The sequence below is a fragment of the Clostridium sp. 16K-1-R1 genome (assembly GCF_023921145.1).
Classification (GTDB): Bacteria; Bacillota; Clostridia; order Clostridiales; family Clostridiaceae; genus Sarcina; species Sarcina perfringens.
In genome coordinates this window covers 2,191,512-2,306,854 of the sequence record NZ_CP046515.1, presented here as the reverse complement: position 1 = coordinate 2,306,854, position 115,343 = coordinate 2,191,512, and the positions used below count along the sequence as shown (strand labels likewise).

The following is a 115,343-nucleotide window of genomic DNA, read 5'->3' as shown; positions in this document are numbered from 1 at the left end:
AAAAAATTGCTGCAGGCGCTGATGCCATAGTATTAGACGTTAAGGTGGGAGATGGAGCATTTATGAAAACTCCAGAGGCAGCTAGAGAACTTGCAACTGAAATGGTTGGAATAGGTAAACATGTTGGAAGAAATACTGTTGCCATAATTTCAGATATGGATCAACCTTTAGGATTTGCTATAGGTAATGCATTAGAAGTTAAAGAAGCCATAGAAACTTTAAGAGGAAATGGTCCTAAGGATCTTTTAGAGCTTTGCTTAACACTTGGAAGCAACATGGTTGTTTTAGCAGGTGCTGCTAAAGATACTGATGAAGCAAGAAAAATGTTAATGGAAACAATAACTTCAGGAAAAGCAATTGAAAAATTAAAAGAATTTGTAAAAGCTCAAGGTGGAGATGCATCAGTTATTGATGATATATCAAACTTACATAATGCTAAATATGTAATTCCAGTTAAGGCTAATAAATCAGGGGTTGTAAGCAAAATACATGCTGAAAACATAGGATTAGTTGCTATGGAACTTGGAGCAGGAAGAGCTACTAAAGAAAGTATTATAGATTTAGCTGTTGGTATTGTTCTTCAAAAGAAAAGAGGAGACAAAGTTAATGAAGGAGATATCATAGCATATATTCATGCTGATGATGAAGAAAAAGGTAAGAAAGCAGTAGATGGAATATTAGCTAATTACGAAATATCAGATTCAGTAAAAGATATTCCATTAATATATGATATAGTTAAATAGTTTTAAAAAATGCTTTAAAGCTGGTTGGATTCTTGTCAGGTATAGCTAAGATTTATAGTTATGCATCGTAATCTTTGAATAACCATATCTAACAAGGAACCCAACCACTTTAAATAAATTAAGTTTTGGTACTCATTATAGATTTTCTCGTTAAAGTTATCCTATACAAATTAAAGTATAGGATAACTTTTTCTTTTTTGCTTATAATTTATTTCTTTTGGGAGAAAATAAGCAAGAAAGGAGGAGATATTATGAAAAAATACATAAGAAAAATAGCAGCTTTTGCAATATTTTTATCTTTATTTAGCATTGTTTCTTCTGTTCCTGTAAAAGCTGAAGAGGCAATAGAAGTAGAAGCAAGATCAGCTCTTCTTATGGAAGCTAGTACAGGAAAAATAATTTATGAAAAAAATGCTAATGAAAAATTTGCACCTGCTTCAGTAACAAAGATTATGACAATGTTACTTGCCATGGAAAAAGTAGATAGAGGAGAAATAAAACTTTCAGATCAAATCACAGTAAGTGAGACTGCTAAGAAAATGGGTGGTAGTACTATGCTCCTAGATGTTGGAGAAGTAAGAACTGTTGAGGAGATTATAAAAGGTATAGGAATAGCTTCAGGTAATGATGCCGCTGTAGCTATGGCTGAATATTTAGGTGGAAGTGAAAGTGGTTTTGTTGAGATGATGAACAAAAGAGCTAAGGAGCTTGGAATGAAAAACACTACATTTAAAAACTGCACAGGGCTTCCTATAGAAGGACATTTATCTACTGCATATGATATTTCTATTATGTCTAGGGAATTATTAAAACATCCTACTATATTAAAATATACAGGAACTTATATGGAAACTATATCAGAGGGAAGAAAATCTCCTATTGAACTTGTTAACCATAATAAATTAGTTAGATTCTTTAAGGGATGTGATGGTCTTAAAACTGGATTTACTAATGACGCTAAATACTGTATATCAGCTACAGCAACTAGGGACGGAGTTAGAATGCTTTCAGTAATAATGGGAGCTCCAACATTTAAAATAAGAAATAGAGATGCTAGTATGCTTATGAATTATGGATTTTCTAAGTTTGAAAGCAAGCAAGTAGCTACAAAAGATGGTGAGGTAGAACAAATTCCTATGAGTCAAACAGGAGATAAGTTTATCATAGGAAAAGCTAAGGATGATTTAACTTTAGTTTGTCCAAAGGGTATGAGTGACAAAATAGAGAAAAAAGTTGTTTTATATGAAAGTAAGAAAAAAATTAAAGAATTTGATACTATAGGATATTGTGAATATTATCTAGATGGTGAACTTCTAGGTAAAGTTGAATTATATTCAGATAGAGATATGAAAAAAGGCGGAATTATTGATAGTGTTAAATTCAAGGTTAAGAATTTCTTTAATGGTGAAGAGGAAGATAAAGTAGAAGAAAAAACAGAAGAAAAGAGTAATGAAAAATAAAGTATTATTCAGACATTTTGACTGTATTCATTAAAAACTAAAAATAAATACCTATAAGTTGAAAGAAGAACAACTAGCATATAGTCTCCTTATGCTAGTTGTTTTTGTATATAAATTTTTCTTATATAGATGCAAAGTTAGTAAAAGAATAACTAGAGAGAAGGTTATTTTTATAAAATCAACTTCTTGTATCTCTTAAACTTAGTGTTAATTGCTTTTTTATATGATAGTTGTTATGATATTATGTGAAGTTTTGAATAGTAGGAGAAAAATAGACTATGGAAATGCCAATTATCAAACTTAAAAACTTTGATGGACCTTTTGATTTGCTTTTGCATTTAATCAAAAAAAATGAAATGAGTATTACTGAGATAAAGATTCATGAAATCACAAAACAGTATTTAGAATATATAGCCTTAATGAAGGAACTTGATTTAGAAATAACTTCAGAGTTTATAGTTATGGCAGCTACTTTAATAGAAATAAAATCGAAATCATTACTTCCTAAGGTTAAAGTTGAAGATGAGACTTGTGAGGAAGATCTTCAGAAAATATTAATGGAAAAACTTCAAGAGTATAAAAAGTTTAAGAAAATAAGTGCTTATTTAAGAGAAAGAGAACTTTCTACTGGAGAAGTATTTACAAAAAAAGCTGAAATTATTGAAGTTGAAGTGGACAACAAACTTGATGATGATTACTTTAAAAATATAACTATGCTTGATCTTTATAAGCTCTATAACAATCTTATGAGAATTTACGGTGAAAAACAAAATGTAAATGTTATGGAGAAAAAGATAAGTGTAGATAAATATAAAATTACTGATAAAATTAATTTCTTAAGGGATAAGCTAAGTGAAAAGAGCATTGTTAGGTTTTCAGAGTTTATACCACAGTGCGAATGTAAGCTAGAAGTAGTTGTTACTTTTATGGCAATGCTTGAACTTATAAAAAGAAGTGAAATTAAAGTTGTCCAATATGAAAACTTTGGTGAGATTATGATGGAAAAGGTGATAGTAAATGAGTGATATAAATCAAATAGAATTTAGTGAAATATCTAAAAAAGACGAGCTTAAGTCTATTATAGAATCTCTTTTATTTGTTAGTGGAGAACCTCTTGCTTTAAAGGATATATGTAGAATAGTAGAAGAGGATTTTAAATATGTAGAAGATTTAATGAGAGAATTAATGAATATATATAATGGAGATAGTTCAAGAGGGATAAAAATTATTAGTTTAAATGGAACTTATCAGTTAGTTACTAAAACAAAAAATAGTGAATATGTTCAAAAGCTTTTAAAAAAGAATGTTAGACAATCCTTATCTCAGGCTTCTTTAGAAAGTTTAGCAATAATATGTTATAAGCAACCTATTACTAGAGTTGAGATAGATGAGATAAGAGGAGTAAAAAGCGAAAGTGCTATACAAAGACTTGTTGAAAAAAATTTAGTTGAGGAAACTGGAAGATTAGAGGTTCCAGGAAGACCTATACTTTATGGAACTACAGATGAATTTTTAAGACATTTTGCATTAAATGATTTAGGAGATCTTCCATCTATAGAGTTATTTGAAGAAAATGATGAGGTTTCTGACATGGTGGAAGAGTAGATGATTCTAAATTTATAAAAAGTAAAATAGTATAACTTAAGGAATTTAGTATAATAATTTGTTTATATAAATTAAGAAGGTAGAGAATATTAATTATTCTCTACCTTCTATTATTTAAATAGCAAATTAACTCATTAAACTATAAAGTTTCTATTTCTTACTCCCTGCGAAGTAAGAATTTTATTTTTTAGGTTTTAGGTTGTTTTATTATGGAGTTTGATTGGTTGATTTTATTGTATTAGAGGGTATTTATAATGTTTAACTCTTCAATAAAATCAGGAATAGTTAAGAAACTATTTAAATGAGTTAATAAAGCTATAGCAGGCTTTTAGTCACAAAAATTAGAATCTTCTTTTTTGTCTTTACACTTTTTATTGCCCATATCCTTAAATATTTCAATTATTTGAGGAATATTATCAACTATTCTGTCATAAGTATTAGTTTGGTTTACAGGTAATAGCCTTACAGAATCACCTTTAAGAACTAAGAAAGCAACTGGCTTTACACTAACACCAGCGCCAGAGCCCCCACCAAAGGCAAATCTATCATCTATTTTTTCACATTCTTTATTTGGAAGTTCTGAGCCTCCCGAAGCAAATCCAAAGGAAACTTTTGATATTGGAATTATGTAACTTCCATCTCTAGTTTCTATGGCATCTCCAACTACAGTATTAACATCTATCATGTCTCTTATGCTTTCCATTGTTGTACCCATTAGATTTTCTATTGGGTGATTTGAGTTTATCATGGTACAAACCTCCTAAAGTATTTTTAAACTCTATTAAAAATAATATTTATAACTTCTTGAAGTTTAATAAGTAAAGAAATCCTATATATATAATTTGAGCAAAATTTATGGTTATTATACCTTGAACTTCAAAAAATAAGTAATTTTCATTATTAAATTTAGGATTTATGTTTCCAGTAAACTTTTTTAGTTTAAAAAAGTAATCCAATCTTGTGTATATTAAAGATAAAATTTGATGTATAAATCCATATAAGATAGCAGTTAAAGCTGCATCTTCACTTGAAAAATTTAAATCTAATACAATTTTTAAAGACGGTTTAAATTTACTTTTAGTTAATAATTTTATTAATTTTGCAATGGTAAGGTTAGATGGAGGCTTTAAAAAGGTTCTTTTCTTTTTAGAAGATTTCTTTATTTTAGTGTCCTTATTTCCTTTTTTTGAAATTTCCTTTTTTTCTTTATGAGCTCCTAATATTTTATTTAAAGATAATATTTCAAATTTATAAAAATTAATCTTAAAATCTTTTTCTGAAAATACTAATTTGAATTTTAAATTTATTGGAAAAAACAATAAAACTAAAAGTAGTAATAATAAAAATAATAAAAAAAACTTCAGCACTTCATAAACCTCCTTACCATTTATACATTATTGACAATAATAGCTTTAATTATCCAAAAATATACTAGGTTATTAAATTTATAAAGTGGAAAGCTAATAAAAGAAGGTTTCATAGATAAAAAAGCTTAGTTTAAGGAGAGATATTTTATGAAAAAGAAGATTTCAATTCTTATGTTTTTTTTAATAACAATATCTATATGTTCTAATGTTATTGTTCTTGGAAAGGAAAGTTGTATTCCAGAGGAAGTTTCAGTAGAGACTATGGATGTAAAAGATGGATATGGAAAGCAGTGCAAGGATATTACTCCTGATGCACATTTTGCTATTGCCTATGATGCTAAAAACAAAAAGATTTTATATGAAAAGAATGCTTTTAGAAATGTACCTATGGCAAGTACCACTAAAATATTAACTGCTTTAGTTGCAATAAATTATTCTGACTTAGATGAAGAGGTTACAATATCTAAAACTGCAGCAAGTATTAGAGGATCAAAAGTTGGATTTAGGGCTGGAGAAAAGGTTACAATGAGAGAACTTCTTTTTGGACTTATGTACAAGTCAGGAAATGATGCTGCCATAGCTATTGCAGAGCATATTGGAGGTAGTATAGAGAACTTTTCTATACTTATGAATGATTTTGCTAGAATGTTAGGTCTTAAGGATTCAAACTTTCAATCTCCTCATGGATTAGATAGCCAAATGCATTTTTCCTCTGCTTATGATTTAGCGGTTTTAATGTCAAAAGCTATGGAAGAGCCTTTCTTTAGAGAGATATCAGGAACTAAGGAAGTAGGGGCTGAAAAATATAATTTTACTAGAAGTTATAGCAATATAAATAAAATGCTTTGGAGATTACCTAATGCCAATGGAGGAAAAACAGGCTATACTGGTCAGGCGGGGAAATGTTTAGTAAGTTCTGTAGATCATAATGGAAGAAATATAATCATAGTAGTTTTAAATTGTCCAACTAGGTGGGAAGCCACTGAAAGAGTTTATGAATATGTTAAAGCCAATTATTCTTAAAATCAAAGGTGTTATATTAATATTTTAATATAACACCTTTGATTTTTTTGTTTTAAAGTTTAAAAAATATTATTTTTGTTATATATAAATGCTTAATAGCTTTTAATACCAGGGATTTAAAGTTTTATATTTAAAATAATTTTAGAAAATATTTTAAGGATTAATTATTTATTAAAGAAATTTTGTAACATTTTTAATCTCTCAGGGATATTTTAATAGTAAGAATTCAAATGGGAGGGTTTTTATGGATTATGAAGTAATTGATTGTATAGATGCTGGTACGGAATTTTGTCCTTGTCACTTAGCAGAAGAAGGAGAATGCATACTTTGTTCTCAACTTCACGGAAAGTGTTTTTGTGATTGTGTAAACTGGAAAGGGGTTTGCATATATGAAGAATTTGCAAGTAATGGATTTAAAGCTAAGGAAGGCAGAAAAACTTTTACTTGTGATGTCATAGATGCTGTAGAAGTTGAAGAAGGATTATTATTTATAGAGTTTAGGGCACCTCATAAACTTTGTATTGATTTACTTGGACCAGGTAAGTTTATATTTATAAGAACTAATGATAATCCGTTTTTTGATGTACCTATATCTATTTTAGAATCTGATGCAGATAAAAATGTAATAAAAGTACTTATTGAGGTTAGAGGAATAAAAACTAAGAGGCTCTTAAATACTGAGGTTAAAGGAGAAATAACTATAAGAGGGCCTTATTTTAATGGAGTATTTGGAATAAAAAATATAGACTCAACTAAGAATGGAGAGGTCCTTGTACTTTGCAGAGGAATTGGATTAGCTCCTGCTGTACCAGTTATTAAAAAGTTAGCTAATGAAGGAAATAAGGTTAAGATTCTTTTAGATAAGGCACCTTTTAAAGAAAGTTATATAGAAAAATATTTAGAGGGATACGATATTCAGTATGTTCCTATGAATTTAATCAACAAAGGTGAAATATCAAATGAAGCAAAGGAAGTTATTAAAAATGGACAATGGGATTTAATCTATTGTGCTGGAGCGGATATATTAACTTATAAACTTATAGAATATTTAAATGATTTGAAAGATGAATCTACAAAAGTATCTTGTTGTAATAATGCTAAAATGTGCTGCGGAGAAGGGGTATGTGGAAGCTGTACAGCTAGGTTTGCTGGTCACAAGGTAAAAAGACTTTGTAAGGTGCAAAGTGATCCTAGAAAAATATTTGAAGATAGAAGATTCATTTAATAAAGATTAATTTATAGAAGGGAGAGTTTTTATGAAAGTTGTTGTTATTGGTGGCGGATGGTCAGGAGTTGCAGCCGCTATTGAAGCAAAAAAAATGGGAGCAGATGTAGTTCTTTTTGAAAAGACAGATTTATTATTAGGACTTGGTAATGTTGGCGGAATAATGAGGAATAATGGAAGATATACAGCCTCTGAGGAATTAATAGCTATGGGAGGCGGAGATTTAATAAATATAACTGATAAGGTTAGTAGACACAAGGATATACCATTTCCTGGACATGAACATGCTTGGCTTTATGATGTTAATTTAGTTGAGGGAGAAGTTAAAAGATATGTAGAAAGTCTAGGAATTGAAACAAAAATGGTTTCTAGAATCATTGATATAAAACAAGAAGACAACAAAATTTTAGGAGTTTATACAAGTGATGGACAATATTATAAAGGAGATGTGTTCATTGAAACTACTGGTTCAACAGGCCCTATGGGAAATTGCCTAAGATACGGTAATGGATGCTCTATGTGTATTTTAAGATGTCCTTCCTTTGGTCCTAGAATTAGTATAAGTTCAAGATGTGGAGTTGAAGATATACAAGGAGAAAGAGTTGGAGATGAACTAGGAGCATTTAGTGGTTCATGTAAACTTGCAAAAGAAACTCTTTCAGAGGAAATAAGAAAAGAACTTGAGGAAAAAGGTTGTGTCGTTCTTAAAATTCCAAAAGAAGATGTTAATTATGATAAATTAAATACAAAGGTTTGTCAGCAATATGCTCTTAAGGAATTTGCAGAAAATGTTGTTTTATTAGATACTGGACATGCTAAGCTTATGACTACTTATTATCCTCTTGAAAAGCTTAGAAAGATTAAAGGTCTTGAAAATGCTAAGTATGTTGATCCATATGCAGGTGGAAAGGGTAACTCTATAAGATACCTATCAGTGGCTCCAAGAGATGATAATATGAAGGTTAAAGGAGTTACTAATTTATTCTGTGCAGGAGAAAAATCAGGACTTTTTGTTGGACATACAGAGGCTATAGTTACAGGTACTTTAGCTGGACACAATGCAGTAAGACATGCTTTAGGAATTCCTTATTTAATTCTTCCAAGAGCAACTGTTTTAGGAGATATAATAGCCTTTGCTAATGAAGAATCTCAATCTAGAGAAGGAAAGAAAAATAGATATACCTTTGCAGGTTCAGTTTACTTTAATAGAATGAAAGAGTTAGGACTTTATACAATAGATAAAGATGAAATTCAAAAGAGAGTAGCTCAATTAAATTTAGATGGAGTTTTTAGCAAAAAACTTATGTAAATTTAAGATTTTATAATATTATTATGCTTAAAATATAGTTTGAAAACAAAAAGTATCTTTAGAATATTTATAAATATTAAGTTTATTTATATTCTTTAGATACTTTATTTTTTATAAAGAAATTAAGAAAATTTCAGTAAGTAAATAGAGTGTTAAATTAAGTAGGAATATAATTACAATGGGAATTTATATTATAAAATTAAGTAACAGGGGGTGTCTATATGAAAATATGTAAAAGATGTGGAGAGGTCAATGAGGATGAAAATTTGCTTTGTAAAAATGGTGATTGCTTAAATAAAGAGTTTGAAGATTATGAAGCCCTTAAAAATAAGGCGAAAAATAATTTAATAAGAAAAGAAAAATTAAAAAGTATTTTAGAAAAGGCTATTTTTATTACATATTTAGCAGGTGTTTTAATTGCAGGTATAATAAACTTTAGAAATTTAAGTTTTTCAAATATTATTTTAACTATAGTTTTAGGGATATCAGGTATTATGTGTATAAAGTTTACTAGTTTTGTTTTTGAGATTCAACATATTTTTTCTTTAAAAGACCCTAGTGGAGACAATATGGCTGATATTTATGAAAGTTATTTAAAAGTAATTGGAGTATTAGCTTTAATTTATTCAGTTTATTTATTGTTTAAATAAAAGATTAAATATATAAGTAATAAATAAGTATATAATTTATTTGTTATTTTAGTAAAAGGTACTATGATTAATTCATAGTACCTTTTCTTAGTTAAGATTTAAATTTAAAAACAAAAAATAACTTTCAGATTAAGAAAAAAGTTTTAACAAAGAAAATTAAAATAATTTAAAATGTAGTTAAAAAGCGTGATAATTATCATATTATTATGGATAATATAATGATATAATTCAAATAAGTATGATAAATTTTTAACAAAGTTATGTTTGTGAACGGAGGAAAAAAGTATGAAAAGAATACAATCTACTTGTAACTATTGTGCTCTTGCGTGTAATTTAGATTTTTACACAGAGGATGGAAAAATAAAAAGAGTAGTTCCAACTCCACATTATCCAGTTAATAAGGGATTTTCTTGTATAAAAGGACTTAATTTAGATAAACAATGTACTAAGTTTAATGGTTCAAAGAAGCCTTTACTTAAAATGAAAGATGGAGAAAGAAAAGCTATAGAATGGAAAGAAGCTTTTGATTTATTTGCTAGTAAGATGACAGCTATTCAAGAAAAGTATGGTAAAGAAAGTGTAGCTTACATAAGTACAGGTCAATTACCAACAGAGGAAATGGCTCTTTTAGGTCATGTAGGAAGAAGCTACATGGGTATAAATGGAGATGGTAATACAAGACTTTGTATGGCATCAGCAGTTGTAGCTTATAAACAAAGCTTTGGATTTGACGCCCCTCCATATACTTTAAAAGATTTAGAACTTTCAGATACTATATTTTTTATTGGAGCAAATCCAGTTATAGCTCATCCAATAGCTTGGGGAAGAGTTAGAAAAAATAAGGATGCTAAAATAATTACTATAGATCCAAGAAAGTCTGAGACAGCTATGAATTCAGATATGTGGATTGATATAAAAACTAAGGGAGATTTAGCTCTTTTCTATACTTTAGCAAATGTTCTTATAGAAAAAGGATGGATAAACCAAGATTATATAAATAATTACACAGAGGGCTTTGAAGATTTCAAAGCACATGTTAAGAAATATACATTAGAAGATGTTGAAGAAAGAACAGGAATCTCTAAGATGAGAGTTCTAGAACTTGCAAAAATAATCCATGAAGGAAAGAGAGTTTCATTCTGGTGGACAATGGGAGTTAACCAAAGCTATGAAGCTGTTAGAACTGCTCAAGCCATTATAAATCTTGCTTTAATCACAGGAAATATGGGAAGAGAAGGAACAGGAGCTAACTCCTTAACAGGACAATGTAATGCTATGGGATCAAGAATGTTTAGTAACACAACTGCTCTTTATGGTGGTGGAGAATACAATAACAAAGAGAGAAGAAAAGTGGTTGCTGATATATTAGGCATGGATGAGAATATGCTTCCAACTAAGCCAACTTTAGATTATGAGCAAATAATAAAAGGAATAAATAAGGGAGAAATCAAAGGACTATGGGTAGTTTGTACTAACCCTAAACATTCATTTAGTAACAACGAAGAGTTTAAAAAAGCTATGAAAAACCTAGATTTCTTTGTAGTTCAAGATATTTATGAAGATACAGATAGTTCTAAAGAATGTGATTTATATTTACCTTCAGTTCCAGCTATTAAAAAAGAAGGTTTCTTAATAAATACTGAGCGTAGACTTTCAGCTTTAGTTCCTGTTTTAGAGAAGGAAGAAGATGAATTAAGTGATTATGAAATATTATTAGGAATTGGAGAAGCCTTAGGAATGGGAAGTCTTTTAGACAAATGGAGAACTCCAGAGGATGCCTTTAAGCTTCTAAGAGAATGTAGTAAAGGAATGCCTTGTGATATTACAGGAGTATCTTATGAAAGATTAAGAGATTCTAAGGGAATTCAATGGCCTTGTAGAAAAGGAGAAGAATTAGAGTCTGATGAAAGAAGATTATTTGAAGACGGAAAATATTATACTCCAAGTGGAAAAGCTAAGTTTATTTTTGAAGATGTAACTGAAAATCCAAATGCTACAAATGAAGAGTTCCCATTTAACTTAAACACTGGTAGAGGAACTGTGGGACAATGGCATACTCATACTAGAACTAGAGAAATACAAGCTGTAACTAATATAGTTTCACAAAAGGCATATGTATATATAAATAGAAAAGATGCAGAAAAGCTTGATATAAAAGAAAATGATGAGGTTTTAATTCATTCATCAAATGGGCATACATCTAAGTTTATAGCAAGATTAACTGATAATCTTAAAGAAAAAACTTTATATGCACCAATACATTATATAGAAACAAATTTATTAACACCATCTGTATTTGATCCTTATTCTAAGGAGCCTTCATATAAAACAGTTCAAGTTAATATAGAAAAGGTTAGAAAATAGGAGGGGATTACTTTGAAAAGAATAAAAATCAATAGAGATAAATGCGTGGGATGCTTAACATGCACAACTGCTTGTATAGTTTCTCATGATTCAGAGGATACAAGAAGTAGAATTGCAATAACAAGTGAAGGAAAATACACTCCTATTTTCTGTAGACACTGTGATAGACCAGAGTGTGTTTACACTTGTATGAGTGGTGCTATGAAGAAAGATAAAGAAACTGGTTTTGTAACTTATGACAAATCAAGATGTGCAAGTTGCTTTATGTGTGTAATGGCTTGCCCATATGGAGTATTAAAAGCTGAACATGAAATGAATAAATATATAATGAAATGTGATATGTGTGCAAGTACAAAAGAAAAAACTCCTCAATGCGTTGCAAAATGTCCAATGGGAGCAATAACTTTAGAGGAGGTAGAAGAATAATATGAGATATATTGTTGTGGGGGCATCAGCTGCTGGAATAAGTGGAGCAAAAACACTTAGAGAACTTGACAAAGATGCAGAAATAATATTAGTTTCAAAGGACGAAAATGTTTATTCAAGATGTATATTACATCATTACATAAGTGGCCATAGAGATATTGAGGCTTTAGATTTTACAGATAGAGATTTCTTTGAAAAATACAACATAGAGTGGAAAAAAGGCTTAGAAGTTAAAGCTATAGATGATAGAGAACATGTAATAGTTCTTTCAAATGGAGAAAGCTTAAAATATGATAAGATATTATTAGCAACAGGAGCATCAGCATTCATTCCTCCAGTAGAGAATTTAAGAGAAGCTAAAAATGTTGTTGGATTAAGAAACTTAGAGGATGCTATTAAAATTAAAGAAGAGGCAGAAAAGGTTAAAAACGTGGTTGTTTTAGGAGCAGGACTTGTTGGCATAGACGCCATAGCAGGACTTGCATTTAAAGATTTAAATGTTACTTTAGTTGAAATGGGGGACAGAGTCCTTCCAATTCAACTTGATAAATATGCTTCTTCTAAATACGAGAAGAGATTTGAAGATGCTGGAGTTAAATTAAAACTTGGAGTTAGAGCGGAAAAAGTTTTAATTGATGAAAATAAAAATCCAAAGGCATTACTTATAAATACAGGAGAAGAAATTCCTTGCGAGCTTATAATAGTTGCAACTGGAGTTAGATCAAATGTAGCATTCTTAAAAGATAGCTCTATAGAAACAGATAGATTTGGATTAATAATAAATGAAAAAGGCGAAACTAATGCAAGAGATGTCTATGGAGCTGGAGATATCACTGGAAGAAATCCTATATGGCCAACTGCTGTAAAAGAAGGTATAATAGCAGCAAACAATATGGTTGGTAATGAAATATTCATGGAAGATTTCTTTGGAAGTAAGAATACAATGAATTTCTTAGGACTTACAACAATGTCTTTAGGAGTTGTTAATGCTCCAGATGATTCTTACACAGAAGAAATTGATATTTCAGGAGAGAATTATAAAAAGATAATCCATAAGGATGGAAAAATTTATGGAGCTATAATTCAAGGCGATTTATCTTATGCAGGAGTTTTAACTCAACTTATAAAAGAGAAGATACACGTATCAAAGGTTAAAAAGCCATTATTTGAAATTGACTATGCAGATTTCTTCAATATAAAAGAAAATTTAGAGTACACATATTAATATAAATTATAATATAAGTATGTAAATTTTAATTTGGAAAACAATATATTTAAGTTATAATGGGAGGAAAAGGCTTTGGCTAAGATTGTGAATGTAGTTGCTAGCTGTTCTAATACAGGAAAAACAGTTTTAATAGAAGGACTTATAAAAGAGCTTAAAAATAGAGGATATACTGTTGCTACTATAAAGCATGATGTTCATGGTTTTGATATAGACAAAGAGGGAAAAGATACTTGGCGTCATAGAAAAGCAGGAGCTGAAGCAGTAATAATTTCCTCAAAGGAAAGAATGGCTCTTATAAGAGAGGTTCAGGAAGAAGTTCCTCTAGAAGAGTTAATAAAGCAAGTTGAAGATTTCGATTTTATAATAATAGAAGGTTATAAAAAGAGCAAATATAGAAAGCTTGAAGTATATAGACAAGGTATTAGTAAGAAAATAATAACTCCAAAGGAAAAGCTTATAGGAGTTGCTAGTGATGTTAGTTTATCTCTAGAAGGAGTTAGAGTTGTTAACTTAAATAATTATGAAGAAATTGCTAACCTTGTAATAGAAAATTAGTATAAATCTCCAAGCTTAAAGATCTAAGGAGAAGGTTCTATGATTTTTAAGCCTGGATTACTAAATTATTTAACATTAAGTTTAATAAGAACTTAAATTGTTAATTGGTTTAATTGGGGTAATCCACAGGGTAAGGTTTGAAAGAATTTTGCCTCCACGTATTTTGGGAAGGAGAATAAGCAAAAGTAAAAAACATAGAACTTACATAATAATATTGTTAATTATGTTTTTTAGTTTTAATATTAAGGTCTAAAAAGACTATTTAATTTAATGCTTATTATTCTTGTTGTTATAACAAAAATAATAAGCATTTTATTTTATAAAGGGATGGTGATATTTTGAAAAAATTTATAGCTTTAGAAGAAGCTCTTGAAATATTAAATAAGAACACTAAGGCTTTAAAAAGTGAGGTTGTTAGCATAAAGGATTCTTTAAAGAGAGTTTTGTATGGTGATGTTAAATCTAAGATTAATAATCCTCCCTTTAATAAGTCAGTTTTTGATGGATATGCTTTTAAATCAGAAGATTCTAAGGGAACTTCAAAAGAAAATCCTATAGAGCTTAAAATAGTAGATGAGATATTTGCAGGTGATTTTTCAGAAATAGAAATAAAACATGGAGAGGCTATTAGAATTATGACTGGGGCTCCAATCCCTGTGGGAGCTGATTGCGTACTTAAGCAAGAAGAAACAGAAAGACATGGAGATTTGGTTAAAATATTTAAGGAAATGAAAGCTAATGAGAACATATCTTTTATGGGAGAGGATATAAAGATTGGAGAAACTTTAATTAAAAAAGGTAAAAGACTTGATTATGCTGATTTAGGCATAATGGCTAGCTCTGGTATAAGTGAGGTACTTGTTTATAAAAAGCCTAAGGTTTCAATAATTAGTACCGGGGATGAGGTATGTGATATAAATTCCACCTTAAAACCAGGAAAAATATATGACAGTAATTTATATAGTTTAAGTGCAAGAATAGAAGAGCTAGGATACAATGTTTTGTCTATGGAACATGTAGGAGACAATATCTTAAAAATAGGAGAAGCTATAGAAAAAGCCTTTGAAAAATCAGATATAGTATTTACTACAGGAGGAGCTTCTGTAGGAGAAAAAGATCTTATGCAAAAGGTTTCTGGAAGTATAGGCTTTGAAAGGTTATTTTGGAAAATAAAAATTAAACCTGGCTCTGCAGTTGTATGTAGCAAAAGGCAAGAAAAAATATTGATAAGCCTTTCAGGAAATCCTAATGCTGCCTTAACTACATTTGAATTATTAGGAAAGCCTGTACTTAAAAAATTAGAGGGAGAGGAAGAAAATATAAATATTAAAAGAGAAAAGGGAGTCTTAATGGATTCTTTTAATAAAAAAAGCCCTCAAAGAAGGTTTTTAAGAGGAAATATTATATATGATGAAAAGGGAGCAAAGGTTTATATAACTCAAATTAAAAGTGGAAATGGTATATTAAGTTCTCTTCTAAATGCTAATTGCTTAATAGAAATTGAAAAAGGAAATGAAGGCTTAAATAGAGGAGAAGTAGTAAACATAATAAAATTATAAATAAATAATTAGTTTAAAAATAGGTTTATAGGAGGTGTATTAAGGTGATAAAAAAGAGTGCTGCTATTTTAGCTGGAGGGAAAAGTAGTAGAATGAATTATAGAAATAAGGCTTTTTTAAAATATGAAGAGGACTATTTTATAGAGAGAATAATAAAAGCCTTAGAAGATTATGAGGAAATAATAATAATATCCAATAATCCAGGAGAGTATAAGGAGTTTGGACTTAAAGTTTTTAAGGATATATATCCTGGTCAAGGGCCTTTAAGTGGAATTCATTCAGCCTTAAATCATATTAAAAATGATTATTGCTTAGTTGTTGCCTGTGATATGCCTTTTATAAATAAAGATGTGGTTAATTATTTAGGAAATATAAAGGAAGACTATGAAATTTTAATTCCTAAGTTTCAGGAAAGACTACAACCTCTTTGTGCCATATATAAAAAAAGTTGCAAAGATATTATGGAAAAAGAACTTATAAATAATAGCAATAAATTAATAAAAACCTGTTTTAAATTTTCTATGAAGGTAGTTGAAGAATTTCCTTTTATAGAAAAAGTACATAAAAAAGAAATAAAGAATTTTTATAATATAAATACAGTTGATGAGTATGAAGATTTAATAAAGAAAAAAGAAATTTAGGAAACCTTTTATTACTAAAAACACTAGGAGGAGGTGAACTGTTTAAAGTTATTTATATTAAATATATAGTTTTAGATGGAGATGGACTTAAAATAAATAACTTATAACAGGATTAGTATGAAACAAATAAGAGTTGAAGATGCTGTTGGAACAATATTATCTCATGATGTAACTCAAATAATACCAGGTAAATTTAAAGGAAGAGCCTTTAAAAAGGGCCATGTTATAAGAGAAGAAGATATAGAAAAACTTTTATCAATAGGAAAAGAACATGTTTATGTATGGGAAAAAGAAGAGGGAATGCTTCATGAAAATGAGGCTGCTGAAAGATTAAAGGACCTAGTTTGTGGAGAAGGATTAAGTTTTGGAGAAATAAAAGAAGGAAAAATAGAATTTTTAGCTGATAAAGACGGACTTTTAAAAATAGATAAGGAAAAATTATTAGAATTAAATATGCTAGGTGAAATAATAGTTTCTACAATTCATGGGAATTTTCCAGTTAAAAAAGGTGATAAGGTAGGGGCTACTAGAGTAATTCCACTAGTTATAGATGAAAATAAAATAATAGAAGCAGAAAATCTTATAAAAGATAAGATTATAGAAGTTAAAGAGATAAAAAATAAAAAGACTTTTGCAATAACTACAGGAAATGAAGTTTATAGTGGAAGAATAAAAGATGCCTTTGGTCCTGTTCTTAAGGAAAAGCTTAAGGAATTTAATATAGATCTTGAAAGACAGGTTATTCTTCCAGATGATAAGGAGAAAATTATAGAGGAAATAAAAAGAGCTTTAGATGAAGGTGCAGAACTTATACTTTGTACAGGGGGAATGTCAGTTGATCCAGACGATGTTACTCCTACAGCTATAAAGGAATGTGGAGGAGAATTAATAACATATGGTTCACCTGTACTTCCAGGAGCTATGCTTCTTTTAGCTTATTATAATGATGTTCCTATTATTGGAATACCAAGCTGTGCCATGTATTCAAAAAGAACAGCTTTAGATTTAGTCCTTCCAAGAGTTTTAGCAGATGAAAGATTAACTTTAAGAGATATAGCTGAATATGGTCATGGTGGACTTTGTTTAAATTGCCCAGTTTGTACTTTTCCACATTGTTCCTTTGGAAAGTAATTAGAAATTATTGTTAAAGGTTAGAAAAGTTTGGATAAAGAGATAAAATCATTATTCACCTAAAAGAGGGAATGGAATTTGTATAAAGAAGAAGGTGAGAAAATGAAAGATAAATATGGAAGAGAAATTGACTATTTAAGAATTTCTTTAACTGATAAATGTAATTTAAGATGTGCTTATTGTATGGAGAAAGATCACAATGATTTTATTCACAATGATAAGCTTATGACTTTAGATGAGATTTTAAGAGTTGTTAAAGAATGTGCTTCTATTGGAATAAAAAAAGTAAGACTTACAGGTGGTGAGCCTCTTGTAAGAGAAGGGATAGTAGATTTAATAAAAAATATAAACAAAATACCAGAGATAGAAGAGATTTGTTTAACCACTAATGGGATTTTACTAGGAGATAAAGTAAAGGAACTTAGTGAAAATGGATTAAAGAGAGTAAATATAAGTTTAGATACACTAAAAGAAGATAGATTTAAAGAAATAACAAGGATAGGAACCTTAGATAAAGTACTTTATTCAATAGAAAAGTGCTTAGAGAATAATGTTAAGGTAAAGATAAATACTGTAATATTAGAAGATTTCAATAAAGATGAAATTTTAGATTTAATAAACTTAGCTTATAAAAATCCAATAGATCTTAGATTTATAGAGCTTATGCCTATTGGAGAAGGTAAAAAGTTTAAGGGCGTTACTAATAGTGAGATTTTAGAAATTATAAAGAAAGAAAAAAAGGTATTAAGTGATGGAAAACCCTTAAGACTAAATGGTCCAGCTAAATACATAAGCATAGAAGGATTCAAAGGAAAAATAGGCTTTATAAGTGCTATGAGTGATTGTTTTTGTGAGGATTGTAATAGAATAAGGGTCACTCCTGAAGGCTTTATGAAACAGTGTTTACATTGGAAGTATGGAATAAACTTAAGAGATAAGATGAGAAATGGAATAAGTGATGAAGAGCTTAGGGAGATAATTAAAAAAAGTATTTATGAAAAGCCAGAAAAACATAACTTTAAAATGAAAGAAAAAGATGAAGATAAAAGATTTATGTATGAAATAGGAGGATAAAAATGAGCAAGGTAAGAGCTATTTGTATAAGTGAAAAGAAAGGTACAGCTAAGGTGCAAGTTCCTAAAGCTGAGTTTATAGAAGATTTCGGAATTAAGGGAGATGCTCATGCTGGGAAGTGGCATAGACAAGTAAGTTTATTAGCTTTTGAAAAGATAGAGGATTTTAGAGCTGATGGCGGAAATGTGGATTTTGGAGCCTTTGGAGAAAACCTAGTTGTAGATGGAATAGAACTAAATAAACTTCCTATAGGGCAAAAAATAAAGATAGGAGAGGTTCTTTTAGAAGTAACACAAATAGGGAAAAAATGTCATGATAAATGTGCAATATACTATCAAGTAGGAAGATGTATAATGCCTGCTTATGGTATATTTACAAAGGTATTAAATGGAGGAGAAGTAATTTTAGGAGAAGAGGTAGAGCTTCTTTAAAAATTTTTTAATAAAAAGGTTCTAATATTTTTTATTAGAATCTTTTTTATTGTATAATTGTTAATAAAGAATGTACGGAAAATAGAGAGGTACAAATTTAAGAATAATTAGTTTTAGATATTCCTTTAATATGTAGTAAGGTGTAGAAAGAAATTAAAAGTTCTAAGGACTGGAGGAAAGAATATTGGAAGTTTTACTAGATGTAAAAGAAAGAATGTCTATATTAAAGAACTTTTATGATGAAGTTAGAGTGGTAGATCCTATAAATAATATAGTATTTTCAGATGACTTTAACCTAAAAATTAATAATAAATTTAATGAAAAAGATTGTTCACTAAGCAATTGTTATGATGTGTGGGGAAAAAAATCAATATGTAGTACTTGCATATCAAAAAAAGCTTATTTAAAAAATGATACTTTTATAAAGTTAGAATATAATAAAAATCATGTGTTTTTAGTTATAGCTTCCCCAATTGAATTTAATGAAAATAAATATGTTGTTGAAATATTAAAAGATATAACTAATAATGGCAGTATAGTAGATGGTAGTGGAGAAGGTAATTATTTAGACTTAACAATGAAAAAGATGGGAGAAAATCTTATTAAGGATTATTTAACTGGAGTCTATAATAAAAGGTATATAGATCAGAGATTTTCAAAGGAAGCTCATAGAAACTTAAAAGAATCTATACCTACAACTGTAATTATGACTGATATAGATTCCTTTAAAAAAGTAAATGATACCTATGGTCATTTAGTAGGTGACAAAATTTTAAGGGGTTTTGCAAAGGTATTAAATAATAATATCAGAGAAAATAGTGACTGGATTGGTAGATATGGAGGAGAAGAATTCATAATTGTTTTAAATAATACCAATTTGAAAAATGGAGTGAAGGTTGCTGAGAAGCTTAGAAAAATCATAGAAAAAATGAGCTTTGACTATGGTGATTTAAGTTTAAAAATAACTTCTAGCTTCGGAGTTTGTGAAGTTTCAGAAAAAGAAGATCCTTTTGATACCATAAAAAATGCTGATGAAAAATTATATATGGCAAAAATGACAGGAAGAAATAAAACTGTATTTTAGTATTATAATAAATTTTAGAATTAAATTAAGATTTACTTTAGGAAATTCATTAACTATAAAAGTATAAGAAGGGAGGAAAATTATCAAATTTCATATTAATATATTATGTTTTATAAATAAGGAGCTTTTTAATGAATACAAAATTAAGAGAAGTATTCAGTTAACATATTAATCTTATTGAAATTTTGATAATTGAAAAATTTGAGACCTTTAGCAGATATTATGCGTCCTAAAAAATTAGAGGATATAGTTGGACAGAAACACATTGTAGGAGAAGGAACTCCTTTAAACAAGCTTATAAAAAACAAGAACATAATGAATTGCATTTTTTATGGTCCACCTGGTGTTGGAAAAACTACTTTAGCTAATATAATTTCAAATTACACTGATAAGAAATTTTATAAAATAAATGCTACTACATCTTCCATAAAAGAAATACAAAGTATAACTTCTGATATAGATAATTTATTAAATTTTAAGGGAATAATACTGTATATAGATGAGCTTCAGCATTTTAATAAAAAACAGCAGCAAGCACTTTTAGAATTTATTGAAGATGGGAGAGTAATATTAATAGCAAGTACTACAGAAAATCCATACTTTGCTATACATAAGGCCATACTAAGCAGAAGTACCATATTTCAATTTAAACCAGTAAGTACTGAAGATATAATAATAGCTTTAGAAAGAGCAGTAAGTAAACTTGAAAAAGAAGGATATGTTATTTCTCTTGAAGAAGGCGTTTTAAAATATATTGGAGAGATTTCTCAAGGAGATGTAAGAAAAGCTTACACAGTGTTAGAATTAGCTATTAAATCTCAAGAAAAAGATAATATCCTTTTAAATAAAGAGTATGTAGAAAAATTAGGGCAATCTAATTTGAAATCTGATTCATCAGGAGATGATTATTATAATTTATTAAGTGCTCTTCAAAAAAGTATAAGAGGAAGTGACCCTGATGCCTCAATTCATTATTTAGCTAGACTTATTAAGGGTGGAAATATGGATAGCGTAATTAGGAGGATAGGAGTAATTGCAGCTGAAGATATAGGTCTTGCTCATCCTAATGCTTTGCAAGTTGTAAATAGCGGAATAGACCTTGCTTTGAAAATAGGAATGCCAGAAGCAAGAATAATATTATCTGAATTAGTAATATATTTAGCTACCTTACCTAAGTCAAATAGTGCGTATATGGCTATTGATGATGCTTTAAGAGATTTAGAAAGGAATAATGCAGGTGATGTGCCAAAACATTTAAAAGATGCTCATTATAGTGGAGCAAGCAATTTAGGTGTTGGTGGGTATTTATATCCACATAATTATCCTAATGGTTATATAAATCAAGAATATATGCCTGAAAATATGAGAGGAAAAGAATATTATAAGCCTAAGGATAATAAATACGAAAGTAGTATAAAAGCCTACTGGAATAATGTAAAAAACAAATAGTTTAATTTCAATTTTAAATTCCATTTTTTAAGTAAAAAATATGTGAATATTATTGTTGACAAATTTACTCGGTTTTGATATTATAATCACATAAAGTACATCGAATTAGTCAGATTTAGAGGTGATTAAATGAAATTATCTACCAAAGGAAGATATGGTGTAAAAGCCATGGTTGATTTAGCTATACATTATGGTGGATCACCTGTGTCAATAAAGTCAATATCGCAAAGACAGAATATATCTGAATATTATTTAGAGCAATTATTTAGTTCTTTAAGAAAAGCTAAGCTTATAAAGAGTATTAGAGGTGCTCAAGGAGGATATATTTTAAATAGACAACCAGAAGATATAACAGTTTCAGATATTATAGAGGTTTTAGAAGGACCAATAGAAATATCAGATTGTTTAGATGGTGTAACTTGCAATAATGTTGATTGTTGTGCCACTAGACTTTTATGGAAAAAGATAAAAACAAGCATAGATGAGGTTACTAATTCAGTAACACTTAAAGATATAGTAGAAGATTATAAAGCTATGAAAGAAAAAAATGAAGCTTTAAAAATTGTTAGTAGGAGTGAAGAAAATGAATAATAGAGTTGTTTATATGGACTACTCAGCAACTACATATGTTAAGCCAGAAGTATTAGAGGAAATGTTACCATATTTCACAAATAAGTTTGGAAATCCATCAGCATTTTACGGAGTTTCAAGAGAATCAAGAATGGCTGTAGACACTGCTAGAGAAAGAGTAGCTAAAGTATTAAATGCTGATACAAATGAAATCTACTTTACTGGTGGCGGATCAGAAGCAGATAACTGGGCAATAAAAGGAATAGCTTTTGCTCATAAAAATAAAGGAAATCATATAATAACTACAAAAATAGAGCACCATGCTGTATTACATACTTGCCAATGGTTAGAAAAACAAGGCTTTGAAGTAACTTACTTAGATGTAAATGAAGAAGGTTTTGTTGATTTAGAAGAATTAAAAAATGCTATTACTGATAAAACTATCTTAGTTTCTGTAATGTTTGCAAACAATGAAATAGGAACTATAGAGCCAGTTAAGGAAATAGGAAAAATTTGTAGAGAAAGAAAAGTAATATTCCATACAGATGCAGTTCAAGCTGTAGGAAATGTAAAGATAGATGTTAAAGATATGAACATCGATTTACTTTCATTAGCTGGACATAAAGTTTATGGACCAAAAGGAATCGGAGCTTTATATATAAGAAAAGGTATAAGAATAGATAACTTAATCCACGGTGGTGGTCAAGAGAGAGCTAGAAGAGCTGGAACTGAGAACATACCTGCAATAGTTGGATTAGGAAAGGCTATGGAAATAGCTGGAGAAAACTTAGATGAGCATATAGCTAAAATTTCTAAGTTAAGAGATAAGTTAATAAAAGGATTATTAGAAGTACCATTTACAAGATTAAATGGACCAAAAGATGGTAGCAAGAGATTACCAGGTAACGTAAATGTATGCTTTGAATTCATTGAAGGTGAAGGAATTCTTCTTTCATTAGACTTTGAAGGAATTTGTGGTTCAAGTGGAAGTGCTTGTACATCAGGATCATTAGATCCATCACACGTGTTATTAGCAATAGGTTTACCTCATGAAATAGCACACGGATCATTAAGATTAAGTTTAGGTGAAGGTACAACTGAAGAAGACGTTGATTACGTATTAGAAAAAGTACCACCAATAATCGCAAGATTAAGAAGTATGTCACCATTATGGAAAAATCATTTAAGAGAAGTAGAAGGAGAGAATTAATTATGATATATAGTGAAAAAGTTATGGATCATTTCAAAAACCCAAGAAATGTAGGAGAAATTAAAGATGCTAACGGAATCGGAGAAGTTGGTAACGCTAAATGTGGAGATATAATGAGAATATATCTTAAAATAGAAAATAACATTGTAGAAGATGTTAAATTTGAAACTTATGGATGTGGATCTGCTATTGCTTCATCAAGTATGGCTACAGAGCTTATAAAAGGAAAAACTGTAGAAGAAGCTTGGGAATTATCAAACAAAGCTGTTGCAGAAGCTTTAGATGGTCTTCCACCAGTAAAAATGCACTGTTCAGTATTAGCTGAGGAAGCTATACACAAGGCTATAAACGACTATAGACAAAGACAAGGATTAGAGCCTTGGGATATGAAAGAACATTCACATGACATACATGAGCATGTTCACGGTTAAGAATAATATTAAAGTGGTGATTTTGTGACAAAGAAAAAGGTTGTTATAGGTATGAGCGGCGGAGTTGATAGCTCCGTTGCTGCTTACCTTTTAAAGGAACAGGGATACGATGTAATTGGTGTTACAATGCAAATATGGCAAGAGGATAAGGAATATGAGGAAAGAGAAGGTGGATGTTGTTCACTGTCAGCAGTGGATGATGCTAGAAGAGTTGCTCAAAAACTAGATATTCCTTTTTACGTTTTAAACTTTAGAGATAGTTTTAAAAGAAATGTAATAGATTATTTTGTAGACGAATATATACAAGGTAGAACTCCAAATCCATGTATTGCATGTAACAAATATCTTAAATTTGATGAGCTTTTACAAAAAGCTAAAGGTATAGGTGCAGACTATGTTGCAACAGGTCACTATGCTAAAATTGAAGAAAGAGATGGAAGATTCCAACTTATAAGATCAAAGGATGATAGAAAAGATCAAACTTATGCTTTATACAATCTAACTCAAGAACAGTTAGAGCATACTTTAATGCCTTGTGGAGAATTCACTAAGGATAAGATTAGAGAAATAGCTAAAGAGATCGGTCTAGATGTACATAATAAAAAGGACAGTGAAGAAATATGCTTTATTCCAGATAATAATCATGGAAGATACATATGTGAAGCTGCTCCAAACAAAGTTAGACCAGGAAACTTTGTCGATAAGTATGGAAATGTCTTAGGAAAACATAAAGGAATAGTCTATTATACAATAGGACAAAGAAAGGGCTTAGGATTAGCTCTTGGAAGACCAGTGTTTGTTACTGATATAAACCCTGTAACTAATACTGTTGTAGTAGGACCAGAAGAGGATATCTTTAAAACTGATTTAGTTTGTAAAGATATAAATTTCATATCTATAGATAAACTTGAAGGCCCTATGGAAGTTGAAGCTAAAATTAGATATTCAGCTAGACCAGCTAAGGCTACTATAAGTCCTATGGAAAATGGAAGAGTTAAAGTTTCTTTTGAAGATAAGCAAAGAGCTATAACTAAAGGTCAATCTGTTGTTTTCTATAAAGATGATTTAGTTGTAGGTGGAGGAATAATCGAAAGCCTACTTTAATAGAAAGCTCCCGAAAGGGGGCTTTTTTCTTTTATATTAAAACTTTTTAAATTTTATTTTCAATATAAAGTGCACTATACAAAGTGTATTTATTAAGTTAATAATATATACTTACTTTATTTAGTTAATAACTTACTTAGAAAGTTTAAGGATTATTATTTAAGTTTACAAAAATAAATTTAAAATACCTATGAAACTATGTATTTTTTGGAAGGATATAGATAATACTAAATATATTACTAATGGCTTTACTTAAATTAGAAAGGGATGACTTTTAGAGTGTATAGAATAAGAGATTTAATTGGTCTTAAGGTTTTTGATTCTAATGGAAAAAAGGTTGGAGTAGTTTGTGATCTTGCAATAGATTATTTTAATGGGAAAGTCATGGGCTTTATAATAACAAAAAAATTATTTTCAAAAAGAGATTATGTGGACTTAACTAATGTTATTTCTTTAAGCGATACTATTATGACAGAAGGGGTACATGTACATAGAGGGTTAAAATTTAGCGAGATAAAAAACTTTGATCTTATAAATAAGGATGGCCATATGATAGGAATATTAGAAGATATTTTAATAGATTACGACTTTTATATAAGAGGACTAATAGTGGTAAGTGGATTAGTTGATAAATTTAAAAATGGAAAGCGAGTTATACAATTAAAAGAAACTATTTTAGGAGAAGAAAGCATTTTATTTTTTGGCAATAAAAATATAAATATGAGAATGATTCCAAGAAAATATTTTGGCGAGGTAAATTAAAAAAGGAGGAGTAGGAATGTTTAGAGCTTTAAAAGATAAAAAAAGATTTATAAGAAATTTAATATTAACATTTATAATTTTTTTATTTATATTCCTTTTATATCAATTTGAAGCTTTTAGAGACATTATTTTTATAGTGCTTGTATCAGGGATTTTTGCATATATTCTTAAGCCTCTATATAGATTTTTATGTGAAAGAACAAAAATAAATAAAAACTTTTTAGCTATGTCTATAGTACTTAGTGTAATTTTTCTTATATTATTTTTTTTAACAGTTCTAATTCCAAGTATGTTTAAAGAAGGGGAAAGTTTTGATGGTTTAATAAATGGTATAGAATTCTTTATAAATGATTTGATTATGAAGATGAAGTTTATGGAATTAGGGATTTTTGATGTTATTGAAGCTCAAGTTACTGAAAAATTAAATATATTATTAGTTAGTTTTGCAACTAGTATTATAAATAATTTAATTAGCTTTTCAGAAAATATTTTAGCTTTTGCTGTTATACCTGTATTAGCATATTATTTTTTAGCCTATGGAGATTTATTATCTAATAAATTTTTATATTGCTGCCCAATAGAGAAGAGAGCTCTATTAAAAAATCTAGGGAGAGATGTTGATAAAGTCTTAGGTAAATATATTTTAGGGCAATTACTTTTAAGCTTATTAGTTGGAGTTATGACATTTATAGGTATGCTTATACTAGGAATAAAGTTTCCTCTATTATTAGCGTTTTTAAATGCGTTACTCAATATTATACCATATTTTGGAGCGGTTTTAGGAGCAATACCTGCAATAGTTGTAGCATTAGTAGAAGGCCCAAATAAAATTTTGTGGGTTATATTGACTTTTTTAATAATTCAACAAATTGAAGGAAACTTAATAGCACCTAAAATTACAGCTGAGAGTATAGATATGCATCCAATATTAATCATAATATTACTTTTGATTGGAGAGCAAATAGGAGGGCTTTTAGGAATGGTTTTTATAGTTCCTATAGCTGTTGTGATTAAAGTTCTATTTGATGATTGGGATTATTATATGTTTTTATGATATTTTAGTATTAGATTAAATCATAGTTATTAAGAAGTATGATATATTTTTTTATAGTTAAAAAGTTTTAGATATTAATAAATATACATAATAATATTATTTTAATAGTATTTTATATAAAAATAATATTTAACTTAGTAGATAAATAATCATAAAATATATAGGAATACATAGTAATTTAATAAAATAGATATTAATACAGTTGGCAATTATATTGACAGGTAAAGAAATTTTTTTTATAATTTGCCTATAATAACTTAATGAAAAGCGTTGACGAGAATGAGTAGGCATTTATCTTTTAGTCAGAGAGGAAGTGGTTGGTGAGAACTTCTTAAAAGAGATGTTGAAGCTATCTTTGAGCTATAATTTTTAGAGTGATGTAGTTTTACATAATTAGGGTGGTACCGCGGAGCATAGGATTTCGTCCCTTTTAATTAGGGGTGAGGTGTTTTATGTTCTTTTTTTATGTGTGAAACTAATTATAAAATAAAAGAATATCTAGGCTAAGTAGAGGGTTTAATCTTATTTTATAATATATGATTAAACTTAAAGGCTAAAGGATAAATACATAAAATTTGGAGGAATAAATTATGAAATTCATGGGAGCAAATGAATTAAGAGAAAAATATTTAAGCTTTTTTGAAAGCAAAGATCATTTAAGATTACAGTCATTTCCGTTAGTACCTAAAAATGATAAGAGTTTATTATTAATAAATGCAGGTATGGCACCACTTAAACCTTATTTCACAGGTTTAGAAGAACCACCAAAAAGAAGAATAACAACTTGCCAAAAGTGTATAAGAACTGGTGATATAGAGAATGTTGGTAAAACATCAAGACATGGTACATTCTTCGAAATGCTAGGAAACTTTTCATTTGGAGATTACTTCAAATCAGAAATAATTCCTTGGGCTTGGGAGTTTATAACAGAAACTTTAGGAATTCCAAAGGATAAATTATATGTAACTATATATTTAAATGACGATGAAGCTTATGATATTTGGACTAGTAAAACTGATGTAGATCCAAGCAGAATATTCAGATTAGGAAAAGATGATAACTTCTGGGAAATAGGGGTAGGTCCTTGTGGTCCTTGTACAGAGATTCACTTTGATAGAGGAGAAGGAAAGGTTGAAACTGTAGAAGAATTCTTAGAAGCTTCAGATGCTGATAGAATAGTTGAGTTCTGGAACTTAGTTTTCACTCAATTTGATAAAGATGAAGAAGGAAACTACAATGAGTTAGCTCAAAAGAACATAGATACAGGTATGGGCTTAGAAAGAATAGCTACAATAATGCAAGGTGTAGATAATATCTTCGAAATAGATACAGTTAAAAACATATTAAATAAAGCATGTGAATTAACAAATGCTAAATATGGAGAAGATAAAGACAAAGATGTATCATTAAGAATAATAACTGACCATGGAAAAAGTGTTACTTTCTTAATATGTGACGGTGTTCAACCATCAAATGAAGGTAGAGGATATGTTTTAAGAAGACTTCTTAGAAGAGCTGCTAGACATGGAAGACTTTTAGGAGTTAAAGGTATATTCTTAAATGAAATGGTTGATGCTGTAGTTGAAAATTACGGTGAAGCTTATCCAGAATTAAAAGAAAAAGCTGATTACATTAAGAAAATAATTAAATTAGAAGAAGAAAGATTTAATGAAACAATAGACTCAGGTATGGATATACTTATGAGCTATATTTCAGAAATGGAAGAAAAAAATGAGAAAGTTTTATCAGGAGCTAAAGCTTTCAAATTATATGATACTTATGGATTCCCTCTAGAGCTTACTCAAGAGATATTAGAAGAAAAAGGATTAGAGTTAGATATAGAAAACTTTAATAAGGAAATGAAAGAGCAAAGAGAAAGAGCTAGAAATGCTAGAGGAGAAAGTAGCTACATGGGAAGCGAAGAAAGTCCAGTAAACAAAGTGGATGCTTCAATAGTTACTGAATTTGATGGATATGTTAATTTAGAACTTAACTCAAAAGTTATAGTACTAGGAAATAATGAAGAATTTAAATCTGAACTTAAAGAAGGTGAAGAAGGATTCTTATTAACTGATAAAACTCCTTTCTATGCTGAAATGGGAGGTCAAGTTGGAGATAGAGGAAATATAACTTCAGAAACTGGAATGGCAATAGTTACAGATTGTAAGAAAAATGTTGGTGGAAAATTTGTTCACTACATTAAGGTTATAGAAGGTAGCTTAAAAGAAGGTCAAGAAGTTAAATTATCAGTTGATGCTTCAAGAAGATCTAACATATGTAAAAACCACACAGCTACACACATGTTACATGAAGCTTTAAAAGAAGTTTTAGGAGACCATGTAAATCAATCAGGTTCATATGTTGATGAAGAAAGATTAAGATTTGACTTTACTCATTTTGCAGCTTTAACAGAAGAAGAATTAGAAAAAGTTGAATTATTAGTAAATGAAAAAATAATGACTGTATCTGTAGTTGATACAAAGGAAATGTCATTAGATGAAGCTAGAAATAGTGGAGCAACTTGTCTTTTCGATGAAAAGTATGCTGAAAAAGTAAGAGTTGTTTCAGTTGGAGATTTCTCAAAAGAATTATGTGGAGGAACTCACGTAGCTAACTCAGGAGAAATTGGATTATTTAAGATAGTTTCAGAATCAGGAGTTGCTGCTGGAATAAGAAGAATTGAGGCTGTTACTGGAATAAGCGCATTAAAATTCATGGAACTTAAAAATAATATGCTTAAGGAAGCTGCTTCAATGCTTAAGTGTAATGAAAAAGATATTGCTAAGAGAATAGCAGCTCAAGCTCATGAATTAAAAGAAAAAGATAAAGAAATAGCAGAACTTAAAGCTAAATTAGTTCAAGGTGCTGAGGATGATATCTTAAAAGACAAAGTTGAAATAAACGGAGTTGAATTAGTTACAGCAGAATTAAAAGATGTTGATGGAAATTCATTAAGAGATTTAGCTGATAAAGTTAGAAATAAATTAAATAATGGAATAGTTGTTTTAGCAAGTGACAATGGTGGAAAAGTAAACTTAGTAGCTATGGCAACTAAAAATTCATTAGCTAATGGAGTTCATTGTGGAAAGGTAATAAAAGAAGTTGCAGCAGTTGTAGGCGGCGGCGGAGGTGGAAGACCTGACATGGCTCAAGCTGGTGGAAAAAATCCAGAAAATATAGCTAAAGCATTAGAAAAAGCAAAAGAAGTTGTAGAATTACTTGTAAAATAGTTGTACTTTTATGTAAATATAGTTTATAATGAGTATAAAGTAAAGCGTGAATAAAAACTAATTTAAAAGATAATAATATATGTAAATATATAAATTAAAATATATTTACTGTAAGGGGGTGAGCTGCTAGTAAGCAGCATGTTATGAGTAACAATTTTGACCACACAATGCAGTTTGATTTTAGTAAAAATAAGGAAGATTTAACTAAATCAATATTAACTGATGTATACAACTCACTAAAGGAAAAAGGCTATAACCCGGTTAATCAGCTAGTTGGATACTTAATTTCAGGTGACCCTACTTACATCACTAATTACAACGGGGCAAGAGCTTTAGTAAGGAAACTGGAAAGAGATGAAATACTTGAAGAAGTTATAAAATCTTATCTAGAGATAAAATAACAAAGAGTGCCCGAAAGGGTACTCTTTCGTTTATGTAAGGAGATTCAATGAGAATTTTAGGTTTAGATATCGGAAGTAAAACTATAGGAGTTGCAGTAAGTGATCCACTTGGATGGACAGCTCAAGGTGTAACAACTATAAAAAGAGATTGCTACACTAAAGACGTAGAGGCAGTCATGAAAATATGCAAAGAGTATGGAGTAGAAACTATAGTTGCAGGTATGCCAAAAAATATGAATGGAACAATAGGACCATCTGGAGAAATGGTTAAAAATTTATGTGAACAAATTGAAAAATCATTTGATGGTAAAATAGAGTTTTGGGATGAAAGACTTACAACAGTTGCTGCTCATAGAGCAATGCTAGAAGCGGATTTATCAAGAGCGAAAAGAAAAAAAATAGTCGATAAAATAGCGGCTACTTATATATTACAAGGATACTTAGACAGAATATCGAAATAAAAAGGAGAAGTTAAAATGAATAACGATTTACAACCAATAGTTTTAGTTGATGAAGAAGGAATAGAAACAACATTCAACGTAGTAACTAAATTAGATATCGAAGAAAAAGAATATTTCTTATTATCACCAGAAGGTGAGGAAGACGTAGTTATAGCTATGCAAGTTGTTCAAGACGAAGATGGAGAAGAGACTTTAGCTCCAGTTGAGAATGATTTTGAAATTGAAATGATAGAAGAAGCTTATGCAACTTTATTCGCAGAAGAAGAATAACGGTAAAGTGAGGTTTTAATATGGCAAATACAGCTTCAGTAGATTTTGATGCTTTAAAAGAAGAATTAAAGAAGAAGGGTTATAAGTTAACACCTCAGAGAAGAGCTATAGTTGATACTATAATACAAAATGAGGGTAAACACTTAACTGCTGAGGAAATTTATGACGAGGTTAAGAAAAGTTGTCCAGAGATTGGATTAGCTACCGTATATAGAACAATAATTCTTCTAGAAGAGATGGGTGTAATCTATAAGTTAGATTTAGAAGATGGATGCAGTAGATATGAACTTGCTCATGACGATGAAGAGCATAGACACCATCATCTAGTTTGTAATAAATGTGGAAAAGTTTTTGAGGTTGAAGCGGATTTATTAGACGAACTAGAAGAAGAGATTGAAACTAAATATGGCTTTGAAATATTAGATCATACAGTAAAGTTTTTCGGAATATGCAAGGATTGTAAAAATGAATAGAGAAATTTTCTCAAATGAGGAAACCTCTTTTATACATAAGCGTACTACTACAAAAAAGAGGAGGGAAAATATGAAACGTGAAAAGCTAAAGGTTAAAATTATACCTTTAGGTGGTTTGAACGAGATAGGTAAGAATCTAACTGTTATCGAATTTAAAGACGATATAATTGTAGTCGACTGTGGACTTAAGTTCCCAGACGAAGATATGTTTGGTATTGATATAGTTATTCCAGACGTATCATATCTTGTTAAAAATGCAGAAAAAGTTAGAGGAATATTTTTAACTCATGGTCATGAAGATCATATTGGTGCTTTACCATATGTGTTAAAAAATTTAAATGTACCTGTTTATGGAACAAAACTTACTTTAGGAATAGTTGAAACTAAACTAAAAGAACATGGTTTATTAAGCACCACAGAGCTTATAAGAGTTAAACCAAGAGATATTATAAAATTAAAATCATCATCTGTTGAATTTGTAAAAACTAATCATAGTATAGCAGATTCAGTTGCTATAGCAGTGCATACACCACTAGGAGTTGTACTTCATACTGGTGATTTTAAAGTAGACTATACTCCAACTGACGGAGAGGTAATGGATTTTGCTAGATTTGCAGAATTAGGAAGAAAAGGAGTTCTTGCAATGATGGCTGACTCTACTAATGTAGAGAGACCAGGATATACAATGTCAGAAAGAGCTGTAGGAGAAAATCTTAAAAAAATATTTGTTGGAGCAAAGGGAAGAATAATAATAGCTACATTTGCTTCAAATATTCATAGAATACAGCAAATTGTTGAAGCTGCAGAAATGACAGGAAGAAAGATTGCTGTTTCAGGAAGAAGTATGGAAAATATAGTTCAGGTTGCCATAGAACTAGGATATTTAACAATAGATAAGGATTCTTTTGTTAGCATAGATTCTATAAACAAATATCCAAATGAGCAAGTGACTATAATAACTACAGGAAGCCAAGGAGAGCCAATGTCAGCATTAGCTAGAATGGCATCTTCAGAGCATAAAAAAGTTAATATCATTGAGGGAGATACAGTAATACTATCTGCAACACCAATACCTGGTAATGAGAAGTTAGTTTCTAAGGTTATTAATCAACTTTTCAAAAAGGGAGCAGAAGTAGTGTATGGAAAACTAGCAGATGTCCATGTTTCAGGTCATGCTTGCCAAGAGGAATTAAAACTTATGCAAGCTCTTGTTAAGCCTAAATTCTTTATACCAGTTCATGGTGAGTATAGACACCTTAAACAGCATGCAGAGTTAGCTGTTGATGTTGGACTATCAGAAAAGAATTTTATGATAGCTGAAAATGGAGATGTTATAGAAATCACTAGAGATTCAATCAAAAAGAATGGATCTGTTACTTCAGGACAAATTTTTGTTGATGGACTTGGAGTTGGTGATGTAGGAAACATAGTTTTAAGAGATAGAAAACATCTTTCACAAGACGGAATTCTTACAGTAGTTGTTACTATTTCAAAAGAAACTGCTTCAGTGGTAGCAGGACCAGATATTATATCAAGAGGTTTTGTTTACGTAAGAGAATCAGAAGACTTAATGGATGAAGCTAAAGAGATAGTAAAAGACGTTTTAAGAGATTGTGAAAAGAAAGGAATCTGTGACTGGGCTACTATGAAATCTAACATAAGAGATGGCCTTAGAAGTTTCCTTTATGAAAAAACTAAGAGAAAACCAATGATATTACCAATAATAATGGAAATATAAAAAAATTAGATGATAATGTAGAATGTAACTGTTTAAGTAAAAAATGTTGTGTTGACTTTTTTAAAGCTTAACAGTAGAATCTAATAAGGTAAAGAAAATTGGGTACTTAAATAGTATCCAATTTTTTATGCACATAAAATTGGAGGAATAAATATAATGAGTAACGAATTTACAAGAAATGATATTAGAAATATAGCTATAATCGCTCACGTTGACCATGGTAAAACAACTTTAGTGGACGCATTATTAAGACAAAGTAACGTTTTTAGAACAAACGAAAAAGTAGAAGAGAGAGTAATGGACTCAAATGACTTAGAAAAAGAAAGAGGTATTACAATACTTTCAAAAAATACAGCAGTTCATTATAACGGAGTTAAAATAAATATAATAGATACACCAGGACACGCTGACTTCGGAGGAGAGGTTGAACGTGTACTTAAAATGGTAGAAAGTGTTTTACTTGTAGTAGACTCATATGAAGGGGCTATGCCTCAAACAAAATTCGTTTTAAGAAAAGCTCTTGAGTTAGGATTAAAACCAATAGTTGTTATAAACAAAATAGATAAACCAGATGCTAGACCAGAAGAAGTTATTGATGAAATATTTGAATTATTCTTAGAGCTTGGTGCAGATGATGAGCAATTAGATTTCCCAATAGTTTATGCTTCAGCTAGAGATGGAGTAGCTACAATTAACATAGATGAGCCAAAAGATAACATGAAAGATTTATTCGATACTATAATCGAAAAAGTTGAATCACCAAAGGGATCTATAGAAGACAGTTTACAAATGTTAGTTACAACTTTAGATTCAAGTGAATATGTTGGTAAAATAGCTATAGGTAAAATAACTAGAGGAATAGCTAAGAAAAACCAACAAGCTGCTGTTGTAAGACAAGATGGAACAGTAACTAAATTCAAAATATCAAGTCTTTATACTCATGATGGATTAAAGAGAATAGAGGTTGATGAAGCTCAATTAGGAGATATAGTTGCAATAAGTGGTATATCTGACGTAAATATTGGAGAAACTATAACAGATGCACAAAATCCAGAAGGATTACCATTTGTTAAAATAGACGAGCCTACATTAAACATGAACTTTATGGTTAATGACTCACCATTTGCTGGTAGAGAAGGGGATTTCGTAACTTCAAGACATTTAAGAGATAGATTATTAAAAGAATTAGAAACTAACGTAAGTTTAAAAGTTAAAGAAATAACTCCAGATTGTTTCGAAGTAAGTGGTAGAGGAGAGCTACATCTTTCAATACTTATAGAAACAATGAGAAGAGAAGGATATGAATTCCAAGTTTCTAAGCCAAACGTTATAACAAAAATAGATGAAAATGGTGTTAAGGTTGAACCAATAGAGCACTTAACTATAGACGTTCCAGAAGAATTTATGGGACCTGTTATGGAAAAATTAGGACCTAGAAAAGCTGAAATGGTAAATATGACTTCAGCGGTTAATGGATACTCAAGATTAGAGTTCAAAATACCTGCAAGAGGACTTATAGGATTTAGAAATGAATTCATGACAGATACAAAAGGTAACGGAATAATGAACCATGTATTTGATGGATTTGAAAAATACAAAGGAGAGATCCCAGGAAGAAGTAGAGGATCAATCGTAGTATTTGAATCAGGAGAAGCAGTTACATATGGATTATTTAATGCTCAAGAAAGAGGAACTTTATTCATAGAGCCAGGTACAGAGGTTTATGCTGGAATGGTTTGTGGAGAATGTTCAAGAGCAGATGACATAGACGTTAATATTTGTAAGAAAAAACAATTAACTAATACAAGATCATCTGGAGCTGATGATGCTTTAAAATTAACTCCAGTAAGACAAATGTCATTAGAGCAATGTTTAGAATTCATAAACAATGATGAATTAGTTGAAGTTACTCCAGTAAATGTAAGAATGAGAAAGAGAATCTTAGACAGTGCTGAGAGAAAGAGAGCTATAAATAGAAGTAAAAAATAATAAATTTTCTTATAATTTTATTTTATAACTTTGGGTACATAAACAAAAATTAGTAAAACAAGTTTGTTTTTATGAGAAAAAGATTTATAATTAGATAAATGGCTTTATGGCCATTTATCTTAAAATATGAGGGGGTACTACTGTGAAAAGGCTAAAAAACTCTAAAAGTATGGTTTTGATATCCATATTCATAATTTTACTTGTGATTAACTTAGCTGTATTTGTAGTTAAATATAACTCCATAAAGCGAAGCCCTTTACAATCTAATAAAGCTGATATAACCTTTAAAGTTAAAGAAGGAGAGTCACTAAATGGACTTTTTGAACGATTAAACAATGAAAATGTACTTAGAAGTTCCTTTTTTTCTAAGATATATATAAAGTTTAATAACGTAGAAGAAAGTATAAAACCAGGTACATATACTGTGAATAGTGACATAAGTTTTAATGATTTTTTAAGTGTACTAACTGATGGGAAAGTATCAGATTATAAGGTAACATTTCCAGAGGGATACACTGTAGAGGATATAGCTAAGAAATTGGAAGAATCTAAGGTATGCACAAAAGATGAGTTTTTAAAAGTAGTAAAAGAGTATCCATTACCATCTTATATAAAACCTAATAATGAAAGAAAATATGAGTTAGAAGGATTTTTATTTCCAGACACATATGCTATTCCTAAAGGCACAACACCAAAACAAATAATTGAAATGATGCTTAACAGGTTTGAAGGGGTAATTAGTGAGATACAAAGTGAACTAGGCATTACTATTCCAAAGGAAGAGTATGAGAAATATGTAATAGTAGCTTCAATGGTTGAAAAAGAGGCTAGGGATGATAGTGAGCGTGCAGAAATAGCATCTGTTATATATAACAGACTACAAAAAGGTATGCCTTTACAAATCGATGCTACAGTTTTATATGCTTTAGGAGAGCATAAAGATACTGTGCTTTATAAAGACTTAAAAGTGGATTCACCATATAATACATATAAGATTAAAGGACTTCCAGTGGGGCCAATATGTAATCCTGGAAAACCTTCACTTTTAGCTGCCATAAAACCAGCTAAAACAGACTACATATATTATTTATTGAATCCATCAAATAATAAGCACTATTTTACTAATAATTACGAAGATTTCCTAGCTAAGAAGAAAGAATTTGGATACTAAAATTTGGAGGAGCAAATGAGTGGAGTAACCTTTGAATATATGGAAAAGTATCTTAGAGATCTTATTCCAGATAGAAATGACGAATTAAAAGAACTAGAAGATTTTGCAAAAGAAAATAAGGTGCCAATAATACAAAAGGAAGGTGCTAAGTTCCTTGAGTTTATGGTATCTATGAATAAACCAAAGAAAATATTAGAATTAGGCACAGCTATAGGTTATTCTTCAATACTTATGAACAAAGCTTGTGGTGGAGAATGTCATATTACTACAATCGAGAGAGATGATAATATGATAAATTATGCTAAAGAGAATATTAAAAAATTTGGATTAGAGGAAAAAATCAATATTTTACAGGGAGATTGTTTAGAAGTTTTAGAGAGTCTTCATGATGAATTTGATATGATATTCATGGATGCAGGTAAAGGACATTATAATCATTTTTTACCAGAATGTTTAAGACTTTTAAAAAAAGATGGAATTATAATAGCAGATAATGTTTTGTTTAGAGGAATGGTTGCTTCTGATGACTTAGTGAAGAGAAGAAAAATAACTATTGTTAAGAGAATGAGAAAGTATTTGGATATGGTCTCAAAGGATGAAAATTTAATAACAACTGTTATTCCTATGGGAGATGGAATTGCGTTAACTAAGAGGAGGTAGCAAACATGAGAAAACCAGAAATATTAGCACCAGCAGGTAGCTTAGAAAAATTAAAGACAGCAATTGATTTTGGAGCAGATGCAGTTTATATTGGAGGAAGTAAACTTAACCTAAGAGCTTTCGCTGATAACTTTACAAATGAACAGATTGCAGAAGGTGTAAAGTATGCTCATGATAGAGGAAGAAAAGTTTATGTTACTATGAATGTATTTCCTCACAATGCAGATTTAGAAGGATTAGAAGAATACATTGTAGGACTTAATGATTTAAATGTAGATGCAATAATAGTTTCAGATCCATCAATAATAATGACTGCAAAGGAAGTTGCACCAGATTTAGAAATACACTTAAGTACTCAAGCAAACAATGTAAACTGGAAGTCAGCTAAGTTTTGGCATAGCTTAGGAGTTAAGAGAATTGTTTTAGCTAGAGAGCTTAGTTTTAAAGAAATTGAAAAAATACATGAGAATTTACCAGAAGATTGTGATTTAGAAGCATTTGTTCATGGTTCAATGTGTATGGCATACTCAGGAAGATGTTTAATATCAAACTACATGACAGGAAGAGACTCAAATAGAGGAGCTTGTTCACAAGCATGTAGATATAAGTATTATTTAATGGAAGAAAAGAGACCTGGAGAGTATTTCCAAGTTATAGAAGATGATAAAGGTACATACATAATGAACTCTAAGGATTTATGTATGATAGAATATATACCAGAGCTTGTTAAGAGTGGTATATACTCATTTAAAATAGAAGGAAGAATGAAGAGCCCATACTATGTTGCTGCAATTGTTAAAGCTTACAGAGAAGCTTTAGATAAGTATTGGGATGATCCAGAAGGATATGAATTTGATCAAAAATTAATGGATAATCTTTTAAAGGTTAGTCATAGAAGATATCACACAGGATTTTACTTTGGAAAATCAGGAGAGCAAGTTTATGAATCATCATCTTATATAAGAGATTATGATATCGTAGGAGTTGTTAGAGATTATAACGAAGAAACTAAGGTAGCAACTATAGAACAAAGAAACAGATTATTCGAAGGGGATACAGTAGAGGTATTAACTCCAGTAGGAGATTACTATGAAATCCAAATGAATGATATGAAGGATGAAAAAGACGAAAAAATAGATGTTGCTAACAAAGCTCAAATGATATTCAAGGTTAAAATAGATAAGCCTGTAAAGGTAAATGATATGTTAATTAAGTGCAAGGAGGCAAACAGCTAATGAAGAGACCAATTTTTATAGGAATAACAGGAGGCACTGGCTCAGGTAAAAGTACAATAGCTAAGGAGATATATAGACAATTTGGTGAAGATTGTATAGCAATGATAGAGCAAGATTCATATTATAAGGATCAAAGCCATTTATCAATGGAGGATAGAGTTAAAACTAACTACGATCATCCAAATGCTTTTGATAACAATCTTTTAGTTTCACATTTAGAATCACTTTTAAATGGACATTCTATACAAAAACCTAGTTATGACTTCTCTATACATAATAGAATTGAAGATACAACTAAGGTTGAGCCAAAAGAAATTGTTATTGTAGAAGGAATATTAATACTAGAAGATCCAAGAATAAGAGAACTTCTAGATATAAAGATTTACGTTGATACAGATGCTGATGTTAGAATCATAAGAAGAATGGTCAGAGACATAAATGAAAGAGGAAGAACTATGGAGTCTGTTATAAATCAGTACTTAAATGTAGTAAAGCCTATGCATAATCAATTTACAGAACCTACAAAGAAATTTGCTGATATAATAATACCAGAAGGTGGACATAATAAAGTTGCTATAGATATTATTGTTGCAAAAATAAAAGAGGTTTTAGGAAAATACGAATAATATCTTAAAAAGGTATATTACGATTTTACTTAAATAAGAGATAGAAGCAATTATTTCTTATTGAATAAAACACCCCTAACTTGGCTAGAATTTAGCCAGGAGGGGTGTTTTTATGTTTAACAGAAAAAGAAAAATTGAAATTAAAAATAGATTAATAAGCTTAGTTTCTTTATTGTTATTAGCTTTACTATTACTTGACATGAGGATTTATTATGTGCAGAAAAAGTATAGTACAAAAGAAACAGGAAATTTCAAAGGAAATCACAAACAATATGAAAATATTTCTGACCTTAATTATTCACTTTTAGATAGAGAGGGAGAAAGCATATTTCAATATGAGACTAAATACAAAGTTGTTATAGATTCTATGGCTTTTAGATTAAATAATTTAAATCAAAACTTAGAGAATATAATGGCCTTTAATTATATTATGCAATCTGAAGATAAGGATTTTTCTTTTGATAATGTAGTAAAAAGTGGAGGGAAATTATATTATGATGTTTCACAGGAAAGTTTTGATAAGATAAATAGTTTGAAAAATATAAAAGGAATTTATACTTATAAGGCACAGGAAAAGAAAAAAGATGATAATTGGAAAATAGAGAATATGGTAACTTCTACTAAGGGTTTTGCTTTAGTAGAGAATAAGGATAAAAAAGTAGAGACAAAAGAGGTTGATAAATCAGAAAAATCTCTAGAAATGGTAATAAATAAGGAGTTAGAAAATAATAAAGATCCTAAAATTATTTTTGAAAGGGATCATGAAGGATTATATGGAGAAGGACAATATGACATTCCAGAGGATAATCTAAATGTTAAGTTAACTTTGGACAATAAATTTCAAAAAATAGTTAGAGATGTTTTAGCTAAGGAAGATTATAAAACTTTTAAAAATGCAGGAGCAGTACTTATTGATAGTGATAGCGGTGAAGTATTAGCCTTAGCTCAAAAGGATGAATCAGCTCCAAACGTTGTTTTAGGTTCAGGTAGCATTAATGGTTATGAGGCAGGGTCAATATTTAAAATTTTAACTTTAGAGGCTGCTATGGAAGAAAAGGAGATTAGCCTTTCTGATAAATTAAGATGTGATGGATTAGTATGTAAAAAGGAAAAAATACATGGAACAATAAGTATTAAAGAAGCTTTTGAGGTTTCATGTAATGATGTTTTTTCTAAATTAGGAGCTCAAATAGGAACTAGGGGATTATTAGATTTTGCAAAGGAACAAGGAGTTTTTTCTTTAGCTTTAGGATTAGATGAAAAAACAGGAATGGAGACTAAGGGAGATGTCCCTGAAAATGTTAGTATAACAAATCTTTCTATAGGCCAATCTATGCAAACTAGTTTAATTCAAATGGCAGGTATAATATCTACTGTTGTTAATGAAGGGGAATACGTAGAGCCATATATATTAAAAGATTTTGAAAATCAAAAAGGAGAGGTAAAAAAAGAATTTAAGGAGTTAAGAAAAAATGTAATCTCTAAGAAGACAGCTGAGGACTTAAAAAGTGTAATGAACTCAACGGTTTTAGAAGGAACTGCAAATATAACTAAAATTGAAGGAATTGAGATAGGAGCTAAAACTGGAACTGCTGAAGCTCTAGGTGGAGAATTACATGGATGGTTTTTAGGATATTTTAAACATGGAGAAAAGTACTATACTTTAGGAGTTATGGTGCCAAATATAAAAAATGTTTATGAAGATAGAAAACCAGGAGGTGGAAATACTGCAGGTCCTATTTTCAGAGATATAGTTTTAGAACTTACAAAAAATAAATAGATTTAGCAATATTTTAACTATCAACTCATATTATAGTAATAAGCATTAATAGGGGGAACGACATGTTCATGTTACAATACTTATTAGAATTAGTTGGTAGTAAAATATTTTTAACTGGCTATGTAACAGGAAATTCTACTTTTCCAAAGCCTTTAAATGAGAAGGAAGAAAAAATCTATTTAGAAAGATTAAAAGATGGAGATGTTGAGGCAAAAAGAGTACTAGTTGAGCGGAATTTAAGACTAGTAGCACATATAGTTAAGAAATATTCTTCAAATTACCAAAACTCAAAAGAAATGGATGATTTAATATCTATAGGAACAATAGGTTTAATAAAGGCTATAGATTCTTTTGACACTAACAAGGGAATACGACTTGCAACATATGCAGCTAAATGTATAGACAATGAAATACTTATGTTTTTTAGGAATACTAAGAAGACAAAGGGAGAAGTATTCCTTCAAGATCCTATAGGAGTAGATAAGGAAGGTAATGAAATTTGTCTCATAGATATTTTAAGTAGTGACTCTGATTCGGTATTAGAGGCTGTTGAAAATTCATTACAGGTTAAGGAACTTTATAAAAAGATGTCAGATGTTTTAAGTCCTAGGGAGAAAGAGATAATTCAAATGAGATATGGTCTTTTAGATGGTGATATAAAAACACAGAGGGAAATAGCGGGAATTCTTGGTATATCAAGATCATATGTATCTAGAATAGAAAAAAAGGCATTAAAAAAATTAAATAAGGAATTTAAATGTTAAATGATACTTAATAAATTGTATAAAAAAAAATAAGTTTTATAAAATTATGGAATTGATATATCATATGGTTTATAATATTTATTATACGATAAAAAAGGTGGATTCTTCTATAAATAATTTGTTCATTTCTTTATGAAGTGAACAAATTATTTATTAAGAATTAAGTTTAGGAGGAGATTTATGCAAAGTTTAGCAGAACTTTTAGAGTTAACAGTTAAAGAAGGAGCATCTGATTTGCATTTAACAGTAGGTATTTCTCCTATAATAAAAGTTAATGGAAAATTAGTAAGGTTAGAACATGAAATATTACGCCCTGAAGATACTGAAGCGTATGCTAGAGAGATATTACAGGATGCATATGAAAAGTATGATGCTATTGGAGAATACGATACATCATATTCAATACATGGTAAAGGTAGATTTAGAGTTAATATATATAAACAAAGAAATAGTACAGCTTTAGCTATAAGAGTTATATCTTTAGATATGCCAACTTTAGATAGTTTAGGATATCCTGAGACTTTAAAGGATATATGTAATCTTAAAAGAGGACTTGTATTAGTTACAGGACCTACTGGAAGTGGTAAAAGTACAACTTTAGCAGCTTTAATCAATGAAATAAATAGTAATAGAGAATCTCATATAATAACAATAGAAGATCCTATAGAGTTTCTTCATAAACATAATAAATCTATTGTAAACCAAAGAGAGATAGGCAAGGACACTCTAAGTTATGAAAGAGCCTTAAAAGCAGCTCTTAGAGAGGATCCTGATGTTATTTTAATTGGAGAAATGAGAGATTTAGAGACTATTTCAACAGCTATAACAGCGGCAGAGACTGGACACTTAGTATTTTCAACTCTTCATACTATAGGAGCTGCTAAGACTATAGATAGAATAGTAGATGTTTTTCCACCACATCAGCAGGAACAAATAAAAATACAGTTAGCTTCTGTTTTACAAATAATTATATCACAACAATTAGTGGAAACCGTTGATGGAGATAGAAATGCTGCATTAGAAATAATGGTTGCTACACCAGCTATAAAAAATTTAATAAGAGAAGGAAAAACTCATCAAATAGAATCTTCTATCCAAACTGGAAGTAAATATGGAATGAGAACGATGGACATGGAACTTGCTAATCTGTATAGAGAAGGTATAATAACACAAGAAACGGCAATGAATTCTGCTATAGATAGGGAGATTTTAAGTCGATTATTGATGTATTAAATATAGAGGTAATTTGAATTTTTAAGAGAATATATATATTATCACAATTTTTAGATAGGGAGGTACACATAGAAAAAATGTCTAAAAACATAGTGGGTCTAGATATTGGAAACAGAAATATTTGTGCGGCGATATCAGGTGAAAATGAAAATGGAGAATTCGAAGTATTAGATTTTGTAGTAAAAGATTTGCAAGGTGTATCTAAAGGTAAAATAATAGATGAAGAGTCTGTTGTAAAAACTATTAAAGAATGTCTAAAAGAACTAGAAGAAAAAAGTGGACATAATATTCGAGGTGTTTACTTATCATTAAAAAATAATGATTGTAGAATGGTAGAAAATAAGGGATATTCTTATACTGACAATGATGATTCATTAGTTTTTAAAGAAAATATAGAAGAAGCTTATATAGAAGGAAGAACATTAAAGCTTTCAGAGGAAGAATGTGTAGCAGATAGTACAATAAATTCATTCTATACTGAAGAATTTGGCTTTGTTCAGAATCCAATTGGAATTAGAGCTGAAAGAATAGAAATAGATGAAGATTTAATTATCGCTCCTAAATCTAAAATTAGCACTTTAAATAAAATTATTTTAGAAGCTGGATATGAGGTTTTAGGAACAGTTTCATTGGGATTTGGATTTAAAAATGTTTTTTTAAGTAAAAAAACAGAAACTTCAAATGTTGTAATTATAGATGTAGGGGCAGAAGAAACACAAATATATAGTTACAAAGGGAATACACTAAAGGATATGGATTATATACCATTAGGAGGAAGAAATATAAGCAAAGATTTAGCTATATGTTTATCTATATCAGAAGAGGAAGCAGAAAGATTAAAATTGCAATATTCTTCAAAATATTATAGTATTAGAAAGGATTATAATAATATTTCCTTTGAGGAACACATATTGGATACCTATTTAATTCATGATATTATAGATGCAAGATTAAGTGAAATAGTAGAATTAGTTAATAGTAAATTGATGGAAAGGGATATTCTAAATACCACAGATATGATAATATTAACTGGTGACGGCATTAGTTATTATGAACATATTAAGGAAAGAATAGAGTATACAACTGATAAGGATGTAAGAATTTTCACTAAAAAGCAATTTTTATTTGACAATTCTTCAATAATTAATTCAATTAGTATTGTTAAAGAGGTATATGATAGGTTAAAATTAATATGTGATGAAGAATTACTTTCAGGAAGAAAAGTAACAGTGGATAAAGAAAATAAAAGTGAAAATAAAAGTGTAAAGAAGAGAGGGCTTTCCAAAATAATGGCGTTCTTAGAGGAGCTTTTTTAAAGGAGGAATTAGTTTGTTAGATTTTGATGTAGATATACAATCATTTACTAATATTAAGGTAATTGGATGTGGAGGCGGAGGCGGAAACGCTGTTAATAGAATGATTCAAGAAGGATTAAGAGATGTTGAATTTATTGCTATAAATACAGATAAACAAGCCTTAACACTATCTCATGCCCAAAATAAAATTCAAATAGGCGATAAACTTACAAAAGGACTAGGCGCAGGGGCAAATCCTGAAATAGGAAAAAAAGCTGCTGAGGAAAGTAGAGATGAAATAACAGAGGCTATATCAGGAGCTGATATGGTATTTATAACTGCTGGTATGGGCGGTGGTACTGGTACTGGAGCTGCACCAGTAGTAGCTGAAATAGCTAAATCAATGGGAATCTTAACAGTAGGTATAGTTACTAAGCCATTCCCATTTGAAGGTAGAAGAAGAATGACTCATGCTGAAATGGGTATAGCAAATTTAAAAGAAAAAGTTGATACATTAGTTACAATACCTAATGAAAGACTTTTATCAATGGTAGATAAGAAAACAACTTTATTAGAATCATTTAAGAAAGCTGATGATGTTTTAAGACAAGGTGTACAAGGTATATCAGATCTTATAACTAATCCAGGTTTAATAAACTTAGACTTTGCAGACGTTAGAGCTGTTATGTTAGATAAAGGCTTAGCACACATGGGTGTTGGATATGGTAAAGGAGAAACAAGAGCACAAGATGCTGCAAGAGAAGCAATATCATCTCCATTATTAGAAACATCAATAGTTGGTGCTACTGGAGTTTTATTAAATGTAACAGGAGATTCTGAGTTAGGTTTATTAGAAATAAATGAAGCTGCAGAAATAGTTCAAGAAGCTGCAGATCCAGATGCTAACATAATATTTGGTACTGTTATTGATGAAACATTAAAAGATGAAATAAGAATAACAGTTATAGCTACTGGATTTGAAAAAGAGCGTCAAAGAATGGGAATGGGAGCTCAAGGAGTAACAAGTGGAGCTACTCAAACTCAAAGAGAAGTTATAGTAGAAAATGTTGAAGAAAAAGTAGCTGAGCAAGAAGTTGCTGCATCTTCACAAACTCAACAAGAAGATAGATATAATGATGATTTAGAAATACCTATGTTTTTAAGAAGAGGTAGAAGATAGTATTTTTAAATAGAAAAGCACTTATGGTAATTAATTACTATAAGTGCTTTTATTTTTACTTTAATTAGAAAAAATTTTATATATTTATAATAGAGTTTATGTAGAAATAAAAAGTTTTTATAGTTATTTTTCAATATTTTGGGATTTAAAACTCAGGAAATGGAAAAAAATATTGAATTTTATTATTTATAGTTTAATAAATTATGAACTTATATTTAATGAATACATTTTCATTGCAAGAATAGACATGAAAAAAATAATTATAATATTAAGAATTTTTTATTTGGTAGAAAAATGTAGAATAATGAGGAAAAAGAAAGATAGAAAATATGCATATGGAATATATAATGACAAAATTTTAGAATAAGAAGCTTTATAATTATAAATAGGGAGTGAGTTGATTTATGACTGTATATATTGACATTGTCATATTAGAAAATTTTTTAATTAACTTTTTTCTACTTTATTTAACTTTACAGACCTTAAAAGATACAATAATTTACAAGAGAATAATATTAGCAGCTTTTTTAGGAGCAATATATACCTTGTTTGTTTTTGTTCCAGGATTAAATATACTCACATCATTGCCTTTAAAACTACTCTTTTCTTTTGGAATGATTACTATAATATCAGAAAGAAGAGAGTTAAAGACAATAATAAAAAGATATATAACTTTTTTAGTGATAACTTTTGCCTTTTGTGGTACTTGTTTTATGTTTGCTTTAGTTGAAAATCAGTATAATATTTCAGAATCCTTTATAATAAATGATTATTCAACTAAATCTATAATATTCTCACTAATTATAAGTTACATACTTGTTAGTGGAGTTATGAATTATTTTAAAAATAGAGCTATTATAAATAACTTTATATATGATTTAGATGTATGTATTGATTCAGAAGTTGTTAATATTAAAGCTTTTTTAGATACAGGAAATGGACTTGTAGAGCCTGCAACTGCATTGCCTGTAATAATAGCAGAAAGAGAAAAGTTTAGAGGGGTAAACATTAAGGAAAAATATCAATTTAGGATACCGTATAAAGTAGTTGATGGAAATTCAGGATATATGAAAGGGATTAAGATTGACAATATAAAGCTTTGTAATGTTAATGGGGAAACAATGACAAGAGATGCAATCTTATGTTTTTGTGATAATAAATTAAGTAAAGAGGGAGAATATGAAGCTTTATTGTCTAGAGGAATTATATAGGGGTGATTAGGTTATGTTAAATATAAGACTTTTGCTTAATAAGTTATTTACTAAATTAGATATTATGGTAGAACCAATTTATTATGTTGGGGGGAATGATGTTCTTCCAGCACCTCTTAGTAAAGAAGAGGAAGAGGAGTTAGTTAACAAGTTAGGGGAGAATGATGAAGCTATTAGAAGTATTCTTATTGAGAGAAATTTAAGACTAGTTGTATATATAGCTAGAAAATTTGAGAATACTGGTGTAGGAGTTGAGGATTTAATTTCTGTAGGAACAATTGGACTTATAAAGGCAGTAAATACATTTAATCCTGAAAAAAAGATAAAGCTTGCAACCTATGCATCAAGATGTATAGAAAATGAAATTCTTATGTATTTAAGGAGAAATAGCAAGGTTAAAGCTGAGATATCATTTTATGAGCCCTTAAATATAGATTGGGATGGAAATGAACTTTTACTTTCAGATATACTTGGCACAGATGATGATATTGTTTACAATCTGATAGAAGATGAAGTTGACAAGGAATTATTATTTACTGCAATGAAGAATCTTTCAAATAGAGAAAAAGAAATTGTTGAATTAAGATTTGGACTATGTGGATATAAAGAAAAAACTCAAAAGGAAGTAGCTGATATGCTAGGAATATCTCAATCTTATATTTCAAGGTTAGAGAAGAAAATTATAAAAAGATTAAAGAAAGAAATTAACAAAATGATTTAAGAGTATAAAATTAACCTCTACAGGTAATAATTAAAATGCGGAAGGGAATTACTTCGAAGGGGTTGATTTCAATTATGATGATAAATAAAGTAGAAATATGTGGAGTCAATACAGCTAAATTACCAGTTTTAAAAGAAAAAGAAATGAAAGAATTATTGCTACAAATGCAAAATGGAGATACAAGTGCTAGAGAGAAATTTATTAAGGGGAATCTGAGATTAGTGCTTAGTGTAATCCAAAGGTTTAATAATAGAGGCGAAAATGTAGATGATTTATTTCAAGTTGGTTGTATAGGACTTATGAAATCTATAGATAACTTTGATTTATCACAAAATGTTAAATTTTCAACTTATGCTGTGCCAATGATAATAGGAGAAATAAGAAGATATTTAAGGGATAATAACACTATAAGAGTAAGTAGGTCTTTAAGAGATATAGCTTATAAGGCTTTACTTGTAAGAGATAAGCTAGTAAATGAAAATAATAAGGAACCTACTGTATCTCAAATAGCAAAAGAGCTTAAAATTCCAAGGGAAGATGTTGTTTTTGCCCTAGATGCAATTCAAGATCCAGTTTCTTTATTTGAGCCTATTTATCATGATGGTGGAGATGCAATATATGTAATGGATCAGATAAGTGATTCAAAAAATCAAGATGATAGTTGGCTTGAAAATATAGCAATAAAGGAAGCTATGAAGAAATTAAACGATAGAGAAAAACTTATATTGAATTTAAGATTCTTTAATGGAAGAACTCAAATGGAGGTAGCTGATGAAATTGGTATATCTCAAGCACAAGTTTCAAGGTTGGAAAAAATAGCATTAAAACATATGAGGAAGTATGTATAGAGCTCTTTTGAGCTCTATTTTTTATGGATAAATTAAAAATCTTATGTTATTTAGTATTTTTTACCTCTTCTAATTAATAAATATAAAAATTAAACATATAAATTAAATATAATAATTATATGTTTAGGAGGAGTTTATACATGGAAGAAAATTTATTTTCTTTAAATAATTTAAGGGCTATGGAAGTGATAGATGTAAGTGAAGGTAAAAAGTTAGGCTTAATAGCTGATGTTAAGATAGATTGTGATGATAATAGAATATTATCTATTATAATACCTGGAGAAAAAACATCCTTTTTTAGTAAGTCAGAGGATATAGAGATAGAATGGTCTGATGTATACAAAGTTGGAGTAGATGTTATACTAATAGATTCAAAAGGGAAAAATATACTAGATGTTCAAAAATATATATAGAAATTAAGTAAAAAAGAGGGTATAATATTATTACAACTTAGAGAAAGGCGTGGATTTTAAAATGAGATGTCCTTACTGTTCTTATGAAGAAAGTAAAGTTGTGGATTCTAGATCTGCAGAAGATTATAATGCAATTAGAAGAAGAAGAGAATGTTTAAGATGTTCTAAAAGATACACAACTTACGAAAAGGTAGAAGATATACCAATACTTGTTATAAAAAAGGATTTAAGTAGAGAAAGTTTCAATAAAGAAAAAATCATAAGCGGATTAATTAAAGCGTGTCAAAAGAGACCTGTATCTAGGGCTCAAATAGAAGAAATAGCAGCTGATATTGAACGAAACATAAGTAATAAAATGATGGTAGAAATAAAGTCTGATTACATAGGTGAAATGATAATGGAGAGACTTAAGGATATAGACGAAGTTTCATACGTAAGATTTGCTTCTGTATATAGACAATTTAAAGATATTAATACCTTTATGGAAGAAATAAAAAGTTTAATGAAATAATTTTAAGCTATCTTAAAGAGAGTTCTTTAAGGTGGCTTTTTTATTTGTTTTAATTTATCCATATACTTAAATAATATTTAACTTGAATTTAATTTAACAAAGAGTTGAAATATGATAATATGGTAAAATAAGTAGATTATAATTTGTGTTTTTGAGGTGAAAGTTATGAAAAGAGAAATAATAGATAACAAAGAATTTATAGTTTTTAACGATGGAAATATAAAAGTTAGATTTTCAACTGCATTAAATAATGTTAATTATAAAAAAGAAGATGAAGAGGGAAAGAAAAATTTAGAGGACTTAAAGGAAATATTTAAAGTAGACAAGGTAGTTTATGTTAACCAAACACATAGTAGTGATTTTATTGATGCAACTTTTGAAAATTTTAAAGGGGATAGAGACTGTGATTCCTTAGTTACTACGGATAAAAACACACTTATAGGAGTTTTTACAGCAGATTGTGTTCCAGTTATAGCTTATGATAAAGAGAAGGAAGTAATTGCAGCTATTCATAGTGGATGGAAAGGAACATACAATAAAATAGCTAGAAAAACTTGTGAATATATGAAAGAGAAATATGGTTGTGAAAATATTAAAGTAATAATAGGCCCTCACGTAAGACAATGTTGTTATGAAGTAAGTGAAGATTTAGCAGAGAAGTTCAGTGAAGAATTTGGGAAAGATGTATGTAATGGAAGAATGCTAAATCTTGAGAAGTGTGTAGAAATTCAGCTTAAGGGTATTGTTAAAAAAGAAAATATAACTTCTACTAGAATTTGTACTTATTGTGAAAAAGAAGTGAAGATGCATAGTTATAGACAGGATCAAGAAAAGTCAGGAAGATTATTTTCATCAATATTTATTGATTAAGGTGGATTAATAAATGAAAAAAAGGATTATTATTTTTACAACACTAATAATAACATTTTTTCTAGCAATAATGACTTCTATGTACTTAGTAATATCAAATCATAAATATTTAGAGGAATCAAAGAATGTTCTAAATGAATATAATAAGGTCATAGCTTTATTGTTAGAAAATGATAATGGAAATATTAAGAGTGAATTAGAAAGAATAGAATCAAATAATGATATGAAAAATATAAGAATAACATATATCAGTAAGGATGGAAATGTTATTTTTGATACCCATAAAAAATTAATCAATGATAATGAAAGTTATCTTAAGAGACAAGAAATAATAGAAGCCATAGAAAGTGGTTTAGGAAGCAGTGTAAGATATAGTAATGATCTTCATCAAAACATGATCTATAGTGCACTTAAACTTAAGGATGGCTCTATTGTTAGAACATCAATAGCTGTTGAAAATGCAAAAATACTAGATAGCATAAATAGTAACTATTTATTAGTAGGGGTTATATTATCCTTAGTCATTGCCTTACTTTTAACTGTTAAAATAACTAATATAATATTAAATCCACTAAAGGAATTAGAACAATTAACCTCTACTATTGCAAGTGGTAATTTTCATAAAAGAGTAAAAATTAATTCTAAAGATGATGAAATTCAAAGACTAGGAAAAAGCTTTAATTATATGGCAGAGCAATTAGAAATAACCATGGAGAGATTTAAAGATAAACAAAATGGATTAGAAGCCATATTAAAAAGTATGGGTAGTGGAGTAATAGCTTTTGACAGAGATATGAATGTTTTAATGATAAATCCTTATGCTAAAAAAATATTTGGCATAAGCGGAGAGATTATTGGAAATAAACTTGTGGATTATATAACTGATAAAGAGGTACTAAAGGCCTTTTTTGATGAAAAAGATAGGGTTGAAATTGAAGTTAACTATAATGATGATCCAAAAATATTAAAAATAAGAAAAGCAAGTATAATAAATGAACCAGAAATAATAGGGACAGTTGTGGTTATACAAGATATTACAGATATTAAAAAGCTTGAAAACATGAGAAGTCAATTCGTAGCTAATATATCTCATGAACTTAAGACCCCACTTACATCAATTAAAGGTTTTGCAGAAACCTTAAGATATGTAGATGATGATGAAACTAGAAATAAATTTTTAAGCATAATAGATGAAGAATCAGATAGATTAGCAAGACTTTTAGAGGATATATTATGTCTTTATGAAATAGAACAAAAAAGAAGTACTGTTTTAGAAGAATTTAATGTTGATGAAGAAATTGAAAAAGTTTATATGCTATTAAATGATCAAGCTAAGAAAAAAGGTGTGGAAATATTTTTAGATACAAATAGCAATTGTGTTCTTATGGGAGATAAGGATAAGTTTAAACAAATGTTACTTAATCTTGTAAGCAATTCTGTTAAATATACTGAAAAAGGTGGAAAGGTAAGAGTTGAAAGTTATAATCGTGACATGAATCTTGTTTTAGTTATTGAGGATAATGGAATTGGAATAAGTGCAGAGGATCTTCCAAGGATATTTGAAAGATTTTATAGAGTAGATAAAGCTAGAAGTAGAGAAAGTGGTGGAACTGGACTAGGTCTTGCCATAGTTAAACATATAGTTAGACTTTTTGATGGTGAGATAAATGTAACTAGTGAACTAGGAGTAGGAACTAAAATAGTAATAACTATACCTATAAATATATAATTTTAGTTAATTAATACTTTATAACACCTTTAAATTTATAACACTTATTATATAATTAGTTATATATTTAAAAATTTTTTTACTATAATAGAATTAAGAGAAAGCTATTAAAAGTAATCCTCAAAATTTTTTTAGGGGATTACTTTTTAATATTTAAACAACATAGTTTAAAGCTTAATGAAAAAGTTAATAATTAAATTTAGAGTTAAATAAAAAGTTAGTAATTGAAACAAAACACAATATATAGGTATAAAGTTATTTCAGTTGACTACATTATTTAATTAAGGTAATATAACATAGATAGTACTAAAATAGGAGTGAAGCATATGAAAAGTAGAATTGCTGAAGTCTTACCAGGAGGAATTGGTGAGGAATTAGGCTTTGAAAAGGGAGATATACTATTAAGCATAAACGGTACTAAAGTTGAAGATATACTTGATTATAGATTTTTATTAGCAGACGAATACGTTGAGGTAGAAATATTAAAACCAAACAAAGAGGTTTGGGAGTTTGAAATAGAAAAGGAATATGGCGAAGATTTAGGAGTGGAATTTGAAGAGGCCATCCTAGACAAAGCTAAAAGTTGTACAAATAAATGTATATTTTGCTTCATAGATCAATTACCAAAGGGAATGAGAAAAACTTTATATTTTAAGGACGATGATTCAAGACTTTCATTTTTACAAGGTAACTTTGTTACTTTAACAAATATGAAGGATGAAGATATTGATAGAATTATAAAATATAGAATAAGTCCTATAAATGTATCAGTTCATACAACAAATCCAGATTTAAGAAAAAAAATTCTTAATAATAGATTTGCAGGGAATGTATATGAAAGATTACAAAAATTAGCGGCAGCTGGTATAACTGTAAATGCTCAAATAGTTGTTATGCCAGGAATAAACAATGGAGACGAATTAGTTAGAACTGTAGAAGATCTTTATAAATTACGTCCTTCAATAGAAAATGTTGCTGCTGTACCAATTGGAATAACAAAGTTTAGAGAAGGATTAGCTGACCTTGAAATATATAATAAAGAAACAGCTAAAGAAGAATTAGATAGAATAAAAGTTCTTCAAGAAAAATATATGAAAGAAATAGGAAGCCCATTTGTAAGATTATCAGATGAGTTTTATGTTATGGCAGATGAGGAAGTTCCAAATGAAGAATTCTATAATGGATATGAGCAAATAGAAGACGGAGTTGGAATGATAAGACTTCTAAGAGAAACCATGGCAGTAGATATAAAGAATAAGTTAACTAAAAGTGGAAAAGGTAAATTTACTCTTATTACAGGAACATCTGCATTTAAAGAATTAGATCAGGTTTGTACTGATATAAGAGAAGAGAATAATAATATAGATATTAAGTGTAAGGTTATATTAAATGATTTCTTTGGGCACACAATAACAGTTGCAGGACTTTTAACTGGGCAAGATGTTATTGCTCAACTTAAGGATAACATTGATAGTGAGTACTTAATTATGGCAGATAACATGTTTAGAAAAGGTTACGAGCCAGGAGATATAACTCAAAGAATAATGTTAGATGATTTGACAGCAAAGGATATTGAGGAAAGATTGGGAGTTAAAGTTATAGTTTGTAGCTATACAGGGGAAGACCTAATAGACTTAATAAATGAACACTGTGAGGAGGAATAAGAATGAGTAAACCAATAGTTGCTATGGTTGGAAGACCGAACGTAGGTAAGTCGACTCTTTTCAATAAATTAGCAGGAAAAAGAATTTCAATAGTACAAGATACACCAGGGGTTACTAGAGACAGAGTATATGCAGAATCAGAATGGTTAAACAGAAAATTCACAATGATAGATACAGGTGGAATAGAGCCTGAAAGTAGTGATATAATTGTTAAACAAATGAGAAGACAAGCGCAAATTGCTATAGAAATGGCTGATGTAATAGTATTCGTTGTTGATGGTAAGGAAGGACTTACTGCTGCTGACCAAGAAGTTGCACAAATGCTTAGAAAAAGTAAAAAGCCTGTTGTTTTAGTAGTTAATAAAATAGATAGATTAGCTTTAGAAGAAAATAGCTATGAGTTCTACAATTTAGGAATTGGAGATCCTATAACTATATCAGCATCTCAAGGATTAGGACTTGGAGATATGCTAGATGAAGTTGTTAAATATTTTAATGATCCTTCAGAAGATGAAGAGGATGATGAATATATTAGAATAGCTATGATAGGTAAACCAAATGTAGGTAAATCATCACTTATAAATAGATTATTAGGTGAAGAGAGAGTTATAGTAAGTAATGTTCCAGGAACAACAAGGGATTCTATAGATAGTTACTTAGAAACAGAAGATGGAAAATTCATCTTAGTTGATACTGCTGGATTAAGAAGAAAAAGTAAAGTAAAAGAAGAAATAGAAAGATATAGTGTAATCAGAACTTATGCTGCTATAGAGAAAGCTGATGTAGCTATACTTGTAATAGATGCTGAGCAAGGAATAACTGAGCAAGATGAAAAAATAATAGGATATGCTCATGAAATGAATAAAGCAATTATGGTTGTTGTAAATAAATGGGATCTTATTGAAAAAGATGATAAAACATTAAGTAATTATCAAAAAGACTTACAACAAAAACTTAAGTTTATGCCATATGCTAAATACTTATTCATATCAGCTTTAACAGGACAAAGAGTACATAAAATATTATCAACAGCTAAATATTGCTATGATAATTACTCTAAGAGAGTTTCAACTGGATTATTAAATGATGTTATAAGTAAGGCTGTTTTAATGAAAGAGCCACCAGTTGTAGCCTTAAAGAGATTAAAAATATACTATGCTACTCAGGTTGCTACAAAGCCACCTAAGTTTGTGTTCTTTGTAAATGACCCTAATTTATTACATTTCTCATATGGTAGATATTTAGAAAACCAATTAAGAGAAAGTTTTGATTTTGATGGAACTGGTATAGAAATAGAATATAGAGCTAGAAAGGAGTAATTTTATGAGTAAAGTGGCTTTTTTAGGAGCAGGAAGTTTTGGAACTTCTTTAGGTATATTATTGGGGAATAAAGGTGTTACGGTTTCTCTGTGGGATAGAGATGAAAATGTAATAAATGACATTAACGTAAACAGAAAGAATGACAAATATATAAAAGATTTAACTATTCCTACTAATGTCACTGCTTATAAAGACTTAGATGAAGCTTTAAATGGGGCTGAATATGTAGTTCTTGCAGTACCTTCTCATGTTATAAGAACAGCTTGTAAAAACCTAAAGGGTAAAATTAATGATGATGTAATAATTATTAATATTGCTAAAGGAATCGAAGAGGGTACTAATTTGAGACTATCTCAAGTTATAAATCAAGAATTACCAAATAATAAGGTCGTAGTTTTATCTGGGCCAAGTCATGCAGAAGAGGTTTCAAAGGGAATTCCAACAACTTTAGTTGCAAGTTCAGAATGTATGGAATGTGCAGAGAAAGTTCAAGACCTATTTATGGATAAAAACTTTAGAATATATACTAATGATGATATCATAGGTGTTGAAATTGGAGGAGCTGTTAAAAACATTATAGCCTTAGCGGCAGGTGTTTGTGACGGTATAGGATATGGAGACAATTCTAAGGCAGCATTAATGACTAGAGGAATGGCTGAAATAGCTAGAATAGGAATTAAAATGGGTGGAAAAGCTGAAACTTTCTTTGGATTAACTGGTATGGGTGATTTAATAGTTACTTGTACAAGTATGCATTCAAGAAACAGAAGAGCTGGAATACTTATAGGTGAAGGGAAAACTGCTGAAGAAGCTATAGAGGAAGTAGGAATGGTTGTTGAAGGAATAAAAGCTTGTAAAGCCTTCTATGAGTTAAAAGAAAAAGAAGGAGTAACAATGCCTATAACTGATATAGCATACAAAGTTCTTTTTGAAGGGGCAAAGGCAGAAAATGCTGTAAGCCTTTTAATGGAAAGAGATAAGAAAAAAGAAGAAATATAAAATTTGATTTAAAAGAGATAGAAAATTTTCTATCTCTTTTTGTTTTAATTAAAAGTGGGCAGTGTTTATAAAAAATGTTTTTTATGTAGTTATAAAATTATGCTAAGTCTTACATATAAAAAAATAAAAATATTTAAAATAAATAGCATTAATTTAGATTTTTTTGAATAAATAATATTAATACATAATATTAGAAAGAGAAAGTTGAAGTTTAGATAAAGGAGTTAAAAAGTATATCCAATTAAAGTAAAAATATATTTTGCTAAACAGTATACTTTTTCAAAGTTTCTAATATATATATAGTGTTAATAATATTTATAGGAGGGTGTATCTTGGAAGATTTCAATATATACAAAGATATAGCAGAAAGAACACAGGGAGATATTTATGTTGGAGTTGTTGGGCCAGTAAGAACAGGTAAATCTACATTTATAAAAAGATTTATGGACTTAATGGTAATACCTAAGATTGATAATGCTTACAAAAAGGAAAGAGCAAAGGATGAATTACCACAAAGTGGATCAGGAAAAACTATTCATACAACAGAGCCTAAATTTGTACCTAATGAGGCAGTAGAAATTGCTTTAGATGATGGCATTAAGTTTAGTGTGAGAATGGTTGATTGTGTTGGATACATTGTTAAAGGGGCTAATGGTTATTTTGATGATGGAGAATCTAAAAAAGTTCATACTCCTTGGTTTGACTATGAAATTCCATTTGAAGATGCAGCGGAGATAGGAACTAGAAAAGTAATAACAGACCATTCAACAATAGGATTAGTAGTTACTACAGATGGAAGTATAACTGGTATAGATCGTGATGATTACTTAGATGCTGAAGAAAGAGTTGTAGCTGAGTTAAAATCAATAGACAAACCTTTTATAATTGTACTTAATTCATTAGATCCAAGGGCAGAAGAGACTTTAGACTTAAAACAAGAATTAGAAATCAGATATGGAGTTCCAGTTCAAATAATGGATGTAGCCAATATGAATGAAAATGACATAAACGATTTATTTACAAAAGTACTTAAAGAATTTCCAGTTAAGGAAATTAATATAGACATGCCAAAATGGATTGAAAAATTAGAGCCTTCTCATTGGTTAAAATCTAATTTTATAGACATAGTTAAAGACATGTGTAAAAACATATCAAAAATTAGAGACGTTAAGGATCTACTTAGTACTTATGGAGAAGATTTCTTAGGGGTAGCAGATATAAGTGAGATGAATTTAGGGGATGGAACTGTAAGAGTTAAAATGACTCCTAAAAATGGCATCTTCTATAAAATAATAAGTGAAATGTGTGATGAAGAATTAAATGATGAAAGTGATTTAATAGCTTTAATCAAAGATTTGCATAAAGCAAAATCTGAATATGATAAGGTAGCTGAAGCAATAAATAGTGTTAAGGAAACAGGTTATGGACTAGTTGCTCCGCAATTATCAGAAATGAAGTTTGAAAAACCAGATATTGATAAGCAAGGTTCAAAATATGTTGTAAAACTTAAGGCTAGTGCTCCTAGTCTACATTTAATAAAAGCAGATATTCAAACAGAAATTTGCCCAATAATGGGAACTGAAAAAGAAACTCAAGAGGTATTTAAAACATTACTTGAGCAATTTGAAAGTGATCCGGAAAAATTATGGCAAAGCAATATGTTTGGTAAGTCCTTAGAGACATTAGTTCAAGAAGGTTTAAGAAGCAAACTTTATAAGATGCCAGATGATATTCAAAGCAAGATTCAAAAAACTCTTCAAAGAATCATCAATGAAGGGGAAGGAAATTTAATCTGTATTATTTTCTAAGGTAATTAATATATTCAAAGACCATATCAAATTTTATTTTGATATGGTCTTTTAAATTTTTAATGAAGTAATTCTATGAATTTTAGAATGTGAAAAATATATATAAGTATTTTTATAATATATGTATTTTACGAAAAGAAGATTATATTAAAAAATATGCTTTAATTTATTAGTTTTATAAAATTTGTAAAAAGATTATAATTATTAGGGGAATGATTAAGTTATTAGGGCTTATTAGTATTTAATATAAGTTTAGCTTTGCAAAGATTGAATAGAATTATTAATTTAATTATAATAAGCATTGTGACGAATGATACTTAGTCAAATAAAAAAGAAATTCGGAGGTACTCATGAAGAAAATAGCTGTAATTTTTAATGGTGGAACAATATCAATGAAAGTTGATGATAGAATAAAGGCTGCAGTTCCAAGTTTGACAGGAGAGGAAATAATGGCTATGGTAACAGGAATAGAAAGCTTTGCAACAATAGAGTCACATAGCTTTTCTTCATTACCAAGTCCACATATTACTCCAGAGATAATGCTTGAACTATCAAAATTTATAAATGCTTTAGTAGAGAGAGAAGATATAGATGGAGTTGTAGTAACTCATGGAACAGATACTCTAGAAGAAACATCTTATTTTGTTAATTTAACAACTAAGACAAGTAAACCAATAGTTTTTACTGGAGCTATGAGAAGTGGATCAGAGTTAGGATATGATGGACCAGCTAACTTAGCTGCATCAATATGTACAGCTGCATCAGATGAAGCAAAAAATAGAGGAGTTCTAGTTTGTTTTAATGGGGAATTAAATAGTGCTTCAGAGGTAACTAAGGCTAATTCAATGGCTTTAAATGCTTTTAGAACACCTAATTTTGGCCCAATAGGAATAGTTGATAATAATAGGGTAATATTTGATAGAAGAGTTCCACAGGAAGATTTTATACCATTAGAGGTTATTGATAAAAAAGTAGCCATAATAAAATGTGCTGCAGGTATGGATGGAGATTTTATATATCACTGTATAGAGAAAAAATATGATGGAATCATAATAGAAGCTTTAGGAAGAGGAAATGTACCACCAACTATGGTTGATGCAATAAAAGATGCCTTAGATAAGGGAATAGTTATAGTACTTACTTCAAGATGTTTTGAAGGAAGAGTAAGTGATAGCTATGGATATCTTGGAGGTGGAAAAAATCTTAAAGAGCTTGGTGTTATATTTGGAGAAAGTATGCCAAGTCAAAAGGCTAGAATAAAGCTTTTAACTCTTCTTGGATTTAATAAAGATTATAGATATATTAAACATAGTTTTGAGAAAGAAAGATATTAAACACATATATTTTTAAAATAATAATAAAAAATATTCGATAATTATTGAATAATAACTTAGAATAGTGTACAATAACATTCGTAGACAGATGAAAAGTTCATTTTATATAAAAATGTTCGTATTTTTCAATGAGGAATGTTAATAGTAAACTTGATTAAAGTTATTATTCAATAATTGGATAAAAGCTATTTTAAGTTTACTAAACTTAAAATAGCTTTTTTATATTTATGAACTTAAGACGAATGTGGAGGTTTTTTATGGAAAATAAAATTCATGCTTTAAGGGAAGAAGGAAATTTACGTGTTTTACCTGAGAATAAAAGTGAATATAAGAGAGAATTCTTAGCTGGAACAACAAGTTTCTTAGCAATGGCTTATATAATAGCTGTAAATCCATCTATATTAAGCGCAACAGGAATGCCAGCAGGTGCTATAGTAACGGCAACATGTATATCAGCAGTTATCGGATGTTTAATAATGGGGTTTTATGCTAAATTACCTTTTGGACTAGCTCCTGGAATGGGACTAAATGCATTCTTTACTTTTTCAGTAGTTATAGGAATGGGAATTTCTTGGGAAGTAGCTCTTACAGCTGTTTTTGTAGAAGGAATAATATTTATACTTTTATCATTATTTAAAGTAAGAGAGGCTGTTGTTGATGCAATTCCAATAAATTTAAAATATGCAGTTACAGCAGGGATAGGTCTTTTCATAGCTTTCATAGGATTTAATGGAGCTGGAGTTGTTATTGGAAATCCAGATACAATGGTTGCTATGGGACAAGTTGGTCCTAAAATGTTAATAGCAATGGTCGGACTTTGTATAATAGTAATTTTAGAAAAGAAAAAAGTTAAAGGTTCAATGCTAGTTGGTATAGTAGTTTCAACTCTTTTAGCTTGGGGATATGCTTTAATAAATACTGAAGCCGCAGCTAGTATGGGAATCTATTTACCAAATGGAATATTTAAATTTGAATCAATAGCTCCAATAGCAGGTAAAGTTAATTTTTCATATTTAACTTCACCACAGCATGTATTTAATTTTATAACTATAGTTTTCACATTTTTATTTGTTGATTTTTTTGATACAGTAGGAACTTTAATAGGAGTAGCTTCAAGAGCTAATATGTTAGATAAGAAGGGAAGAGTTCCTAATGCTGGTAAAGCATTAATGACAGATGCTATAGCAACTACGGCAGGCGCTTTACTTGGAACATCTACTGTAACAGTTTATGTTGAAAGTGCTACTGGAGTTGAAGAAGGTGGTAGAACAGGATTAACAGCTATAACAATAGGGGCTTTATTTTTCTTAGCAATGTTTTTCTCACCAATATTTGTAGCAGTACCAGCATGTGCTACTGCACCAGCTTTAATATATGTTGGATATTTAATGCTAACTAGTGTGTTAAAAATAGATTTTAGTGATATTACAGATGCAGTACCAGCATTTTTAATAATAGCTTTAATGCCTTTAACTTATAGCATAGGTGATGGATTAACAATTGGAGTTTTAGCATATGTAATATTAAATATATTACACAATATCTTTACTAAAAAGAAAGAAGATAAAAAAGAATTATCAATGGTAATGATAGTTTTAGCGATTATATTTGTAATAAAACTTTGTCTACCATTAATTACTCAAATGATAGGTTAAGATAAAAATAAATTTTATTTAGAATATGTACTTTAAAAGACTTTACTATAGGATCGAGAGTTATTTAATAAAAAATAATTTGAGACTTAGGTAAAGTCTTTTTATGTAGAAGAAATAAGTCTTAAAAAATAAATGTTAACAAAATGTAAAAAATAACTTGTTATTACTTGGATTTTATATTAATCTATATTTAGATTATTTTCAAGGAGGCTCTCTTTATGGTTAAAAGTATGACTGGTTTTGGGAGAGCAACTAGTGAAGAGGGAAAAGAAAGAATATTTTCTCTAGAAATGAAGAGTGTAAACCATAGATATTTAGACATGAACATAAGAATGCCAAGAAGTATGGTTTCTTTAGAAGAAAAAATAAGAAATATTATTTCTTCTAAACTTAGCAGGGGAAAAGTTGATATCTTTATAAATTATAAAGATTATGCTAAAAATCAAGGAGTTGCTGTTTTAAATGAAGATTTAGCTAAGAGTTATGTAAATTCTTTAGAACAATTAAAGTCCTTATTTCCTAATATGCAAGACGACTTAAGTTTATCATTAGTTGCTAGATACCCAGATGTAATAACTATAGAAGAAAAATCAGAAGATTTAGAAGCTATATGGGAAGAGATAAACTCACTATTAAATATGGCTGTAGAAAATATGATTTCTATGAGAAAAGTTGAAGGTGAGAAATTAGCTAGTGATATATTAGTTAAGTGTAGCTCTATAGAAGAAATAGTAGCTTTTATAGAAGAAAAGGCAGAGGTTATTGTTGCTTCTTATAAGCAAAAGTTAGAGGATAGACTTAAGAATTTATTAGGGGAAGTTCCAGTAGATGAAAACAGAGTAGCTATGGAAGTTGCCGTTTTTGCTGACAAAGCTTCAATTGATGAAGAGATAATAAGACTTAGAAGTCATATTAATCAATTAAGAAAAACTTTAACTTTAGATGAACCTATAGGTAGAAAGCTAGATTTCATAGTACAAGAAATGAACAGAGAAGCTAATACAATAGCATCAAAGTCAACAGATTTAGAAATAACCAACAAGGTTATAGATATAAAAAATATTATTGAAAAGATTAGAGAACAAGTTCAAAACATAGAATAATAGGAGGTAGCAAATGAGTATAAAGTTAATTAATATTGGTTTTGGAAACATAGTTTCAGCGAATAGATTAGTAGCAATAGTAAGCCCTGAATCAGCACCTATAAAGAGAATCATACAAGAAGCTAGAGATAGAGGTATGCTTATAGATGCAACTTATGGTAGAAGAACAAGAGCCGTAATAATTACAGATTCAGATCATGTAATTCTTTCAGCTGTTCAACCTGAGACAGTGGCTCACAGATTATCAACTAAGGAAGAAGTAGTTGTTGAAGATGATGAATAAGATACATAAGGATAATAGAGGTGTATTAATAGTTATTTCTGGTCCTTCAGGTGCAGGTAAGGGAACTATTTGTAAAGCCTTATTAGAAAAACACGATGATATATTCATATCAGTTTCTGCTACTACTAGAAACCCTAGAGTAGGAGAAGTTGATGGAGTTAATTATCATTTCTTAACAAAAGAAGAATTTAAACAAAGAATAGCAGAGGATGATTTCCTTGAGCATGCTGAAGTATATGGAAATTATTATGGAACTCCTAAATCAAGTGTTGAAAAAATGCTTGATGAAGGAAAAAACGTAATATTAGAAATAGATATACAAGGTGCTTTAAAAGTTAAGGAAAAGGCTACTGATGGAGTATTTATCTTTATATTACCTCCTTCAATGGAAGAGCTTAAGCAAAGAATAATAAAAAGAGGTAGCGAAACTCCAGAAAGTTTAATGACTAGATTTAAGTCAGCTTATAAAGAAATTAATTATGTGTCAAAATACAATTATGCAGTAGTTAACGATAATGTAGAAGATGCAGTAAAGAAAATAGAGGCTATATTATTAGCAGAAAAATGTAGAGTAGATAGATTAAAAGAAAACTTATTAGAGTCAAAGGAGGACGAAATGCATGAACAACTCTATGATTAATCCATCAATCGTTGATTTATTAAAAAGGGTAGAAGATAGATATTCTTTAGTAATATTAAGTGCTAAGAGAGCAAGACAAATAATTGACGGAGCAGAAACTTTTGTTGATGTTGAGTCAAATAAGCCATTAACAATAGCTATAAATGAAATAGATGAAGGATTTGTAAATTACAAAGACACTGAGGAGAAATAAGAGCTATGAAAGATAAGAAATGTGTTGTTGTAGGAGTAAGTGGAGGAGTAGCTGTTTATAAAGCCTTAGACGTTATAAGCAGACTAAGAAAAAAAGATGTAGAAGTACATGTAATAATGACTAAATCCGCTACTGAGTTTGTAACACCATTATCTTTTCAATCATTAAGCCAAAACATGGTTATAACAGATATGTTTGCTGAACCAAAGGCTTGGGAAATACAGCATATATCACTAGCAAAGAAAGCAGATTTAATGCTTATTGTACCAGCTACAGCAAACATTATAGGAAAGGTTGCAAATGGCATAGCTGACGATATGTTATCAACAACTATAATGGCAACAAAGGCGCCAGTTGTTTTTTGCCCTGCAATGAATACAAACATGTATGAAAATCCTATAGTTCAAAGGAACATAAGTCTTCTAAAGGAGCTTGGTTATGAATTTATAGAGCCAGCTAGTGGAAGATTAGCATGTGGTGATGAGGGGAAAGGTAAACTTCAAGATACCGAAATTATTGCAGAAGAAACATTGAGAAGGTTACATTCTACTAAGGATTTACTTGGTAAGAAGGTTGTTGTTACTGCAGGACCTACTATAGTGCCAATAGATCCAGTAAGAATTTTAACAAATAGATCTTCAGGTAAAATGGGATACTCAATAGCAGAGGAAGCGAGAGATAGGGGAGCAGAAGTTGTTCTTATATCAGGACCTACTTCTTTAAGAAAACCTAATGGAATTAAAGTTATTGATATAAAGACAAATGAAGATATGTTTAATGCTATAAAAAATGAATTTAAAGATGCTGATATAGTTATTAAGTCAGCAGCTGTGGCTGATTATAAAGCTAAAAATTATAGCAATGAAAAGATTAAAAAAACAGGTGATGATTTAAATTTAATTTTTGAGAGAGATAGAGATATTCTAAAAACTCTTGGAGATATGAAAGAAAATCAAATTCTAGTAGGCTTTGCAGCAGAAAGTAGCAACTTAAAAGAAAACGCTAAAGGTAAACTGGATAGGAAAAATCTAGATTATATTGTTGCAAATGACATAAGTAAGTCAGAAACAGGTTTTGCAAGTGATGAAAATAAAGTTACTATAATAAGCAAATCTGGTGAAGAGGTATCTTTAGAAAAGATGTCTAAAAGAGAAGTTGCAAAGAATATATTTGACATTATAAAAGGGCGCTAATTGCGCCTTTTTATTCTATATGAACAAGGGTGATTATTTTGGAGAAATTTGCTGAAGTAATTGTAAATAGTGAAGCTGTTACAATTGATAAGCCTTTTACATATAAGATTAAAGAAGATTTAGTTCATAATATAAAGGTTGGACATAGAGTTTTAATTCCTTTTGGAAATGGAAATAAAAAAATTGAAGGTTTTGTTTTAAAAATATTAGATAATGTTGAAAATAAAAGTATAAGATATAAATCTATATATAATGTTTGTGATAATGAACCCTTATTAAGTGAAGATTCTTTAAAGCTTATTAAATTTTTAAGAGAGAAATATTTATGTAAGTATATAGATGCTATAAGAGTTATGATTCCACCTAAAATAATGAGTGGAAATAAGGAAAAAACAAAACAAGTTATAGTATTTAAAAAATATATAGAAGAATTAAGTGAGCCACAAAAAAAAGCTTTAGAGCTAATTGAAGAAAAAAGTGGTGGTTTCACAAAAGCAGAATGGAATAAAATTTTTAATATATCAACATACATGATAAATAAATTAATAGAATTAGGTTGTGCTTCTAGTGAAGAAGTAAGGGTTGGAAGGGAAAATTTAAGAGAGTTTAAGCCTTATCCGCCTAAAAGTTTAAATGAAGAACAGATAAGAGCATATGATACAATTTTAGAAAGTTATAAAAATATATTTTTATTAAAGGGCGTAACTGGAAGTGGAAAAACAGAAGTATATATGAATTTAGTTAGTTATATGCTCCTTTTTGAAAAGAGTTCATTAATATTAGTACCAGAAATAGCTCTAACTCCTCAAATGATTGAAAGATTTAAAGGGAGATTTGGAAAAGATGTAGCGGTCTTTCATAGTAGGCTTTCAGATGGAGAGAGATATGATGAATGGTATAGGGTTAAAAATGATCAAGTTAAGGTTGTTATAGGGGCAAGATCCGCTATATTTTTACCCTTTAATGATTTAGGACTAATAGTAGTGGATGAAGAACATGAAAGTAGTTATAAATCAGATATGAATCCTAAATATAATACTATAGAAGTTTGTGAGTATTTAAGTCTCCTAAAAAATTGTAAGGTTGTTTTAGGTTCAGCAACCCCTAGTGTTGTTAGTTTTTATAAAGCACTTAAAGGGAATTATGAATTAATTGAACTTAAAAAGAGAGTTAATAATGGAGAACTTCCTAATGTATCTATTGTGGATATGAGGAAAGAGCTAAAATCAAATAACAAAACAATGTTTAGTAGGGATTTATATTTGAAGATAAAAGATAGATTAGAGAAAAAAGAACAAATAATTTTGTTTTTAAATAGAAGAGGATTTTCATCCTTTGTTTCTTGTAGAAGTTGTGGATTTGTTTTTAAATGTAACAATTGTGACATATCAATGACTTATCATAATAATGGATACTTAGTTTGTCATTATTGTGGAAATACTGAAAAGATGCCTAAGCTTTGCCCTAAGTGTGGTAGTAATTATGTTAAACATTTTGGGGTAGGAACAGAAAAATTAGAGGAAGCAGTACATCATTATTTCAAAGAAGCAAAGGTTTTAAGGATGGATGTAGATACAACAAGAAAGAAAAATTCTCATGAGGAAATTTATAACTCATTTAAAAGTAAAGAAGCAGATATATTAATAGGAACTCAGATGATAGCTAAGGGCCTTGATTTCCCAGATGTAACCTTAGTTGGAGTTATGGCTGCAGATATGTCTTTAAATTTGCCAGATTATAAGTCTAGTGAAAAGACATTTCAACTTATAACTCAGGTAAGTGGTAGAGCAGGACGTGGTGATAAAAATGGAGATGTAATAATTCAAAGTTATTCTCCAGAACATTATGCTTTGACCTGTGCAAGGGATAATAATTATGAAGAGTTCTTTAAAAGAGAAATAAATGTAAGAAAACTTATGGCATATCCACCCTTTGATGATTTGTTTTTAATAAACCTAAGTGCAAAGGGAGAAATAAAAGTAAAGATTTTTGCAAAAAAATTAGAGATGTATTTACGTAATATCTTAAAAGAATATGATAATATATTTATATACGAAGCATGTCCTTGTTCTATAAGTAAAATAAAAAATGTTTATAGATGGCAAATTCTAATTAAGGGAAAATTAGATTTAGAGGTATGCTCTAAAATAAAAAAAGGGGTTTATGAATTATCCAAAGATGTTTATAATGAGATTAAGATTGGTTTAGACATAAATCCTAATAGCTTAATGTAAGGAGGAAGTTATTTTGGCAATAAGAAACTTAAGATTTAATGACGACGAAATATTAAGAAAAAAATGTAGAGTAGTTGATGACATTAATGATAGAATAAAAGTCTTAGTAGAAGATATGATAGAAACTATGTATGAAAATAATGGAGTTGGATTAGCAGCTCCACAAGTTGGAATACTAAAGAGGATCTTTGTTGTTGATGCTATGGATGGAGCAGGTTCTAGAGTATTCATAAATCCAGAAATATTAGAAAAAAGTGGAGAGCAAACTGATGAAGAAGGATGTTTAAGCTTACCAGGTAGACATAAACCAGTAAAGAGAGCTAATAAAATAAAGATAAAGGCTTTAGATGTTAATGGAAATGAGTTTGTATTAGATGCAGAAGAATTTTTAGCAAGAGCTATACAACATGAATATGATCATTTAGAGGGAGTACTTTTTATAGATCATGAGCTTTAAGACTAAGGAGGAATATGACATGAAGATAGTATTTATGGGAACACCAGATTTTGCTGTTCCATCATTAAAGAGCTTAATAAATGAATTTGGAGTAGAAGCTGTTTTTACTCAACCAGATAGACCAAAGGGAAGAGGAAAGAAATTAGGTATGTCACCTGTAAAGGAAGTTGCTTTAGAACACAACATACCAGTTTATCAACCTTTAAGATTAAAAAATGAACCAGAAACTATAGAAGAACTAAAAAATATGGAGCCAGACTTTATAATAGTAGTAGCTTTTGGTCAGATATTACCTAAAGAGGTTTTAGATATTCCTAAGTATGGATGTATCAATCTACATGCGTCATTACTTCCTAAATTTAGAGGAGCAGCACCTTTAAACTGGAGTATAATCAAAGGAGAAAAGGTAACAGGAAATACAACTATGCTTATGGATGTAGGACTTGATACTGGAGATATGCTTTTAAAAGATGAAGTAGAAATAACTGATAATATGACTGCAGGAGAATTACATGATATTTTAATGGAAAGAGGAGGAGAGTTATTAGTTAGAACTATAAAGGGCATACTTAATAATGAAATAACTCCAGAAAAGCAAAATGAAGAAGAAACATGTTATGCTTCAATGCTTAATAAAGAAATAGCTAAAATTGATTGGTCTCTTTCAGCACAGGATATTCATAATTTAGTTAGAGGATTAAATCCTTGGCCTGTAGCTTTAACTTCATATGATGATATTACAATGAAAGTTCATCAAACTAGAGTTGAAAAAGGGGAGAGCAATAAAGAACCAGGAACTATAATAGCTGTAGATAAAACAGGAATTAAGGTTTCAACAGGAAAAGATATACTTGTTATAGAAAAATTACAGTTTCCAAATAGCAAGCAACTATTTGTAGAACAATTTATAAATGGAAACTCAGTAGAAATAGGTAAAGTTTTAAAATAATTTAAGAGGGTGATGGTATGTTTTATCCATATTATATTGATCCAACATATTTAATACTTATACCAGCGATTTTAATATCTGCATGGGCACAATTTAAAGTTTCTAGCACATTTAACAAATATAGCACAGTTAGAAGTATAAATGGATATACTGGTGCACAAGTTGCAAGAATTCTTTTAAATGATGCTGGACTTCAAGAAGTAGAAATTCAACAAGTACCAGGAAGATTAAGTGACCATTATGATCCAAGAGCTAAGGTTTTAAGATTATCATCTGATGTTTATGGAAGCACTTCAGTAGCATCCATAGGCGTAGCAGCTCATGAAGTTGGGCACGCTATACAAGATAAAGAATCTTATTCTGCATTAGTTTTTAGAAATGCCATAGTGCCTGTAGTAAACTTTTCATCAAGCTTATCATGGATTTTGTTTTTTATTGGAATATTACTAAGTTATAGTACTTTAGTAACTATTGGTATAATATTATTCTCAGTAGTTGTACTTTTTCAATTAGTAACATTGCCAGTAGAATTTAATGCCTCATCAAGAGCATTAAAACTTTTAGAGGCAAGAGGAATATTATATGATAAAGAAGTAGAGGGAGCTAGAAAGGTATTAAGTGCAGCAGCATTAACTTATGTTGCAGCAACACTTATGGCTGTTTTACAATTAGTAAGACTTATAGCTATAAGTAACAGAAATTCAAATGATTAGAGGTTAAAATATGAATGCAAGAAAAATAATAGTTGAAATATTAGACAATGTCTTATTAAATGGAGCATATTCAAATATAGAAATAAATAAGCAATTTGCATCTAATGATATAGATCCAAAAGATAAGGGATTAATAACAGAGGTTGTTTATGGAACAATAAAATACAAAAAAATGATAGATATAATTCTTTCAAGTTTTGTTGCTGATATTGGTAAGATAGATGAGAGTGTAGTAAACATATTAAGAAGTGCTATATATCAAATGAAATTCTTAGATAGAGTTCCTCCATACGCAATAGTTAATGAAGCTGTAAACTTAACTAAAGAAACTGAACCTAATTTAGCTAAGTTTGTAAATGGAGTTTTAAGAAATTATTTAAGAAATGAAAATAAAAACTTTAAAGTTGGATTAAGAAATAACGAAGCTTTATGTTATGACTTTTCTTTTGATAGATGGATGATAGAAATGTTCATAAAACAATATGGAAAAGAGGATGCTTTAAGAATACTTAGAGGATTAAATACAGTTCCATATGTAACAGTTAGAGTTAATACATGTAAAGCTGATTATGATGAAGTTTATGAAAGACTTGAAGAAGAAGGATATGATATAGAGGAAGGTGCATTTTCACCAGAAGCTATCATAATCAAAAAAGGTAGTGCAATAGAGAAAAATAAACTTTATCAAGAAGGATTAATAACAGTTCAAGATGAAAGCGCTATGTTAGTAGCTCCTTTATTTGATTTAAAGGGTGATGAACAAGTTATGGATCTATGTAGTGCACCAGGAACTAAAGCAACTCATATAGGCGAATTAATGATGAATAAAGGAAAAGTAGTGGCTTTTGATATTCATGACCATAAGTTAGCTTTAATAAAGGAAAATATAGATAGATTAGGATTAACTAATGTTGAAGTTGAATTAGGAGATGCTACAAAGATAAATTCTAAGTATATAAATTGGGCTGATAGAGTATTATTAGATGTACCTTGCTCAGGTCTTGGAATTATAAGAAAGAAACCAGAAATAAAATGGAATAAAAAGAACAATGATTTAACAGAAGTTGTTAAGGTTCAAAAAGAAATATTAAAAAATGCTTGGAATTATTTAAGAGAAGGTGGAGAATTAGTTTACTCTACTTGTACTTTAAATAAAAAAGAAAATGAAGAAGTTATAGATTGGTTCGTAGAAAGAAATTCAGACTGCGAAGTAGAAAAAGTATTTTTAGGTAAGGCTGATAATGTGGTATATAATGATAACGGAAGTGTTACCATATTACCTAATAAGTACATGGATGGTTTCTTTATTGCTAAGCTTAAGAAAAAAGAAAGTAAATAGCAAAGAGGATAAACATGGAAGGTGAGACTGTATGAAAAACATCTTAGATTTTACATTAGAAGAGTTAAAAGAGTGGATGAAGGAAAATGGAGAGAGTGCTTTTAGGGCAAAGCAAATCTTCGATTGGATATACAAAAAGGAAGTATTTAATTTTGAAGAGATGAAAAATATTTCAAAAGCTCTAATAGGCAAGCTTTCAGAAAATTTTTATATAGGTATCCCTGAAGTTATAGATTATTTATCATCTAGTGAAGATGGTACTAGAAAAATTCTTTTAGGATTAGGTGATGGAAACATAATAGAATGTGTTATTATGAGATATAAATATGGCAATTCTATTTGTGTTTCCACACAAATAGGATGTAGAATGGGATGTAAATTCTGTGCATCTACCTTAGAAGGAATGGTAAGAAATTTAACTGCAGGAGAAATATTATCAGAAGTTTTAATTGGACAAAAACTTCTAGGTGAGAGAATATCTAATATAGTTTTAATGGGAAGTGGAGAGCCCTTAGACAATTATGATAATGTTATGAAGTTCTTAGAGCTTGTTAATGCTGATTATGGTTTAAATATAGGGCAAAGACATATAACATTATCAACATGTGGTCTTGTGCCAAAAATTCGTGAAATGGCTGACAAGGAAATGCAAGTAACTTTAGCAATTTCATTACATGCTGTTTCAGATGAAAAGAGAAAAACAATAATGCCAATAGCTAATAAGTATTCAATTAGTGAAATTTTAGACGCTTGTAATTATTATATTGAGAAAACAGGAAGAAGAATAACTTTTGAATATTCTTTAGTTAGTGGAGTTAATGATACTAAAGAAGATGCCAAGAGCTTAGGAAGATTATTAAAAGGCATACTTTGTCATGTTAATTTAATTCCTGTAAATGAAATAAAGGAAAATGAGTTTAAAAAATCTACTAAGAAGGATATAGAAACATTTTTAAATACTCTTAAAACATATGGAGTAGAAGCTACAGTAAGAAGAGAGATGGGTTCAGATATAAATGCAGCCTGTGGTCAATTGAGAAGAAGCTATATTAAGTCAAAAGGGTTAAAGCTGTAGGGGGAAATATTTATGTTAGGATTTGTAACAGATAAAGGAAATGTTAGAGAGTTAAATGAAGATTTTTTATCTTATTCTAGAGAAGATGAATTTTCAATATATGTAGTTGGTGATGGAATGGGTGGACATAATGCTGGAGAAGTAGCTAGTAAAAGAGCTGTGGAAAGCATTATTTGTTTTGTTAAAGAAAATTTCGGTGTTATACCATTAGATAATCTTTTAAAAGATGCAATTTTACATGCTAATAGTAAAATATATAGTATGAGTAAAGAAAGTTCAGGTCTATCTGGTATGGGTACAACAATAACAGCTATATTAGAGGTTAAAAATATAGTTTATATTGCTAATGTTGGTGATAGTGCTTGTTTTGGTATTAATGAAAATGGAATAAAAAAATTAACAAAGGACCATTCCTTAGTTCAAGAACTTGTTGATAGTGGTTGCATTACAGAGGGGGAAGCTAAAAATCATCCAAGAAAAAATGTAATAACTAGAGCTATTGGAACTAATTCAAATGTTGACGTTGATGTATTTAAGGTTGATAGACATGAATATAAAGCATACTTACTTTGTACAGATGGATTAATTAATGATGTTGATGAGGATGAAATTTGGAAAAAAGTAATTAAATCTAATGATTTTGATAAAGCATGCAATGAATTAGTTGAAATGGCTAAAGCAAGGGGAGGAAAGGATAATATTACAGTGTTAGTTTTTGGAGGAGAGAAATAGAATGATAGGTAAAATCTTAGGGAATAGGTACGAATTACTTCAATGTGTAGGTGAAGGTGGTATGTCCTTTGTTTATAAAGCAAAATGTAGAAAATTAAATAGATTCGTAGCTGTTAAAATACTAAAAGATGAATTTAAAAACAATGAAGAAATTGTTAGAAGATTTAAAAAAGAAGCTACAGCTATTGCTAACTTATCCAATCCAAATGTAGTAAATGTATTAGATGTTGGAACTCAAGATGATATTAATTATATTGTTATGGAATATATTGAAGGTAAAACTTTAAAAGATATAATTAATGAAAAAGGTGCTTTACCTTATGAAATTGCCATAAGTATAGGAATAAAGGTTGCTAAAGCTTTAGAATGTGCCCATAAAAGTGGAATTATACATAGAGATGTTAAACCACAAAATATATTAGTTACAGAAGAAGGAGTTGTTAAAGTAACGGACTTTGGAATAGCTAAGTCTATGGATTCATCTACTATAGCACACACTAATAGTGTTATGGGGTCTGCACATTATTTTTCACCAGAGCAAGCAAAAGGAACATATACTGATTATAGAACTGACTTATATTCTTTAGGAATAGTATTATATGAAATGGTTACTGGAGTTGTTCCTTTTAATGGTGATTCACCTGTTACTGTAGCTGTAAAACATATACAGGAGAAAGCAATACCTCCTAAGAATATAAATCAAAATATTCCAAATAGTTTAAATGATTTAATAATGAAAGCTATGGAAAAGGATCCTGTTAATAGATATCAAACAGCTAAGGAAATAATAGGTGACTTAGAAAAGATAAAGAAGGATCCAAATGTTACAATATCATCAAAATCTGCAGAAGATGAAGATCAATTTACAAGAGTTATGTCTCCAGTTGTTGTTCCAAATACTGAAACTAATAACTCAGAACCTGATGAAGATGATGAGGATGATGAGGATGATGATGAATATTATGAAGATGATGAGGATGAAGATGAAGAAGAAAATAATATTCAAACTAAGCCTCAAAAAGCTATTAATAAAAATAAAAAGAAATCACCAATATTAATTATAATTGCAACTATTTTAGTTGTAGCATTAGGAATAACTCTTGGATTCCTTGGTATGAAGAAATTTATGGAAGGTGGAAAAGATGTTAAAATACCTAATGTTGTAGGAGAAAAGGTAGAAGATGCTAAGAGTAAGTTAGAAGGCTTAGGATTAAAGGTATTAGAAGTTACAGAAGAAAGTGATCAAGAAAAAGGAATAGTTTTAAAAGTTGATCCAAATGTAGATTCTACTGTTAAGACCGGTAGCGAAGTAAAACTTACTGTTAGTGGTGGAGAAGGACAAATAAAAGTTCCAAACTTTGCAGAAATGAATTTAGATAGCGTAAAGAGAACATTAAAAAGTTTAGGTTTAGAGCTTGGAAGTGTTGACGAAGAATACAGTGATAGCGTTCCTAGAGGCGAAGTTATTTCTCAAAGTCCTAATGCTAATGAGTCTGTAGATAAAGGTTCTAAAGTAAATGTTACTATAAGTAAAGGAAAAGAAATAAAATCAGAAACTATAAATATACCAGATGTATCAGGAAAAAGTGTAGAGGAAGCTAAATCAATCTTAGCTAATGCTGGAGTTGGAGTAAATCCTGTTAAGGGTGAGGCAGCTAAAAGTGAAGGAGAAGCAGGTAAGGTTTATAGTCAAAGTCAATCTGGATCTCTTACAATTAAGCAAGGGGAAAAGGTAACTATAACAATTAATTACTACGGTGATTATGTGAAGCCTGAAAAACCTAAGCATAATGCAGGAGAACTTGTTGGAATGACTGGGGCTCAAGCTAAAGCATGGGCTTCAAAAAATAAAATAAATGTAAGTGGAATTACAAGTGATACTGCTAAGGTTAAATCAGTAAGTAATTCTGGTGAGGTTGAAGAAGGGGGATCAGTTTCTGTAACTATGGAAGAAGAAAAAAAACCAGAACAACCAACACAACCAAATCAGCCAACACAACCAACACAACCAAATCAGCAAGCACAACCAGAACAACCAAAACAACCTGAACAATCTGGTAATAATTAATAAATAAGTTTAAATGTAATTTTATTTATTTTAGAAATAAAAATTATAAGGTAAAAGGGAGTTAATACTCCCTTTTATTTTATATAGTCAAATAAATAAGAGAAAAACTTGATTTATAAATAGAAAATAGAATTATAAGGAACGGAAAAGAGTCTATATAATTATTAAGATTCTTGCATTTTATATTAAAATTTGTTTATTATAAGAATATATAATATTAAAGATAGGGAGGAAACATGGAAGGAATTATAATAAAAGGTATAGGTGGATTCTATTATATAAAAACAGATGAAGGAATTATTGAATGTAAAGCTAGAGGTAAATTCAGATATAATTCATTAAAGCCTATGGTAGGAGATAGAGTTACCATAAAAGTAGAGAATGGAAAAGGTGTAATAGAGGATATACATGAGAGAAGCTCAGAGCTTATAAGACCAACTGTTGCAAACGTAACACAAGCTTTCGTTGTATTTGCAATAAAAAATCCTGACATAAATTTAGATTTATTAAATAGATTTTTAACTCTTTGTGAGTATAATGATATACATGCAGTTGTATGTTTAAATAAAGAAGATTTATGTACAGAGGAGGAAAAAGAAAACTTAAAAGAATTAATAAATGATATAGGTTATGAGGTTCTCTTCATAAATGCCAAGGAAGGAAAAGGTTTTGATGCTTTAAAGGAAAGATTAGAACATAACATAACAGTCCTTTGTGGCCCTTCTGGAGCAGGAAAATCTACACTTTTAAATTCTTTTATAGATAGAGAACATATGGAAACAGGAAGTGTAAGTGAAAAAATAGGAAGAGGTAAGCATACTACTAGACATAGCGAACTTATAGATGTAGACAATGGATACTTAGTTGATACTCCAGGATTTACAACTTTAGATGTTACTTTTATAGATAGAGATAGCTTAAAATATTGCTTCCCAGAATTTAATGATTATAATAATCTTTGCAAATTTAATGGATGTAATCATTATAAAGAACCTAAGTGTGCTGTAAAAGAAGCAGTTGAAGAGGGTAAAATAAACAAGCTAAGATATGAATTTTATATAAAAACCTTAGAAGAGATAATAAATAGGAGGGGTAATTAATGGTTAAAATAGCACCATCAATATTATCAGCAGATTTTAGTATTTTAGGAGAACAAGTTAAGAGAGTAGAAAAAGGTGGGGCAGAGTTCTTACATATAGATGTAATGGATGGTCATTTTGTTCCAAATATAAGCTTTGGATTTCCAATAATGAAAGCTATAAGGAACTTAAGCAATCTTGTTTTTGATGTTCACTTAATGATAGAAGAGCCAGGAAGATATGTAGATGAATTTATAAGTGCAGGAGCAGATTTAATAACTGTACATTATGAAGCTGATAGACATATTGATAGAACAATAAATTATATAAAAAGTAAAGGATGCAAGGCTGGAATAGCTTTAAATCCAGGTACACCAGTTTCAATGCTTAAGAATTTAATACCTTCATTAGATATGGTATTAATAATGTCTGTTAATCCAGGGTTTGGAGGACAAAGCTTTATACCATATAGTTTAGATAAGATAAAAGAAGTAAAAGAAATGGCTAAGGCTTGTGGTAAGGAAGACTTATTAATCCAAGTTGATGGAGGAGTAGGTGCAAATAATATAAAAGAGATAGTAGAAGCTGGAGCTAATGTTTTAGTTGCTGGATCAGCTGTATTTAAAGAAGATAAAATAGAAGAAAACATTAAAGCTTTAAGAGAGGCACTATAAAATGAAAGTTCTTATAATAGCTGGGGGAGAAAAGCCTAGTAGTGAGTTATTAAAAAGTGAAATTAAAGAGTGTGACTTATTAATAGCTGCTGATAGGGGAGCTGAAGCCTATTTAGAAAATGGATTTACTCCAGATTATGCCCTAGGAGACTTTGATTCTATAGGAGAAGAATATAAGGATATATTAGATAAAATAAAAGTAGAAAAATTTAATCCTGAGAAGGATAATACTGATACAGAGATTGCTTTTTTTAAAGCAGTTGAATTAGGAGCTACAGAAATTGTCTTCTTAGGGGTTACAGGAACAAGATTAGATCATGTTATGGCTAATTTAGGACTTTTAAGAGAAGCTTTAGAGAGAGGTATTGAGGCATATATTATTGATAATAATAATAAAATTTACCTAAAGAATAAAGGGACAACTCTAAAAAAAGAATTTGGTGATTATATATCATTTCAAGCTTTTGGTTCTCCAGTAAATAATTTTTCTATAAAAGGTTCTAAATATGAACTTTATAATCATAAACTTTTAATAGGAGATTCATTATGTGTGTCTAATGAGTTTATTGATGAATATATTGATATATCTTTTGAAAAAGGTGAAGTTTTAGTTATATATTCAAGAGATTAAACACAATTTGAGTTTCTTCTGCATAAAATAAAATAAGAAATAATTTTAAAGGTAGGAGAGAGTTTATGAGAATAATGACTATTAAATTACCAAAGTTCTTAGCTAAAATAGTTAGAATGTTTAAAGGTAATAAGAAATCTGATACATAAGATGGAAAAAATTAAGGGATAAGTAAAACTTATCCCTTATTTTTATGCAAAATAAAAATGCAGTTATTAAACTGCATTTTAGCCAAAGATTTCTTATATAGCTCTTTGAACTTTTCCAGATCTTAAGCATCTTGTACAAACGTGAACAGTTTTTGGTGTTCCTTTAACGATTGCTTTAACCTTTTTTATGTTAGGAGCCCAAGTTCTCTTTGATTGTCTGTGAGAGTGACTGTATTGTACTCCAGCTACAACTCCTTTGTTACAAATCTCGCATCTTCTTGCCATTAAAAACACCTCCTTTAAAATGAAGATAAAATCTTCAATAGGACAGATAATATTCTATCATAATATATATTAGTTATGCAAGTATAATATTAAAATAATTCTTTAAAAATATGTTTCAAAAGGTATATAGTTCTTGAATAATCAAAGTATTTAATATAGAATATAGTATATGTAATAGGTTTATGTATTTATTTTTAAGTGACTTTTATAGGCAGTTAATATAGAATACAGTATATCTAATAGTTGAGGAGGAATCGCCATGATAGGATATTCAAATGAATATGGAAATGTGTCTTATACTGATGACGTTTTAGCAAAGATTGTTGGGTTATCAACAATGGAATGCTACGGAGTTGTTGGAATGGTTTCTAAGAGCGCTACAGAAGGCCTTTGGGAGTTAATGAGAATAGAAAATTTAACAAAAGGCGTAAAAATAGATGATAAAAATGATAAGTTAACAATAGAAGTATTTGTTATGGTAGAATATGGTACAAAAATATCTGTAATAGCAAACAATATAATTCAAAAAGTTAAATATAATGTTGAAAATTATACTGGGCTTAAAGTATCTAGCATAACAGTAAATGTTCAAGCGGTTAGAGTCTAGGAGGTAAAACAGAATGAAATTTAATAAAGTAAATGGGGAACACTTGTATTATATGATGAGTAATGCAGCAAATAAGCTAGAGTTACAGAGTGAATATGTAAACTCTCTTAACGTTTTCCCAGTTCCAGATGGAGATACAGGAACAAACATGTCTATGACATTTAGAGCTGCTGTTAAGGAAATCGAAGGAATGGATAACAAAAACATTGGTGAAGTTTCTAAGAAACTAGCTAAGGGTGCTCTTATGGGTGCAAGAGGAAACTCAGGTGTTATTCTTTCACAAATTCTTAGAGGTATATCAAAAGGGCTTGAAGGAAAAGAAGAGGCTGATGCAAGTGAATTTGCTAATGCACTTTTAGAGGGAAGTAAATCAGCGTATAAGGCTGTTATGAGACCAACAGAGGGAACAATACTTACAATTGTTAGAACTGCTGGTGAAGTGGCTGTAGCCTTAAAAGAAGATAATATAACTGAACTTATGAGAGAAGTATGCAGAGAAAGTAAAATTATGCTTGATAAGACACCAGAAATGTTACCAGCATTAAAGAAAGCTAAAGTTGTTGATTCAGGCGGAATGGGATTATTAATAATCCTTCAAGGAATGCAAGAAGCTTTAGAAAATGGATTAAAAGTAACTACAGGAACACCACAAGCTGTTAAATCTTCAGTAGCTAAGGCTCAAAGAAGTGAAACTATGAGTGAAGAAGATATTAAATTTGGATACTGTACTGAGTTTATAATCTTAGGGGACTCAAACCATGCAGAAGAATTTAAATCAAAAGTTATAAATAAGGGTGATTCTCTAGTTGTTGTTGGATATGAGGATGTAATTAAAGTTCATATTCACACAAATAATCCAGGAAAAGTTCTAGAAGATGCAGTTAAATTTGGAGAACTTTCAAAAATTAAGATTGATAACATGAGAGAAGAGCATAGAGAAATGCTTGAAGGTATGTATGAAGAGGCAGCTGAAACAGAGGAGAGTGTTGCAGCTGGAGAGTTTAAAAAATATGCATTTATATCAGTAGCAATGGGTGAAGGTATGAAAAACATATTTAAGGACTTAGGTGTTGACTATGTTATAGAAGGTGGTCAAACTATGAACCCAAGTACTCAAGATATGTTAGAAGCTATTGAAAAATTAAATGCTGAGCATATATTTATTTTACCTAACAATAAAAATATAATTATGGCAGCTAATCAAGCAGCTGAAATATCAGATAAGGATATAAGAGTTATACCAACAAAGACAATTCCTCAAGGAATAACTTGTATAACTATGTTTAACCCAGAAGCTGACGTTGAAGAAAATACTGAAGAGTTAAAAGAAGCTATGGAAATGGTAAAAACAACTTCTGTAACATATGCTGTTAGAGATACTGAAGTTGATGGAAAAGAAATCAAAGAAGGGAATATCTTAGGCTTAGTTGAAGGTAAGATAAAAGAAGTTGGAGAAGATCCATATAAAGTAGCTGAGGATTTAATAGATTCTTTAGTTGATGAAGATTCAGAGTTAATCACTATATTCTATGGTAAAGACTGTGAAGAGGAAAAAGTTGATGCCTTAATTGAAAAACTAGAAGGAAAATATGAGGATTTAGATGTTCAATGTTATAAGGGTGAACAGCCATTATATTACTTCATAATGTCAGTAGAATAATTAAGAGTTAATAATTTTTAGTGAAATTTTAGTTTTTTAAAGCTAATATGAATAGAAATTTTATTATAGGGTTATAGCTATAAGTTTTATGGTTATAATCCTTTAATTTTGCAATTTTAAGAATGTAATTAAAGTATATTATTTTTTTATAGATGATTAAATTAGCTTTATTATTTAAGGAGGGGATTAGGATTAACATATACGATGATATAGGATTAGTAAAAGGTGTTGGGCCTAAGCTTAAAGAGAGACTTAATAAAGTTGGTATATTTACTGTTTTAGATTTACTTTTATATTTTCCAAGGGACTATGAATTTTTAAATGATGATATAAGTTTAAATGGAGATATAAGTGATGAAAAAGCTATTTTAAAATGTAAAGTTCAAAGTTATGGAAGTTCAATAAGAACTAGAAATGGAAAAACTTTAACCACAATTAACTTTACATATAATAACTTAAAGGTTATAGGGAAATGGTTTAATCAGCCTTATATAAAAAGGAATCTCATTTTAGGTAATGAATATAATCTTATGGGGAAATTTAAAAAGGTTAATAATACTCTAGAGGTTATTAATCCATTAATACCTTGTAAAGAAGCTAATAAAAGTGAGATTTTACCTATATATACTTTGAAAAATGGATTAACAAACAAAATTTTAGTTAAGCTTATAAATGAAATACTTAAGAATATGATTATAAAAGAAAATTTACCAGAGGAAATAGTAAAAAAGTATAAACTTATATCCCTAGATAAAGCTATAAGAAGCATACATTTTCCAGAGGGTAGAGGAGAATTACAAAGTGCAATAAATAGACTTAAGTTTCAAGAGTTATTTACATATTCTCTAAAAATAATAATGATGAAGGCTCATATAAAAAAAGAAAATAGCGGAATAAGCTTTAAAATGAGTCCTCTTCTTAAGGATTTAAAAGAGTCACTTCCATATACTTTAACTAATGCACAATCAAGAACCCTTAGAGAAATACTTCTAGATCAAAAGAGAAATATTGCAATGAATAGATTAGTTCAAGGAGATGTTGGATCAGGAAAAACTTTAGTAGCATTAATATCTATGTTTAACGTGTACATGAATGGATATCAAACTGTTCTTATGGCACCTACAGAAATATTAGCTAATCAACATTATGCTGAAGCCAAAAAATATTTAGAGCAATTTGGAGTTGATATAGAGCTTTTAACTGGAAGTACTAAGGAAAAAGAGAAGAAGAGAATAAAAGAGAAGATAGCCTCAGGAAAAGGAATAATGTTAATAGGAACTCATGCCTTAATACAGGATGATGTTGAATTAAACAATTTAGGTCTTGTAGTAACAGATGAGCAACATAGATTTGGAGTAGAACAGAGAAGTAGACTTATAAATAAAAATAAGAGAGCGGATGTTTTAGTAATGACTGCGACTCCTATTCCAAGAACTCTTTCCTTATATTTATATAGTGACTTGGATATTTCTATAATAGATGAATTGCCTCCAGGAAGAAAGCCAATAGATACTATGCTAGTAGATATGAATCAAAGAATGAAGGCTTATAACTTTGCTTTAAAGGAAGTAGAGAAAGGAAGACAATTCTATATAGTATCACCTTTAATAGAGGAAAATGAAAAGTTAAATTTAAACTCTGTTGAAAAAATTTATGAGGAACTTAAAAATGGAATCTTTAAGGATGTAAGAATTGAAATTTTACATGGTAAGATGTCTGGAAAAGATAAGGATAAAATTATAAATACCTTTAAAAATGGGGAAATAAAAGGTATAATATCTACAACGGTTATAGAAGTAGGTGTTAATGTACCAAACTCTACAATGATGATCATAGAAAATGCAGAGAGGTTTGGTTTAGCACAACTTCATCAGCTTAGAGGAAGAGTTGGAAGAGGAAAACATAAGTCTTATTGTATTCTTATAGCTAATACTAAAAATGATATTACTAGAAGAAGAATGGAAATAATGACAGAAAGTTCAGATGGTTTTTATATTGCAGAAGAGGATTTAAAACTAAGAGGTGCTGGTGAAGTCTTTGGAATGAGACAGCATGGGGATGAAGGATTTATTCTAGCTAATGTAGTTGATGATATAAATATATTAAAATGTGCTAATCATGAAGCTAAATTAATAGTAAACAATATAAATGAAGATAATAAAAAGCTTTGTACAGAAATAATGAGGGGAATTGAAAGAAATAGTAGGTATATTTGTTTCAATTAGTAAATTGTTCAAAAACTAGTAATATGATAAAATAATTAAGGAAAATCAAAGGAGGACATTATAAATGAGAATAATAGCAGGAAAAGCAAGAGGAAGAAAACTATTATCACCACCAACATATGAAACAAGACCAACACTAGATAGAGTAAAAGAATCAATGTTTAGTATGATTCAATGGTATATACCTGATGCTGTAGTTATAGATGTTTTTGCAGGAACAGGAAGTTTAGGATTAGAAGCAGCAAGTAGAGGAGCTAAAGAATGCTACTTAGTTGATAAGAGTCCAGTAACATTCCCTGTTTTAAAGAAAAATATAGAAAATTTAGGCTTCGGAGATTTTTGTCATGCTCTAAACACAGATGCTTATTCTGCATTAAGAAGTTTAGCTTCAAGAGGTAAAGTATTTGATTTAATGTTTATAGATCCTCCATACATGAAAAATCTTATTCCAGAAGCTATAGAAATAATTGAAGAAAAGAACTTACTTCAAGAAGATGGGTTAATAGTTACTAAAATAGATTCAAGTGAAGAAATTTTTGAGGGAACTGAAAAGATAAAGCTTACAAAAGTTAAGAAGTATGGAAATACAACAGTTTGCTTTTATAAAATAGAGGAGGACTAAAATGAGAGTAGGGGTTTATCCAGGAAGTTTTGACCCTATTACTAAAGGACATCTAGACCTTATTGAAAGAGCGGCAAGTAAATTTGATAAGGTCATAGTTGCTGTTCTTATAAACATAAATAAAAAAGGTATGTTTTCTATAGAAGAAAGGGTTAATCTTATAGAGAAGTGCGTTGCAAAATACAATAATGTTGAGGTTAAAAGTTTTAATGGACTTTTAATTGATTTTGTGAGAAAAGAAAAAGCAGATGTAATAATAAAAGGTTTAAGATCAGTTACTGATTTTGAATATGAATTCCAAATGGCACTTATGAACAGAGAATTAGCAAATGAGGTTGAAACTATATTTATGGTTACAAGCCCTAATTACTCTTATATAAGCTCGTCTGCAATAAAGCAGATTGCAAGTTTTAATGGAGAAATAAAAAACTTTGTTCCAAAAGAGATAGTAGAGGATTTAGAAGAAAGGATTATTAGTTTAAGAGGGGAGGGATAATTATTAACATGGAGTCACAAGTTATTGAAATTTTAGATTACTTAAGAGATATTGTTGAGGGAGCTTCTAAGGTCCCTATAACAGGTAAGGTTGTTGTTGATAGAAAAGAAGTTTTAGAACTTTTAGACCAAGTGATTAATTGTCTTCCAGATGAGATTAAAAAAGCACAGTGGGTTTTAGGAGAGAAAGAAAGAATCTTAGCTGAAGCTAGAAAAGAAAATGAGAGTGTTAAGCAAGAAACTTATGAAATGATGAAAAAAAGAATTGAGAATCATAATATAGTAAAAGAAGCAGAATTAAGAGCCCAGGAGATAATAGCTAATGCTCAAAGACAAGCAAAAACTATTAGACTAGGCTCAAGAGAATATGCTGATGAAATATTATCTCAATTAGAAAATGAAATAACTAATAAAAGAGAAGAATTTCTTAATCATATGAAAAATAATATGGAGAAGTTTGCTATTGATTTCACAGAAGACTTAGATAAAGCAACTGGTGAAATAAGAAGCAATATTAAGGAATTAAGAGGCGATAAGTAATTTATATAAAATTGCTAAGCCAAGGGTTATTCCTATAATTAATATTATTGGAGAAAGCGTAATTAAAAATGAGCTTTCTATAAGGGAAACTGCAATATTATTTTTAAATATCATATAAACGAAAAACATAAGTACAAAGGCAATTATTCCTTGCAAAACTTTAAATAAGAAGTATTTTATTATAGATACATTTTCTTTATAAAAGAAAGAAGAAGTTTGCATTATTATTGAAAGTCCACCAAAGGAACTTAAAAATGATAGTAAGAGTAATTTGCTAAAAAGTGATAAATTACTAGAAGCTATTATGTTACATCCATTTGTAACTTCTATGCTTCCTAAAAATAAACCGTTAAATATATCAGGAGGTATATTTAACATAGAACTTAAGTTTGTTAATGTTCCAGTTGAAATAAATAAGGTTTTTAACATACTTATTATTACTGAAAACATAATTACGTATCCGCATAGGACAAGTATATTTAAGGAAGCATCCTCAATAGACTTTTTAATCACTTCTCCTATGTTAAAAGTAGATTTGTTTTCAGTAATGACTTCTTTAGAAAGAGAGAGTTTTTTCTCTCTTTTTTTATTTTTAGTTATTATACCCATAATAATTGCAGAAAGATAACTTGGTATTAATAATAAATATCCAAGAGTTGAATTACCAAGCATAGATGTTCCTACAGCACCTAATAGAAATAAAGGGCCTATATTAGAAGCTATATTTAAAAGTCTTACAAATTCATCGTGGGGAATAAGCTCCTTTTTATATAAGTCAGTGGAATATTTTGCACCTAGTGGATATCCACAAAGAAAACTTGCAACTAAAGCAAAGCTACAAGGATAACTTAATCCTAAGGGCTTACATAGAATAGGGCCTAATATTTTTGAATATAGTTTTATTCCATCTAAATTAATTATCATGTTACATATAACCATAAATGGAAACATAGTTGGAAGCACAGAGTAAAAAAATAACTTTGCACCAGCTAAGGATGCTTCCATGGAAAGTTTAGGATTTACTATAAAGTAAATTACTGTTAGGGTTAAAAATAAAGAAAAAATAATATTGCCTTTTATTTTTAATAATTTTATTAAAATTATACTTAGTATTATTATAAGTAAAAATAAAATACTATACATGGTTTCCTCCTTTTACGAAATCATATATAGTATTTATATTTAAGTACATATAATAATATTATTGTTATCTAAAAATAATAGGACTAATTAAATAATCACTGTTAATTTTAACTGATGGATTTAGAAGGCTATAAATATTAGTGGCTTTTATGTCAAATTCTAACAAAGGATCTGCTTTAGCTTTTGATAATTTATTAACGATGTTTATTTCAGAATTTTTCTTAATCTCTTTTAAAATTTCCCTTCCTTTATTATTAAATCCTAAGATTCTTACATAATTAGGAGAAGATTTTCTAAGAGAAAGAAGATCTTTATTTACATTTAATAGTACGTGACATAAAATTCTGTTTAATCTAGTGTATGAATAACGCTTACTTTTACAAAGGTTTATTAATTCATCTAAAGAATTAGCTTTTCCTATGTTTTGAATTATCTTATTATCTATTCCTTCAGAAGCCTCTGGTATTTCTTTTAATATACTAGGATTGCTTACTATAGCGTATTTTACTAAGTCAAACATTTTGTCTAAATCACTAAATGAAGTATTTTTTAATAAGTTATAGCTATACTCAGGCATAAAATCAAGACTTTCTTCTATATTTGAAGTATAAATACTTTTTCTTATGGCAGAAGCAGAGGCTATTTCATTTTTTGAAAGTTTTTCATCATTGTAATCTGCTCCTAATCTTTGTATAGTAAAAGGTTTTATAGAACTTTGAAGCTTATAAAGGCTTTTACAATATTCAATGGCTAATATATTATTAGAAGAGTTTAGAACTTTTTCTAAGTATGAAAAATCAATTTTATAATTATTATCATCTAAGTACTTCATTAAAGCTTCACTTCTAGCTTTAGGAAAGGGAAGTCCTTCCTTTAAATAATCCTTTAAATATTCTTTAAATAAAGGAGGTTCATTGATAATAATTTCACTAAGTTTTTTGATTAAATCTATATCTCCACATTCTGACCCAAAACAAATATTATTAACTACATTTAAAGAATTAAGCAAAGATACTGCACCAAAGGCAAAAAATTCTGCTGAAGAAGTTGCAAAAAGGGTTGGAAGTTCTACAACTAAATCAACTCCAGCTTCTAAGGCCATTTTTGTTCTAGTCCATTTGTCCGTTAAAGCAGGCAAACCTCTTTGCACAAAGTTTCCACTCATAACACAAATAACTCCATCGCAATTTGTAATCTCTTTTGAACTTTTTAGATGAAGTTCATGACCTAGATGAAAAGGGTTATATTCAGTTATTATGCCAGTTATATTCATTTAAATCACCACTTTTTCCTATTTTGATAAAACTATAATAACCTAATATATAAAAATAATAAAGTGTATATATTTATTAGAAAATTCAGATAATTTTAAATATAAAAACAATATTATGATACCGTTTTTTTGTTTGTTATCTGTTGAAAAATATATTAGTATAGGAGTATAGTATTATTAGTATTGTGTGTGATAACACATAACATCTGCTTTGACTTGAAAGGAGAAATGAACATGGAACTTATGAAACAAATATGGGAAAGTGCTAAAAATAATAGAAAAAAAATAGTACTTCCAGAAGGTGATGAAGAGAGAACTCTTGTCGCTTCACAAAGAATAAAAGAAGAAGGACTTGCTGACGTTTACTTAGTAGGTTCAGAACAAGTAATAAGAGAAAAAGCTGAAGCTTTAGGCGTAAACTTAGAGGGAGTAAATATAGTTGATCCTGAAACTTCAGATAAATTAGACACTTATATAAACGAATTTTATGAATTAAGAAAAGCTAAAGGAATGACAGTTGAAAAAGCTGGGAAAATCGTAAGAGATCCTTTATACTTCGGAACAATGATGGTAAAAATGGGTGATGCAGACGGAATGGTATCAGGTGCTGTACACACAACTGGTGACCTTTTAAGACCAGGTCTTCAAATAATAAAAACTGCTCCAGGAGTATCTGTAGTATCAAGTTTCTTCATAATGATGGTACCAGGTTCACAATATGGAGAAGGTGGAATGTTATTATTCTCAGACTGTGCTGTTAATCCAAATCCAAATGCAGACCAATTAGCTGCTATAGCTATAGCTACTGCTGATACTGCTAAAAATCTTTGCAAAATGGATCCAAAGGTTGCAATGCTTTCATTCTCAACAATGGGAAGTGCTGACCATGATTTAGTAACAAAGGTAAGAGTAGCAACAGAAAAAGCTAAAGAATTAAGACCAGATTTAGATATAGATGGTGAATTACAATTAGATGCTGCTATAGTTGGAAAAGTTGCTTCACAAAAAGCTCCAAATAGTAAAGTAGCAGGAAATGCTAATGTTTTAGTATTCCCAGATTTACAAGCTGGAAATATAGGATATAAATTAGTTCAAAGATTTGCTAATGCAGAAGCTATTGGACCAGTTTGTCAAGGTTTCGCTAAACCAATAAACGACCTTTCAAGAGGATGTAGTTCAGAGGATATAGTTAACGTTGTTGCAATAACTGCTGTTCAAGCACAAGCAACTAAATAGTAATTGATTAGAATTTTATATAGATGGATAAAATTAAAATGAATTAAGCTTATTAATTTTACATTATAAGTTTAACAGGAGGAGTTTATAATGAACGTATTAGTTATAAATTGCGGAAGCTCATCATTAAAATATCAATTAATAGATATGGATACTGAAAATGCTTTAGCAACTGGATTAGTAGAAAGAATAGGATTAGAAGGCGCAAACTTAACTCAAAAGAGTGAAGGTAAAGATAAATATGAAATCGTAGAGCCAATGAAAGATCATCAAGATGCTATTAGATTAGTTCTAGGAGCTTTAATAGATGAAAAACATGGTGTTATAAAATCATTAGATGAAATAAATGCTATAGGACACAGAGTTGTTCATGGTGGAGAAAAATATGCTGAATCTGCATTAGTTACAGAGGAAGTTATGAAAGATTTAGAAGAGTGTGCTAAATTAGCTCCACTTCATAATCCTGCAAATATAATAGGAATAAATGCTTGTAAAGCATTAATGCCAAATGTTCCTATGGTTGTTGTATTTGATACAGCATTCCATCAAACAATGCCAGAAAAAGCATTTGTATATGCATTACCATATGAATTATATGAAAAAGAACACATAAGAAAATATGGTTTCCACGGAACTTCTCATAAATATGTTTCAGCTAAAATAGCAGAAGCTATGGGTAAAAACATAGAAGATTTAAAAATAATCACTTGTCACTTAGGAAATGGTGCAAGTATAGCAGCTATAAAAAATGGTAAATGTGTAGATACTACTATGGGATTCACACCACTTGAAGGTTTAGTAATGGGAACTAGATGTGGAAATATAGACCCAGCTGTAGTTACATACTTAATAGATGAATTAGGATATACTTCACAAGAAGTAAATACTTTAATGAACAAAAAATCAGGAATATTTGGAGTTTCAGGAGTAAGCAGTGACTTTAGAGATGTTGAAGCAGCTGCTGACAAAGGAAGCAAAGAAGCTCAAATAGCTTTAGATTTATTCAGAAACTCAGTTAAGAAATATATAGGAGCATACATTGCAGAGATGAATGGATGTGACGTAATAGTATTTACTGCTGGTGTTGGAGAAAACTCAATCATAGAAAGAGGAGCTATCTGTAGAGATTTAGAATTCTTAGGAATTGAGTTGGATGAAGAAAGAAACAATATAAGAGCTAAAGTTGCTGAAATAAGCAAAGAGGGTTCAAAAATCAAACTTTTCGTAGTTCCAACTAACGAAGAATTAATGATAGCACAAGATACAGTAAGTATTGTAAGTAAATAATTATAAAATACTTGACTTTTAAATATCTAGTTAATATAATAAGATATGTGTTGTTTAGGAATAAACAATGCATATCTTATGTTAAGGAGCGTGAAAGTAGTTATTTAACTACGGTGATTATGAAATTAATTTTTTCAGAAATATGCTCAAAAAGAGAAAGAAGAAAATCTTTAGATTTTGTTCTGGATTTAAAAAGCTTCGAATTTGAAGGCGAAAATATGAAGGTTATAAAGCCTCTACATTTTACTGGTGAAGTTATATCTAATGAGTCTTTTATAGAGTTAGTAGGTAACATTACTGGAGAACTTCAGATGAAGTGTTCAAGATGCTTAACTAATTTCTCTTATGAAGTATCAATAGATATGGATGAGAAATTTACAAATAATTCAAATCAAGAAGATGATTCTATTGCTTATGTAGAAGGCGACGAATTAGATGTTGCTGAAGCGGTAGTAGAAAACGTAATTTCAACCTTACCTATAAAAAGACTTTGCAGCATAGACTGCAAAGGGCTTTGTCAAAAATGTGGTATTGATTTAAATAAAGAAACATGCCAATGTGACAATGAAGAAATTGACTTAAGAATGGCAAAGCTAATGGACTTGTTTAAGTAATAAGGAGGTGTAACAATGGGAAATCCAGCTAGAAAAACGTTCAGAGCAAAAAGAGATTCAAGAAGAGCTCAAACTTTCAAGGCAAGCTTACCAGGTATCGTAGAATGCCCACAATGTCATGAAATGAAAATGGCTCATAGAGTATGTAAAAACTGCGGACACTACAAAGGTAAAGAAGTAGTATCAGTTGAAGAATAAAAGAAAGTCTTATGACTTTCTTTTCTTTATATATAGGAAAAAAAGGGGTGAAACTCATGAGAGTTGCTGTAGATGGAATGGGCGGAGATCATTCCCCAAGTGCAGTAGTTGAAGGTTGTGTTCAGGCATTAGAAGAATTTAAGGATATAGAAATATATATAACTGGACCAGAAGATATCTTAAAAGAGGCTTTTTCTAAGTTTAAATATGACAAAGAAAGAGTTATTTTTATAGATGCTAAAGAAGTAATAAGTACTAATGAGCATCCTGCTATGGCTGTTAAAAAGAAAAAAGACTCAAGTCTTGTTAAAGCTCTTAGGCTTGTTAAGGATAATCAGTGTGAAGCAGTTATATCAGCTGGAAGCACAGGTGCATTTTTAACAGGATGTACACTTATTGTAGGAAGAATAAAAGGGGTTGAAAGACCTGCTTTAGCACCAGTTATGCCAGGTAAAAATGGTCCTTTTATGATAATCGATGCAGGAGCTAACGTTGATTCTAAACCTTCTTATTTAGTTCAATTTGCTAAAATGGGTGAGGTTTACTTTAAATCTGTTATGGATGTTAATAACCCTAAGGTAGGATTAGTTAATATTGGAGAAGAAGAAGAAAAGGGTAATGACCTTACAAAGGCTACTTATAAGCTTCTAAAAGAAGAAAAAGATATTAACTTTATTGGAAATGTTGAACCGAGAGAAGTTTCAACAGGAGATGTGGATGTCTTAGTTTGTGATGGATTTGTTGGAAATACTGTTTTAAAGATGTATGAAGGTGTAGCTTCTACAATATTAAGTATGATCAAATCAGAAGTTAAATCATCATTTTTAGCTAAATTAGGAGTACCATTCTTAGCGCCAGCTTTAATGAACCTTAAGAAAAAAATGGATTATAAAGAATATGGTGGAGCACCATTTTTAGGTGTAAAGGGAATATGTGTAAAAGCACATGGTAGTTCTGATGCAAAAGCTTTTAAAAATGCAATAAGACAGGCAAGAAAGTTCCATGAAAATGACCTAATTGGGAAATTAAGTGAAGAAATCACTAAAAAAAGCTTTGATAATCAAAAAAATATTTAAAAATTACGTAATGCGTATTGACTATGCATTTTATATATAATAATATTTTATTAGATTAACTTAGGAGGTGAATTGAATGTTTGATAAATTAAAAGAAATTATTGCTGATAAATTAAGCGTAAACGAAGATGAAATAACTATGGAATCAACATTTATAGATGACTTAGGTGCGGATTCTCTTGATATAGTTGAATTAATAATGGCTCTTGAAGAAGAGTTAGAGATGGAAATCCCAGATGAAGATGCTGAGGGCTTCAAAACAGTAGGAGATGTAGTAGAATACATCACAGAACATACAGAGAAGTAATAAAGTCCCGCAATAAGCGGGATTTTTAATTTAAGTTTATTCTTGAAGTTGTTTCACAAACAACTTGAAGAATAAACCTTAAGGAGATGAATTTTAAGGTGAAAGATATAAATTTAATAGAAGTTGAAAAACTTATAGGAATTGAGTTTGAAAACAAAGGAGTGCTTATAACAGCATTAACGCATAGTTCATATGCAAATCAATTTAAAGATGTAAAATATAATGAAAGATTAGAATTTTTAGGAGATTCAGTTTTACAGCTTTGTGTTACAAAATATTTATTTAATAATTATAAAGATAAATCTGAAGGTGAATTAACAAAAATAAGAGCTTTAGTAGTTTGTGAAAATTCTTTACATAAAGTTTCAAAAAATCTATCACTTGGTAAGTATATAAGAATGAGTAAAGGTGAGGAACTAACTGGAGGAAGAGAAAGAACTTCAATACAAGCTGATGCATTAGAAGCAGTAATTGCTGCAGTTTATTTAGATAAAGGAATTGAAGTTGCAAATGACTTTATTTTAAGAAACTTTAAAGATGTTATAGATAAGGCTATAAATGAAGAAATAATCTTAGACTTTAAAACTAGATTACAAGAAGTTCTTCAAAAAAATGGAGAAGTTAATATTGTTTATAATTTAGTTAAGCATGAAGGACCACCTCACAGAAGAAAATTCTTTACAGACCTTTTAATTAATAATGAGATTATGGGTCAAGGTGTTGGATTTAGTAAAAAAGAATCAGAACAAAATGCAGCTAAAGCAGCACTGCAAAGGTTAGGTGAAATTAAATGGGAAAAAGACACTATATAATCCCAATTTTTGTTCCTCATGAAGGATGTCCACATGATTGCGTGTTTTGTAATCAAGGGAAAATAACTGGAGAAAATAAAGAGATTATATTAGGGCCAAAGTACAAGCAAGAAAATAAGGTTAATAGTGATTTTGTAAGAAAGACAATTGAAGAATATATAGAAACAATTGGTGAAGGAGATAGAATATTAGAGGTTTCTTTCTTTGGAGGAACTTTTACTGCTATTGATATAAATAAGCAAAGAGAACTATTAGCTGTTGCAAAAGAATATAAGGATAAAAAAATTATAGACTATATAAGGTTGTCTACTAGACCAGATTATATTGATGAGTTTATTTTAGATCATTTAAAAAGTTATAAAGTTGATATAATAGAACTTGGAGTTCAGTCTTTAGATAAGGAAGTGTTGCATAAATCAGGTAGAGGTCATGATTATGATGAGGTTCTAAAAGCTTCTAAGTTGATTAAAGAATATGGCTTTACTTTAGGGCATCAAATAATGGTAGGACTTCCTGAGGACACTTTTGAAAAAGATGTAGAAACAACAAAAGAGTCTATAAAGATGAAACCTGATATATGTAGAATATATCCTGCCCTTACAGTGAAAAACACTCCTATGGAGGATATGTACTTAGAGGGAACTTACAAGCCATATACTCTAGAAGAGGCTGTGTATATAAGTGCTAAACTTTATAAGATGTATAAAGAAAATAATATACAGGTTATAAGAATTGGCTTGCAGCCTACAGATAATATAGCTTTAGGTAAGGATATTGTAGATGGACCTTTCCATCCTGCTTTTAGAGAATTAGTAGAGAGTAGTATTATAAATGAAAATATATATAATATCTTAAAGGATAAAAGTGGAGAGGTAACTATAAGAATTAGCAATAAATCAGTTTCTAAGCTTTATGCTGATAAAAAGAGATACTTCAATGAACTTAAAGACAAGGCACAAAATTGTAATTTGAAGGTTAAAGTAGATAATTCTATGGAAGTAGATAAAATAAATATAGAAGTAGAATCGAAAGTATATAAAATAGATTTATAGTTATTATATGCCTTGGAGTTGATCTCTGAGGCTTTTTTTATTGATATTTTAATTGGCATAATATAAACTTATACCATGAGGAGTGAAGTACAGTGAGAAAAACTACGAGAGACAGGGTTATAAAAATTACTATTATTTTTGTTGTAATATGCTTTTTAGCAACTTTATTACCGATTATGTTTATGTAAGGATAGGAGTGAATATATGTTTTTAAAATCTCTTGAAATAAGGGGATTTAAATCATTTGCTGATAAAACAGAATTAAATTTTAAAAAAGGAATAACAGCTATAGTTGGGCCTAATGGAAGTGGAAAAAGTAATGTATCAGATAGCGTAAGATGGGTTTTAGGGGAGCAAAGTGCTAAAACCTTAAGAGGAGCTAAGATGGAAGATGTAATCTTTACTGGTACAGAATATAGAAAGCCTATAGGATATGCACAGGTTTCTTTAACTTTAGACAATTCTTCAGGGGAACTCCCTTTAGATTATTTAGATGTAAAAGTTACTAGAAAATTATTCCGTTCTGGAGAAAGCGAATATTTAATAAATAATTCTCCTTGTAGATTAAAAGATGTTGTAAACCTATTTATGGATACAGGAATAGGAAAAGAAGGGTATTCGCTTATTGGTCAAGGTAAAATAGATAGTATTCTAAGTGGTAAGCCGGAAGATAGAAGAGCTATTCTAGAGGAAGCTGCAGGTATTGTAAAGTTTAAATCTAGAAAAGGTGAAGCTGAGAAAAAGTTAAAGAATACGGAAGAAAACTTAGTTAGAATAAATGATATAATTTTTACTTATGAAGAAAGATTAGGTCCTTTAGAAGAGGAAAAAAATAAAGCTTTAAGATATTTAGAGCTTTCAAATGAATTAAAGCACAAAGAAATTTCATCTATTATGAGTGAATTACATAATATTGATGGTATTATATTAAAGCAAAAAGAAAAGATAAAAGATTTAATAGCATTTAATGATAAGCAAAAAGAAAAGTATAAAGAAGAAAGAGAGAAAATGTTTGCTTTAAAGGAAGAGTTAGACTCTTTAGAAGGTAGTCATTCTAAAAAGCAAGAAGAGTATTTTGCTAAAAAGGAAGAAATAAATAAAAGCTTAGGAAAAGTAAATCTTTTAAATGAAAGAATTAAAAATATAGATGAATTAATTCTTAAAAATAAAGAAGAGTTAGAAGAAAATAAGAAGAAATTACATGTCTTAATGAAGGAAAAAAACTCTATAGAGAAGGATTTTAATTCAAATAAAAATAAGTTTGAAAAAGAATTAGAAGAAATTAATACCTTAGAAAAAGAAGTTAATGAACTTAACTTAAAATTTATTTCTAAGGAAAAAGAAATTAAAAAGATAAAGGATGAGGAATTAGAACTTTTAAAAAAGGTTTCTTTATCTAAAAATAAAATGACAATGCTAGAAAGTGAATTGAGTAACATAAATGAAAAACTTGATTCATCAAAAAGTAAACAAGTAAATTATGATAATTCATTAAAAATTAATTTAGCAACTAATTTAAATCTTCAAAAAGAGCTTCAAATTATAGAAGAAGAAAAGAAAGATAAAGAAAGAGAATTAAGGGAAAAAGAAGAAGAGTTTAGAGAAGGCTTAAAGTTAATTAAGGAAACTCAAAGTAAACTTAATCAAATTTTATCAAAGGTAAATAAGGTTGAAGCTAATAAAGAAATGCTAAAAAAATTAGAAAATCAATATGAAGGATACAACCTTTCAGTAAAGAAAATAATGGCTAGTGTAGATGCTGGACGTGTTAAAATAAATAAAAACAAATGCAAAGTTTTAGGAGAGGTTGTGGAAACTAAGGCTGGATATGAAACTTCTATTGAAGTAGCCTTAGGTGGAAGTATTTCTAATATTATAACTGAAGATGAGGAAGTTGCAAAAATTCTTATTAATCATCTTAGAGAAAATAAGTTAGGAAGAGCTACATTCTTACCATTATCAATAATAAGAGGTAAGAAGTTAGAACTTAGCAAAAATATAGTTGAAAGCGAAGGATTCTTAGGAATAGCTTCAGATTTAGTAAACTTTAAAGAGGTTTATAATAATGTTATAAATTATGTATTAGGTAAAACTATAATATGTGATAATATAGATAATGCCATAAAAATTGCTAAAATGCTTAATTATAGACATAAGATTGTTACCTTGTCTGGTGAGGTTGTAAATGCAGGTGGAGCACTTACAGGTGGTAGCCTTTATCAAAAAAACACAGGTATAATGTCTAGAAAAAATGAAGTTAAAGCTTTAGAGGATGAATTAGTTAGGGTAAAAAATGAAGAGCACATACTAACTAAAGAATTGGAAAAGTTAAATAGGGATCAAGAAGAGTTAAGCATAAAAAAACAAGAAATTATAGATAAAATATATGAAAAGAATTTAGAATTAGCGGACTTAAATAACAAGATTAAAAATGTTAATGATGAAACTTTTAAAATAAAGAATTCTATAAAATCTTTAGAGTTAGAGCTTAAGGATATTGATTCAAGAAAGATTAAGATAGTTAAAGAAATTGAAATTGTTAATGAAAAGATTAGTCAATTTGAAAACAAAGAAGTAACTAATTCAGAAAAGGTAAAAGAATTAGATAAGAAACGTGAAGAACTTTCAAAAACTCTTTCTAAATATAAAGATAAGCTGACTAATATGAAAATAAATAAAGCTAAGCTTCAAGAAGTTATTGAGGGAAGAGAAAAGGAAGCTAATAGAATAAATTCTTCTATAGAAGAAGTGGAAAATAAACTTATAAATATTACTAAGTACTTAGAAGAGATAAAAGCTAATAAGGAAGAAAGTAAAAAAGAAATAGTTTTATGTGAGAAATTCATAAAAGAAGAGGAAGTAAATATAATTACTCTTGAAGAGAACTTTAAATCCTTTGAACTTAAAAAAGGTAAGTTAAAAGAGAACATAAGCTCTGCTGAGAATATCTTAGAAGTTCTTTCAGTTGAAATAGCTAAAAAGGAAGAAGAAGTTCATAAAAATGATATAACTTATACAAAACAAGAAAATGAAAAAAATATCTTAAACAAAAGACTTCTAGAAGAGTTTAATACAAGTTTTGAAGAAGAGAAAAATAGATTTAAGCCTATTGAAGATATGAATTCTCATAAGGTTAGGATATCAACTCTTAAAGCTAGAATAACTGGTTTAGGAAATGTAAATGTAAATGCTATTGAAGAATTTAAAGAAATATCTGAGAAGTATAATTTTATGACAACAGAAAGAGATGATTTAGAAAAAGCTAAGGAAGAACTTTTAAATGTTATAGAAGAAATGACATCTAAGATGAGAGTAGTCTTTAGACAAAACTTTAATATCTTAAATAAGCTATTTGATGAAACCTTTAAAGAATTATTTAAAGGCGGTAGTGCGAAGCTTGTTTTAGGTGATGGTGACGAACTTACAGGAAATATAGATATAAATGTTCAGCCACCAGGAAAGAAGCTTCAAAATATTAATCTTATGTCTGGAGGAGAGAAGGTTTTATCTGCTATAGCCTTATTATTCTCCATATTAAAGATGAAACCTACACCATTCTGTATTTTAGATGAAATTGAGGCTGCCTTAGATGATGCCAATGTAAGAAGGTATGCAGAGTTTCTGGGTAAGTTTAGAGATAATACTCAGTTTATAGTAATAACACATAGAAAAGGTACTATGGAAGCTGCTGATGTTATGTATGGAGTTACTATGGAAGAGAAAGGTATATCTAAAATTGTTTCAGTAGACTTGGACAAATAGAGGAGGACAAAAAATGTTTGGAAAATTATTTGATAAATTAAAAACTGGATTAACAAAAACAAGAGATAACTTAACAGATAAAATAAATGAGGCTTTAAATTTAGCTGTAACTATAGACGACGATATGTATGAGGAGCTTGAAGAAGCACTTATAATGTCAGATATAGGAATGGATACTACTGTTGAAATAATTGATAGATTAAAAGCTAAAATAAGAAAAGAAAAAATAAATGATGTTGAAATGGTTAAACCAGCCTTAAAAGAAGTTATTGCAGAAATGATGCTAGAAGGAGACTCTGAAGAGGAAGAAGAGGATAATGAAAAGAAGGTTATGCTTATAATAGGGGTTAACGGAGTAGGTAAGACTACTTCAATAGGTAAGATAGCTGCTAGAAATAAAAATAATGGTAAAAAAGTTCTATTAGCCGCTGCAGATACCTTTAGAGCAGCTGCCATAGATCAATTAGATATATGGAGTCAAAGAGCTAATGTAGATATAGTTAAGCATCAAGAAGGATCAGATCCTGCGGCAGTAGTTTTTGATGCCGTACAGGCTGCTAAAGCTAGGGATGTGGATTTATTAATATGTGATACAGCAGGAAGACTTCATAACAAGAAAAATCTTATGGATGAGTTAGCTAAAATAAATAGAATAATAGATAGAGAATTAGGAGATAGAAAAAAAGAAACTCTTCTAGTATTAGATGGTACAACAGGACAAAATGCAGTTATACAAGCAAAACAATTTATGGAGGCTTGTCCTATTGATGGAATAATATTAACTAAGTTAGATGGAACAGCTAAGGGTGGAGTTGTTATATCTATTAAAAACACTTTAAATATACCAGTTAAATATATTGGTGTTGGAGAAGGTGTAGAGGATTTACAAAAATTCAATGCTAAGGAATTTGCAGAAGCATTATTATAAGAAAAAATAAAAAAATATTTAGAAAAATTATTAATCATAAATGAATAGATAGTAATTTATATAAGTAATCATCAGGTTTTTAAGCATAAATATCAAAAAAATAAGTGTTAAGTAAAAATACTTGACACTTATAAAATTATTTGTTATTATCTTATTCGTGAGCAAGGTGGTTATATGGAAAATAGATTTGAAATATCAATGTTAATAGATTACTATGGAACATTGCTTACGGAAAAGCAGTTTAATGTTATGACCCTTTATTACAATGAAGATTTGTCACTAGCAGAGATTGCTGAAATTAATAAAACCAGTAGGCAAGCAATTTATGATTTAATCAAAAGATGCTCTAAGCAACTTCATTCTTATGATGAAAAACTTAAATTATCAAAAAAAGTTGATAAAAGGTATAGAATTAAAGAAGAGCTTATGGCAGAATTAAATAAGAACTCTAATTTAGATGAAGATATAAAAAAATATATAGATGAGAAATTAGAGGAAATTATAAACGCTTAGGAGGGTTAAGCATGGCTTTTGATGGATTAGCGTCTAAATTACAAGACACGCTTAAAAAATTAAAGGGTAAAGGTAAGCTAACAGAAAAAGATATAAAAGAAGCCATGAGAGAAGTAAAGCTTGCGCTTTTAGAGGCAGATGTTAACTTCAAGGTGGTAAAAAAGTTTATATCAAATGTTAAAGATAAATGTGTTGGTGAGGAAGTATTAAATAGTTTAACTCCAGGTCAACAGGTTATTAAAATAGTTAATGACGAATTAACAACTCTTATGGGAGAGACTGAGAGTAAATTAAAATACTCAGACAATGGACCAACAGTGTTCATGTTAGTAGGTCTTCAAGGTGCAGGTAAAACAACTATGGCTGGAAAACTTGCATTGCACTTAAGAAAGAAAAACAAAAAGCCATTACTTGTGGCTTGTGATATATATAGACCAGCAGCCATAAAGCAATTACAGGTTGTAGGAAAACAAATAGATATACCAGTATTCTCAATGGGAGATAAGGTTAAGGCTGTAGATATTGCCAAAGCTGCAATAGAGCATGCAAAAGACAATGGAAATAACGTTGTTATAATAGATACCGCTGGTAGACTTCATATAGATGAAGATTTAATGCAAGAGTTAAAAGATGTTAAAGAAGTTTCAAATCCTAGTGAAATATTATTAGTAGTTGATGCTATGACAGGTCAAGATGCTGTTAATGTAGCAGAGACATTTAATAACTCATTAGATCTTTCAGGAATAATATTAACAAAGTTAGATGGTGATACAAGAGGTGGTGCTGCTCTTTCCATAAGAGACATTACTGGCAAGCCAATTAAATTTGTTGGTGTTGGTGAAAAGATGAGTGATATTGAAGTATTCCATCCAGATAGAATGGCTTCAAGAATATTAGGAATGGGAGATGTCCTTTCTTTAATAGAAAAAGCTCAGCAAGCTATTGACCAAGATGAAGCAAGTAAGTTAAGTGAAAAAATGTTAAATCAAGAATTTAACTTTGATGACTACTTATCAGCTATGGATCAAATGAAAAAGCTTGGACCTATAAATAAATTGATAGAGATGATTCCAGGTGTTAACACAAAGGAACTTGAAGGCATTGATTTTTCTCAAGGAGAAAAACAAATGGCTACAGTTAAAGCAATCATACAATCAATGACAGCTAAAGAAAGAAAACAACCTTCTTTAGTAATAGGAAATGGTTCAAGAAAGAGAAGAATAGCTAAAGGTTCTGGTACAACAGTACAAGAAGTAAATAAAGTCTTAAAAGGCTATGAAATGATGAAAAAGCAAATGAAGCAAATGAAATCATTCCAAAAAAATGCTAGTAAAAAGGGATTTTTAAGTAAACTTCCTTTTATGAAATAAATTGAACACACTTTTGAAGGAGGTGAAAATGTAATGGCAGTTAAAATAAGATTAAGAAGAATGGGTGCTCACAAAGCTCCTTTCTACAGAGTAGTTGTTGCTGATTCAAGAAGTCCAAGAGACGGAAGATTCATCGAAGAAATAGGATACTACAACCCAATCGCTAAGCCAGAAGCTGAAGTTAAAATAGACGCTGAAAAGGCTGCTAAGTGGTTAGGAAATGGTGCACAACCAACTGATATAGTTAAAAAATTATTCAACCAAGCTGGTATAAAATAGTTTTCCTAGGGGGTGAATCTACTTATTTTTAAGTAGGAATAATATGAAGGAATTAGTTGAAATAATTGCTAAGTCACTAGTAGATAAACCTGAGGATGTTCATGTAAATGAGGTCTTAGGAGAGGAATCAATCATATTAGAACTAAAGGTATCACCTGAAGATATGGGAAAAGTTATTGGAAAGCAAGGTAGAATTGCCAAAGCTATCAGAACAGTAGTGAAAGCTGCTGCAATTAAAGAAAATAAAAAAGTTGTAGTAGAAATTATTTAAAAAGAGTTAGGGGAATACCTAACTCTTATTTTATATACAGAAAAGGGGTGTAATAATGGAAGATTTATTAGTAGTTGGTCAAATAATAAACACTCATGGCTTAAGAGGTGAAATGAAAGTTATGCCTTTAACTGAAGATATGAGAAGGTTTGACCATTTAGAATATGTTATCTTAAAAGGGCAAAAGATTAAAGTAGAGGGCGTAAAATACTTTAAGGATAAAGTTATACTTAAATTACAAGGAATAAATTCAATAGAGGAAGCTGAAAAATTAAAGAGAACTTATTTAGAAATAGAACGTGAAGATGCTATAGAGCTTGAAGAAGATGAATATTTCATAGTTGATTTAGTTGGATGCACTGTTGTTGATACAGAAGGATTTGAGTATGGAAAAATCAAAGATGTAATCCAAACTCCAAGTAATGATGTTTATTGGGTTCAAGGAAAGAAGGAAGTATTAGTTCCAGTATTAAAGGATATAGTTTTAGATATTAATATGGATGAAAAATTAATTACTATAAGACCTTCTGGAGAGTGGCAATATGAAGATTAATATTCTTACATTGTTCCCAGAGATGTTTGATATATTTAAACATAGCATAATAGGAAGAGCTAGGGAAAATGGTTTTCTACATATAGAGACGGTAAATATAAGAGATTATACTTTAAATAAGCATAAGAAGGTAGATGATTATCCTTATGGTGGCGGAGCAGGAATGGTTATGACTCCTCAGCCAGTTGTAGATGCTATAAAGGCTGTTAAAGAAAAAAATAAGGGTAAGGTTATATTTTTAGGACCAAGAGGTAAAACTTTCAATCAAGAAATGGCTAAGGAACTTTCTAAAGAGGAAGAGCTTATTTTTGTTTGTGGACACTATGAAGGTATAGACCAGAGAGTTTATAAATATTTTGATTTAGAAATTTCTCTTGGAGATTTTGTGTTAACAGGTGGAGAAATGGCATGTATTCCAGTTATTGATAGCATATCTAGATTAGTGCCAGGTGTTTTAGGAAGTGAAGAGAGTTTCCAAGATGAAAGTTATTATGATGGAACTTTAGAGTATCCACAATACACAAGACCTTTTGAATTTGAAGGAGAGAAAGTTCCAGAGGTTCTTATGTCAGGTCATCATGAAAATATAAGAAAGTGGAGAAGAAAACAATCACTTCTTATAACTAAAGAAAGAAGACCAGATATGTTTGAAAAAATTAAACTTTCAAAAGAAGACATAAAATTGTTAAAATCAAAATAAATATATTGATTAAAGAATACAAGTATGATAGAATAAACTTCGTGCTAGTACCGGCGGTCCTCTGTCACAGAGTGTGTTAAGAACGTCAAAATTTTAGAAGATATCAAGGAGGAATGCACAATGAACGAAATCATAAGAGCAATCGAAAAAGAACAAATCAGAGAAGATTTAACTCAATTCAACATAGGTGACACTATAAAAGTTCACGTTAGAATTAAAGAAGGTAACAGAGAAAGAATCCAAGTATTCGAAGGAACTGTTATCAAAAAACAAAACGGTGGATTAAGAGAAACTTTCACAGTAAGAAGAGTTGCTTACGGTGTAGGTGTTGAAAGAACTTTCCCAATAAACGCTCCAATCATCGATAAGATTGATGTTGTAAGAAGAGGTAAAGTAAGAAGAGCTAAATTATTCTACTTAAGAGACAGAGTAGGTAAAGCTGCTAAAGTTAAAGAGTTAACTAGATAATTTAAACATAAACTGGGACTAGTGAATAGTCCCATTTTTTGTTTGTATAAAAATATTAGAATTTTACTTTAAACAATATTGATTTAATTTGTTTAAGATAATATATTGAATATAACCTAAAATAAAAAATGGAAGGGTGATTTATTATGGCAATAAACTGGTTCCCTGGCCATATGGTCAAAACGAAAAGAGAAATACAGAACAATTTAAAGCTTGTAGATGCTGTTATAGAAATTAGAGATGCTAGAATACCTAAATCTTCTAAAAATCCAGATATAGACACTCTATGTGCTGGTAAGCCTAGAGTAATACTTTTAAATAAGAGTGACTTAACTGATCCTAAGGTAACTAAAGCTTGGAAAGAGAGCTTAACCAATGATGAAACAATTGTTTTAGAAGTAAACGCTTTAAAAGGTGAAGGACTAAATGCTATAAAACCTGCTCTTTTAAAACTTTTAAAAGAGAAACATGATAGATTAAAAGCTAAAGGTTTAGCTAAAATCACTACTAGAGCTATGGTTGTTGGAATTCCTAATGTTGGTAAATCAACATTTATAAATAAAATGGCTAAAAACAATATAGCTAAAACTGGAGATAGACCTGGTGTTACTAAGAATAAACAATGGATAAAAACTAAGTTAGGTATAGAATTAATGGATACACCAGGAGTTTTATGGCCTAAATTTGAGGATGAGATCGTTGGATTAAATTTAGCATTTACTGGAGCTATAAAAGACGAAATAATGGATACTGAAGAATTAGCTCTTAAACTAGTAGAAAGACTTCAAGAAACAAATCCAGAAGAATTAATGACTAGATATAAACTTACAGAACTTCATGAAAATCCATTAGATAACTTAGATGCTATAGCTAGAAAAAGAGGAGCTATAATGGCAGGTAATCAAATAGATTACAATAGAATTGCAGGAATAATTTTAGATGAATTTAGAGGCGGAAAAATAGGAAAAATATCTTTAGAAAAACCAGAATAGGAAGTAGGGTTTATTATGGATAATTTAATAAAAGATATGAGAGAAAATTTAAATTCATACTCTTTTAAAGTAGTAAGTGATTTAGTAAAAGAGTTAGATGTAAATAGAGATAACAAAGCTCAAATAAAAGAACTTGCTGATTTATTAAAAGAGGATAAAAGAAAAAATGTATCATCTTTAGGAAATAGATTAGAGAAAAATCTAAATAATCTTATTAAAGAAGAGGAAAGAGTTAAAAACATGTATCTTTTTGATAAGAGTTTTGGTGATTATAAGTATGTAGCTGGAGTTGATGAGGTTGGAAGAGGACCTTTAGCAGGTCCTATAGTTTCAGCAGCGGTAATATTAGATTCTAGTGATTTAGATGATATAATTCTTTACATAAATGACTCAAAAAAATTATCAGAACATAAAAGAGAAGAGTTAAGTGAAATCATAAAAGAAAAAGCCTTAAGTTATTCTATTTCAATGTGTGATAGCAAGGAAATAGATGAAAAAGGCATAGGATACTGTAATAATCATGTATTCATAAAAGCTTGTGAAGGACTTAATATAAAGCCAGATTTAGTTCTTTCAGATGGATATTTAATAAAGAACTTTAATGGAGAAAATAAGCATGTTATAAAAGGTGATACAAAAAGTGCTTGTATAGCCTGTGCTTCAATAATTGCAAAAGTTTATAGAGATAATATTATGAAGGAATATCATAAAAAATATCCGCAATATGATTTTGAAAAAAATGTTGGTTATGGAACCAAGACTCATGTAGATGCTTTAAAAGAAGTAGGGCCTACAGAAATTCATAGAATGAGTTTTTTAAAGAATATTCTATAGTTATACCCTAAAAGCATCTTTTAAAAAATTTAATTCATACTTTGAACTATCAATATGAAAGTTAATTTCAATAACATCAAATCTAATATAATAATTGTAGAGTTTTTTTATATGTAGATAGTATTTTGCTACATTTATTATTCTACCTTGTTTAGAGCAGGTTACTGATTCTTTTGGATTACCAAAGGAGTTAGAAAACCTGCTTTTTACTTCTATAAAAGAAATTATTTCATCTTTAATAGCTATAATATCAATTTCTCCAGAGGAACAATTAAAGTTTTTTTCTAAGATTGAATATCCCTCTTTTTTTAAGAATTCTACACTTAAATCCTCTCCATAGAAACCTATAGATTTATTATATTTTTTCATTTAAATCACCTCTACTGAATTTTTAACACTTAAGTACAAGTTTAAACATTTTAAAATTTTAATGATTAAAAAATTTTTTTGTGGTTAGTATGATTTTTGAAAGTATATCTTTTAAAGAAGGTGATTTGTATGTCTATAAGTTTGAAAAGTTCAACTTTAATAGGAATAGAAGGTGTAATTGTTAATATAGAGGTTGATATAAGTAAGGGGTTGCCAAGTTTTACCTTGGTAGGCTTAGCTGATACTTCCGTTAGAGAGGCTAAGGAGAGAGTAAGAGCAGCTATTTTAAATAGTGGTTATGAATTTCCTTTAGGGAGAATAACAGTAAATTTAGCTCCAGGTAATTTAAGAAAGGTAGGAACTGGATTTGATCTTCCTATAGCTTTAGCCATATTAATTGAAAGTGGTCAAATTCAAAGGGAGATTTTAGAGAATACTGTTTATTTAGGAGAATTATCTTTAGATGGCCATATTAGATCTGTTAATGGAGCTTTGTGCTCTGTTATATCTGGGGTTGAAAATAATAATGATAAGTTTATTATACCAATGGATAATTTAAGAGAATGTTCTTGTGTTGATAATATTAATTTATATGGTTTCTCTCATTTAAAAGAGGTGGTTGGATTTTTAACTTATAGAGATGTGCTACCTTATAAAAGAGAAGAGGAAATTTGTGCGTTAAAGGAAGATAATTCTTTTAATGAGATTTGTGGTCAAGAAAGTGCAAAGAGAGCTATGATAATTGCAGCAGCTGGAAATCATAATGTTATATTGCAAGGACCTCCAGGATCAGGTAAAACAATGCTTGCTAAGGGGGTTAAATCTTTATTGCCAGAATTAAATAAAAAAGAAATATTAGAGACAACAAGGATATATAGTGTTTCAGGACTTTTAAATAATACTAAAGGAAAAATTGAAAGGCCATTTAGAAATCCACATCATACTGCAACAAGGGTATCCTTAATAGGTGGAGGAAGAGATTTAAGGGTAGGAGAAGTTACCTTAGCTCACAATGGTATTTTGTTTTTAGATGAACTTTTAGAGTTTGATAGAAGAACCTTAGAATGTTTAAGAGAGCCTATGGAAAATGGAGAAATAACCATATCTAGAAATGTAGGAAGTGTAACATATCCAGCGGAAGTCATGCTTATAGGAGCTTTTAATCCATGTCCATGTGGAAATTACTTAAGTGGTTATGAAGGAAGAATGAACGGATTAAATACAGAAATAGACTTTCTAAGGCTATGCTAGATAGAATAGATATTTTTACTTCTGTTAGATATGCCTCTTATAATGAACTTAATTCAAGTAATAAAAAAGAAAATTTAGAGGATGTAAGAAATAAAATTAAGGAAGCAAGAGAAAGACAAAAATTTAGGTTTAAAGAATTAGAAATAACTTATAATTCTCAGATGAAACATAGTCATATTCAAAGTTTAATAAGATTAGATGAAGAATGTCATGAAGTTTTAAATAATATATACACAAGATTTTCTTTAAGTAGTAGGGCTTTAGATAGAATTATAAAATTATCTAGAACCATAGCAGATATGGATGGCAGTGAAGATATTAAAAAAAGCAATATTTATGAGGCACTTAATTATAGAAAAAATTTAGAGGGAGAGGTTATATAAATGAAAGAGGTTGATTTAAATTATAAAATATGGTTTGGAAGTTTAAAGATTTCAAACAATATAAAAGTAGAGCTTTTAAATCAATTAGGAAATGAAGAAAATATATACATACATAGAAAGGATATAGAGGAAACTGGAATTAAATGCGCTAGTAAATTTAAAAATGATATTAACATTGATTTGAATAGTAGGGTAATTAATGATATAAATAAGAAAGACTATAAAATAGTAACATATTTAGATAAAAACTATCCTAAAAGACTTAAAAATATAGATGAACCTCTCTATATTCTTTTTTATAAGGGAGATTTAGAAAGAGCTGAAGATACCAATGTTGCCATTGTTGGGTCAAGAAAATGTGATCCATATGGGAAAAGATGTGCAAGTCTTATAGCTTCAGGGCTAGGAAAAGCAGGTGTTGGAATAGTAAGCGGTGGAGCTTTTGGGGTTGATACTGAAGCACATAAAAAGTGTGTTGAAGAAAATTTTTATAATGTTGCCGTTTTTGGTTGTGGAATAAATTTAGATTATCCTGTCTATAATAGAGAATTGTATAAAAAAATAATTAAAAATGGATGTATAATTAGTGAATTTTTCCCTGATACGCCACCTCTTAGATATAATTTTCCTCAGAGGAATAGAATAATAAGTGGATTATCTGAAGCTGTTATAGTGGTTCAAGCTGGAGAAAAAAGTGGATCTTTAATAACGGCAAATTATGCTATAAATCAAGGAAAAGATGTTTTTGCAGTGCCTGGAGATGTGTTTTCTTCTCAGAGCAAAGGTTGCAATAATCTTATAAAAGATGGAGCTGGTATATTTACTAATATAGGTGATTTATTAAATTCAATACCTTTTAAAATAAAAAAAGAAGGAAAATGTAATAAAGATGGCAAAAAAGAGGAAAATTCAGAGATTAACCAGTTGCTTTTAAGCATATTAGAGAATAATATTCTACATATAGACGATATTATAAGAGTAACAAATATTGACACATCTATCATATATGAGTTATTATGTGAATTGCAATTTGAAAATAAAATAGAAGTTATACCAGGAGATTATTATACAAAAATAATATGATAGTTTGAGGGGGTGAACACTCTGTATTTAATTCAGAGTTTACGATGGGTCAAAAATTAGTAATTGTTGAGTCACCAGCTAAAGCCAAGACAATAGAAAAATATTTAGGTAAAAATTATGTAGTCGAAGCTTCCATGGGACATGTAAGAGATTTGCCAAAAAGCCAATTAGGCGTTGATATAGAAAATGAATATAATCCTAAATATATAACAATAAGAGGAAAAGGTGAACTTTTAAGCAAACTTAGAAAGTTAGCTAAAAAAAGTGATAAGATATACCTTGCGACTGACCCTGATAGAGAAGGGGAAGCTATATCTTGGCACTTAGCTAATGTGCTTAAGATAGATGAAAACGAGAATTGTAGAATAGAATTTAATGAAATAACAAAGGATGCAGTTAAAAATTCAATAAAGCATCCAAGAAAAATAAATTGTAATTTAGTAGATGCTCAGCAAGCAAGAAGAGTGTTAGACAGATTGGTTGGATATGAAATAAGTCCACTTCTATGGAGAAATGTAAAATGGGGATTGAGTGCTGGAAGGGTTCAGTCAGCAGCATTAAAACTTATATGTGATAGAGAAGAAGAAATAAAGAAGTTCAATCCAGAAGAGTATTGGACTGTTGATGTTAAACTTAAAAAAGGAAAGAAGTCTTTCCCTGTTAAGTTAACAACTAAAAATAAGAAAAAGATAGAAATAAAAAATAAAGAACAAGCAGATCAAATAATAGATGAGCTTAAAGAAAATGAATATATAGTAAGCAAAATAAAAAAAGGAACTAAGAATAAAAATCCTTTAGCTCCATTTACTACAAGTACTCTTCAACAAGAGGCAAGTAAAAAGCTTAACTTTATGACAAAGAAAACAATGTCAGTAGCTCAACAACTTTATGAAGGGGTTGAAGTTAAGAAATTTGGAACTGTAGGTTTAATAACTTATATGAGAACTGATTCTGTTAGAATCTCAAAGGAAGCTCAAGAAAAAGCACTTAACTTTATAGATGAAACATATGGAAAAGAGTATGTTCCAGAGGAACCAAGAGTATATAAAGGAAAGAAAAATATACAAGATGCCCATGAAGCCATAAGACCTACATATGTTGAAATAACACCAGAGATTGCTAAGGCAAACTTAAGTAATGATCAATATAAGTTATATGCTTTAATATGGAAAAGATTCATAGCAAGCCAAATGGCTACATGTATATTAAATACTAATAGTTTAGAGATTAAAAATGGTGATTATACATTAAGAGCTAGTGGATCCACTATAAAATTTGATGGTTTCATGAAAGTTTATGAGTATATATCAGGAGAAGAGGAAGAATCAGTACTTTTACCTGAATTAGAGGAAAATGAAGTTTTAAAAGAAGAATCAATTGAAGGTAAACAACATTTTACTCAACCACCTGCTAGGTATTCAGAGGCTGCTTTTGTTAAGCTTTTAGAGGAAAAAGGTATTGGAAGACCAAGTACTTACGTTCCAACAATATCTACATTAATAAGTAGAAAATATGTAGATAGAGAGAAAAAGATTCTTATACCAACAGAATTAGGCTTTATAGTAAATGATATACTTTCTAATTATTTTAAGCAGATAGTTGATACTGATTTTACTGCTGAAATGGAAGTTAAACTTGATAATGTTGAAGCCGGAAAAGAAAGTTGGACTCATATAGTAGATGAATTCTTTACTCCATTAAAGGAAGACATAGAAAAGGCAGAAAAAGAGATATCTAAGGTTATTATAGAAGATAAAGTCAGTGATGTACCTTGTGATAAATGTGGAAGACTTATGGTTATTAAGCATGGAAGATTTGGAGATTTCTTAGCTTGTCCTGGATATCCAGAATGTCAAAACACAAAACCTATAGTTGAAGAGGTTGATGCAAACTGTCCATTATGTGGAGGAAAGATTTTAGTTAAGAGAAGTAAAAAGGGAAACAGATTCTATGGATGTAGTAATTATCCAGAGTGTAATTTCGTAAGTTGGTATGAGCCAACAAATGAAAAATGCCCAGAATGTGGTTCATATATGGTTAAGAGATACTCTAAGAGTAAAGGTGAATATTTACAGTGTAGCGATAAAGAATGTAAATATGAAAAAATAATTGAAAAAAATAATGATGAAAATAACTCAGAAAAGTAGTTTTTAGTCCTTATCTCCACCAGTATTACTGGTTGAAATGAAGTATTTACTATGTTAATATTTAAATAATAAGTTTATTATAAGAATATTTTAAAAATTCTGAAATTTACATCTTTTGTAAAATGGTGCGAGGAGGATATAATGTCGACACTACTTAGTAAAACTAGAAGATTAAATAAGATTTTACAAAAATCAGGTACTGAAGCTATAGCTTTTGGAGATATATGCCAATTATTAAGTGATGTTATGTCGTGTAATGTATATTTAGTTGGAAGAAAAGGTAGAATATTAGGTTATTCTTTTTCTGAAAAATTTGAATGTGACATAATGAAAGAAAAAGTTGTTGTTGATAGAAAATTCCCAGAAGACTACAATAATAAATTAATAAACATTCAAGATACAATTGCAAACATACCTAATAAAGGAATATGTGTTTTTGAAGGGGTAGGCGAATGTTTAATCTCTAAAAAAATATCAACTATTGTTCCTATAGTTGGTAATGGAGATAGATTAGGAACTTTATTATTAGCTAGATTTGGGGAAGAATTTAATGATGATGACCTAGTTTTAGCAGAATATAGTGCTACAATAGTTGGGATGGAGCTTTTAAGAGCTAGACAAGGTGAGATAGAAGAAGAAGCACGTAAAAAAGCAGTAGTTCAATTAGCTATTGGAACTTTATCTTACTCAGAATTAGAAGCTGTAGAACATATTTTTAGTGAGTTAAATGGAGATGAAGGATTATTAGTAGCTTCTAAGATAGCTGATAAAGTTGGAATAACTAGATCAGTTATAGTAAATGCTCTTAGAAAATTTGAGAGTGCAGGAGTTATTGAGTCAAGAAGTCTTGGGATGAAAGGTACTCATATAAAAATATTAAACGAAAAGTTAATGGATGAACTTAAAAAGATAAAATAAGATTTGAAGAAGGTGTTTTTTTGCATCTTCTTCTTTTTTATATAACAAGCTAATAATAATTAAATAAATATAAAAAATCTATGATTTATAACTTTTATAAGAAGTTTAATAGAAATAAGTAAATTTTTATAATTAAGTAGTCTTTTTCAGTATATTTATAGATAATTTAAGATAAAATCAAATTAGGTGAAAGGTTTAAAAGTTATATAATATTATTTTATAAAAACTTTGAAAAATCTTGTTGATACTTTTATAACCCTATGTTATACTATCAAAGGTAACAAATACACACATTATCGAATCTATAAGCCGGTGCTACTTTAAGTAGTGCTTATAGTAAAGAAGATAGTGGAGGAAATAACCAATCTAGGAGGAAAAAATAATGTCAGTAATTTCAATGAAACAATTATTAGAAGCTGGTGTTCATTTCGGACATCAAACAAGAAGATGGAACCCTAAAATGGCTCCTTACATCTTTACAGAAAGAAACGGTATATACATAATCGATTTACAAAAAACTGTAAAGAAAGCTGAAGAAGCTTACAACTTTATAAGAGAAGTATCAGAAGCTGGTAAAGACGTAATATTCGTTGGAACTAAAAAACAAGCTCAAGAAGCTGTTAAAGAAGAAGCTGAAAGATCAAACATGTACTTCGTTAACCACAGATGGTTAGGAGGAATGTTAACTAACTTCACAACTATAAAAACAAGAATAAACAGATTAAACAAATTAGATGAAATGGAACAAGACGGAACATTCGACGTTTTACCTAAGAAAGAAGTAATCAAGTTAAAACTTGAAAGAGAAAAATTACAAAGAAACTTAGGCGGAATCAAAGAATTAGACGCTTCAAACATAGGAGCTATGTTCGTTGTTGATCCAAGAAAAGAAAAGAATGCAATAGCAGAAGCTAAAATATTAGGAATCCCAGTAGTAGCTATAGTTGATACTAACTGTGATCCAGAAGAAGTTGACTACGTAATTCCAGGAAATGACGATGCTATAAGAGCAGTTAAATTAATAGCTGGTAAAATGGCAGACGCTATAATCGAAGGAAGACAAGGCGAGCAATTAGCAGAGTAATATTAAGATAAATACTGAAAAGGTAGATGAAGCTCTCTGCTTCGTTTACCTTTTAATTAAATAGTCAGGAGGAATTTCAATGATAACAGCTAAAGCAGTTAAAGAGTTAAGAGAAAGAACTGGCGCAGGAATGATGGATTGTAAAAAAGCGCTAACTGAAACTAATGGAGATATGGAAAAAGCAGTTGAAGTTTTAAGAGAAAAAGGATTAGCAGCTGCAGCTAAAAAAGCTGGAAGAGTAGCAGCTGAAGGTATCGTTAAAACTTACGTATCAGAAGATATGAAAAAAGGTTCAATAGTTGAAATCAACTGTGAAACTGACTTCGTTGCTTTAAACGAAGAATTCGTTGGATTTGCAGGAAGAGTAGCAGAATTAGTTGCTAACTCAAATGTAAACACTGTAGAAGAATTATTAGCAGAAAAATTAGACGGAGACAAAACTGTTCAAGAAGTTTTAACTGAGTTAATCGCTAAGATCGGTGAAAACATGAGCGTAAGAAGATTCGAAAGATTCTCTGTTGAAAGCGGATTAGTTCAAAGCTACATCCACGGTGGCGGAAGAATAGGTGTTATGGCTGAATTAGCATGTGAAGCTTCATCACCAGTATTAGCTGAAGTTGCTAAAGATGTTTGTATGCAAATAGCTGCTGCTAACCCACTATTCTTATCAGAAGCTGATGTTGATCAAGAATCTTTAGAAAAAGAAAAAGAAATATACAGAGCTCAAGCTCTTAACGAAGGTAAACCAGAGCACATCGTTGATAAGATGGTAATGGGAAGAATCAAAAAATACTGTAAAGAAGTTTGTCTTTTAGATCAAGCTTGGGTAAAAGATGGCGACAAATCAATCGCTAAATTATTAGAAGAAAAATCAAAAGAAGTAGGTTCTCCAATAACTATAACTAAGTTCGTAAGATTCGAAAGAGGAGAAGGAATCGAAAAGAAAGAAGAAAACTTCGCTGAAGAAGTAGCTAAAATGGGCGGAAAATAATAACATAAGAGAACACATTGTGTTCTCTTTTTTTAGAATATAGATATAAAAAATTAACAAAAATAGAGAATTCAGCGTTTTGGAGGTTTAAGATGGGAACTTGTAAATACAAAAGAGTTATGCTTAAGTTATCAGGTGAGGCTTTAGCAGGCGAAAATGGTTTTGGAATAGATTTTAACATAGCAATGAACATAGCAAAGGCTGTAAAAGAGCTTGTTGATATGGGAATAGAAGTAGGCGCAGTTGTAGGTGGCGGAAACATATGGAGAGGTAGAAGTGGAGAAGGTATGGATAGAACTACTGCTGACTATATGGGAATGCTAGCTACTTCAATAAATGCTTTAGCACTTCAAGATTCATTAGAATCTTTAGGGGTAGACACTAGAGTACAAACTGCTATAGAAATGAAGGAAATAGCAGAGCCATATATAAGAAGAAGAGCTATGAGACACTTAGAAAAAGGTAGAGTAGTAATATTCGGAGCAGGAACAGGAAACCCTTATTTTTCAACTGATACAGCAGCAGCATTAAGAGCCGCTGAAATAGAAGCTGATGTAATATTATTAGCTAAAAAGGTTGATGGAGTTTATGATAAAGATCCACATAAATACGATGATGCTAAAAAATATGATGAATTATCATATATAGAAGTACTTGAGCAAGGATTACAAGTAATGGATTCAACTGCAACATCACTTTGTATGGACAACAACATCCCTATATTAGTATTTGCTTTAGATAATCCTGAAAACATCAAGAGAGTTGTTTTAGGAGAAAATATAGGAACAATAGTAAGCAAAAAATAAGGAGGAGTTTTAAATGATTAAGGACGTTATAAAAAAATCAGAAGAAAAAATGAATAAAACTATAAATTCTTTAAATTCAGAATTAGCTACAATGAAAGCTGGAAGAGCTAACCCAACTATGTTAGATAGAATTCAAGTTGAGTATTATGGAAGCATGTGTCCTTTAAATCAAGTAGCTAATGTTTCATCACCAGAACCAAGATTATTAGTTATAACACCTTGGGAAAAACCAATGCTTAAAGAAATAGAAAAAGCTATCTTAAAATCAGATTTAGGAATAAACCCTAACAATGATGGTACTATAATAAGACTTTTAGTTCCAGAATTAACTGAAGAAACTAGAAAAAATTTAGTTAAGAACGTTAAAAAAGTTGGAGAGCAAGCTAAGGTTGCTATAAGATCTATAAGAAAAGATGCAAATGATAAAGTTAAAAACTTCAAAAAAGAAGGAACTATAACTGAAGATGAAATGAAAAAGGGTGAAGATGACATCCAAAAAGTAACAGATAAGTTTGTTAAAGAAATAGATACTATAGTGGCAGCTAAAGAAAAAGAGATTATGTCAATTTAATTTAAAAAACCTGCTCTTTAGCAGGTTTTTTATTTTATAATTGAATTATAAGGAGGAACCTTCTATGTTAGATTTTTTTAGTAAAAAAGGAAATGAAGATTCAGAAGAAATAGTTCTAATTGAAGATAAAATGCCAAAGCATATTGCCATAATAATGGATGGTAATGGAAGATGGGCAAAAAAAAGAGGTCTTCCAAGAACTATGGGACATAGAGCTGGGGTTAAGACTATAAAAACTATTGTAAAAGAATGCGATAAATTAGGAGTAAAATATTTAACTTTATATGCTTTCTCTACTGAAAACTGGAAAAGACCAGAAGATGAAGTTAATGCTCTTATGAAGTTAGTTGTTGAATTTATAAAAAATGAAATTGATGAACTTCACCAAAACGGAGTAAGGGTACAAACTATAGGTGATTTATCAAGATTCTCAGAAGAACCTAAAAAAGCTATACTTTGGGCTATGGAAAAAACTAAAGATAACACTGGAGTAGTTTTAAGCTTAGCATTAAATTATGGTGGAAGAAATGAAATAGTTAGAGGTATAAAATCTGTAATAGAAGATGTTAAAGCGGGCAAAATAAGCATAGATGATATAAACGAAGATATGTTTAATGACTATCTTTATACTAAAGGAATGCCAGATCCAGATCTTATAATAAGACCAAGTGGAGAACAAAGACTTAGTAACTTCTTATTATGGCAATGTGCATACTCAGAATTTTGGTATTCTCAAATAAACTGGCCAGATTTTAATGGTGAAGATTTAAGAAAAGCTATTTTTGATTATCAAAATAGAGATAGAAGATTTGGTGGAATTAAATAAATAATGAGGTGATTTGGGTGAAATCTAATAGCAGATATCTAGGCGCACTTATAATGGCTCCATTTATTGCTTTTATATTCCTAGGTGGAATTTGGCTTAAGCTATTTACTATTGCTCTTTCTTTTGCAGGATTATATGAATATTATAAAACTGTTAAAGTAGCAAAATTAAAGCCTATTTCCATAGGGGGATATATATTATTAATATTATATTACTTAACTTCAAATAATTTTGAAATGTTATCATTTTTAATAATAATAGCTACATTTATATTACTTTGTGTTCCTATACTTAATATTGAATATACATTTATAGATGTTGCAGTTACTATTTTAGGATTTATATATGTAGGAGTTTTCTTTAGCTTCATACATTTAGTAAACATCAAAGAAGGTGGACAATACCTAGTTTGGTTAATATTCCTATCATCATGGCTTTGTGATACTGCTGCATACTATTCAGGTAGATTCTTTGGTAAACACAAATTATGTCCAAAGGTTAGTCCTAAGAAGACTATAGAAGGTTCTATAGGAGGAATATTAGGAAGTACATTAGCTTGTGGAATATTTGGTATAATAATATCTAATAGTTTCTCTTTAATACCTGTATATCATTATTTTATAATAGGTATATTATGTGGAGTATTCTGTCAATTTGGTGATTTAGTTGCTTCATCAATAAAGAGATATGCAGGAATAAAAGATTATAGTAATTTAATACCAGGACATGGTGGAATATTAGATAGATTTGACAGTATATTATTTGCTGGAACAATAGTATTCTTCTATTTAACACTTGTCTTAAAATTTTAATGCTTTAGATTTTCTAAAGCATTTTTTTTATAAAAAATTTTATTTATATTTATTTGTAGGCATAAAAATTTTATTATATATTTAACTTAAAAAGAAAAATATAAGATTATTCATAGAATATTAAGTAATAACTTGAATATATTTATTATGTAGAGATATTTATAAAGGTGGGAATAGTTTAAAAGAAAAATATAATTTAGAGAAAAAGATTTATCAATGAGTAGATAACTTTCTGTTAAAAGAAAACATAATAAATGTATATTATTGTATTTAGAGATATAATGATATAAAATAATATAATAGGCTAAGTAGATAATTTTAGTCTATTATGTTTAAGGAAGAACTTAGGAGGAAAGAATATGAAGAGAATATCTATACTAGGGGTAACTGGTTCTATAGGAACTCAAACTTTAGATGTATTAAGATTTCATAAAGAAGATTTTGAATTAGTTGGTATAACAGCTAATAGAAATATAGAATTAACAATGGATATAATAAAAGAGTTTTCACCTAAATACGTTGCAATAAATCACAAAGAGTCTTACAAAAAACTTGTAGATTTAGTAAAAAGCGAAGGATTAAAGTGTGAAGTTATCTATGGTATGGAAGGCTTAGTTAAAGTTGCTACTTTAGATGAAATTGATATAGTTGTTACTTCAGTTGTTGGTATGATTGGATTAAAACCAACTGTAGAAGCTATAAGAAAAGGAAAAGATATCGCTTTAGCAAATAAAGAAACTTTAGTAGTAGCAGGTGAACTTGTTATGAGAGAAGCTAAAGAAAATGGAGTAAAAATACTTCCAGTCGATTCAGAACATAGTGCTATATTCCAATCATTACAAGGAAATGCTCATAACAAAATTGATAAAATACTTTTAACTGCTTCTGGAGGGCCTTTTAGAGGATTTACTATAGATGATTTAAAATCAGTAACTCCAGAAAGAGCTCTTAAGCATCCAAAATGGAATATGGGTCAAAAAATATCAATAGATTCATCAACTCTAATGAACAAGGGATTAGAAGTTATAGAAGCTCATTGGTTATTTGATTGTCCTTATAAAGATATAGAGGTTGTAGTTCATCCACAATCAATAATACATTCTATGGTTCAATATACTGATGGATCAGTTATAGCTCAATTAGGTGTACCAGATATGAAATTACCAATTCAATATGCTTTAAATTATCCAAATAGGGAAAGAAATATTAGTGAAAAGTTAGATTTATTTAAGATTAGAGAGTTAACTTTTGAAAAGCCAGATTTAGATACATTTAAATGCTTAAAATTAGCTTATGAAGCAGGAGAAAAGGGAAAGCTTATGCCAACAATTTTAAATGGGGCTAATGAAGTATGTGTTGAGCTATTCCTAAATAAAAAGATAACATATCTGCAAATACCAGAGATAATAGAAGAGTGTATGAATACTTTTGATTACAACAAAGATGTTACTCTTGATAATGTAATAAATTTAGACAAAGAAGTAAGACAGTATATATATGAAAAATATAACTAGGAGGGAAAAGGGTGTATATAATTTTTGCTTTATTAGCATTTAGTGCTTTAATCTTAGTTCATGAGCTTGGACATTTTATTGTGGCTAAATTAAATGGGATTTATGTTGAGGAATTTGCTATTGGTATGGGTCCAAAGCTTTTTGGTGTAAAAGTTGGAGAAACAGAATATAACTTAAGAATCCTTCCTTTTGGTGGATTTGTTAAAATGCTTGGTGAAGAGGATGAAAGTGATGATTCAAGAAGCTTAAATGCAAAAACTCCTATTCAAAGAATACTTGTTATGGGAGCAGGGGCATTTATGAATTATGTATTAGCCCTTATAATATTTATTGGGCTAGCTATGAGTTCTGGATTTGCAGAAAATAAAGTAGCAAGTGTAGTACCTAATTCACCAGCGCAAGAAATAGGAATTGAACAGGGAGATGAATTCCTAAAAATAGATGGAAACAAAATTCATACAACTGATGATTTTAGAATGGGATTAGCTTTAGCTAAGGGAAATCCAGTTGAATTAGAGATAAAAAGAGGCAATGATGTCTTAACAAAAACAGTGCAGCCGATTTTAAATGAGAGTGGAATGTATCAAGTTGGAATAAGCTATGCTTTAGTTGAAAAACCTACTTTGCTTCAAGGAATAAAACAAGGATTTAATGAAACAAGAAGTCTTGTATCTCAGTCATTTATTGCATTAAAGACTATTGTTACAGGAGAAGCAAATTTAAAAACTGATGTAGGAGGTCCTGTTACAATAATTAAAATGTCAGGGCAAGCAGCAAAAGCAGGAGCAAATACTCTTTTATGGTTTATGGCATTCTTAAGTGTTCAATTAGCAGTATTTAACCTTTTACCATTCCCAGCTTTAGATGGTGGAAGAATATTTATAGAGCTTATTCAAATGATAATTAGAAAAGAAATACCTGCTAAATATA

At 29.5% G+C, this 115,343-nt stretch carries 114 protein-coding genes, 1 pseudogene, 1 riboswitch and 1 other annotated feature (2 of these 117 cut by a window edge); of the genes and pseudogenes, 109 read left to right on the top strand and 6 right to left on the bottom strand.

The window, feature by feature from the left end:
* From GOM42_RS10140 to scpB, 4 genes are all read left to right on the top strand, one after another.
* Positions 1-743, top strand: partial view of a pyrimidine-nucleoside phosphorylase gene (locus GOM42_RS10140; RefSeq protein WP_003470716.1) — the 3' portion only. 559 nt of this gene lie to the left of the window's left edge; 743 of the gene's 1,302 nt are visible here — the last part of the coding sequence; its start codon lies beyond the left edge, outside the window; the stop codon is at positions 741-743.
* A gap of 251 nt (positions 744-994) precedes the next feature.
* Positions 995-2,203: a D-alanyl-D-alanine carboxypeptidase family protein gene (locus tag GOM42_RS10135; RefSeq protein ID WP_003471121.1), complete on the top strand. Its 1,209-nt coding sequence runs from the start codon at positions 995-997 to the stop codon at positions 2,201-2,203.
* Between the two features lie 278 nt (positions 2,204-2,481).
* Positions 2,482-3,228 (top strand): segregation/condensation protein A, encoded by a 747-nt coding sequence (locus GOM42_RS10130; protein ID WP_003458723.1) that lies wholly within the window; start codon positions 2,482-2,484, stop codon positions 3,226-3,228.
* Entirely contained in the window at positions 3,221-3,808 is a 588-nt protein-coding gene (scpB, locus tag GOM42_RS10125) for an SMC-Scp complex subunit ScpB (protein WP_003451108.1), read from the top strand. The genes GOM42_RS10130 and scpB overlap by 8 nt, the downstream gene beginning before the upstream one ends.
* A 328-nt stretch (positions 3,809-4,136) precedes the next feature.
* Here scpB and ytfJ read toward each other — a convergent pair whose 3' ends face one another.
* A complete protein-coding gene (ytfJ, locus tag GOM42_RS10120; RefSeq protein WP_110016145.1) occupies positions 4,137-4,556 on the bottom strand; it encodes a GerW family sporulation protein in 420 nt (139 codons plus the stop codon).
* A 46-nt stretch (positions 4,557-4,602) separates the two neighbouring features.
* Positions 4,603-5,175: a DUF2953 domain-containing protein gene (locus GOM42_RS10115; RefSeq protein WP_057257486.1), complete on the bottom strand. Its 573-nt coding sequence runs from the start codon at positions 5,173-5,175 to the stop codon at positions 4,603-4,605.
* A 147-nt stretch (positions 5,176-5,322) separates the two neighbouring features.
* On the opposite strand from GOM42_RS10115, the gene GOM42_RS10110 reads away from it, so the two are divergent.
* The 67 genes from GOM42_RS10110 (at position 5,323) to spoVM (ending at position 75,556) form a co-directional block, all read left to right on the top strand.
* Positions 5,323-6,198, top strand: a complete 876-nt coding sequence (locus GOM42_RS10110; RefSeq protein WP_003451263.1) for a D-alanyl-D-alanine carboxypeptidase family protein — start codon at positions 5,323-5,325, stop codon at positions 6,196-6,198.
* A 244-nt stretch (positions 6,199-6,442) separates the two neighbouring features.
* Positions 6,443-7,423 (top strand): sulfide/dihydroorotate dehydrogenase-like FAD/NAD-binding protein, encoded by a 981-nt coding sequence (locus tag GOM42_RS10105; protein ID WP_110077222.1) that lies wholly within the window; start codon positions 6,443-6,445, stop codon positions 7,421-7,423.
* A gap of 31 nt (positions 7,424-7,454) precedes the next feature.
* Positions 7,455-8,732: an FAD-dependent oxidoreductase gene (locus GOM42_RS10100; RefSeq protein ID WP_003451172.1), complete on the top strand. Its 1,278-nt coding sequence runs from the start codon at positions 7,455-7,457 to the stop codon at positions 8,730-8,732.
* 221 nt (positions 8,733-8,953) lie between these two features.
* Positions 8,954-9,382, top strand: coding sequence for a hypothetical protein (locus tag GOM42_RS10095; protein ID WP_011590959.1), 429 nt, complete (start codon positions 8,954-8,956; stop codon positions 9,380-9,382).
* A 285-nt stretch (positions 9,383-9,667) separates the two neighbouring features.
* Positions 9,668-11,746 (top strand): nitrate reductase, encoded by a 2,079-nt coding sequence (locus tag GOM42_RS10090; protein ID WP_110077188.1) that lies wholly within the window; start codon positions 9,668-9,670, stop codon positions 11,744-11,746.
* A 12-nt stretch (positions 11,747-11,758) separates the two neighbouring features.
* Complete coding sequence (locus GOM42_RS10085) at positions 11,759-12,172, top strand: 4Fe-4S dicluster domain-containing protein (protein ID WP_003458719.1); 414 nt, start codon at positions 11,759-11,761, stop codon at positions 12,170-12,172.
* 1 nt (position 12,173) lies between these two features.
* The gene (locus GOM42_RS10080; RefSeq protein ID WP_011590958.1) at positions 12,174-13,397 is read left to right on the top strand and encodes an FAD-dependent oxidoreductase; all 1,224 of its coding nucleotides are present in this window, start codon (positions 12,174-12,176) and stop codon (positions 13,395-13,397) included.
* A gap of 75 nt (positions 13,398-13,472) precedes the next feature.
* Entirely contained in the window at positions 13,473-13,955 is a 483-nt protein-coding gene (gene mobB / locus GOM42_RS10075; RefSeq protein WP_003458698.1) for a molybdopterin-guanine dinucleotide biosynthesis protein B, read from the top strand.
* Positions 13,951-14,145: riboswitch (molybdenum cofactor riboswitch) on the top strand. (Overlaps the previous gene by 5 nt.)
* Before the next feature lie 148 nt (positions 14,146-14,293).
* On the top strand, positions 14,294-15,514 hold the full coding sequence (gene glp, locus GOM42_RS10070; RefSeq protein WP_003458732.1) for a gephyrin-like molybdotransferase Glp: 1,221 nt from the start codon (positions 14,294-14,296) through the stop codon (positions 15,512-15,514).
* 44 nt (positions 15,515-15,558) lie between these two features.
* Positions 15,559-16,155 carry a molybdenum cofactor guanylyltransferase gene (locus GOM42_RS10065; RefSeq protein ID WP_011590955.1) on the top strand — a complete coding sequence of 199 codons (597 nt, stop codon included), beginning with the start codon at positions 15,559-15,561 and terminating at the stop codon, positions 16,153-16,155.
* Between the two features lie 117 nt (positions 16,156-16,272).
* On the top strand, positions 16,273-17,286 hold the full coding sequence (locus tag GOM42_RS10060) for a molybdopterin-binding protein (RefSeq protein ID WP_003458733.1): 1,014 nt from the start codon (positions 16,273-16,275) through the stop codon (positions 17,284-17,286).
* Between the two features lie 102 nt (positions 17,287-17,388).
* On the top strand, positions 17,389-18,360 hold the full coding sequence (gene moaA, locus GOM42_RS10055; protein ID WP_042267558.1) for a GTP 3',8-cyclase MoaA: 972 nt from the start codon (positions 17,389-17,391) through the stop codon (positions 18,358-18,360).
* Between the two features lie 2 nt (positions 18,361-18,362).
* Positions 18,363-18,791, top strand: a complete 429-nt coding sequence (locus GOM42_RS10050; RefSeq protein ID WP_087325551.1) for an MOSC domain-containing protein — start codon at positions 18,363-18,365, stop codon at positions 18,789-18,791.
* A gap of 184 nt (positions 18,792-18,975) precedes the next feature.
* Positions 18,976-19,875 (top strand): GGDEF domain-containing protein, encoded by a 900-nt coding sequence (locus GOM42_RS10045; protein ID WP_003458734.1) that lies wholly within the window; start codon positions 18,976-18,978, stop codon positions 19,873-19,875.
* Positions 19,876-20,097: 222 nt separating this feature from the next.
* On the top strand, positions 20,098-21,324 hold the full coding sequence (locus GOM42_RS10040) for a replication-associated recombination protein A (RefSeq protein WP_034834436.1): 1,227 nt from the start codon (positions 20,098-20,100) through the stop codon (positions 21,322-21,324).
* A 129-nt stretch (positions 21,325-21,453) separates the two neighbouring features.
* On the top strand, positions 21,454-21,915 hold the full coding sequence (locus tag GOM42_RS10035; protein ID WP_003451273.1) for an Rrf2 family transcriptional regulator: 462 nt from the start codon (positions 21,454-21,456) through the stop codon (positions 21,913-21,915).
* Positions 21,908-23,104: a cysteine desulfurase NifS gene (gene nifS, locus GOM42_RS10030; protein WP_003473085.1), complete on the top strand. Its 1,197-nt coding sequence runs from the start codon at positions 21,908-21,910 to the stop codon at positions 23,102-23,104. Before GOM42_RS10035 ends, nifS begins: the two co-directional genes overlap by 8 nt.
* A 2-nt stretch (positions 23,105-23,106) precedes the next feature.
* Entirely contained in the window at positions 23,107-23,535 is a 429-nt protein-coding gene (nifU, locus tag GOM42_RS10025; RefSeq protein ID WP_003451659.1) for a Fe-S cluster assembly scaffold protein NifU, read from the top strand.
* A gap of 51 nt (positions 23,536-23,586) precedes the next feature.
* Positions 23,587-24,639 carry a tRNA 2-thiouridine(34) synthase MnmA gene (gene mnmA, locus GOM42_RS10020; RefSeq protein WP_011010602.1) on the top strand — a complete coding sequence of 351 codons (1,053 nt, stop codon included), beginning with the start codon at positions 23,587-23,589 and terminating at the stop codon, positions 24,637-24,639.
* A gap of 279 nt (positions 24,640-24,918) precedes the next feature.
* Positions 24,919-25,401, top strand: a complete 483-nt coding sequence (locus tag GOM42_RS10015; protein ID WP_003459697.1) for a PRC-barrel domain-containing protein — start codon at positions 24,919-24,921, stop codon at positions 25,399-25,401.
* 16 nt (positions 25,402-25,417) lie between these two features.
* The gene (locus tag GOM42_RS10010; protein ID WP_003459684.1) at positions 25,418-26,455 is read left to right on the top strand and encodes an AI-2E family transporter; all 1,038 of its coding nucleotides are present in this window, start codon (positions 25,418-25,420) and stop codon (positions 26,453-26,455) included.
* A 261-nt stretch (positions 26,456-26,716) separates the two neighbouring features.
* Positions 26,717-26,887, top strand: a binding site (T-box leader).
* A gap of 158 nt (positions 26,888-27,045) precedes the next feature.
* Complete coding sequence (gene alaS / locus GOM42_RS10005; RefSeq protein WP_003459676.1) at positions 27,046-29,685, top strand: alanine--tRNA ligase; 2,640 nt, start codon at positions 27,046-27,048, stop codon at positions 29,683-29,685.
* A 143-nt stretch (positions 29,686-29,828) separates the two neighbouring features.
* Positions 29,829-30,086: an IreB family regulatory phosphoprotein gene (locus GOM42_RS10000; RefSeq protein WP_003451703.1), complete on the top strand. Its 258-nt coding sequence runs from the start codon at positions 29,829-29,831 to the stop codon at positions 30,084-30,086.
* A 47-nt stretch (positions 30,087-30,133) separates the two neighbouring features.
* Positions 30,134-30,547: a Holliday junction resolvase RuvX gene (gene ruvX, locus GOM42_RS09995; protein ID WP_003459573.1), complete on the top strand. Its 414-nt coding sequence runs from the start codon at positions 30,134-30,136 to the stop codon at positions 30,545-30,547.
* A gap of 15 nt (positions 30,548-30,562) precedes the next feature.
* Positions 30,563-30,817, top strand: coding sequence for a DUF1292 domain-containing protein (locus tag GOM42_RS09990; protein WP_003459598.1), 255 nt, complete (start codon positions 30,563-30,565; stop codon positions 30,815-30,817).
* Positions 30,818-30,837: 20 nt separating this feature from the next.
* Complete coding sequence (locus GOM42_RS09985) at positions 30,838-31,290, top strand: Fur family transcriptional regulator (protein WP_003451087.1); 453 nt, start codon at positions 30,838-30,840, stop codon at positions 31,288-31,290.
* Positions 31,291-31,360: 70 nt separating this feature from the next.
* Entirely contained in the window at positions 31,361-33,028 is a 1,668-nt protein-coding gene (locus tag GOM42_RS09980; RefSeq protein ID WP_003459637.1) for a ribonuclease J, read from the top strand.
* 156 nt (positions 33,029-33,184) lie between these two features.
* Complete coding sequence (gene typA, locus GOM42_RS09975; RefSeq protein ID WP_003459575.1) at positions 33,185-35,017, top strand: translational GTPase TypA; 1,833 nt, start codon at positions 33,185-33,187, stop codon at positions 35,015-35,017.
* A 142-nt stretch (positions 35,018-35,159) separates the two neighbouring features.
* Positions 35,160-36,188, top strand: a complete 1,029-nt coding sequence (gene mltG / locus GOM42_RS09970; protein ID WP_003451288.1) for an endolytic transglycosylase MltG — start codon at positions 35,160-35,162, stop codon at positions 36,186-36,188.
* 15 nt (positions 36,189-36,203) lie between these two features.
* Entirely contained in the window at positions 36,204-36,848 is a 645-nt protein-coding gene (locus tag GOM42_RS09965; RefSeq protein WP_003459682.1) for an O-methyltransferase, read from the top strand.
* Between the two features lie 5 nt (positions 36,849-36,853).
* Positions 36,854-38,083 (top strand): U32 family peptidase, encoded by a 1,230-nt coding sequence (locus tag GOM42_RS09960; RefSeq protein ID WP_003459619.1) that lies wholly within the window; start codon positions 36,854-36,856, stop codon positions 38,081-38,083.
* Positions 38,083-38,709 (top strand): uridine kinase, encoded by a 627-nt coding sequence (gene udk, locus GOM42_RS09955; RefSeq protein ID WP_003459577.1) that lies wholly within the window; start codon positions 38,083-38,085, stop codon positions 38,707-38,709. The genes GOM42_RS09960 and udk overlap by 1 nt, the downstream gene beginning before the upstream one ends.
* Positions 38,710-38,821: 112 nt before the next feature.
* A complete protein-coding gene (locus GOM42_RS09950) occupies positions 38,822-40,489 on the top strand; it encodes a penicillin-binding transpeptidase domain-containing protein (protein ID WP_003459704.1) in 1,668 nt (555 codons plus the stop codon).
* Between the two features lie 62 nt (positions 40,490-40,551).
* Entirely contained in the window at positions 40,552-41,253 is a 702-nt protein-coding gene (gene sigK, locus GOM42_RS09945) for an RNA polymerase sporulation sigma factor SigK (RefSeq protein WP_003451260.1), read from the top strand.
* Between the two features lie 180 nt (positions 41,254-41,433).
* On the top strand, positions 41,434-42,486 hold the full coding sequence (locus GOM42_RS09940; protein ID WP_003451114.1) for a type IV pilus twitching motility protein PilT: 1,053 nt from the start codon (positions 41,434-41,436) through the stop codon (positions 42,484-42,486).
* Positions 42,487-42,563: 77 nt separating this feature from the next.
* A complete protein-coding gene (locus GOM42_RS09935; protein ID WP_003481817.1) occupies positions 42,564-43,802 on the top strand; it encodes a cell division FtsA domain-containing protein in 1,239 nt (412 codons plus the stop codon).
* 13 nt (positions 43,803-43,815) lie between these two features.
* Complete coding sequence (gene ftsZ / locus GOM42_RS09930; protein WP_003449411.1) at positions 43,816-44,961, top strand: cell division protein FtsZ; 1,146 nt, start codon at positions 43,816-43,818, stop codon at positions 44,959-44,961.
* Between the two features lie 404 nt (positions 44,962-45,365).
* Entirely contained in the window at positions 45,366-46,172 is an 807-nt protein-coding gene (spoIIGA, locus tag GOM42_RS09925) for a sigma-E processing peptidase SpoIIGA (protein WP_252597654.1), read from the top strand.
* A gap of 13 nt (positions 46,173-46,185) precedes the next feature.
* A complete protein-coding gene (gene sigE / locus GOM42_RS09920) occupies positions 46,186-46,893 on the top strand; it encodes an RNA polymerase sporulation sigma factor SigE (protein ID WP_003449468.1) in 708 nt (235 codons plus the stop codon).
* 74 nt (positions 46,894-46,967) lie between these two features.
* Positions 46,968-47,741: an RNA polymerase sporulation sigma factor SigG gene (gene sigG / locus GOM42_RS09915; protein WP_003449454.1), complete on the top strand. Its 774-nt coding sequence runs from the start codon at positions 46,968-46,970 to the stop codon at positions 47,739-47,741.
* A 140-nt stretch (positions 47,742-47,881) separates the two neighbouring features.
* Positions 47,882-48,154, top strand: coding sequence for a YlmC/YmxH family sporulation protein (locus GOM42_RS09910; protein ID WP_003458476.1), 273 nt, complete (start codon positions 47,882-47,884; stop codon positions 48,152-48,154).
* 61 nt (positions 48,155-48,215) lie between these two features.
* Complete coding sequence (gene nrdR / locus GOM42_RS09905; RefSeq protein ID WP_003449440.1) at positions 48,216-48,665, top strand: transcriptional regulator NrdR; 450 nt, start codon at positions 48,216-48,218, stop codon at positions 48,663-48,665.
* 165 nt (positions 48,666-48,830) lie between these two features.
* Entirely contained in the window at positions 48,831-49,535 is a 705-nt protein-coding gene (gene pgeF / locus GOM42_RS09900; RefSeq protein WP_003458458.1) for a peptidoglycan editing factor PgeF, read from the top strand.
* A 13-nt stretch (positions 49,536-49,548) separates the two neighbouring features.
* The gene (pnpS, locus tag GOM42_RS09895; RefSeq protein WP_025648211.1) at positions 49,549-51,264 is read left to right on the top strand and encodes a two-component system histidine kinase PnpS; all 1,716 of its coding nucleotides are present in this window, start codon (positions 49,549-49,551) and stop codon (positions 51,262-51,264) included.
* A 326-nt stretch (positions 51,265-51,590) separates the two neighbouring features.
* Entirely contained in the window at positions 51,591-52,928 is a 1,338-nt protein-coding gene (locus GOM42_RS09890) for a radical SAM protein (protein WP_003458424.1), read from the top strand.
* Between the two features lie 2 nt (positions 52,929-52,930).
* A complete protein-coding gene (der, locus tag GOM42_RS09885) occupies positions 52,931-54,247 on the top strand; it encodes a ribosome biogenesis GTPase Der (protein ID WP_003458514.1) in 1,317 nt (438 codons plus the stop codon).
* A 4-nt stretch (positions 54,248-54,251) separates the two neighbouring features.
* Positions 54,252-55,247 (top strand): NAD(P)H-dependent glycerol-3-phosphate dehydrogenase, encoded by a 996-nt coding sequence (locus tag GOM42_RS09880; protein WP_110077187.1) that lies wholly within the window; start codon positions 54,252-54,254, stop codon positions 55,245-55,247.
* A 332-nt stretch (positions 55,248-55,579) separates the two neighbouring features.
* Entirely contained in the window at positions 55,580-57,055 is a 1,476-nt protein-coding gene (gene spoIVA, locus GOM42_RS09875; protein ID WP_003458520.1) for a stage IV sporulation protein A, read from the top strand.
* Between the two features lie 350 nt (positions 57,056-57,405).
* Entirely contained in the window at positions 57,406-58,389 is a 984-nt protein-coding gene (locus GOM42_RS09870) for an asparaginase (protein ID WP_003458466.1), read from the top strand.
* Between the two features lie 257 nt (positions 58,390-58,646).
* Positions 58,647-60,044, top strand: a complete 1,398-nt coding sequence (locus GOM42_RS09865) for an NCS2 family permease (protein WP_110077186.1) — start codon at positions 58,647-58,649, stop codon at positions 60,042-60,044.
* A 218-nt stretch (positions 60,045-60,262) separates the two neighbouring features.
* Complete coding sequence (locus GOM42_RS09860) at positions 60,263-61,147, top strand: YicC/YloC family endoribonuclease (RefSeq protein WP_003449417.1); 885 nt, start codon at positions 60,263-60,265, stop codon at positions 61,145-61,147.
* 13 nt (positions 61,148-61,160) lie between these two features.
* A complete protein-coding gene (gene remA, locus GOM42_RS09855; protein WP_003458433.1) occupies positions 61,161-61,430 on the top strand; it encodes an extracellular matrix/biofilm regulator RemA in 270 nt (89 codons plus the stop codon).
* Complete coding sequence (gmk, locus tag GOM42_RS09850) at positions 61,420-62,070, top strand: guanylate kinase (protein WP_011590947.1); 651 nt, start codon at positions 61,420-61,422, stop codon at positions 62,068-62,070. Before remA ends, gmk begins: the two co-directional genes overlap by 11 nt.
* On the top strand, positions 62,051-62,263 hold the full coding sequence (gene rpoZ, locus GOM42_RS09845; RefSeq protein ID WP_003449449.1) for a DNA-directed RNA polymerase subunit omega: 213 nt from the start codon (positions 62,051-62,053) through the stop codon (positions 62,261-62,263). The genes gmk and rpoZ overlap by 20 nt, the downstream gene beginning before the upstream one ends.
* Before the next feature lie 5 nt (positions 62,264-62,268).
* Positions 62,269-63,456, top strand: a complete 1,188-nt coding sequence (gene coaBC / locus GOM42_RS09840; RefSeq protein WP_004458142.1) for a bifunctional phosphopantothenoylcysteine decarboxylase/phosphopantothenate--cysteine ligase CoaBC — start codon at positions 62,269-62,271, stop codon at positions 63,454-63,456.
* A 38-nt stretch (positions 63,457-63,494) separates the two neighbouring features.
* Entirely contained in the window at positions 63,495-65,690 is a 2,196-nt protein-coding gene (priA, locus tag GOM42_RS09835) for a primosomal protein N' (RefSeq protein ID WP_110077185.1), read from the top strand.
* Positions 65,691-65,703: 13 nt separating this feature from the next.
* A complete protein-coding gene (def, locus tag GOM42_RS09830) occupies positions 65,704-66,147 on the top strand; it encodes a peptide deformylase (RefSeq protein WP_003458459.1) in 444 nt (147 codons plus the stop codon).
* A gap of 19 nt (positions 66,148-66,166) precedes the next feature.
* Positions 66,167-67,096 (top strand): methionyl-tRNA formyltransferase, encoded by a 930-nt coding sequence (gene fmt, locus GOM42_RS09825; protein ID WP_003471675.1) that lies wholly within the window; start codon positions 66,167-66,169, stop codon positions 67,094-67,096.
* A gap of 17 nt (positions 67,097-67,113) precedes the next feature.
* Positions 67,114-67,809 carry a zinc metallopeptidase gene (locus tag GOM42_RS09820; RefSeq protein ID WP_003458441.1) on the top strand — a complete coding sequence of 232 codons (696 nt, stop codon included), beginning with the start codon at positions 67,114-67,116 and terminating at the stop codon, positions 67,807-67,809.
* Between the two features lie 10 nt (positions 67,810-67,819).
* Positions 67,820-69,148, top strand: coding sequence for a 16S rRNA (cytosine(967)-C(5))-methyltransferase RsmB (gene rsmB / locus GOM42_RS09815; RefSeq protein WP_003458519.1), 1,329 nt, complete (start codon positions 67,820-67,822; stop codon positions 69,146-69,148).
* A gap of 31 nt (positions 69,149-69,179) precedes the next feature.
* Positions 69,180-70,223, top strand: a complete 1,044-nt coding sequence (rlmN, locus tag GOM42_RS09810) for a 23S rRNA (adenine(2503)-C(2))-methyltransferase RlmN (RefSeq protein ID WP_049039535.1) — start codon at positions 69,180-69,182, stop codon at positions 70,221-70,223.
* Between the two features lie 12 nt (positions 70,224-70,235).
* Positions 70,236-70,955 carry a Stp1/IreP family PP2C-type Ser/Thr phosphatase gene (locus GOM42_RS09805; RefSeq protein ID WP_049039534.1) on the top strand — a complete coding sequence of 240 codons (720 nt, stop codon included), beginning with the start codon at positions 70,236-70,238 and terminating at the stop codon, positions 70,953-70,955.
* 1 nt (position 70,956) lies between these two features.
* Entirely contained in the window at positions 70,957-73,023 is a 2,067-nt protein-coding gene (pknB, locus tag GOM42_RS09800; RefSeq protein WP_252597653.1) for a Stk1 family PASTA domain-containing Ser/Thr kinase, read from the top strand.
* Positions 73,024-73,259: 236 nt separating this feature from the next.
* Entirely contained in the window at positions 73,260-74,123 is an 864-nt protein-coding gene (gene rsgA, locus GOM42_RS09795) for a ribosome small subunit-dependent GTPase A (RefSeq protein WP_003475268.1), read from the top strand.
* Positions 74,123-74,776 (top strand): ribulose-phosphate 3-epimerase, encoded by a 654-nt coding sequence (gene rpe / locus GOM42_RS09790; protein WP_003471640.1) that lies wholly within the window; start codon positions 74,123-74,125, stop codon positions 74,774-74,776. Before rsgA ends, rpe begins: the two co-directional genes overlap by 1 nt.
* 1 nt (position 74,777) lies before the next feature.
* Positions 74,778-75,407: a thiamine diphosphokinase gene (locus tag GOM42_RS09785; protein WP_003449435.1), complete on the top strand. Its 630-nt coding sequence runs from the start codon at positions 74,778-74,780 to the stop codon at positions 75,405-75,407.
* 65 nt (positions 75,408-75,472) lie between these two features.
* Positions 75,473-75,556, top strand: a complete 84-nt coding sequence (gene spoVM, locus GOM42_RS15730) for a stage V sporulation protein SpoVM (protein ID WP_100066303.1) — start codon at positions 75,473-75,475, stop codon at positions 75,554-75,556.
* A gap of 93 nt (positions 75,557-75,649) precedes the next feature.
* Here the strand turns inward: spoVM and rpmB are convergent, their stop codons facing one another.
* Positions 75,650-75,841 (bottom strand): 50S ribosomal protein L28, encoded by a 192-nt coding sequence (gene rpmB, locus GOM42_RS09780; RefSeq protein WP_003458496.1) that lies wholly within the window; start codon positions 75,839-75,841, stop codon positions 75,650-75,652.
* 259 nt (positions 75,842-76,100) lie between these two features.
* Between rpmB and GOM42_RS09775 the strand changes: the two genes are divergently transcribed.
* From GOM42_RS09775 to GOM42_RS09750, 6 genes are all read left to right on the top strand, one after another.
* Positions 76,101-76,448: an Asp23/Gls24 family envelope stress response protein gene (locus GOM42_RS09775; protein WP_003458425.1), complete on the top strand. Its 348-nt coding sequence runs from the start codon at positions 76,101-76,103 to the stop codon at positions 76,446-76,448.
* 13 nt (positions 76,449-76,461) lie between these two features.
* Positions 76,462-78,108 (top strand): DAK2 domain-containing protein, encoded by a 1,647-nt coding sequence (locus GOM42_RS09770; protein ID WP_252597652.1) that lies wholly within the window; start codon positions 76,462-76,464, stop codon positions 78,106-78,108.
* A gap of 152 nt (positions 78,109-78,260) precedes the next feature.
* A complete protein-coding gene (recG, locus tag GOM42_RS09765) occupies positions 78,261-80,333 on the top strand; it encodes an ATP-dependent DNA helicase RecG (RefSeq protein WP_110077183.1) in 2,073 nt (690 codons plus the stop codon).
* A 64-nt stretch (positions 80,334-80,397) separates the two neighbouring features.
* Positions 80,398-80,955 carry a 16S rRNA (guanine(966)-N(2))-methyltransferase RsmD gene (rsmD, locus tag GOM42_RS09760; protein ID WP_003458525.1) on the top strand — a complete coding sequence of 186 codons (558 nt, stop codon included), beginning with the start codon at positions 80,398-80,400 and terminating at the stop codon, positions 80,953-80,955.
* 1 nt (position 80,956) lies between these two features.
* A complete protein-coding gene (gene coaD, locus GOM42_RS09755) occupies positions 80,957-81,451 on the top strand; it encodes a pantetheine-phosphate adenylyltransferase (protein ID WP_004458133.1) in 495 nt (164 codons plus the stop codon).
* 8 nt (positions 81,452-81,459) lie between these two features.
* Positions 81,460-81,990: an ATPase gene (locus GOM42_RS09750; RefSeq protein ID WP_003458392.1), complete on the top strand. Its 531-nt coding sequence runs from the start codon at positions 81,460-81,462 to the stop codon at positions 81,988-81,990.
* Here GOM42_RS09750 and ylbJ read toward each other — a convergent pair.
* Positions 81,973-83,133, bottom strand: coding sequence for a sporulation integral membrane protein YlbJ (gene ylbJ, locus GOM42_RS09745; RefSeq protein WP_004458138.1), 1,161 nt, complete (start codon positions 83,131-83,133; stop codon positions 81,973-81,975). The two genes, GOM42_RS09750 and ylbJ, sit on opposite strands and share 18 nt — an antisense overlap.
* A 64-nt stretch (positions 83,134-83,197) precedes the next feature.
* A complete protein-coding gene (locus tag GOM42_RS09740; protein WP_049039532.1) occupies positions 83,198-84,406 on the bottom strand; it encodes a nucleotidyltransferase in 1,209 nt (402 codons plus the stop codon).
* Positions 84,407-84,640: 234 nt separating this feature from the next.
* Between GOM42_RS09740 and pta the strand changes: the two genes are divergently transcribed.
* The 20 genes from pta (at position 84,641) to GOM42_RS09640 (ending at position 101,658) form a co-directional block, all read left to right on the top strand.
* Positions 84,641-85,642 carry a phosphate acetyltransferase gene (gene pta, locus GOM42_RS09735; protein WP_003458455.1) on the top strand — a complete coding sequence of 334 codons (1,002 nt, stop codon included), beginning with the start codon at positions 84,641-84,643 and terminating at the stop codon, positions 85,640-85,642.
* Between the two features lie 90 nt (positions 85,643-85,732).
* Complete coding sequence (locus GOM42_RS09730; RefSeq protein WP_003449460.1) at positions 85,733-86,929, top strand: acetate kinase; 1,197 nt, start codon at positions 85,733-85,735, stop codon at positions 86,927-86,929.
* Positions 86,930-87,147: 218 nt separating this feature from the next.
* Positions 87,148-87,543, top strand: a complete 396-nt coding sequence (locus GOM42_RS09725; protein ID WP_011010580.1) for a DUF177 domain-containing protein — start codon at positions 87,148-87,150, stop codon at positions 87,541-87,543.
* Positions 87,544-87,558: 15 nt separating this feature from the next.
* Entirely contained in the window at positions 87,559-87,741 is a 183-nt protein-coding gene (gene rpmF / locus GOM42_RS09720) for a 50S ribosomal protein L32 (RefSeq protein ID WP_003449428.1), read from the top strand.
* A gap of 56 nt (positions 87,742-87,797) precedes the next feature.
* On the top strand, positions 87,798-88,817 hold the full coding sequence (plsX, locus tag GOM42_RS09715; RefSeq protein ID WP_003478282.1) for a phosphate acyltransferase PlsX: 1,020 nt from the start codon (positions 87,798-87,800) through the stop codon (positions 88,815-88,817).
* Between the two features lie 76 nt (positions 88,818-88,893).
* Entirely contained in the window at positions 88,894-89,124 is a 231-nt protein-coding gene (gene acpP / locus GOM42_RS09710) for an acyl carrier protein (protein WP_003458423.1), read from the top strand.
* A gap of 86 nt (positions 89,125-89,210) precedes the next feature.
* Positions 89,211-89,936 carry a ribonuclease III gene (rnc, locus tag GOM42_RS09705; protein ID WP_011590937.1) on the top strand — a complete coding sequence of 242 codons (726 nt, stop codon included), beginning with the start codon at positions 89,211-89,213 and terminating at the stop codon, positions 89,934-89,936.
* Complete coding sequence (locus GOM42_RS09700) at positions 89,915-90,988, top strand: radical SAM protein (protein ID WP_061415794.1); 1,074 nt, start codon at positions 89,915-89,917, stop codon at positions 90,986-90,988. Before rnc ends, GOM42_RS09700 begins: the two co-directional genes overlap by 22 nt.
* A gap of 92 nt (positions 90,989-91,080) precedes the next feature.
* Entirely contained in the window at positions 91,081-91,176 is a 96-nt protein-coding gene (locus tag GOM42_RS09695) for a DUF4044 domain-containing protein (protein ID WP_100066302.1), read from the top strand.
* 16 nt (positions 91,177-91,192) lie between these two features.
* Entirely contained in the window at positions 91,193-94,750 is a 3,558-nt protein-coding gene (gene smc, locus GOM42_RS09690; protein WP_061415792.1) for a chromosome segregation protein SMC, read from the top strand.
* Positions 94,751-94,763: 13 nt separating this feature from the next.
* Positions 94,764-95,678: a signal recognition particle-docking protein FtsY gene (gene ftsY / locus GOM42_RS09685; protein WP_003466435.1), complete on the top strand. Its 915-nt coding sequence runs from the start codon at positions 94,764-94,766 to the stop codon at positions 95,676-95,678.
* A 174-nt stretch (positions 95,679-95,852) separates the two neighbouring features.
* A complete protein-coding gene (locus GOM42_RS09680) occupies positions 95,853-96,191 on the top strand; it encodes a putative DNA-binding protein (protein WP_003449465.1) in 339 nt (112 codons plus the stop codon).
* An 11-nt stretch (positions 96,192-96,202) separates the two neighbouring features.
* Complete coding sequence (gene ffh, locus GOM42_RS09675; RefSeq protein WP_003458480.1) at positions 96,203-97,561, top strand: signal recognition particle protein; 1,359 nt, start codon at positions 96,203-96,205, stop codon at positions 97,559-97,561.
* Between the two features lie 33 nt (positions 97,562-97,594).
* Entirely contained in the window at positions 97,595-97,840 is a 246-nt protein-coding gene (gene rpsP / locus GOM42_RS09670; RefSeq protein ID WP_003458442.1) for a 30S ribosomal protein S16, read from the top strand.
* Positions 97,841-97,883: 43 nt separating this feature from the next.
* A complete protein-coding gene (locus GOM42_RS09665; protein ID WP_003458429.1) occupies positions 97,884-98,111 on the top strand; it encodes a KH domain-containing protein in 228 nt (75 codons plus the stop codon).
* Positions 98,112-98,166: 55 nt separating this feature from the next.
* A complete protein-coding gene (rimM, locus tag GOM42_RS09660; RefSeq protein ID WP_110077182.1) occupies positions 98,167-98,664 on the top strand; it encodes a ribosome maturation factor RimM in 498 nt (165 codons plus the stop codon).
* Complete coding sequence (gene trmD, locus GOM42_RS09655) at positions 98,654-99,364, top strand: tRNA (guanosine(37)-N1)-methyltransferase TrmD (protein ID WP_003458426.1); 711 nt, start codon at positions 98,654-98,656, stop codon at positions 99,362-99,364. The genes rimM and trmD overlap by 11 nt, the downstream gene beginning before the upstream one ends.
* A 120-nt stretch (positions 99,365-99,484) precedes the next feature.
* Complete coding sequence (rplS, locus tag GOM42_RS09650) at positions 99,485-99,832, top strand: 50S ribosomal protein L19 (RefSeq protein WP_003449446.1); 348 nt, start codon at positions 99,485-99,487, stop codon at positions 99,830-99,832.
* Between the two features lie 146 nt (positions 99,833-99,978).
* Complete coding sequence (ylqF, locus tag GOM42_RS09645) at positions 99,979-100,824, top strand: ribosome biogenesis GTPase YlqF (protein ID WP_003466453.1); 846 nt, start codon at positions 99,979-99,981, stop codon at positions 100,822-100,824.
* Positions 100,825-100,839: 15 nt separating this feature from the next.
* On the top strand, positions 100,840-101,658 hold the full coding sequence (locus GOM42_RS09640) for a ribonuclease HII (protein WP_003475248.1): 819 nt from the start codon (positions 100,840-100,842) through the stop codon (positions 101,656-101,658).
* Here GOM42_RS09640 and GOM42_RS09635 read toward each other — a convergent pair whose 3' ends face one another.
* A complete protein-coding gene (locus GOM42_RS09635; protein WP_003478268.1) occupies positions 101,659-102,027 on the bottom strand; it encodes a YraN family protein in 369 nt (122 codons plus the stop codon). It abuts the gene before it with no gap.
* A 129-nt stretch (positions 102,028-102,156) separates the two neighbouring features.
* Between GOM42_RS09635 and GOM42_RS09630 the strand changes: the two are divergent.
* The 12 genes and pseudogenes from GOM42_RS09630 to rseP form a co-directional block, all read left to right on the top strand.
* A pseudogene (locus tag GOM42_RS09630) lies at positions 102,157-103,661 on the top strand (YifB family Mg chelatase-like AAA ATPase).
* A complete protein-coding gene (gene dprA / locus GOM42_RS09620) occupies positions 103,662-104,744 on the top strand; it encodes a DNA-processing protein DprA (protein WP_110077181.1) in 1,083 nt (360 codons plus the stop codon).
* Between the two features lie 44 nt (positions 104,745-104,788).
* On the top strand, positions 104,789-106,891 hold the full coding sequence (gene topA / locus GOM42_RS09615) for a type I DNA topoisomerase (protein ID WP_003449413.1): 2,103 nt from the start codon (positions 104,789-104,791) through the stop codon (positions 106,889-106,891).
* A gap of 141 nt (positions 106,892-107,032) precedes the next feature.
* Positions 107,033-107,809, top strand: coding sequence for a GTP-sensing pleiotropic transcriptional regulator CodY (gene codY, locus GOM42_RS09610; RefSeq protein WP_003449426.1), 777 nt, complete (start codon positions 107,033-107,035; stop codon positions 107,807-107,809).
* A gap of 382 nt (positions 107,810-108,191) precedes the next feature.
* Positions 108,192-108,893 carry a 30S ribosomal protein S2 gene (gene rpsB, locus GOM42_RS09605; RefSeq protein WP_003470452.1) on the top strand — a complete coding sequence of 234 codons (702 nt, stop codon included), beginning with the start codon at positions 108,192-108,194 and terminating at the stop codon, positions 108,891-108,893.
* A 79-nt stretch (positions 108,894-108,972) separates the two neighbouring features.
* Positions 108,973-109,884: a translation elongation factor Ts gene (gene tsf / locus GOM42_RS09600; RefSeq protein WP_003459744.1), complete on the top strand. Its 912-nt coding sequence runs from the start codon at positions 108,973-108,975 to the stop codon at positions 109,882-109,884.
* Positions 109,885-109,976: 92 nt separating this feature from the next.
* Positions 109,977-110,690 (top strand): UMP kinase, encoded by a 714-nt coding sequence (pyrH, locus tag GOM42_RS09595; RefSeq protein WP_003459788.1) that lies wholly within the window; start codon positions 109,977-109,979, stop codon positions 110,688-110,690.
* A gap of 13 nt (positions 110,691-110,703) precedes the next feature.
* Positions 110,704-111,261 carry a ribosome recycling factor gene (gene frr, locus GOM42_RS09590; RefSeq protein ID WP_003459781.1) on the top strand — a complete coding sequence of 186 codons (558 nt, stop codon included), beginning with the start codon at positions 110,704-110,706 and terminating at the stop codon, positions 111,259-111,261.
* Between the two features lie 64 nt (positions 111,262-111,325).
* A complete protein-coding gene (locus GOM42_RS09585; protein WP_124228655.1) occupies positions 111,326-112,087 on the top strand; it encodes an isoprenyl transferase in 762 nt (253 codons plus the stop codon).
* Between the two features lie 17 nt (positions 112,088-112,104).
* Entirely contained in the window at positions 112,105-112,899 is a 795-nt protein-coding gene (locus GOM42_RS09580) for a phosphatidate cytidylyltransferase (RefSeq protein ID WP_003459799.1), read from the top strand.
* A gap of 359 nt (positions 112,900-113,258) precedes the next feature.
* A complete protein-coding gene (locus GOM42_RS09575; RefSeq protein WP_110077179.1) occupies positions 113,259-114,413 on the top strand; it encodes a 1-deoxy-D-xylulose-5-phosphate reductoisomerase in 1,155 nt (384 codons plus the stop codon).
* An 11-nt stretch (positions 114,414-114,424) separates the two neighbouring features.
* A protein-coding gene (rseP, locus tag GOM42_RS09570) for an RIP metalloprotease RseP (RefSeq protein WP_003466788.1) crosses the window boundary here: on the top strand, positions 114,425-115,343 show its 5' portion. Its footprint extends 89 nt past the window's final position; only the first 919 of its 1,008 coding nucleotides appear in the window; it begins with the start codon at positions 114,425-114,427; the stop codon falls past the right edge of the window.

Coding starts and splice junctions, on each gene's coding strand:
- GOM42_RS10135 (WP_003471121.1), top strand. CDS start 995: ATGAAAAAATACATAAGAAAAATAGCAGCTTTTGCAATATTTTTATCT.
- GOM42_RS10130 (WP_003458723.1), top strand. CDS start 2,482: ATGGAAATGCCAATTATCAAACTTAAAAACTTTGATGGACCTTTTGAT.
- scpB (WP_003451108.1), top strand. CDS start 3,221: ATGAGTGATATAAATCAAATAGAATTTAGTGAAATATCTAAAAAAGAC.
- ytfJ (WP_110016145.1), bottom strand. CDS start 4,556: ATGATAAACTCAAATCACCCAATAGAAAATCTAATGGGTACAACAATG.
- GOM42_RS10110 (WP_003451263.1), top strand. CDS start 5,323: ATGAAAAAGAAGATTTCAATTCTTATGTTTTTTTTAATAACAATATCT.
- GOM42_RS10105 (WP_110077222.1), top strand. CDS start 6,443: ATGGATTATGAAGTAATTGATTGTATAGATGCTGGTACGGAATTTTGT.
- GOM42_RS10100 (WP_003451172.1), top strand. CDS start 7,455: ATGAAAGTTGTTGTTATTGGTGGCGGATGGTCAGGAGTTGCAGCCGCT.
- GOM42_RS10095 (WP_011590959.1), top strand. CDS start 8,954: ATGAAAATATGTAAAAGATGTGGAGAGGTCAATGAGGATGAAAATTTG.
- GOM42_RS10090 (WP_110077188.1), top strand. CDS start 9,668: ATGAAAAGAATACAATCTACTTGTAACTATTGTGCTCTTGCGTGTAAT.
- GOM42_RS10080 (WP_011590958.1), top strand. CDS start 12,174: ATGAGATATATTGTTGTGGGGGCATCAGCTGCTGGAATAAGTGGAGCA.
- GOM42_RS10060 (WP_003458733.1), top strand. CDS start 16,273: ATGAAACAAATAAGAGTTGAAGATGCTGTTGGAACAATATTATCTCAT.
- moaA (WP_042267558.1), top strand. CDS start 17,389: ATGAAAGATAAATATGGAAGAGAAATTGACTATTTAAGAATTTCTTTA.
- GOM42_RS10050 (WP_087325551.1), top strand. CDS start 18,363: ATGAGCAAGGTAAGAGCTATTTGTATAAGTGAAAAGAAAGGTACAGCT.
- GOM42_RS10040 (WP_034834436.1), top strand. CDS start 20,098: ATGCGTCCTAAAAAATTAGAGGATATAGTTGGACAGAAACACATTGTA.
- GOM42_RS10035 (WP_003451273.1), top strand. CDS start 21,454: ATGAAATTATCTACCAAAGGAAGATATGGTGTAAAAGCCATGGTTGAT.
- nifS (WP_003473085.1), top strand. CDS start 21,908: ATGAATAATAGAGTTGTTTATATGGACTACTCAGCAACTACATATGTT.
- nifU (WP_003451659.1), top strand. CDS start 23,107: ATGATATATAGTGAAAAAGTTATGGATCATTTCAAAAACCCAAGAAAT.
- mnmA (WP_011010602.1), top strand. CDS start 23,587: ATGAGCGGCGGAGTTGATAGCTCCGTTGCTGCTTACCTTTTAAAGGAA.
- GOM42_RS10010 (WP_003459684.1), top strand. CDS start 25,418: ATGTTTAGAGCTTTAAAAGATAAAAAAAGATTTATAAGAAATTTAATA.
- alaS (WP_003459676.1), top strand. CDS start 27,046: ATGAAATTCATGGGAGCAAATGAATTAAGAGAAAAATATTTAAGCTTT.
- GOM42_RS10000 (WP_003451703.1), top strand. CDS start 29,829: ATGAGTAACAATTTTGACCACACAATGCAGTTTGATTTTAGTAAAAAT.
- ruvX (WP_003459573.1), top strand. CDS start 30,134: ATGAGAATTTTAGGTTTAGATATCGGAAGTAAAACTATAGGAGTTGCA.
- GOM42_RS09990 (WP_003459598.1), top strand. CDS start 30,563: ATGAATAACGATTTACAACCAATAGTTTTAGTTGATGAAGAAGGAATA.
- GOM42_RS09985 (WP_003451087.1), top strand. CDS start 30,838: ATGGCAAATACAGCTTCAGTAGATTTTGATGCTTTAAAAGAAGAATTA.
- GOM42_RS09980 (WP_003459637.1), top strand. CDS start 31,361: ATGAAACGTGAAAAGCTAAAGGTTAAAATTATACCTTTAGGTGGTTTG.
- typA (WP_003459575.1), top strand. CDS start 33,185: ATGAGTAACGAATTTACAAGAAATGATATTAGAAATATAGCTATAATC.
- GOM42_RS09965 (WP_003459682.1), top strand. CDS start 36,204: ATGAGTGGAGTAACCTTTGAATATATGGAAAAGTATCTTAGAGATCTT.
- GOM42_RS09960 (WP_003459619.1), top strand. CDS start 36,854: ATGAGAAAACCAGAAATATTAGCACCAGCAGGTAGCTTAGAAAAATTA.
- udk (WP_003459577.1), top strand. CDS start 38,083: ATGAAGAGACCAATTTTTATAGGAATAACAGGAGGCACTGGCTCAGGT.
- GOM42_RS09950 (WP_003459704.1), top strand. CDS start 38,822: ATGTTTAACAGAAAAAGAAAAATTGAAATTAAAAATAGATTAATAAGC.
- sigK (WP_003451260.1), top strand. CDS start 40,552: ATGTTCATGTTACAATACTTATTAGAATTAGTTGGTAGTAAAATATTT.
- GOM42_RS09940 (WP_003451114.1), top strand. CDS start 41,434: ATGCAAAGTTTAGCAGAACTTTTAGAGTTAACAGTTAAAGAAGGAGCA.
- GOM42_RS09935 (WP_003481817.1), top strand. CDS start 42,564: ATGTCTAAAAACATAGTGGGTCTAGATATTGGAAACAGAAATATTTGT.
- spoIIGA (WP_252597654.1), top strand. CDS start 45,366: ATGACTGTATATATTGACATTGTCATATTAGAAAATTTTTTAATTAAC.
- sigE (WP_003449468.1), top strand. CDS start 46,186: ATGTTAAATATAAGACTTTTGCTTAATAAGTTATTTACTAAATTAGAT.
- sigG (WP_003449454.1), top strand. CDS start 46,968: ATGATGATAAATAAAGTAGAAATATGTGGAGTCAATACAGCTAAATTA.
- GOM42_RS09910 (WP_003458476.1), top strand. CDS start 47,882: ATGGAAGAAAATTTATTTTCTTTAAATAATTTAAGGGCTATGGAAGTG.
- nrdR (WP_003449440.1), top strand. CDS start 48,216: ATGAGATGTCCTTACTGTTCTTATGAAGAAAGTAAAGTTGTGGATTCT.
- pgeF (WP_003458458.1), top strand. CDS start 48,831: ATGAAAAGAGAAATAATAGATAACAAAGAATTTATAGTTTTTAACGAT.
- pnpS (WP_025648211.1), top strand. CDS start 49,549: ATGAAAAAAAGGATTATTATTTTTACAACACTAATAATAACATTTTTT.
- GOM42_RS09890 (WP_003458424.1), top strand. CDS start 51,591: ATGAAAAGTAGAATTGCTGAAGTCTTACCAGGAGGAATTGGTGAGGAA.
- der (WP_003458514.1), top strand. CDS start 52,931: ATGAGTAAACCAATAGTTGCTATGGTTGGAAGACCGAACGTAGGTAAG.
- GOM42_RS09880 (WP_110077187.1), top strand. CDS start 54,252: ATGAGTAAAGTGGCTTTTTTAGGAGCAGGAAGTTTTGGAACTTCTTTA.
- GOM42_RS09870 (WP_003458466.1), top strand. CDS start 57,406: ATGAAGAAAATAGCTGTAATTTTTAATGGTGGAACAATATCAATGAAA.
- GOM42_RS09865 (WP_110077186.1), top strand. CDS start 58,647: ATGGAAAATAAAATTCATGCTTTAAGGGAAGAAGGAAATTTACGTGTT.
- GOM42_RS09860 (WP_003449417.1), top strand. CDS start 60,263: ATGGTTAAAAGTATGACTGGTTTTGGGAGAGCAACTAGTGAAGAGGGA.
- remA (WP_003458433.1), top strand. CDS start 61,161: ATGAGTATAAAGTTAATTAATATTGGTTTTGGAAACATAGTTTCAGCG.
- gmk (WP_011590947.1), top strand. CDS start 61,420: ATGATGAATAAGATACATAAGGATAATAGAGGTGTATTAATAGTTATT.
- rpoZ (WP_003449449.1), top strand. CDS start 62,051: ATGAACAACTCTATGATTAATCCATCAATCGTTGATTTATTAAAAAGG.
- coaBC (WP_004458142.1), top strand. CDS start 62,269: ATGAAAGATAAGAAATGTGTTGTTGTAGGAGTAAGTGGAGGAGTAGCT.
- fmt (WP_003471675.1), top strand. CDS start 66,167: ATGAAGATAGTATTTATGGGAACACCAGATTTTGCTGTTCCATCATTA.
- GOM42_RS09820 (WP_003458441.1), top strand. CDS start 67,114: ATGTTTTATCCATATTATATTGATCCAACATATTTAATACTTATACCA.
- rsmB (WP_003458519.1), top strand. CDS start 67,820: ATGAATGCAAGAAAAATAATAGTTGAAATATTAGACAATGTCTTATTA.
- rlmN (WP_049039535.1), top strand. CDS start 69,180: ATGAAAAACATCTTAGATTTTACATTAGAAGAGTTAAAAGAGTGGATG.
- GOM42_RS09805 (WP_049039534.1), top strand. CDS start 70,236: ATGTTAGGATTTGTAACAGATAAAGGAAATGTTAGAGAGTTAAATGAA.
- pknB (WP_252597653.1), top strand. CDS start 70,957: ATGATAGGTAAAATCTTAGGGAATAGGTACGAATTACTTCAATGTGTA.
- rsgA (WP_003475268.1), top strand. CDS start 73,260: ATGGAAGGAATTATAATAAAAGGTATAGGTGGATTCTATTATATAAAA.
- rpe (WP_003471640.1), top strand. CDS start 74,123: ATGGTTAAAATAGCACCATCAATATTATCAGCAGATTTTAGTATTTTA.
- GOM42_RS09785 (WP_003449435.1), top strand. CDS start 74,778: ATGAAAGTTCTTATAATAGCTGGGGGAGAAAAGCCTAGTAGTGAGTTA.
- spoVM (WP_100066303.1), top strand. CDS start 75,473: ATGAGAATAATGACTATTAAATTACCAAAGTTCTTAGCTAAAATAGTT.
- rpmB (WP_003458496.1), bottom strand. CDS start 75,841: ATGGCAAGAAGATGCGAGATTTGTAACAAAGGAGTTGTAGCTGGAGTA.
- GOM42_RS09775 (WP_003458425.1), top strand. CDS start 76,101: ATGATAGGATATTCAAATGAATATGGAAATGTGTCTTATACTGATGAC.
- GOM42_RS09770 (WP_252597652.1), top strand. CDS start 76,462: ATGAAATTTAATAAAGTAAATGGGGAACACTTGTATTATATGATGAGT.
- recG (WP_110077183.1), top strand. CDS start 78,261: ATGATTAAATTAGCTTTATTATTTAAGGAGGGGATTAGGATTAACATA.
- rsmD (WP_003458525.1), top strand. CDS start 80,398: ATGAGAATAATAGCAGGAAAAGCAAGAGGAAGAAAACTATTATCACCA.
- coaD (WP_004458133.1), top strand. CDS start 80,957: ATGAGAGTAGGGGTTTATCCAGGAAGTTTTGACCCTATTACTAAAGGA.
- GOM42_RS09750 (WP_003458392.1), top strand. CDS start 81,460: ATGGAGTCACAAGTTATTGAAATTTTAGATTACTTAAGAGATATTGTT.
- ylbJ (WP_004458138.1), bottom strand. CDS start 83,133: ATGTATAGTATTTTATTTTTACTTATAATAATACTAAGTATAATTTTA.
- GOM42_RS09740 (WP_049039532.1), bottom strand. CDS start 84,406: ATGAATATAACTGGCATAATAACTGAATATAACCCTTTTCATCTAGGT.
- pta (WP_003458455.1), top strand. CDS start 84,641: ATGGAACTTATGAAACAAATATGGGAAAGTGCTAAAAATAATAGAAAA.
- GOM42_RS09730 (WP_003449460.1), top strand. CDS start 85,733: ATGAACGTATTAGTTATAAATTGCGGAAGCTCATCATTAAAATATCAA.
- GOM42_RS09725 (WP_011010580.1), top strand. CDS start 87,148: ATGAAGGTTATAAAGCCTCTACATTTTACTGGTGAAGTTATATCTAAT.
- rpmF (WP_003449428.1), top strand. CDS start 87,559: ATGGGAAATCCAGCTAGAAAAACGTTCAGAGCAAAAAGAGATTCAAGA.
- plsX (WP_003478282.1), top strand. CDS start 87,798: ATGAGAGTTGCTGTAGATGGAATGGGCGGAGATCATTCCCCAAGTGCA.
- acpP (WP_003458423.1), top strand. CDS start 88,894: ATGTTTGATAAATTAAAAGAAATTATTGCTGATAAATTAAGCGTAAAC.
- rnc (WP_011590937.1), top strand. CDS start 89,211: ATGAATTTTAAGGTGAAAGATATAAATTTAATAGAAGTTGAAAAACTT.
- GOM42_RS09700 (WP_061415794.1), top strand. CDS start 89,915: ATGGGAAAAAGACACTATATAATCCCAATTTTTGTTCCTCATGAAGGA.
- smc (WP_061415792.1), top strand. CDS start 91,193: ATGTTTTTAAAATCTCTTGAAATAAGGGGATTTAAATCATTTGCTGAT.
- ftsY (WP_003466435.1), top strand. CDS start 94,764: ATGTTTGGAAAATTATTTGATAAATTAAAAACTGGATTAACAAAAACA.
- GOM42_RS09680 (WP_003449465.1), top strand. CDS start 95,853: ATGGAAAATAGATTTGAAATATCAATGTTAATAGATTACTATGGAACA.
- ffh (WP_003458480.1), top strand. CDS start 96,203: ATGGCTTTTGATGGATTAGCGTCTAAATTACAAGACACGCTTAAAAAA.
- rpsP (WP_003458442.1), top strand. CDS start 97,595: ATGGCAGTTAAAATAAGATTAAGAAGAATGGGTGCTCACAAAGCTCCT.
- GOM42_RS09665 (WP_003458429.1), top strand. CDS start 97,884: ATGAAGGAATTAGTTGAAATAATTGCTAAGTCACTAGTAGATAAACCT.
- rimM (WP_110077182.1), top strand. CDS start 98,167: ATGGAAGATTTATTAGTAGTTGGTCAAATAATAAACACTCATGGCTTA.
- trmD (WP_003458426.1), top strand. CDS start 98,654: ATGAAGATTAATATTCTTACATTGTTCCCAGAGATGTTTGATATATTT.
- rplS (WP_003449446.1), top strand. CDS start 99,485: ATGAACGAAATCATAAGAGCAATCGAAAAAGAACAAATCAGAGAAGAT.
- ylqF (WP_003466453.1), top strand. CDS start 99,979: ATGGCAATAAACTGGTTCCCTGGCCATATGGTCAAAACGAAAAGAGAA.
- GOM42_RS09640 (WP_003475248.1), top strand. CDS start 100,840: ATGGATAATTTAATAAAAGATATGAGAGAAAATTTAAATTCATACTCT.
- GOM42_RS09635 (WP_003478268.1), bottom strand. CDS start 102,027: ATGAAAAAATATAATAAATCTATAGGTTTCTATGGAGAGGATTTAAGT.
- dprA (WP_110077181.1), top strand. CDS start 103,662: ATGAAAGAGGTTGATTTAAATTATAAAATATGGTTTGGAAGTTTAAAG.
- topA (WP_003449413.1), top strand. CDS start 104,789: ATGGGTCAAAAATTAGTAATTGTTGAGTCACCAGCTAAAGCCAAGACA.
- codY (WP_003449426.1), top strand. CDS start 107,033: ATGTCGACACTACTTAGTAAAACTAGAAGATTAAATAAGATTTTACAA.
- rpsB (WP_003470452.1), top strand. CDS start 108,192: ATGTCAGTAATTTCAATGAAACAATTATTAGAAGCTGGTGTTCATTTC.
- tsf (WP_003459744.1), top strand. CDS start 108,973: ATGATAACAGCTAAAGCAGTTAAAGAGTTAAGAGAAAGAACTGGCGCA.
- pyrH (WP_003459788.1), top strand. CDS start 109,977: ATGGGAACTTGTAAATACAAAAGAGTTATGCTTAAGTTATCAGGTGAG.
- frr (WP_003459781.1), top strand. CDS start 110,704: ATGATTAAGGACGTTATAAAAAAATCAGAAGAAAAAATGAATAAAACT.
- GOM42_RS09585 (WP_124228655.1), top strand. CDS start 111,326: ATGTTAGATTTTTTTAGTAAAAAAGGAAATGAAGATTCAGAAGAAATA.
- GOM42_RS09575 (WP_110077179.1), top strand. CDS start 113,259: ATGAAGAGAATATCTATACTAGGGGTAACTGGTTCTATAGGAACTCAA.